The sequence below is a fragment of the Thermanaerovibrio acidaminovorans DSM 6589 genome, assembly GCF_000024905.1.
Taxonomy (GTDB): Bacteria; Synergistota; Synergistia; order Synergistales; family Synergistaceae; genus Thermanaerovibrio; species Thermanaerovibrio acidaminovorans.
Genome location: NC_013522.1, coordinates 1,494,158 through 1,609,500, shown reverse-complemented (window position 1 = coordinate 1,609,500; position 115,343 = coordinate 1,494,158). Strand labels below are relative to the sequence as shown.

Genomic DNA, 115,343 nt, shown 5'->3' with positions numbered 1-115,343 from the left:
GACGGGGGGATCCCGGGGCTTCCCGGGGGCGCGGCGGGGGACACGGGTCTCCCGGGCATCTACGACAGTTCCCCTCCCGTGATCGTGGTGCCGGGGGCGCCCCAGGGGCCCGAAACGCCCGCGGGGCCGTTGCAGATCTTCCCGAGCCAGCCGGCGGTCCCGGCGGCTCCGGGCCAGGCGGAAGAAGAACAAAGGTCCATAGCGGACCAGACGAACCTGCTGGCGCTGAACGCGGCCATTGAGGCGGCCCGGGCTGGCGAGGCGGGCCGGGGCTTCGCGGTGGTTGCGGAGGAGGTTCGGAAGCTGGCGGAGGAGTCCGCCCAGGCGGCGAAGGAAGTGGAGGACCTGATAGTGCCCCTTCAGGGCAGCGCGGAGGCGTCGTTGCGGGTGACGGAGGAGTCCCGCAGGTCAATGGAGGAGACGGTTAGTCGTGCCCACGAGTCGGTGGAGGGTCTGAGGCAGGTTCTGGTTCACATAAAGACGGTGAACGACGCCATGCAGAACATAGCGGCCACGTCGGAGGAGCAGGCGGCGGCGGCGCAGGAGATAGCCCGTGGCATAGACAACGCCACCCAGGCCACCCTAGAGACCACCACGGCGGTGGATATGATTCGGCAATCCAGCGAGGAGACCGCCAAGGCCAGCGAGTCGGTGGCCCAGGAGGCGCAGCGGATGAGCCAGATGGCGGAGAAGTTGAAGACCTTGATAGGCAGGTTCAAGCACGACTCCTCCACCCTGAGCCTCAAGGGATAGCCAAAGGGACAGGAGAAAAGCCAAGCATGGGGCCCCGCAGGGCCCCATGCGTCATTTCCGGTTCCCGTGGCTTATGGGAGGGTATATGATCTTCTCGAGATCGAACGAAAGAGGGTTGGGGACATGCGTTGTGCTAGATCCGGATGCGGTTGCGGTTGCGGTGGAGGCGGGTGGACCTCTGGAGGATCCCCGTGTCCCAGGTGCGGTGCGGAGGGCTCCCGGGTCCACTCCAGGACTGTGGAGAGCCTTGTCACTTCCCCGGTCCCACCCGGGGACTACTGGCTTTGCACCTCCCCGGACTGTCCGGTGGTCTATCACTCCGGGGACGTGATCTTCACCGTGGATCAGGTCCGGGTGCCGGTGGACTTCAAAGCCGGGGCAAGCCCCAGGTACGTCTGCTACTGCGACCGGATCACCCGGGAGCAGGTGCTGGAGGCCATCCGCAACGGGGCCGTGACGGTGGATGACGTGGCCCGGATGACCGGGGGCATGCGGGGCGGCAGGTGTGGGGAGAACAACCCGAAGGGAAGGTGTTGCCACGGGGACGTGATGGCCCTGATCTCCTCCGGGGGGTAGGTTCCAGCCTTCCGCTTGGCCCCTGGCCCCATCCGGTCCGGTGCCGGACTCCGGTTCGTGGGCTATAATATTACAAATCTATTCCAGACCCGCGATTCCGAGTTAGGGGGGGTTCAAGTGTCCCTGGATCTTCTGAAGGGAGATAGGTTCTTCCTGGTGTGCAGCGACGTCCACGGCAGTGCCGGCGCGTGGGGGCGGTTCGAGTCCTTCGTCCCGGGGGCCAGCTTCGTGGTCCACTGCGGCGATCTGTTCTATCACGGGCCCAGGAACCCGCTACCCGATCTATACGATCCCAAGGGGCTTTCGGAGGCGCTTGGCCGGGTGCAGGTCCCCCTCTTCCTCATCCGGGGCAACTGCGATGCGTCGGTGGACCAGCTGATGGCCCCCGTTCCGCTGGTGGACCGGTTAGCGGTCTTCTGGGAGGGCATATCGGTCATAGGGGCCCATGGAGAGGACTTCAACGCCTTTAGGGAGGAGGCCCTCAAGGGGGGCTTCCGGCTGGCCCTGTCGGGGCACACCCACGTGGCGTCGGTTATCCGGGAGGGGGACACGGTGTTCCTAAACCCCGGTTCCCTGAGCCTCCCCAAGGGCAAGGACCCCGCCAGCTTCGCGGTGGTCTCCACCGGCGGGCTTGGCATCGTGACGTTGGACGGCGAGGTCCTGCATCGTGAGGCCTGGTGATCCCGCAAGGTCCATCTTTCGCCGTCTATCGTCCCGGGGGCTGATCCTGACCCTTCACCGGGTTTGGTACCTTATGGTATGCGGGGTCCTCCTGGCGGGGCTAGTCCTTGGTTTCTGGCTCAGGTTCGTGCCCCTCTTCCCGTTCATAGGGGTGGCCTTCGTGGCCCTCATGTGGGACCGGGGGCCGGTGCCAAACTGGATCTCCATGACCCTGCTGGTGGGGATGGTGTCGTTGCTCATGGCTCTGATGGGCCGCCCTGTCCATGAGCTGGTGGTGGTGTTGGGCTCCATAGTGGTGCCCCTCCTTTGGCGCCTGAGGACCAGGTTCTTCAACGACCGGCTCATAAGGGTCCTGATGGACGTGGCCCATCACGTTTCGGAGGCCCAGGAGGTGGAAGAGGCGGCCCGGATAGCGGTGCGGGACCTTATGTCCATCGGTGCCCGCTGGTACGTTTCGGTGTTCCTGTACCGCCGGGATGACGACGTGCTGTCCCAGGTGGCCGCGTCGGACAACTTCCAGCTGGGATTGGAGCTTCCCCGGGGACGGGGTGTTGTTTGGAGGGCCTTCATGGAGGGCAGGCCGGTCCTGGTGAAGGACGTGTCCTCGGACCCCGCCTACGTGCCAAGCGGTGCGGAGGTCCGGTCGGAGGTGGCGGTGCCCCTTCAGATAGGGGGCCGGCGGCTGGGGGTGCTCAATGTGGAGTCCCCCTTCGAGCTTAAGCGGAGGGACCTGTGGTTCGTGTCCATCATAGCCTCTCTCCTCTCCTACGTGATCTCCTCCATGGAGGCCCGGAGGGCCCCGGTCAGGGAGGGGGAGCCGAGGGTCAAGCCCCATCCAAAATTGGTCCGGATGGTGCGGATGCGTCAACACGGCAAAGTGGCGGAGGCGTTGCTTTCTATTATGGGGGCTCCCTCTGCGCTGATGGATCTCGACGGTCTTTGCAGGAGGATAGTGGAGGCGGTTGCCTCCATGGGATATCCAAACGTGTACCTGCTGGTCCAGGACCAGGTGGATGGGGATAGGGTCTTCATCCTCAAGGCCTTCAAGGGGCTACCCCAGTCCGATTCGGTCCGGGTCCTTTCCCCCAATAGGCTGGAGGGGATCTGGGGGTGGGTGGTCCGGGAGGCCAGCCCCTACCTCTGCAACGATACCTCCTGTGACCCTCTCTACAGGACCGGTCACGAGCGGATCCGGTCGGAGCTGGCGGTGCCCATCCTGTCCTCCGCCGGAGAGGTGGTGGGCCTTCTGGACCTCCAGGATCACCGGAAGGGGCGCTTCAACCAGGAGGACGTCCACCTGATGGAGGATGTGTGTCGGTACCTGGGCTTCATGCTGGAGCATTCCTATCACGTGCGGGAGCTGGAGAGCCGGATGAGGGAGATGCGGCTCCTCCACAACATAGTGCGGGAGATGTCCTTTACCGGTTCTCTGGAGGACATGGTCCGGTCGGTGGTGAACATGGTGGCGGACCGGCTTGGCTACAGGAGCGTAACGGTTTTCAAGGTGGAGACCGCTGAAGGAGGGGTCTCGGTGATGTCCTCCTCCAACCGTTACGATGACGTGGAGGCGGTGAATAGGGTCTTGAGCAAGGGTACGTCCCTGGTGGCTAGGGCGGCCAGGAACGGGGTCATGCAGAACACCCGGGACGTTTCCAAGGCCCGGGAGTGGATCCCCCTGATTCCCACCGTAAGGAGTCAGCTGGACGTGCCCATAGCGATCCACGGCAGGATCTACGGGGTGCTGTGCATAGAGGACGACCACGTGGGGGCCTTCGGTCCCCAGGAGGAGGAGACCTTCTCCATCCTGGCGGGACACGTGGCGGTGGCCTGGCGGCTGCTGGAGCTGGTGGACCGGGTCAAGACCGAGACCCAGAGGGACTCCCTCACCGGGGTGGCCAACATAAGGAAGTTCAAGGTCACCCTGGCGGAGATGCTGAGCCGGGCCAAGAGGGACGACAGGTCCTTCGCGGTGGTGATGATGGACCTGGGGAACTTTAAGGACCTGAACGACCGGTTCGGTCACTCGGCGGGGGACGAGGTGCTCAAGCGGTTCGCCCGGGAGGTGGATCGCAGGACCTGCCTGGGGGACCTGTTCGCCCGGTACGGGGGGGACGAGTTCGTCCTGTTGCTCTGGGACGTGGATCGATCCAGGGCGGAGGGGATGGTCCGATCGCTGAAGGAGTTGGCGGGCTCCCTGGACCTTGGTGTAGACTATAGGATCACCGTTGACGCGGGGGTGGCGGTGTACCCCGACGACGGGGATGATGGTGATCAGCTTATTCGCTTGGCGGACGAAAGGATGTACAATGATAAGCGGGAGCGCAAAGCACATCAGGGAGGGATGGCCCATGGCTGAGATAGAGACCCTTAACAAGGCGGAAGGCAAGCCCGGCGAGGTTGACGTGCGGGAGGCGGAGCGGATCCTCCTGGTCTTCGACCTGGTGGGGGAGTACTGCGGTCTGGACGTCAACATGGTGAGGGAGATAGTCCACGTTCCCCCGTCCATAACCCGGGTGCCCAACGCCCCCTCCTACGTCAGGGGGGTCATAAACCTCCGGGGAACGGTGATCCCCGTGCTGGACATGGCGGTCAAGATGGGCAACGCCCCCTCCGTCAAGACCAACGACTCCAGGATCGTGGTGGCGGAGTACCAGGAGATCCTCTTCGGCGTCCTGGTGGACGCGGTTCGGGAGGTTCGCACCATCCGGGATGGCCAGGTTGAGTCCGGAGTTGGCACCGACGTGGGCGTGGGCCGGGAGTACGTCCAGGGGGTGGCCAAGCTGGAGGACGGGCGGCTCATAGTGCTGCTGGACCTGGCGGGCCTCTTCGACATCGACGAGTTGGTGAGCGAGGGGGAGGAAGGGGAGGAATGACCCGCCCCAACCATCCCGTGGCCCTCCCTAGGGGGGGCTTTTTAATTGAGGAGACCTGCGGTTGATCCTGGTTGATCTGCACCTGCACAGCACCTTCTCGGATGGCACCCTCACCCCCCATGAGCTGGTCCGGTTGGGGCGCCGGTTGGGGCTGTCCGTCATGGCCCTGACGGACCACGACACCATGGAGGGGAACGAGGAGTTTCTGGCCGCCTGCGCCTCCCAGGGCATCAAGGGCATACCGGGGGTGGAGGTCTCCGGGGAGGCCCCGTATACCCTCCACATCCTGGGTTACCGGGTGTCCCCCACGGGGCCCCTGTCGGATGCGCTGGTCTGGATCCGCCAGGGCAGGGAAGAGCGGAACTTCAAGATATGCGATCGGCTGTCGGACCTGGGTTGCCCGGTGGACATGGAGGAGGTCCGGGCCGAGGCGGGCTCGGACCTGGTGGGCAGGCCCCACATAGCCAAGGTGATGTTGCGGAAGGGCTACGTGGGGGACTACTACGAGGCCTTCCACCGATTCCTCAAGCGGGGGGCCCCCGCCTACTTCCCTAGGCCCCGGCTCTCCCCCGCCGACGCGGTGCGTCTCATAAGGGAGTCCGGTGGTCTGCCGGTGATGGCCCACCCCATGCAGACCCAGCTCGGGTGGGATGACCTGTACGGGCTCGTAAGGGACCTCAGGTCCTTTGGCCTGTGGGGGGTTGAGTGCCTTCACCCCACCGCCGGGATCCTGGACCGGGTGGAGCTCATCCGGGTTACTCGGGAGCTTGGGCTGGTCCCCACCGGGGGATCCGACTTTCACGGGGACAACAAGCCCGGGATATCCATGGGGGTGAGCATGGAGGCCACCGCCATCCCCTGGGCCAGGCTGGGGATATCGCTTTGAGGAGGGGCTTTCGATGATCGATTTCAGGAGCGACACGGTTACCAAGCCCAGCGACGAGATGCGCCGGGCCATGGCGGCGGCGGAGGTGGGTGACGACGTCTACGGGGAGGACCCCACGGTCCGCCGGTTGGAGGAGATGGGGGCCCAGATGCTGGGTACCCAGGACGCCCTCTTCGTGTGCTCCGGCACCATGGGGAACCTGCTGGCGGTCCTCACCTGGTGCGGCCGGGGCACCTCCGCCCTGGTGGGGCGCGGTTCCCACGTCTACAGCTTCGAGGCGGGGGGCATGGCGGCCCTGGGAGGGGTGATGCCCGTGGTGCTTGATGACTCGTCCGGGGCCCCGTCGGAGGAGGAGGTTCTAAGTTCCGTCCCCCTTAGGGGGAACGTGCACTTCGCTCCCGGGCGGTTGCTCTGCCTGGAGGACACCCACAACTCCCGCGGGGGGCTTGCCTTGGGGCCTGATCGGCTGAGGGCCCCCTCCGGGGCTGCCAGGTCCCTGGGGCTCAAGGTGCACCTGGACGGGGCCCGGCTCTTCAACGCCGCCCTAGCGGTGGGGTGTAGTCCCTCGGATTACGGGGCGGTGGCGGACTCCATAATGGTTTGCCTCTCCAAGGGGCTGGGGGCCCCCATGGGGTCCCTCCTGTGCGGCCCAGCGGATTTCGTCCGGGAGGCCCGGCACTGGAGGAAGCGGGTTGGGGGAGGCCTCCGGCAGGCGGGTGTGGTGGCCGCCGCGGGGATAGTGGCGTTGGGCCAGTGGGGGAGGCTGGAGGAGGATCACCGGAAGGCCCAGCTGCTCGCCGATATGCTGGAGGAGGGGGGACTTGGGGTCCAGCGGGTGCCGTGTCCTACCAACATGGTCTACCTGGAGCTTCCCCCTCATGTCCGGCGGGAGGAGTTCGTGTCCAACCTGGCCCGTCAGGGGGTGCTGGTATCCCCCTCCCCGGATGGGAGGATAAGGCTGGTGACCCACCGGGACGTGTCCTGGGACCAGGTGGTCCAGGGGGCACGGCTGGTGTTGAAGGAGGCGGGGTTTGGAAGTTGATGATCCGTAGGTCTTTGGTCGGAGTCCTCGCGCTGGCCATGGTGGTGGCCTTGGGACTTGGGGCCAGCGCCTCCGGGGAGGAGGTGCTGTGGACCCTTTGGAACGGGGACGTCCGGAAGGGTGACGTGCCGGTGATGCGCCAGGGGGACCTTACGCTGGTGGCGGCGGATCAGGTCCTGTCGCTTTTGGGGCTCTCCTGGAACCCGAGGCCCGACGGGCTGGTGGTGACGTTGGGGGGCAGGAAGGTGGAGTTCTGGTCCGGTTCCCCGGTGGCCCGGGTGAACGGCGCGGTGTTCCCCCTCCAGCATCCGGTGCTGGGTCAGGGGGGACATTGGTGGGTGGAGCACCGGGGGGCCCTTTCGGTGATCAACGCGTTCCTTAGGTCCGCGGGTACCAAGGGGGATCTGGCCTTCCGGGGGGTATCCCGCCCCACCCATGAGGGGGACGGGGGGACCCGGTCGGAGGCCCGAAAGGAGGATCCAAAGCCTGCGGTGTCGCCGGAGGAGGTCCGGACCCCGGCCTCGCCGGTGGTGAAGGCCGCCCGGTGGGGGATCAACAGCGGTTTCGTCCGGTGCGTCCTGGAGCTTGGCTCCCGGGATGGGGTGGTGGTGAGCAAGACCGATGTGGGAGTTGAGGTGAGGGTTCCCGGGGGGCTTCCGATGGGGCTCATCCCTCAGCCTCCCAGGCCGGAGGTGGCCACCTTATCGGTCACCGCTGGCGGCGATGGGAGCGTCATATCCTTCAGGGCCTCGTACCTGCCGGTTAAGGTGAGCTGGCTTGAGGGGCCCCTGCGGCTCGTGCTGGATTTCCCGGACCGGCCGTCATCCACCGCCAGCGCCGATGGGGGGGGGGTGGTGGAGGCCTCCAGTGGAGCCAGTCGCAAGGGATCCGCTGGGGCCAACGGTCAGGCCAAGGAGGGGCCCCGGGAGAGGAAGGCGGAGGCTGGGGGTCCGCCCTCGTTCATGACGGTGGAACGGGTCTTCAAGGGATCCGCCAGGCCGGTGGTGGCGGTGGACCCGGGGCACGGGGGTAAGGACCCGGGGGCCATTGGCAACGGCCTTCGGGAGAAGGATATCAACTTGAAGGTGGCCCTTCTCTTGAGGGACGTGCTGAGCGCCTACGGGGTGGACGTGAGGCTCACCCGGGAGGATGACCGGTACCTGAAGCTGTCGGAGAGGACCCGCCTGGCCAACCAATGGAACGCGGACCTGTTCGTGAGCCTTCACTGCAACGCCCTGCCGGCGGGTAGGACCTCCCGAGGGGTGGAGCTGTACCTGATGTCGCTGCCCACCGACAAGGACGCCATGAGGCTGGCCCTGTTCGAGAACCGGGAGCTGGAGGACTCGGGGGATGGGGATGGCGGAGGGGCGGCGGACCGCAGGACCCGGCTCCTGATGCAGATCCTGGGGGACATGCAGCAGAACCAGAAGGTGGACGAGAGCACCAGTTTTGCGGAGGCCCTGTTCAGGAGCGGCAAGGCAGGGGGGCTAAGCATGAAGCGGGTGGCCCAGGCCCCCTTCTACGTGCTCAAGGGGGCCGCCATGCCGGCGGTGTTGGTGGAGATGGGGTTCATAACCGATCCCAGGGACGCGGCGCTGCTGAGGGATCCGGCCTTTCAGGGCAGGATGGCCTCGTTGCTTGCCAGGGGCATAGTGGAGTACCTTAGGCAGGTCAATAAGAGGTGATTTGGAGGATGTCAGATGGCTAGGGATGATTACCGCAGGGAGTACGACAGGTACGAGGGCAGGCGTTACGAGACCGGCAGGGACGAGGAGGAACGGCCCAGGAGGAAGGCGCCGATGCCCTTCCGGATCCTGGCGTGGCTATCGCTGATGGCCATATTCTTCGCGGTGGGCTACGGGGCCACGTCGTTGGCGTTCCGGTACATGGACGACCGGGGGAGGAGGATCACCGGGACCGTCACCTCCCCGGAGGAGGTCCAGATGAGGCCCCTGTCGGAGGACGTGGCCCAGGCGGGCGGGGGCAGCCTCAGGGTGTACGTCCCCTCCGGGGAGTCGTTCGAGGAGCGGGACTTCAAGGTTCCCGTGGCGGGGAGCGACGAGGAGGCCATGAGGGCGGTGCTGGATTTCCTGCTGGCGGAGCTCAGGAGCTCCGGCTGGATGGCGGACTCGGTGAGGGTGCTTCACCTCTTCAGGAGCGGGGACTGGCTGTACCTCAACCTGAACGGGGCATTCTACGAGGGTCTCAAGGGGTTGGGGAAGGACCGGGCGGGAATGGTGATCACCGCCATCGTGAAGACCATGCAGGACAACTTCAAGCCCACCAGGAAGGTGAAGTTCTACGTGGATGGGCAGGACGTGTCTGACCGGTCGGTGGTGGATCTCTCCAAGCCCTGGACGATCAAGAACTAGGGGGTATGCGGGTGGCTAGGATCGACGGGAGGTCCAGTGGGGACCTGAGGCCTGTGCGGATAGAGCGGGGCTGCAATCGGTATGCGGAGGGTTCCGCGCTGATAAGGTGGGGTAACACCCACGTTCTATGCACCGCGTCGGTGGAGGAGAAGGTCCCCCAGTTCCTTCGGGGGAGCGGCAGGGGGTGGGTAAGCGCCGAGTACGCCATGCTCCCCCGGTCCACCCATCAGCGGACCCAGAGGGAGATAAGCCGGGGCAAGCCCAACGCCCGGGGGCAGGAGATCCAGCGGCTGATAGGGCGGTCCCTCCGGGCGTCGGTGGACCTGTCCCTTCTTGGGGAGCGGACCATCTGGATAGATTGTGACGTGCTCCAGGCGGACGGTGGGACCCGGACCGCTGCCATAACCGCCTCCTTCGTGGCCCTGGTGGACGCGTGCCGTTGGCTTATGTCCAACGGCCTGGTGGGCTCCATGCCGGTGGTTCACCAGGTGGCGGCGGTGAGCGCCGGCATCGTGGCGGGGGAAGTGATGTTGGACCTGTGCTACGAGGAGGACTCCTCCGCCCAGGTGGACTGCAACGTGGTGATGGCGGAGGACGGCCGGTTCGTGGAGATCCAGGGCACCGGGGAGGACGCGCTGTTCTCCATGGAGTCCTTCCGGGACATGCTATCCCTGGCGGATGTGGGGATCCGGAGGCTACACGCCCTGCAGCTGGAGGTGTTGGGGGTAGGTGATCTCCATGAGATCCTGGCCCGTTGAGGTGGTGCTCGCCACCGGCAACCGGGGCAAGGTCAGGGAGTGGGAGAGGCTCCTGGGGGATGGGGCCCCGGTGAGGTTGGTGCTCCCCTCGGAGGTTCCGCCGGTGGAGGAGGACCAGGACACCTACCAGGGCAACGCCCTAAAGAAGGCCCGGTCGTTCCTTGCGGGGCAGGACAGGCCCGTGCTGGCGGAGGACTCGGGGTTGGAGGTGGTGTCCCTGGGCATGGCCCCCGGTGTCCGGTCCGCCCGGGTGGCGGGCAGCGATCCGGAGAGGATTGGTTGGCTTCTGGAGCGGCTACGGGGGGAGCGGGACCGGCGGGCCCGGTTCGTTTGCGTTGCTGCCCTGGCCTTCCCGGACGGGAGAAGCTACACCTTTCGGGGGGAGCTCTGGGGCACCATAGCGGAGCGTCCCATGGGGGACGGGGGGTTCGGCTACGACCCGGTGTTCATGCCCCTGGGGCTTGACGTCACCCTGGCCCAGGTGGGGGCCCTGAAGGACCGGATATCCCACCGGGCCCGGGCGGCCAGGAGGTTGGTGTTGGCCCTTCCGCTTGTGGTAGAATAGTTAGCTGGGTCGTCCTGGGGGCGGCCCGGACTTTTGGTGCGAGTCCTTTTGGGGGTGCTGATGGTGAGGGTCCTTTTGATCTTGGTTCAGTTGGTCCTCTGCGTGGCCCTTTGCGGGTCCATACTTATGCAGCAGAGGAAGAGCGGTGGCTTCTCCGGCATGTTCGGCGGGGGCACCCAGGCGGATGGTGGGGCTTGGCAGAGGATGAGCGGCCTCACCAAGATATCCGCGGTGCTGATGGGGCTGTTCATGCTGATATCCCTGATACTGGTGGTAATCTCCTAGGGCCTTTGGTTTCTGGAGGAGGAGGGGTTGGGCTTGGTCTTCCGGGTTGATGGTATGGGGGACGTTCGGGCCTTCCGGGTGGAGGATCCGGGTCGTCTCCTCTCGGCGGAGCACCGGGAGATAGTGGGTGGTTGGACTTCTGACGTTTACTTCGCCAAGACCCGGGACGTTTTGCGTCGCCTGGGTCGTCTTGATGCGGAGGTCACCGCCGAGGTGTTCGCCCGGGAGGGGGGGGTCTTCTGCGGCCTGGAGGAGGTCCGCCGGCTTCTGGTCTCCGTGGGGGCGGACGCTCAGGTGGAGGCCCTCTGGGAGGGGGAGGAGTTCGAGCCCCGGGAGGTGGTCATGCGGATCCGGGGCCGCTACGGGGAGTTCGGTCTTCACGAGACCACCATCCTTGGGATCCTGTCCAGCTCCAGCGGCTGGGCCACCGCCGCCAGGCGGTGCGTGGAGGCCGCCGGAGGCCTGCCGGTCCTGTGTTTCGGGGCCCGGCACGTTCACCCCTCCTGTGCGCCGGTGATGGAGCGATCCGCCCTGGTGGGCGGTTGCTCCGACGCCAGCTGCATACTTGGGGCCAAGCTGATGGGCCGGGAGCCCCGGGGCACCATACCCCACGCGGCGATCCTAATCGCCGGGGACACCCTGAGGCTTGCGGAGGCCTACGGGGAGGTGTTGCCCCCCGGGGAGGGGCTGTCGGTCCTGGTGGACACCTTTAAGGACGAGGCGGAGGAGTCCCTTCGGCTGGCGGAGGCCTTGAAAGAAAGGCTAACGGCTGTTAGACTAGATACTCCCGGCGAGAGGGGAGGAGTCACCCCTGAGCTGGTGAGGGAGGTCCGGTATAGGTTGTCCATGGCGGGATACGGTCATGTGACGGTCTTCGTGTCCGGTGGCCTCAACCCGGACAGGATAAGGGTCCTGGCGGAGGCTGGTGCGGGCGGTTTCGGTGTCGGGAGCTACATAGCCCACGGGACCCCCAGAGACATGACCATGGACCTCAAGGAGGTGGACCGGCGTCCCGTGGCTAAGCGGGGTCGCCTGCCCGGATTGACCCCCACTGACAGGTTGAAGCGCGTGATCTAGCTTTGCATCGGGTCCGCTTGGCCAGCGCCACCCCCCACGGCGGGGCGGGCGGACGGGTCGCACCAGGGTCGCGCTTTGAATACATCAAGTTAGCTGTCCTTTGAGGAGCGAAGGAGGAGAACCCATGATCGGCACCAGATCGTTCATGGCTAAGAAGGAAGCCGTGGAGCGCAAGTGGTACGTGGTGGACGCCACGGACAAGCACCTGGGGCGTCTTGCGTCCCGGATCGCCCTGGTCTTGTCCGGCAAGCACCGTCCCACCTACACCCCCCACGTTGACACCGGTGACTTCGTCATCGTGATCAACGCGGAGAAGGTGGGTCTGACGGGCAAGAAGCGGGAGCAGTCGATGGTTCATCGTTTCAGCGGCTACTCCGGCGGTCTCAAGTCGATCCCCTACGGGAAGATCCTTGAGAGGAACCCCGAGAGGCTCATCGAGCGGGTGGTAAAGGGTATGCTGCCCAAGAACCGTCTGGGCCGCGCCATGTTCAGGAAGCTTAAGGTCTACGCGGGTCCCAGCCATCCCCACGGGGCCCAGAAGCCTGAGACCTTGGAACTTTAGGGAAGAGGGGGGAATAGAAGGTGCAGGCTTCCAACATGTACTTCTGGGGCACCGGCAGGAGGAAGAACGCGGTGGCCCGTGTCAGGATCCGTCCCGGCCAGGGGCTAATCAAGGTCAACAACAGGACCTTGGAGGACTACCTGCCCAGGTTCACCTGGCAGCTTCAGGCCCTTGAGGCCCTGAAGGTGGCGGGGGTGGAGGGCAAGGTGGACGTGCTGGTGAGGGCCCACGGGGGCGGTCTCACCGGCCAGGCGGGGGCCATCAGGCTGGGCATAGCCCGGGCCATCCTGAAGATGAACCCCCAGGCCCGTCCGGCGCTGAAGAAGGCGGGGTTGCTAACCCGGGACCCCAGGATGGTGGAGAGGAAGAAGTTCGGTCAGGCCGGAGCTCGGGCCCGCTTCCAGTACTCCAAGCGTTAACCCTTTCGAGCCGCTTCGGGGGACCCTCAGGGTCCCCTTTCTTAGTTGGATCTCTTGACAGACCGGTCGGTCTTTGAGACCATTCGGTGGGTTCAAGGTGATTGGGAGGTGGGTTGAGGTTTGAGTTCCGATGCCAAGCGGGCCATAGTCTCGAGTGCCAGGGAGATCTTCGCCCGGAGGGGGTACGACGGGGCCAGCGTGGACGCCATAGTCAAGTCCGCCGGGGTGAGCAAGGGGGCCTTCTACTGGCACTTTCAAAGCAAGTTCGATCTGTTCCGGCGGGTGATGGAGGACGAGGTGGAGAGGATCGTGAGCCACTTCGGGGAGACGCCGGAGTCGGGGCTGGACGTGGTGGATGTAATACACGCCGATGGGGAGGGGCTGATCCGCCGTCTCTTCCAGGATGGTTGTTCGCTGCCCTTGTGGTTCGAGCTGGTGCTGTCCGCCCACAGGGGGGTCCAGGGGATGGTGGACCTGGCGGAGGCCCTTCGCATGCGGGTCAAGGAGGACATGCGGGACCGGCTCAGCCGGGCCCGGCTGGACCTGGCGGACCGGGGGCTGGAGGACCTGCTCTGCGTCTTCTTCGACGGGATCATGTTCAACGTGGGGATCTGGCTTGACCTGGATTCGGCCCTTGGGCTTTGGAGGCGGGGCTGTGGGGCCCTGGTGGGGGGGGCGGACCGTGGCTAGGCTCCGTTGGCCCCTGTGTCTTCTCCTGGTGGCGCTGGTGTGGTTTCCGTCGGCGGCGGGGGCGGAGGCCCCCCTTAGCCTTGGGGAGCTGGAGAGCAGGGCCCTGGAGGTCCACCCGGTCCTCAAGGCCCTCCGTGCCTCGGTGAGGGGCAAGGAGGCGGCGCTGGAGCAGGCCCGGGCGGGGCTGGCTCCCAAGCTGGACCTGGTGCTCTACGGTTCCAAGGCCAAGGAGCCTCCCAAGGCCCGGGTCTACGATCCCCTGGACAAGCCAGTGGGGTACGCGGTGACCGGCTACGAGGAGACCTACCGGGCCGCGTTGGCGCTGACCCAGGTGCTCTACTCGGGGGGCACCCTGACATATCAGGTGCGGGCTGCGGAGGCGGCCATGGAGGCCGCCCGGGCGGAGGAGGAGCGGGGCCGGGAGGGGGTTCTCTTCCAGCTGAGGTCCGCCCTCTACGGGGTCCTTCGGGCCAAGGGGAGGGTACAGGTGGCGTCCCGGGTGGTGGAGCTGTCCGAGCGTTACCTGGAGAGGGTGAAGGCCTTCTACTCGGTGGGGATGGTGCCCCGGGCGGAGCTCTTGAGGGCCCAGGTGGCCCTGTCCAACGCAAAGGTCAACCTCATAAGGGCCAATGGGGCGGTGGAGAGGGCCTACGCCATGCTGGACCGGGCCTGCGGGTTCGTGGTGCCCCGGGACCGGGAGCTGGTGGTGGAGGCGGGGGATTTGGCGATTCCCCAGGGGGTTGACGTCCAGGGGATAGCCCTTCGGTCCCGGCGGGAGCTGAGGTCCCTGGACATGTACCGTCGGCAGGCCCTGGCCCTGGCTGGGGCGGCGGATGGGCAGGGGAGGCCCCAGCTTCTGTTCAAGGGGGAGGCCTACCGGGTGGGGCCCGATTTCTTCCCCAGCGAGAAGGAGGACTACCTGCTGTCGCTGACCCTTCAGTGGCGGATGTTGGACTTCGGGGAGGTGAGGGCCAGGGCGGATCAGGCCCGGGCCCAGGCGGAGGCGCTCCTTGGGCGGTTCGGCGACATGGAGCTGCAGATAAGGCAGGAGGCGGTGGACGCCTTCGAGCGGCTCAAGGAGGCCCGGGAGAGGCTGGCGGCGGCGGATGTGGGGCTCAAGCAGGCGGAGGAGGACCACCGGATAGCGGAGCGCCGCTATGATGCCCGGGTGGGCACCAACCTGGACGTCTTGGACGCCCGGGTGCGGCTGGAGCAGGCCATGAACGACCTGGTGGACGCCCGGTACGACCTCCTCTCCGCCCAGGCGGCGCTTCGCTACGCCCTTGGCGAGGAGGGGTGGGGGATGGTGTTGAGAAACTGACCACCCGCCCCCGGGGGTCCCCCCGGGGGCCTTTGTGTTGGTCTCATATTGTGCTATAGTTCCGTGCCAGATGCCACGTCCCCGGAGCGGTCCGGGGACGAATTGGGTCTGGGAGCCCAGGAAGACCGGTGGGAATCCGGCGCAGCCCCGCTACGGTGTGGACTTTGAGTCCGAGCCCGACACTGGCCCCAGGTCCTGGATGCGGCCCCCCTTCGAGGGCGGGGGGGCCGCATGGTGGTCTGTCCGGGCCCTCCAGAGCGGCGGGCCCGGAAGTTTTTTGAGGAAGGGGGGGAGATCTCTACACCGGCCCTTGGAGATCATAATCCAACGGGGAGGGAGTTTCTGTGCGTACATCTAGGAGATCCTTGTGGCTGTTCGTTGTCTTGGGGTTGGCCGCCTTGGGGGGGCCCGCCTTCGGGGCCGACGAGCCGGTGGTGGAGGTCCTGGGCTCCCGGGTGAGCTCCATGGAGGACCTGCCCGCCATGGTTCATCGGGTAACCTCCGACGACATCCGGCGAAGCGGGGCAAGGAACCTGCAGGAGGTGCTGGACCTGCTACCCGGGGTGAACGGCCTGGTCAGCGGGGCTGGGATGGCCCAGTCCAAGGGCATATCCGTCCGGGGGATGACCACCGAGGTGCTACTCCTGGTGGACGGGGTCCCCTTCATGACCTCCAGTTACGGCACCGGGGCGGTGCTGGGGGCCCCCTTCGACCTCAGGACCGTCCCCTTGAGCTCCATCGAGCGGGTGGAGGTCCTAAAGGGCGCCTCCTCCGCCCTCTACGGTTCCCACGGCCTTGGAGGGGTCATAAACGTGGTGACTCGAAAGGGGGCCGCCCCGGCGGGCTTCTCCCTGACCGGCGGATCCGACGGGTACCTCTCCGGCACCGTCTGGGCCTCCGGAGGAGATAGGGTTACCGCCACGGTCCGCTACTCCCGAGAGGAGGAGGGCCAGCGCCGGATCAGGAGGCGGACCAACGGCCTCTACGACCGGTCCGACGACTACCGGGCGAACCACTACGGCCTGGACCTGAAGGGGGACGGGTGGACCTTCAAGGCCAGCCTGGGGGACTACTCCTCCCGCTGGACCTACGACGGGGACCTGAACCGGCAGGAGAACGACTACGGCCGCTACGTGCTGGAGCTACCGGTTCCAGGGGACCTGTCCCTCAAGGCCTACTACGGCAGCAACTTCAAGCGGGTCTTCGACTCCTCCGGCAGGAGTGAGTACCAGGACAGCAACCTGGGGCTCGCCCTGGACGGGCGGGGCAAGTGGGGCTCAAACCTCCTGGCCTACGGGATCGAGCTCCGTCGGGACAGCTCCGACAGCAGGAACTTCGAGAACCCCTTTGGCAACAACGATCCCTACGACCTCAAGAGGGATGGGCTCTCCTTGTACGGGGAGACCAGCTTCCCCCTGGGGGAACTGACGGGCCTTCTGGGGCTCCGTTACGAGCGCTGGGACGTTGAGAGGGGGGACGACTACTCGGAGCTGAACCCAAAGGTGTCCCTCTCCTACGAGGACCCCTCCGGCAGGCTGTGGTACCTGTCCGCCGGCAGGGCCTTCGTGATGCCCAGCTTCTTCCAGATCTACATGCCCATGAGGAGCTGGGGGATCCCCAACTACCAGCTCAGGCCCGAGAAGGGGTGGAGCTACGAGGCGGGGGTCCGGTCCGCCGCCGGCTGGAGCTTCAACCTCTTCTACACCGACCTGGACGACAGGATCGCCTACCAGTCGGATCCCATCACTTGGATCGGCCAGTACGTGAACCTGGAGCGCTACCGGGCCTACGGGGTGGAGGCGGAGTGGGTCCTGCGGCTGTCCGAGGGGCTCACCTATCGGCAGGGTTTGTCCTGGGCCTACGGGGAGGAGAGGGCCTCGGGTCAGTGGACCAGGAGCGGGGATCCCCGGTGGAAGTCGGTCTCCACCCTGGAGTGGACCCGGGGACCCTGGAGGGCCAGCGTCACCGGCCGGTTCTACGGGGATAGGGCCATAAGGGACAACACCAACCACTACTCCGAGGAGGACATCTTCCTGGTGGACCTCAACCTTTCCCGCTCCCTGGGGGAGATGGAGCTGACCTTGGGGGGACGCAACGTCTTCGGCCGGGAGTTCTTCGTGGACCGGAGCGGCTATGTGACGCCCGAGAGGACCTGGTACCTGACCCTGAGCGGCCGCATCTAGGCGTCACCTCACCGGGGGTCCGGATCCACCAGCCTGAAGAGGAAGGGGATCCGGACCTCCCCGTTCACCTGGGGCCTGAAGCGCCACATGGCCGCCGCCTCCAGCGCCGCCCGGTCCAGCCGGGGGGACCCGCTGGAGGACTCCACCCTCGCATCGATGGGGACCCCGTCCCGGACCGTGAGGCGGATCACCACCGTGCCCTCCTCGCCCCTCTGCCGAGCCGCCCGGGGGTACCGGGGCTTCACCCGCAGGGTGGCGTCCTCCGCCGTTCCACCCGGTAGGGTTTCACCGGTCCCCCCGCCTTCCGCTTGACCCCCCGATGGAAGTCCCCCTTCACCTGCCGGGGCCCCCTCCGCCGGTGGGCCGCCGGCGGGGCCATCCGTGTCCCCGGATCGATCGGTCCCCCCCCTATCCTTCGCCTCCCCCAGGGAGGCCTCCTTTGGGGCCCTTCGGGCGCTTGGATTGCGTTCGCTCGGGATCCTGTTCTGCTTGGCCGGGGTTTTAACCGGGGCCTCGGTCTTGGCTTTGGGCGGGTCCGCCCCGGGTGTCACGGAAGGGGGGGCGGTGGGGGCGGTCTCAATGGTGATGCGCATGACGTGAATCCCCGGGGGCTGGTGGGAACGCGGGGTGATGATCCCCAGGACCGCCCAGTGGATCCATAGGCTGGCCAGGAGGAAGGGTAGGGCACGTCTCAATTGGAGCTCCCCTCCAGCAGCAGCCCCGCGGACTCAACACCTGCGGATCTGAGGGCGGACAGGAGCTCCGCCACCCTGCCGTAGGGCACTCCCCGGTGGGCCCCCAGCAGGACCCGTGGGTGTCCCCGGAGGCGTGCTTTCAGCTCCCCCAGGCTGGAGGGCTTCCCGTCCAGGAGGATCTCCCCGTTGGATGTGATGGTTATCACCGCCGCCTTTACCTCCGTCCGTTCCCCCCTCCCCTTGGGCAGGTCCACCCGTTGGGTCTCCAGCCGGGCGAAGGAGGTGGTGAGGACGAAGAAGATGATCAGCATGAAGAGCACGTCCAGCATGGGGGTCATGTCCATCTGGTGCCCCCGGCGCCTCACCCCTGGGTCCCCCCTTCACATCTCATGCGGTGGAGGATGAGGTGGTGGGATATCCGCCGGAGCCTCTCCTCCTCGGCGTCTATCAGGTGGTCCAGAAGGCGCAACATGGCGGAGGCGGGGATGGCGCAACACAGCCCCGCCACGGTGGTGTAAAGGGCCTTACGGATCCCCAGGGCCACTGCCCCGGAGGATGCTCCGGCGGTTCCTATGGCGCCGAACATGTCCACCATGCCCAGCACCGTGCCCAGTAGCCCCAACATGGGGGCTATCCGTGCGGCCCACTCGATGGTGGAGAGCCCCTTGGAGAGGAGGAACAGCTCCTCCCTTATGGCTATCTCCGCCGCCTCCCTCATTGCCCCGGAACCCTTGTCCCAGAAGGCCATGATCCCCTGGACCACCCGGGCGGCGGGGCCAGGTGGTAGGGTGGCATGACCCCCGGTCCCATGGGATCCCAGCGGTTCCTCCAGTTGGTTGAGGTCCAGCTGGCGGGACACTAGGGTGCACCGGTACAGGACCCATAGCCTGTCCATCGCCAGGGCCATCGTAAAGATCGACGTTAACAATATGATCCACGCTATGGGACCCCCGTCCCTAAGGAAAGAAACCCAGTTCCACATTGAAGATCCCTCCCGGGTTCAGACTTGCCGCTCGGATCCGAACAGCATCAGCCAGAGGAAGAAGAGGGCCCCCGCGCCGGAGGTGATTATCCCCACCGGTATCTCCGACGGGGCCCAGAGTGTCCTTGCCAGGGCGTCGCACCCGGAGAGTATCAGCCCCCCCACCATGGCGCTTCCCCAAAGCCCCCCTCCCTCCCCCTTGACGCCCAGCATCCTGGCCATGTGGGGGCCGAAGAGCCCCACAAAGCCGATGGGGCCGCAGAGGGACACCGAGGCGGCCACCGCCATGGAGATCAGGCCGAACAGGATCCAGCGGACCCGGTCCACCGGGACCCCCCGGCTCCTGGCGAATAGGGTCCCGCAGCGGATGAGCCTTATCTCCTTCAGGAAGGCCAGGCAACAGCCGACGGTGACCCCCAGGGCCCCCAGGGAGGGGACAAGTTGCTGGTATCCCACCACCTGTATTCCCCCCATGGCCCATCGTAGCATCCTGAAGGAGTCGCCGAAGCCGCCCCCGTACTGGATCACCATGTTGAGGCTCCCGAACAGGAAGCTGGACGCCACCCCCGCCAGCAGGAGCCCCTGGCTCCCGCCTCCTCGCCGGGCCGTCTGGGCCCCGGCGGTGAGGATGAGCCCTATGGCCAGGCTGGAGCCCAGGAAGGCCCCGATCCCCACCGGCGATAGCCCCAGCCTTATGGCCGCCACCGCCCCCAGGGCGGCACCGGAGGAGACCCCCATCACGTCCGGGGAGGCCAGGTGGTTCCTGAGCAAAACCTGGAACACCGCACCGCAGAGCCCCAGGGTGGCTCCGGTGGAGTAGCCCAGCAGCACCCGGGGCACCCGCATGGTGGTGAACACCCGGTTCCCCAGGGCCTCCGAGGGGGCTATCCGCATGGGCCCCACGAAGGGTAGGGTCAGGAGGGCCAGGAGGGAGAGTAGGCCGAGCAACGCCAGGGGACGCCTCATAGCATCAGTTCCTGGGGCATGATGCATCCCCCCTGGGGATCCGAGATCCGCCGGAAACGGACCTGGAACACGGAGGACAGCTCCTCAGGGCCCAGGTCCTCGGGTGAGCGGTCCAGAACCACCCGTCCCTCCCTCAGGGCCACCACCCGGGTGGCCCACCTAAGCGCCAGGTTGACGTCGTGGGTGGCCATGATCATCCCCCGATCCTCCCCTCGGGACCTAAGGTCCAGTAGAAGCCTGAGCACCTCGCACTGGTGTCGGTAGTCCAGGGAGGCGGTGGGCTCGTCCAGCACGAGGCACCGGGTATCCTGGGCCAGCGCGGCGGCTATGAGGGCCCGCTGGGCCTCCCCGCCGCTCAGGCTCCCCATGGGCACGTCCCGGAGCTCCCAGAGGTCCACCGCCTCCAGGGCGGACCTTATGAGGGCCATCTCCTGGCAGCCCACCCCGTCGAAGGAGCCCTGCCAGGGGTAGCGGGAGAGGATGGCCAGCTCGAGGGGGGTGACCGGGGGGCGCCCCTCTGATGGCTGGGGCACCAGGGCGATGATCCGGCCCACCTGCCGGGGCGACAGTTCCGACAGGGGCCTCCGGTCCAGGGCCACCCGCCCCCGGTGGGGTACCATCCCCATGATGGCCTTGAGGAGGGTGCTCTTTCCCGCCCCGTTGGGGCCTATCACCGCCAGGGCCTCCCGGGGCCTAAGGTCCAGGTTCACGTCCCGGAGGATGGTCCTTCCCCCCATCTGGACCGTCAGGTCCCTCACGGAGACGATGCTCATCGGGACGCCTCCCGGGTGGCCCGCTGGAAGGCGTCGATCACCACGGGTACCCTGGGCCCGGGCCGGAGGTAAACGGTGCCCTCCAGTACCTGGAGCTTGAAAGTGGAGTTGGGGAACGACCGGCGCCACTTGCGGCGGATCTCGTTCAGGTCGAACAGCTCGTCCCGGTTGAGCCTTGAGGAGGAGTGGTAGAAGTTCCTGTCCCCCACCAGGTCTATCACCACCTGGGGTCTCATGGCTAGGAGCCCCTCGGCGAAGACCATGGGGTAGGGGGGTGATGAGGGGGGAAGGCAGTTCTCTCCCCCCGCCAGCCTCACCAGCTCCCCGTAGAAGCTCCTGGGCCCAGCGGCGTAGAAGGAGGTTATGCGCCCCGCCTCCATCTCCCGGGAGACGCAGACCAGCACCCGGGGGCGCTTCCCCTTGGTTCTGGAGGATATGGCCCTTATCTGGGACTCGGTTCGCCTGGCTAGGGCCTGCCCCCGGTCCGGCACGCCGCAGGCCCTCCCCAGGGCCCGCATGGAGTCCAGCACCTGGGCAACGCTGTCCTGGCGCAGCATGATCCACCGGATCCCTGCCCGGGTGAGCTGCTGGGTCATTGGGGAGTGGATGTCCTGGAGCACCACCAGGTCCGCCCCCATGGATATCAGGGCCTCGATGCTCACGTCCGCGAAGCCCCCCACCTTGGGCTTCGATAGGGCCTCCCGGGGGTGGTCGCAGAAGGTGGTGACCGCCGCGACCCGGTCCCCGAGTCCCATGGCGAAGAGCATCTCGGTCCCCGCCGGGGAGAGGGACACGATCCGTTTGGGGGATGGGAGGGCGTCGGAAGTAGACGGGGAGATCAGGAGGAGCGCCGCCAGCAGGAGGATGGGCCAGCCAGCGAAGGAATAAAGGGGACCGCCGGTCCCCTTGGAAGACGAACGTGAAAAGCTATCCGGATGATACATGCCCTCGCACAACATCCTTCCCGGCCCCGTCGGGTTTTCTGGCTTGGACGTAAGGTCCTCACAGTAGCGGGGCTGCCCCGGACTTTCACCGGAGTTGCCCCGAGGGGGCCCAGTTTGTTTACCGGGTGGATTATAGGTTCTTTGTATGGGGGGGTCAACGGACCGACCGGAGGACCCGGCAGGAGTTCAGCGTGGCCAGCAGGGCCACCCCCACGTCGGCGAAGACCGCCTCCCACATGTTGGCCGCCCCCAGGGTGCCCAGGATCAGCACCGCCGCCTTTACCGAGAGGGCCATGGCGATGTTCTGTCCCACCACCCGGCGGCTCATCCTGGCTACGGTCACCGCTTCCGCCACCGGGGAGAGCCGGTCCGACAGGAGGACCCCGTCGGAGGCCTCCACGGTCACGTCCGCTCCCAGGCCCCCCACGGCGATCCCCACGTGGGAGGCGGCCATAACCGCCGCGTCGTTGATCCCGTCCCCCACGAAGAGGCTGAAGGGGCGGGCCTTGAGCACCTCCACCTTGTCGGCGGGGAGCAGGTCCCCCAGGCGGATGTCCAGGGGGAGCTGGCCGGTGAGCTCCTCCACCCGGTGGGGCCTGTCCCCGGAGATGACCCCCAGGGGGTTGAGCCCCAGCCGGCGGAGGGAGTCCAGGGCGGTTTGGGCGTCCTCCCTCAGCTGATCCCCCAGCTGGATGGAACCCAGGTACCTCAGGTTCTCCGCCACGTGGACCGCGCCGGACTCCAGAGCCTCCTCCGGGGCTTCAACCCCCCTGGACTCCATGAGGCGCCGGTTGCCCACCAGGATGGAGGAGCCATCCACGGTGGCCTCCACCCCCATGCCTGGCAGCTCCTTGGTGTCCTCCGGGGAGAGGTGGGACCCCTGGGCGGCGATGGCCCGGGCGGCCGGGTGGTTGGATCCCATCTCCGCCGCGGCGGCGAGGTTCATCAGCCGGGCGGGGTCCACCCCCGGGGCGGGGGTCACTTTCAGCACCCGCAGGGTCCCCTTGGTGAGGGTCCCGGTCTTGTCCAGGAAGGCGCTTCGGACCTGCCATAGCCTTTCCAGCGCGTCCCCTCCCTTGAGGAGGAGCCCCCGGCGGGCGGAGGCGCCTAGCCCCGCCAGGACCGCCAGGGGGACGGAGATCATGAGGGCGCAGGGGCAGGAGACCACCAGGAAGACCAGCCCCCGGTAGGCCCACTGCCTGAAGCTGCCCATACCGAGGGCGGGTGGGACGGTGGAAATGAGGGCCGCCAGGATCATGACCGCCGGGGTGTAGCGGCGGGCGAAGGCGGATATGAACCGCTCGGTCCTGGTGCGGCTCCCCTCCTGTTGGGCCAGCAGCTGGAGTCCCCGGGCCATGGCGGACTGGTCGAAGGGGCGGGTCACCCGGATCTTCAGGTGCCCGTCCAGGTTCATGGTCCCCGCCTGGACCGGGTCCCCCTCCGCCACGTCCACCGGTAGCCCCTCGCCGGTGAGGGATGAGGTGTCCACCGATGCCCTGCCCTGGGTGACCTGTCCGTCCAGGGGGATCATCTCCCCGGGCCTCACGATGATCGTGGATCCGGTCTCCACCTGGTCGGGGGGGATGTCCGCCTCCCCCTGGGGGGTCATGAGGTGAGCCATCTTGGGCCTCAGGTCCATGGCGGCCTCTATGGCTCGCCGGGACCTCTCGGCGGTCATGTCCTGGAGCAGTTCCCCCGCCTCGTAGAAGAGCATCACCGCCGCCCCTTCGGCCAGTTCCCCTATGGCGATGGCCCCCAGGGTGGCGATGGACATGAGGGAGAACTCGTTGAACAGGTCCCCCTTGAGGGCGTTCCTCAGGGCGGAGGCCATCACGTTGGTCCCCAGGATGAGGTAGGCGGCGATGAGGCCCAGGGGTCTTATGTGGTTGGGAAGGAGCAGGGACCCCGCCAGGGCGGCGGCCCCCAGGACGAGTCGCAGTCCCCTTGGGATTCGGGTGGTTCCGTGGTGGTCGTGGTGGTGTTCGTCGGCGCAGCACCGGCAGGACCGGCATTCAGCGGTCTGGCTCATTTTTGTTCTCCCTTCCCATGGATGTGTGGCTCACGTGTTGGAGGGCCTGGTCGAAGATGGCCTTAACGTGTTGGTCGTCCAGGCCGTAGATGGCGTTCCGTCCCTGTCGTGTGACCCGGACCAGCCGGGCGGACTTGAGGATCCTCAGTTGGTGGGACACCGCCGACTGGCTCATGCGAAGCCGCTCCGCCAGGTGGGAGACGCACATGTCCGACTGGGCCAGGCACCAGAGGATCCTGACCCGGGTTGTATCTCCGAAGACCCTGAATAGTTCCGCCAGGTCGTACAGGAGCTGATTGTCCCCGTCTAGGTCTGCCACTTTCTCGCCCCCTTAAGCATGAATGATTGTTCAAGTGAGCATATATCACAATTTTTTGGTCCTGGCAAGGGGGCGGGGGTGGTTGACAGGCGGGCGGAGGCTGGTATAATTCCAGTTCGTAACGCCGGTGTAGCTCAGTTGGCAGAGCGGCTGACTTGTAATCAGCAGGTCGGGGGTTCGATCCCTCTCACCGGCTCCAGAGCAACCAAGCTACCACGTGGTGGGATGGCCGAGTGGTCAAAGGCAGCAGACTGTAAATCTGCCGGCTAGCGCCTACGTAGGTTCAAATCCTACTCCCACCACCATTTCCTTCGGTGCCGACTTAGCTCAGCAGGTAGAGCACATCCATGGTAAGGATGGGGTCTCCGGTTCGAGTCCGGAAGTCGGCTCCAGGCTTTTGAAGAGATCCGGGCTTGAAGTCCCGGGTCTCTTTTGGTATGGTTGAGCTTATGGTAGAATCGCCGCGGACGGAGTCTGCCGTCGGGCTGTCCTCTTCGGGGGAAAACAAAAGCATACCAGGGAGGTATGGGTAAGATGGCGAAGGAGAAGTTTACCAGGTCTAAGCCGCACCTGAACATAGGTACCATAGGTCACATAGACCACGGCAAGACCACGTTGACGGCGGCGATCACCAAGACGCTGTCGAAGAAGGGATACGCGGACTTCACGCCCTTTGATCAGATAGACAAGGCGCCGGAGGAGCGTGAGCGTGGGATAACCATCAACATAGCCCACGTGGAGTACCAGACGGACAACCGTCACTACGCGCACATTGACTGCCCGGGGCACGCGGACTACATCAAGAACATGATCACCGGTGCGGCTCAGATGGACGGTGCGATCCTGGTGGTGTCCGCTGCGGACGGTCCCATGCCCCAGACCCGTGAGCACGTGCTTTTGGCCCGTCAGGTGAACGTGCCCGCGCTGGTGGTGTTCATGAACAAGTGCGACATGGTGGACGATCCGGAGCTTCTGGATCTGGTGGAGATGGAGATCCGGGACCTGCTGAGCAAGTACAGCTTCCCTGGCGACGAGGTTCCCATCATTCGCGGTTCCGCGCTGAAGGCTCTTGAGGCGGATGGCGAGGACGAGTGGACCGACAAGATCTGGGAGCTCATGAAGGCCTGTGACGAGTACATTCCCACCCCTGTTCGGGAGACCGACAAGCCGTTCTTGATGCCCATCGAGGACGTGTTTACCATAACCGGTCGTGGCACGGTTGTGACCGGTCGTGTGGAGCGCGGTGTCATCAAGGCGGGAGACGAGGTTGAGATAGTGGGGATGAGGGACACCCAGAAGACGGTGGCCACCAGCCTTGAGATGTTCCGTAAGATATTGGACGACGCGGTGGCGGGAGACAACGTGGGGGTCCTTCTGCGGGGTGTAGGCAAGGACGAGGTTGAGCGGGGCCAGGTTTTGGCGAAGCCTGGCAGCATCAAGCCGCACAAGCACTTCAAGGCGGAGGTTTACGTTTTGAAGAAGGAGGAGGGTGGTCGTCACACGCCGTTCTTCTCCGGTTACAAGCCTCAGTTCTACTTCCGGACCACGGACGTTACTGGGGAGATCAAGCTTCCGGAGGGCGTGGAGATGGTCATGCCTGGGGACAACAGCCAGTTTGAGGTGAAGCTGATAGTGCCGGTGGCTCTGGAGCCGGGTCTTCGGTTTGCGGTCCGTGAGGGCGGCCGCACCGTGGGCGCCGGGGTGGTCACCGAGATACTGGACAAGTAGTAGGCACCCTTTTGGTTCATCGTCGCGGCCTGAGGAGAGCCTTGGGCCGCGGCTTTTCCTTGAATGCCCCTGGGGCTATTAAAATCTGTATTTTGGAGTGAGGTAAATGGCGGACATCATTGGGCTTCAGTGCACCGAGTGCAAGCGTCGCAACTACGTCACCACCGTCAACAAGCGTAAGATGCAGAAGAAGCTTGAGAAGAAGAAGTACTGCAAGTGGTGCGACAAGCACACCTTGCACAAGGAGACGAAGTAGGGTAAAATAGACGGTGCGCGCAGGTCCGTAGCTCGAACTGGTTAGAGCACCGCACTCCAAATGCGGGGGTTGAAGGTTCGAATCCTTCCGGGCCTGCCACTTTTTTGTTTGATCGAGGGGGCGAAGGTGTGGGGCGGGTAATAGATTTCTTGAGGGAGGCCAGGGGCGAGCTTAAGAAGGTCGCATGGCCCACCAGGCAGCAGGTATGGTACTCCACCTTGGTCGTGCTTTTCGTTACCTTCGCTGTTTCGGCCTACCTGGGGCTGGTGGATGCGGTTCTCACCGGTCTCCTTCGCGGAGTAGTCCGTTAGGCTTCATAAAACCACGGGAGGAGGGGGCGTGGGCCCCCTTTTAGCTGATGAAAGACGATAAGAGACGCTGGTACATAGTTCAGACCTACTCGGGGTACGAGAACAAGGTCAAGGCCAACCTGGAGCAGAGGATCGCCACCATGGGGATGGAGGACCGGATATTCAACGTCCTCGTCCCGGTGGAGGAGAAGGTCTTCGTGAAGGAGGGGCGGGCCAAGCGCGTGAGGCGCAAGGTCTTCCCCAGCTACGTGTTGGTTGAGATGATAATGGACGACCAGTCCTGGTACGTGGTCCGCCACACCCCGGGAGTGACCGGTTTCGTGGGTTCCGGCAACCACCCCATACCTCTGACCGACCGGGAGGTGGCGGAGGTTATGGGGAAGATAGGGCTTCCGGCGGACCGGAAGCCCAAGGTGGAGCTGGACATAGAGGTGGGGGACACCGTGCGGGTCAAGTCCGGTCCCTTTGAGGGTTGCGTAGGCCCCGTGGTGGAGGTGGATCCGGACAAGGGCCGGGTCCGGTTCTCGGTCACGGTCTTCGGCCGGGAGACCGTGGCGGAGGCGGGCCACGAGGACCTGGAGAAGGTCCTCTAACCCATAGATCGAATATACGGGCGGGCCTCTGCCCGCCCTTAAGGGCGCATTGTGCGCCTGTTTTTAAGGAGGTAGCGAGGTAGATGGCGAAGAAAGTTGTGGGAGAGATCAAGCTGCAGTTGCCGGCTGGCAAGGCCACGCCGGCGCCCCCGGTGGGACCCGCCCTGGGGCAGAGGGGTGTCAACATAATGGAGTTCGTGAAGCAGTTCAACGCCAAGACCGCTGATCAGGCGGGGCTCATAATCCCCGTGGTGATCACCGTCTATGCGGACCGCAGCTTCAGCTTCATCCTGAAGACCCCCCCGGCCAGCGTGCTCATCAAGAAGGCGGCCAACCTTGAGAAGGGCTCCGCGGCGCCCAACAAGACCAAGGTGGCCAAGATCACCAAGAGCCAGGTGCGGGAGATCGCCCAGATGAAGATGGTGGACCTGAACGCCAACGACGTGGAGGCCGCCATGCGGATGATTGAGGGGACCGCCAGGTCCATGGGCGTGGAGGTAGTGAACTAGTCCATAAGACTTTGTGGCAGGGCCTTGGGCCCGCTATGACCACGGGAGGTATTTAGATATGGCCAAGAAGAGCAAGCGTTACAGGGCGATAGCGGAGAAGGTGGTTGCGGATCGGCTTTACAGCCTGGATGAGGCGGTGAAGCTGGTGAAGGAAGTGGCCACCGCGAAGTTTGACGAGAGCGTGGAGCTCCATGTCCGGCTGGGCGTAGATCCCCGCCATGCGGACCAGCAGGTGCGCAGCACCGTGGTGCTTCCCCACGGCACCGGCAAGACCAAGAGGGTCCTGGTGATCGCCGGTGGCGAGAAGGTGAAGGAGGCCGAGGAGGCCGGCGCGGACTTCGTCGGCGGCGAGGACATGGTGCAGAGGATAGAGGGCGGCTGGCTCGACTTCGATGCGGTCATAGCCACCCCGGACATGATGAGGGCGGTGGGGCGCCTGGGTAAGGTCCTCGGCCCCCGGGGGCTCATGCCCAGCGCCAAGACCAACACGGTCACCTTCGACGTGGCGGACGCGGTGAGGGAGATCAAGGCGGGCCGGGTGGAGTTCCGGGTGGACAAGACGGGGATCACCCACAACGCCATAGGCAAGGCCTCCTTCGACGAGTCCAAGCTGAAGGAGAACGCCGCCACCCTGCTCAAGGCCATCCAGAAGGCCCGGCCGGCGGCGGTGAAGGGGCAGTACGTGAAGAGCATCACCATGACCACCACCATGGGGGTCGGCATCCCGATGGATCCGGTGGAGGTCATGAAGGATCTGGCGGACTAGCTTCAGGGACCGACCTTCCGGCGGGGGCTTGTGGCCCCCGCCTTTTTGTGCTAGAATGCCCTTTGGGCTTAAGACAGCGGGGGCGCTTGGCGCTTAATAGAGGAAACCCCGCCGAGGTCCGGGATGGTCGCCCGTTGGGCGTCCTTAGGTGTGCACTTTAAGCCCCCGGCCTTGAGGCCGGGGGCTTTCGCAGTTCCCGGGCCCGCATGCGAACCCGGGAGGAGGTGAACTGATGCCGACGAAGGCTAAGGAGCAGAGCGTTGAGCAGCTGGTGGAGATGCTGGGCAGGAGCGATGGGGTCTTCATCTGCGAGTACCGGGGTCTCACGGTCAAGAAGATGACCGACATCCGCTCCAGGGTGCGCAAGGCCGGCGGCGAGATGAAGGTGGCCAAGAACACCCTAATGAGGCTGGCCCTCCAGAGGGTTGGGATGCCCACGGTTGATCCCTACGAGCAGGGCCCCAACGTCTACGTCTTCGCCTACGGGGACGTGGCGGCGGTGGCCAAGGCCCTGAGGGACTACTCCAAGGAGAAGGGCAACGAGGCCCTGATCATCAAGGGGGGCGTGATGGGCAAGGACCTGCTCAACAAGGACCAGGTCATGGCCATTGCGGACCTGCCCTCCAAGGAGGTCCTCATCGCCCAGGTGGTGGGCACCATCGCGGCTCCCCTCCGGGGACTCGTCACGGTGCTTTCCGGTCCCGCCAGGGGGCTTGTCACCTGCCTGTCCCAGATCAAGGACAAGAAGGAGAACGCCGCGTAGCGCGTTGGCCCCGCGAGGAACGGGCCGCTTAGTTTCCAAGACAACAATTTGAGGAGGAGTAGAAAGATGACCCGCGAGGATATAATCAAGGCTATTGAGGAGATGTCCGTCCTTGAGCTGTCCCAGCTCGTGAAGGACCTGGAGGAGAAGTTCGGCGTTTCCGCCGCAGCCCCTGCCATGGCCATGCCCATGATGGCCATGCCCGGCGCCGCTGCCGCTGCCCCCGCTGAGGAGGAGAAGACCGAGTTCGATGTGGTGCTGGTGGACGCCGGCGCCAACAAGATCAACGTCATCAAGGTGGTCCGGGAGATCACCGGCCTGGGCCTGAAGGAGGCCAAGGACCTGGTGGACAACCCCCCCAAGCCGGTGAAGGAGCAGGCCAGCAAGGAGGAGGCGGAGGAGCTGAAGAAGAAGCTCGAGGAGGCGGGCGCCAAGGTGGAGCTGAAGTAAGGCTCTTAACCTTCGGCCCTTTCAGGGGGCGGGACCTATCGGTCCCGCCCCCTTTGTGATACCATAACGTTGTTTTGGCCACAAGATTCCTTTAATTCCTGGGGGTGGGGCATGGTCCTTGACTTTCACGTTCACCTTTACCCGCCGGAGGTGGTGCGGGACTCGGAGCGGATAGCCCAGCGGGAGGACTACTTCGCCCTGCTCTCCTCATCCCCGGTGCACCGCTGGGCCCAGGTGGAGGACCTGATATCCGCCATGGACCGGGACGGGGTGGACCGGGCGGTGGTCTTCGGCTTCGCCTTCAACGACCTGGGGCTCTGCAGGCTCTGCAACGACTACGTGCTGGAGGCCGCCAGGGCCCATCCGGACCGGCTGATCCCCTTCGCGGTGGTCCCCCCCTGTGTCGTGGGATGGGCGCCGAGGTGGAGCGCGCCGCATCCCTGGGGGCCCTGGGGGTGGGGGAGCTGTTCCCCGACGGCCAGGGGTTCCAGGTGGACGACCCGCGCCAGACCTTCCGGATCGCGGGGCTCTGCCACGAGCTGGGGATCCTGCTCATGCTGCACTGCGCGGAGCCTGTAGGTCACCTTTACGCGGGAAAGGGGACCGTGGGACCCAAGGAGGCCGCCGCCTTCTGCGAGAACCACCCGGAGGTGAAGGTGGTGTTTGCCCACTTCGGAGGGGGGCTCTGGCTCTACGAGGCCATGGAGGAGATGAGGCTCAACCTTTCTAACGCCTACTACGACACCGCCGCCATGCCATTTCTCTACGATTCCTCCCTTCTGGCCTCTGTCATGGCCTCCGGGGCGGGTAAAAAGATCCTCTTCGGCACCGACTTCCCCATCCTGGGGCTCCCCCGGTACCGTCCCCTCCTGGAATCGGCGGGGATTTCCGGGTCGGACGCGGAGGCCCTCCTGGGGGGGAACGGCTGGCGTCTACTGGAATCTTTGGGGCGGCCCTTGACACCCTGGGGAGGGCTCAATAGAATCTAGCCCAACGACCCGCCGGATCCACCCGGCGGGGGCAGGAAAACCCATATAGGCTCTTATCAAGAGTGGCGGAGGGACTGGCCCGATGAAGCCCGGCAACCTGCAGAGCACGTCTCTGCGTGGTGCCAACACCTGCGGCGAAAGCCGAGTGATAAGAGAGAAGGCGGCCACCGGGTCCCTCCTCTCGGAGGGGCCCTTTAATTTTACCCCCTGGGGGTTGGAGGTGTTCATTTTGAGTCAGGAACGAAAGAGGGGTATTCACACCCGGGCGTTGCATGACGGATGGAGGAGCGATCCCGCCACTGGGGCCTTCGGGCTTCCCATATACGCCACCGCCGCCTACGAGTTCAGGGACGCGGACCACGCTTGCCGGCTCTTCCGGCTGGAGGAGGAGGGGCACATATACTCCCGCATATCGAACCCCACGGTGAAGGCCTACGAGGACTGCGTGGCGTCCCTGGAGGGGGGAGTGGGGGCCGTGGCCTTCTCCTCCGGGCAGGGGGCCTTCACCCACCTGATAGGGGCCCTGTGCTCCGCCGGGGACCACCTGGTGGTCTCCCGGAAGTCTTACGGGGGGACCCTTACCCTGATCCGCAACACCTTCGCCCGGTTTGGGGTGGAGAGCACCCTGGTGGACCCCAACCGGATCGACCAGGTTCGGGAGGCGGTGCGCCCCAACACCAAGGCAATAATCGTGGAGACCGTGGGGAACCCGCTACTGGACGTGGCCCCCCTGGAGGACCTGGCCCGGGTGGCGGAGGAGGTGGACGCGGCGCTGGTGGTGGACAACACCTTCGCCACCCCGGTCTCCTGCAGGCCCATCGAGTGGGGGGCCCATCTGGTGGTCCACTCGTGCACCAAGTTCATATCCGGCTTCGGCAACGTGGTGGGGGGTATTGTGGTAGATGGGGGCAACAAGGACTGGAGCGGTCCCAAGTGGGGGCTGGTGAACCGGCCGGATCCGGGATACAACGGCCTGGTATTTACCGACGCCTTTGGTCCCGGCGCCATGGGGGCCAAGCTGAGGGCCACTCTGTTGCGGGATCTGGGGGGCTGCCCCTCCCCCTTTGATGCTTACCTCCTCAAGCTCAGCTGCGGGACCCTGCCGCTCCGGTTCGCCCGGCACTCGGAGAACGGGCTGGGGGTCGCCAGGTTCCTTAAGGGGCACCGGAAGGTCAAGTGGGTCCGGTACCCGGGCATTGCGGATGACCCGTCCCACCCGCTGGCCCAGCGGTACCTTGGGGGGCTCTACGGCGGCATGGTGGCCTTCTGCCTGGACGGGGGCGTGGAGGAGGGGAGGCGCTTCCTGGAGGGGCTCAGGCTCTTCGGCCACATGGCGAACCTGGGGGACTCCAGGAGCCTGGCCATACATCCCGCCAGCACCACCCACTCCCAGCTTTCCCGGGAGGACCGGTTGGCGGGGGGCATCGACGACGGCCTGATAAGGCTGAGCGTGGGGTTGGAGGACCTGGAGGACCTCCTGGAGGACCTGGAGAGGGCCCTGGGGGAGGTGTGATCATGGGGGAGGCCTACGGGGAGGTCCGGCTGGGGGATCTGGAACTGGAGTCCGGCCAGGTGCTTCCGTCGGTTCGGTTGGCCTACTCCATCACTGGGCGCCCCCGGCCGGACGGGTCCAACGTGGTGGTGGTCTGTCACGCCCTCACCGGAAGCCACCACGTGCACGGTCCCAAGGTGGAGGGGCTTCCCGACGCCTGGTGGGACGGGGTTGTGGGGCCCGGGATGGCCATAGACACGGACCGCTACTGCGTGATCTGTTTCAACAACCTCTGTAGCCCCTACGGGAGCACCTCCCCCATGTCCCAGGGGCCTCATGGGGGCCCCTACGGCATGAGGTTTCCCTTGGTGTCCTGCCGGGACGTGGCCCGGAGCCAGGTGCTGGGGCTCAGGGCCCTGGGGGTGGAGAGGGGGCTCTGCGTGGTGGGTGGGTCCATGGGGGGGATGGTGGCCCTGGAGATGGCCCTGTCCTACCCCAGGTGTTTCGAGCGGTGCGTGGTGATCGCCGCCCCCTTGAGGCTCTATCCCCAGGCCATAGGGTACAACGAGGTCCAGCGGCAGGCCATAATGGGGGACCCGGACTGGCGGGGGGGCGACTACTACCCGGGCCCCGGGCCGGTGAGGGGGCTGGCCAACGCCCGGATGCTGGCCATGATCACCTATCGGAGCGAGAAGTCCTTCGCCAGCCGCTGGATGAGGGACATGTCGCTGGGGAGCCCCCACAGCTGGGACGGTCGATTCCAGGTGGAGAGCTACCTCCACCACCACGGGCAGGAGCTGGTGAAGCGCTTCGACGCCAACTGCTACCTGTATCTCACCAGGGCCATGGACCTTCACGACGCCCTTTTGGGCCGCGGGGGCCCCAACGAGGCCTTCGGTCCCCTGTCGGGCCGGCACCTCCTGGCGGTGGGCATATCCAGCGACATGCTCTTCCCCAACTGGCAGGTGGAGGAGATCCACCGGTGTGCCCGGGAGGCGGGGATCAACTCCTGGTACGAGGAGATAGACAGCCCCAACGGTCACGATGCGTTCCTTATCGACCTGGACCAGGTGGACGAGATCCTGCGGACCTTTTGGCGGGTCTCCGGGATGGGCTAGCCCGCATCTATGGTTTACTTGACTTGAATAAAATAAACCACTTGCCATGGTGCCGGGACTGATATAAACTTCCGTTTCAAAGCTAATCCACATGGAGCGGAGGTTGATAGCAGTGCCTTTGGATCCCGGACTGAGGAAGGTGGCGGTCATAGGCTCCGGTCCGATAGTGATCGGTCAGGCGGCGGAGTTCGACTACGCGGGCACCCAGGCGTGCCGGGCCCTTAGGGAGGAGGGGGTGGAGGTCCTCTTGATCAACACCAACCCGGCCACCATAATGACCGACCCGGACACGGCTGACTCGGTGTTCTTCGAGCCCCTGGAGTGTGGGGCGGTCTCTTCGGTGCTGGAGAGGGAGAGGCCCCAGGGGATCCTGGGGACTCTGGGGGGGCAGGCGGGGCTAAACCTAACCTTGGAGCTCTGGGACCGGGGGGTGCTGGCGGACCTCGGGGTCCGGCCCCTGGGTACCCCTCCGGAGTCCATAAGGGTGGGGGAGGACCGGCGGCTCTTCAGGGAGGCCATGCTCTCCATAGGGCTCAGGGTGCCCGAGAGCCTCCCGGTGGAGGACGTCCCGTCCGCAGTGGAGTTCGTCCGCTCCGTGGGGTTGCCGGTGGTGATCCGTCCTGCCTTCACCCTGGGGGGAACCGGTGGCGGGATGGTCCGCCGGATGGATCGTCTGGAGGACATGGTGAGCTCCGCCCTGGCGGCCAGCCCTTGCCATCAGGCCCTGGTGGAGGTCAGCGTTGAGGGCTGGCTGGAGATCGAGTTCGAGGTGGTGAGGGACCGCAGGGGCCACAAGGTGCTGGTTTGCGGGATGGAGAACCTGGACCCCATGGGGGTGCACACCGGCGACAGCGTGGTGGTGGCCCCCATAATGACCCTGGACGAGGGGGCCGTGGGGATCCTTCGGGACGCCACCTTCGCCATCGCCGACGCGGTGGGGGTCCAGGGGGCGTGCAACGTCCAGTTCGCGGTGAACCCCGGGGACCCTTCGGACTTCTACGTGATAGAGATCAACCCCCGGGCCAGCCGGTCCAGCGCCCTGGCCTCCAAGGCCACCGGCTACCCCATAGCCCGGGTGGCCGCCAAGGTGGCGTTGGGTTATGGGCTTGACGAGATACCCCTCTGGGACGGGGGGCCCATGGCGTCGGAGCCTCCGGCGGTGTCCCACGTGGCCCTCAAGTTCCCCCGCTGGCCTTTCGACAAGTTTCCCGACGCGGACAGGTCCATAGGGGTGAGGATGAGGTCCACCGGGGAGGTTATGGGGCTTGGGGACCGGTTCGAGGAGGCCTTCGTCAAGGCCCTGCGGGGGCTGGACCTTGGGGGAGGTGCCCTCTGGGACGGGTCCCTGTCGTCCCTGGGGGACCGGGAGCTGTTGGAGCTCGTGTCGGTCCCCAATGATCGGCGGATCTTCGCCCTGTTGGAGGCCCTGTCCAGGGGGATGGGGGTTGAGGAGCTATCCCACCGGTCGGGGATCCGGGCCCCCTTCCTGGAGGGGATGAGGGGCGTGGTGGACGCCTGTCTCTGGCTTGCGAAGGCCCCCTTCGACCGGGGCTCCATGGAGAGGGCCAAGTCATTGGGGATCGGGGACTCCCAGGTGGCGCGGCTGTGGGGGGTGCCGGAGGAGTCGGTCAGGACCTTCCGGGAGGCGGCGGGGCTCTGGGGGAGGCTGGTGCCCGTGGGGGGAGTGGAGGGCTTCCCCTACACCTACCGGCGGTTGGACAGGGGCGTTCCGTCCCCGATCAAGGCGGACTCTGGGGCGGTGATGGTGGTCGGCTCCGGCCCGATCCGGATAGGCCAGGGGATAGAGTTCGACTGTTGCTCCGTCAGGGCCCTCAGGGAGCTGAGGCGTCTTGGGATCCGGTCGGTGATGGTGAACAACAACCCGGAGACGGTGAGCACCGACCACGACGAGGCGGACCTGTTGTGTTTCGAGCCCTTGGACATGGAGGTGCTACTGGACCTGGTCAGGCTCTGCGGCGTCAGGGGTGTGCTGGCCCAGTTCGGAGGGCAGAGGGGGCTCCAGCTGGCCATGGGGTTGGCCCGGGAGGGGGTTCCGGTTCTGGGGGTGGAGCCCTGGGCGGTGGAGGCCACCGAGGACCGGCGCAGGTTCTACGCCCTGCTGGACCGGCTGGGGATAGATCACCCGGCGGGGGCGTGGGCCGAATCGCCGGAGGAGGCTATGGAGTGTGCCATGGAGATGGGGTTCCCGCTGGTGGTGAGGCCCTCCTTCGTGCTGGGGGGTCTTGGGATGGAGGTGGTGAGCTCCCCGGAGGAGTTGAGCGCCTGCCTGGATTGTCACCGGGCGTCCGGCCTTTGGGACCTGGGGCCGTTGCTGCTGGATCAGTTCGTTGAGGGTATAGAGGCGGAGGTGGACGTGCTCTGCGACGGGAGGGATGTCTTCGTCCCCGGTGTGATGGAGCACCTGGAGGGGCCCGGGGTCCACTCGGGGGACAGCGTGGTGGTGCTTCCCCACCGGAGGATATCCCAGGCGGAGGTGATGGAGATGGCCCGGATCTCCGGGGAGCTGGGGCGGGCGCTGAAGGTCCGGGGGCTTTTCAACGTGCAGTTTGTGGCCGGGGACCGGGGGATCCGGGTGTTGGAGGTGAACCTGAGGTCCAGCAGGACCGTGCCCTTCGTCAGCAAGGCCTGTGGACTTCCGCTGGTGGACCTGGCGGTGAGGCTGGCCCTTGGTGAGGGGCTAGGGGACCTGGGGCTGTCCCCCGGGTTGGGGTCCGGGATCCGTCGGTGGGCGGTGAAGGTGCCGGTCTTCTCCACCGGGAAGCTTCCGGGGGTCGAGGTGTCCCTGGGCCCCAACATGAGGTCCACCGGGGAGGTGATGGGGCTTGGGGATGGCTTCGAGGAGGCGCTCTTGAAGGGCTTCCGGTCCGCCGGAGCCCCCATGGACCTTCCGGTGGGGATCCTGGTCTCCCTTGGGAGGTGGGAGAGCGGGGTTGTGGAGGCCCTGGCGGTCCTGGCGGGCCTTGGGTGCCCCATATACGGGACCCCCGGCACCTGTGGCCGGTTGGTTAGGGTGGGGGTGCCCTGCCGGCGGGTGGATCCCCTGGAGGGGATCGGGATGGTTGGTGGTGAGGTGGGGTGGGTGGTGAACACCAGGAGCCCCCTGGAGGACCGGGGCTACGGTTTCGAGCTGCGGCGCCGGGCGGCGGAGGTGGGGGCATTGTGCGTGACCCGGGTGGACACCCTTGTGGGGTTGGCTCAGGCCCTCTCTTTGGGCAGGGGGGGATCGCTCAGGGTTGGGTGATTTTTGGGACCGGGTGGTGTTGACAGTTTTGGGGGCCCTTGCTATACTTCCACTCGTGCTGATCGGGGCGGATAGCTCAGTGGGAGAGCACCTGCCTTACAAGCAGGGGGTCGTAGGTTCGAACCCTATTCCGCCCACCAAGAGGACAATGAAAACGTCAGACTAGAGGTGGGGTTGTAGCTCAGTACGGTTAGAGCGCCGGCCTGTCACGCCGGAGGCCGCGGGTTCAAGTCCCGTCAGCCCCGCCATCTCTTTGCAATAGCGTTGACGCGTTGGCGGGATAGCTCAGTTGGTAGAGCAACGGACTGAAAATCCGTGTGTCCCCAGTTCGACTCTGGGTCCCGCCACCATCGTAGCCGTAGCGGGCGGAAGTAGCTCAGGGGTAGAGCACAACCTTGCCAAGGTTGGGGTCGCGGGTTCAAATCCCGTCTTCCGCTCCATTTTTGCAGATGATTGGGCGGCATAGCCAAGTGGTAAGGCAGAGGACTGCAAATCCTTCATTCCCCGGTTCGAATCCGGGTGCCGCCTCCACACCTCGCCCAATTTGTGTTATACTCATAGAGCACTCCTCGGTAGCTCAATCGGCAGAGCGGGTGGCTGTTAACCACTAGGTTCCAGGTTCAAGTCCTGGCCGAGGAGCCAGATTTGATCCGCCGGATCCGGCGGTTGTTATTTGGCGCGAGCCCCCAAGGGGATTACCCCTTGGGGGCTCGTCGTTTCCGGCGTGTCCACGCCGACTTACGCCCGCCCGCACATTTACCTTGATTCTCCGTTTCGAAGCCCGCAGTCCGGGGGCCGGGTGCAACCCTGGGGGTTACGGGCGCTCACCGAAAATGTCCCTTCCGAATTCTCCCGTTCTCCGTTTTTCGACCCGCCTTGTTTAACAGCCCGACTGCATCCGGACACCCGTTTCGACATTTCGAACTCCCCTCCGGTAGGTATCTGCCGAAAGCCGGACCAGTGGGTCCGGTGCAAGCGGATTACCAGACAGCGGAAACAGCCGTGAGATCGGAGACCGTTGTGGGTGCCGGCGACATCGCCCTCGGACGGTGTCAAACGGGCTCCAACGGCCTTCTCGATGACCGGCCTATCCAGTCCCGCGGCATCCATGACGGAACCCTTCCTCGGCCTCCCGCAAAAGGAGGACCGGATGCCGGCCAACGAACACGTCCCAATCTCTCTCGACGAGGTGATATCGGAGATCGCCGCGATCCTGGCCCGGGGTTACATGCGCCATCGAAACGGACGCCGAATCGCCCCTGATTCCGGCAGTGGGGCAGAGCATGTGGCGCAAGTTGAAGAATCTGAGGCGTTTACTTCGATTCGCCTTGATATTTCGGGCCACTGAAGCCTTCATTCATTCACGAGTTAACGCCCTGAGATTGCGGTGCGGACGGGCCGCCCGCAGGGCGAAGCCCATGAGCCAAGGAGGTTTCGGATGGAAGCAACAACGTATCAAGAGGTCCAGGGGCTCTCCCGGATGACCGTCGGAGAACTCCGGGACAAGTACCTCGAGGTCTTCGGAGAAGAGACCCGCTCCTACCATAAGGAGTTTCTTCGCAAACGAATCGCCTGGCGTATCCAGGCCATGGCAGAGGGTGACCTTTCGGAGCGGGCCCGGCGCAGGGCTGAGGAAATGGCCAATGACGCCGACCTGAGAACGCGGTCTCCGCGTGATCCGGTCGCCTCGGGTTCCGCCGAGGTCAAGGCGAGAACGGCGACCAGCCGCATATCCCCGTCGCACGACCCGAGGCTGCCGCTGCCCGGGACTCTGCTCGCCCGCGAGTTCCAAGGTCGCGACATTGTGGTCAAGGTACTCGACAACGGCTTCGAGTTCGACGGCCGACGGTACAAGTCCCTCTCAGCCATCGCCAAGGAGGTCACCGGGAGCAAATGGAACGGGTTCCTCTTCTTCGGTATCGCCGATGCCGCGACCAAGGGCGGGAGCCGCAAACCCGAGAGGAGGAACGAATGAGCAGAAACAATAACCACGGCCGGGGAGAAGCCCTGGAGTCGGCATCAAGAACCAACGGGACGATCCGCTGCGCCATCTACACCCGCAAGTCCACAGACGAGGGGCTGGAGCAGGAGTTCAATAGCCTCGACGCCCAGCGGGAATCCGCGGAAGCCTATATCGCGAGCCAAAGACACGAGGGATGGGTGTGCATTCCGGATCGGTTCGACGACGGCGGCTTCACCGGCGGCAACATGGAGCGGCCCGCCCTCAAGCGGCTCTTCGCCGGCATCGAGTCGGGCGGCATCGACTGCGTGGTGGTATACAAGGTGGACCGTCTGAGCCGGTCCCTTCTGGACTTCGCCCGCATGATGGAGCTCTTCGACAAGCACTCCGTGAGCTTCGTCTCGGTCACCCAGCAGTTCAACACGACCAGTTCCATGGGGCGTCTCACGTTGAACATCCTTTTATCTTTTGCCCAGTTCGAGCGGGAGATCATCTCGGAGCGCACCCGCGACAAGATGTCCGCCGCCCGGCACAAGGGCAAGTGGGTCGGCGGGATGCCGGTTCTCGGGTATGACGTCGACCCGAAAGGCGGCAGGTTGATCGTCAACGAGGACGAAGCCGTACAGGTCCGGGGGATGTACCAGCTCTACCTGGAGCACAAAGCCTTGATCCCTGTCGTTCAGGAAATCGAACGACGCGGCTGGAAAAATAAGCAGTGGACGACCAAGAAGGGTCAGGAGCGCGGCGGAAAGCCTTTCACCAAGAACAGTCTCTTTCGGCTTCTGACCAACGTGATTTACACCGGCAAGGTCGATTACAAGGGAACCATATACAACGGCGAACACGACGGAATTGTCGACGTCGATCTTTGGCAGCGGGTGCAGGATGCGTTACGGCGAAACGGCAGCACCGGAGGAAAAGAGGTGCGCAACAAATACGGAGCGCTGTTGAAGGGACTGCTCTACTGCGCTCCCTGCGGCACGGGGATGGTGTGCATACGTATACGGCCAAGGACAACGGCAAACGCTATCGCTACTACGTCTGCCTGAACGCGCAACAACGAGGCTGGGCGTCCTGTCCGACCAAGTCGCTCAACGCGCACGAGATCGAGACCGCGGTGGTCGAACACATCCGAAGCATAGGCAGGAATGAGGAAATCATCGCAGCGACGGCTGCAAAGGTTCGGGAAGAGAGCGGCAAGCGCATGGTGGAACTGGAAACCGAACAACGCGGCCACGAACGTGAACTCAAACGGCTGCACACCAGAGTCCAGAAGCTGGTGAGCGAGTCCTTCACCGCCGCCTCGAACGGAGGGGCGGCCATGGACCAGCTCGCCGACCTTCAGGATCGGATTCGAACCATAGAACAGCGGATGACCACCATACGCGAAGAGGTCATCGCCATCCAGAGAGAAACCGTTGACGAAGGGGATATGGCCCGGGCACTGGCGGTCTTCGCCCCGGTTTGGGAGTCACTGTCCCCCCGAGAACAATCACGGATCGTCCGACTCCTCGTCGAGCGCGTCGGTTATGACGGGCGGGACGGTAGAGTGACCGTGACCTTCCGCTCAGCGGGAGTCAAGGCGCTGTGCAGCGAGGCCGACATCCGCAGTCGGGAGGTGTCCGCATGAAAAATACCGCATCCGACGGAACGGGACTGAGCCGGCTGGAGATCTCCTTCAGTTTCAGACCCAGGAACCGCAGGAAAAGCGACAACCATCCACACGAGGTAGACCGAACCATCGAGCCGGGGAATCTGCCCCGCATCTCGAAGTTGATGGCTTTGGCGATCCGCTTCGACGGATTGGTCCGGCGCGGCGAAGTGCGGGACTATGCCGATTTGGCCAGGCTCGGCTATGTGACGCGCGCACGCATCACCCAGATCATGAACCTGCTCAACCTGGCCCCGGACATCCAGGAGGAGATCCTATTCCTTCCGAATACAACGAAGGGCCGAGACCCGATTCTGGAAAAAGACATGAGGCCGGTCGCCGCCGTCCCCCACTGGAACCGACAGCCGACTACCTGTTCCGGCGCTGGAAGCTGCGGCGCTTCGCCGAGGTGGACAGCGAGATCCTCTTCCGCCTGGCGGACCGTGCCTTCCGGGACGAGACGCCGGACCTCGAGCGCTTCAAGCGCGACCTGGCCCTGTGCCGGGGGCAGATCACCGCCGTGCTGGCCTCCCGCCGCCAGCCCGGGACGGTCCTGGTGCTCAAGGGGAACAAGCCGCTCGAACTGCGCATCCACCGCAGCCACCGGGCGGTGCTCTACGCCTCGGATCCGGCCTTCCTCGACGCCGTGCTGGCCGACGAGCGCGGGTGGCGGCCGCTCCCACTGGAGCCCATGACCATGCTCGTGTTCAGGCACGAGAGTCTCATGGAGTTCTCCAGGGAGTCGTTCACCTTCATCGCCCAGGGAAAACGGGGGAAGGCGCCATGACAGAGAGCCGCATGAACCGAAGAGAATCACCCATGAACCCCAATGAACCCCCGAAGGAGAACACAACCGGGCTCCTGAGACTCTTCGTCTACGGGACCCTCAAGCAAGGCTACTGGAACCACGAGCGGTTCTGCCGGGGCGTCCTCTCCGTGGAGGAGGCGGTCGTCCGGGGCCGCCTGTACGAGCTGCCCTCCGGCATCCCGGTCCTGGAGGTGCCCGAGGCGGACGTCCTGGCCTACGGCACCGCCGACCCGCTCGCCGACGTGGCCACACAGGCGCGCCTCGCTGCGGAGTTCGCCGCACGCGCCGCACAACACCCCGACCCCGGGGAGAACGGCGCCCCGGGCGGCCGCTGGGGCCCCGTGTACGGCGAGCTCCTGACCTTCGACGATCCCGAGACCCGCCTCCCGGCCATCGACCACCTCGAGGGCTTCCTGCCCGGCGGACCCAGCCTCTACAGGCGTGTGCTGGTGCCGGCAAGTACACGAGGACAACGCGTCCTGGTCTGGCTTTACGTGGAGGGCGCCAGCAGGCGCCCTCCTGGCCGTCGGCTGGCGGATGGTGTCTGGCGAGCCTAGGGAAGGCGTCTTCCGGAAATCTCTTGACACCAACTGTCACTAACTGTAAACTATATCAGTTGGATGAGGTACAATGACACGAAATCTGCTTTGCGGCCAGAGAGGTGCTTCCGATGGATGAAAAACCAGGCGACGTCCTGACCATCGAAGAGTTGTCTGCCTACCTGAAGATACCGAAATCGACGCTCTACAAGCTCGTTCGGGAAGGCAAAGTCCCGTGCCAGAAGATTGGCCGCCATTGGCGCTTCCGGAAGGAAGCCATTGACCGCTGGTTGGAAGAGACGCACGGCGATACGAAAGACGGAGGAAACGAGTAATGGCGGAGCCCTTGGCGGATCAGGTCCTGCGAAAGATCGGCGAGGCTCGCGAGCTCTATCACCGCCTGATCCTGATGGTGGGCCCGGCGGGAAGCGGGAAGACGTCCGCGTTGCAGGAGGTGTCGGCCTCGACCTCCGCACCGCTCGTCAACGTCAATCTCGAGCTGTCTCGCCGGATGCTGGACCTGACCGAACGCCAACGGGCTCTGCAGCTACCGCGGCTCTTGGGCGAAATCGTGGGTGAAGCCACAGGCGAGCTGGTTTTGCTCGACAACATCGAGATCCTTTTCGATGTCCACCTGAAGCAGGATCCTTTGCGTCTGCTTCAGGGATTGTCCCGGAACAAGACGGTCGTGGCCGCCTGGAACGGATCCATCGTGGATGGTCACATGACCTACGCCGTCCCGGACCACCCCGAATACCGCCGCTACCCGATTCGCGATTTTCTGGTGGCCAGTCCGGAGGTGACGACATGAAGGAAACAGGAAGCGAAGCTGCAAGGTGGCATGTGCAATGAGATATGGAGACCTGATCCAATTCGAGCCCATCGAGTCCGTAGTCCAGCTACGGGATGCCGATGAGGCCGCAAGCGCCAGACAGCTGGTCAGCACCTATGTCATCTCCGACGAGATGGCCGAGAAGCTGACCGGCCTTGTGATCCCCCAGCTTCAGTTCGACCAGCCCGTCGATAACAAGGGGCTGCTTGTCGTGGGCAACTACGGCACCGGTAAGTCACACCTGATGTCGGTGATCTCCAGCATCGCCGAGCACGCGGACCTGCTTTCCGCCCTGGGAAACGCACAGGTGGCACAAGCCGCGGAGCGGATCGCCGGCAAGTTCAAGGTGGTCCGCACCGAGATCGGGGCCACCACCATGTCGCTGCGGGACATCCTCGTCGGCGAGCTGGAAGAGCACCTGGCCGTCATGGGCGTGACCTACACCTTCCCGGATGCCGGCCAGGTCCCCAACAACAAGCGGGCCTTCGAGGAGATGATGGCCGCGTTCCACCGGGAGTATCCGGACCATGGCCTGCTCCTGGTCGTGGATGAGCTGCTGGACTATCTCCGTACTCGCAAGGACCAGGAGCTGATCCTCGACCTCAACTTCCTCCGTGAGGTGGGTGAGGTCTGCAAGGACCTGCGCTTCCGCTTCATGGCGGGTGTGCAGGAGGCCATCTTCGACAGCCCCCGTTTCGCCTTCGTGGCCGACAGCATCCGCCGGGTCAAGGACCGCTTCGAACAGATCCTTATCGCCCGCAGGGACGTGAAGTTCGTCGTCGCCGAGCGCCTGCTCAAGAAGACCGGTGAGCAGCAGGCCAAGATCCGCGAATACCTCACGCCGTTCGCCAAGTTCTACGGCCACATGAACGAGCGGATGGACGAGTTCGTCCGCCTCTTCCCGGTCCATCCCGACTACATCGACACTTTCGAGCGCGTCACGGCGGTGGAGAAGCGCGAGGTGCTCAAGACCCTGTCGCTGGCCATGAAGAAGCTGCTCGACCAGGAGGTGCCGGAGGATCGGCCCGGTCTCATCGCCTACGACAGCTATTGGACGAACCTGCGCGAGAATCCCTCCTTCCGCGCCGTCCCGGATATCAAGGCGGTGATCGATTGCAGCCAGGTGCTGGAGTCCCGGATCGAGCAGGCCTTCACCCGGCCGGTGTACAAGCCCATGGCAATTCGCATTATTCACGCGCTCTCGGTCCACCGGCTGACGACCGGAGACATCTACGCGCCCTTGGGCGCCACGGCCGAGGAGCTACGCGACGCGCTCTGTCTCTACCAGCCCGGCATCGAGGACTTGGGCGGAGACCCGGCCGACGACCTCCTTTCCCAAGTGGAAACGGTCCTGCGCGAGATCCACAAGACGGTCAGCGGCCAGTTCATCTCCTCCAATCCGGACAACCGGCAGTATTACCTCGATCTCAAGAAGACCGACGACTTCGACGCGCTCATCGAGAAGCGCGCCGAGAGCCTCGATGCCTCCCAGCTCGACCGCTACTACTACGAGGCTTTGAAAAGGGTCATGGAGTGCACCGACCAGACCTACGTCACCGGCTACAAGATCTGGCAGCACGAGCTGGAATGGCTGGAGCACAAGGCGGCAAGACAAGGATATCTCTTCTTCGGCGCTCCCAACGAGCGCTCGACCGCCGTGCCGCCCCGTGATTTCTACCTCTACTTTATCCAGCCGTTCGATCCGCCGCACTTCAAGGACGAGAAGAAGGCCGATGAAGTGTTCCTTCGCCTGACCAACACGGACGAAGAGTTTCGGACCGCGCTGACGAACTACGCCGCGGCGCTGGACCTCGCGTCCACCTCGAGCGGCCACGCCAAGGCCACCTACGAGTCCAAGGCCACCGGATTCCTGCGGGACCTGGTGGGCTGGCTGCAGGAGCACATGACCGACGCGTTCGAGGTGACCTACCAGGGACGCACCAAGTCGCTGGTGGAATGGGCCAAGGGCAAGTCCATCCGCGAGCTGTCCGGGATCGCTTCCCACGAGCGGATCAACTTCCGCGACCTGGTGAACACCATCGCCGGCATCGTCCTGTCCGCACACTTTCAGGACCAGGCGCCCGAGTATCCCTACTTCTCGGTGCTCATCACGGGCCAGAACCGCGAGCAGGCGGCACAGGACGCCCTGCGCGCCATCGCCGGACAGAATCGCACCAAGCAGGCAACCGCCGTGCTCGACGCCCTGGAGCTCCTCGACGGAGAGCGGCTCGACCCGTACCGCTCCAAGTACGCGAAGCACGTCCTGAACATCCTCAAGAAGAAGGGGCACGGCCAGGTAGTCAACCGCTCGGAGCTGATCCAGGAGGTCTACGGCGTCGAGTACTTCGCGCCGGACAAGGGCTACCGCCTGGAGCCCGAATGGGCTGTCGTGGTCCTGGCCGCGCTGGTCTACTCCGGTGACCTGGTGCTTTCGATTCCCGGCAAGAAGTTCGACGCCGCCGGGCTGCCGCAGCTGGCCGCGACACCTATCGACGAGCTGGTCCACTTCAAGCACATCGAGCGGCCCAAAGACTGGAACCTCCCGGCGCTCAAGGCGCTTTTCGAACTGCTCGGACTCACGCCGGGTATGGCGCAACTGGTTACCCATGGCAAGGACGAGCCGGTTCAGGAACTGCAAGCGAAAGTCTCCAAGTATGTCGAGGAAATTGTTCGCACGCAGCAGGCATTGAAAGACGGCCTGCATTTCTGGGGACAGAGACTCTATTCCGACTCGGAACTCGCAACCCGCAACTCGCAACTGGAAACGACAAAGTCGTTTCTGGAATCCCTGCAGGCCTACACCACGACCGGCAAGCTCAAAAACTTTCGCTATGACGCCTCGGAAGTGACCGCTCAGCGGAGTGGGCTCGAATCCCTTGCCGAAATCAAGTCGCTCGAAGAACTGGTGGCGGACCTCGGGTCCACAGCTTCATACCTCTCGACGGCTGAGGCGGTCCTGCCCACCGGCCACGAGTGGATCGACAAAATGAGCGCCGTTCGGACTGAAGTCCTCACGGCGGTCATGAGTCATGGGTTTCGGGTCTCGGGTCAAAAGGACGCGGGACTCAGTACTCGCGACCCGCGACCCGAATTGCAGCGCAAGCTCACCGACCTCAAGAAGTCCTACGTGCAAGCCTATCTCGCCATGCACACCCGGGCCCGACTGGGCGTGAACGAGGACAAGCGCAAGAGCGCGCTGATGGGAGACGAGCGGCTCAAGACCCTCTCGAGGCTCTCCACCATCGACCTGATGCCGCGCCAGCACCTGACCGATTTCCAGAACCGTCTGGCCGGCCTGAAGAGCTGCTTCGCGCTCACCGAGCAGGACCTCGACGCATCACCGGTCTGCCCGCACTGCGGCTTTCGGCCTGCGGCCGAAGCGGTCGCGGGTCACGTGTCAGGTGTCGCGGGTCAGGACTCGCGACTCGGGACTCGCGACTCGAGACTGATCAACGCCGCCGCGGTGCTTCAACAGCTCGATGAACAATTGGACAAGATGCTGGCTGAATGGACTGCGGCGTTGATCACCAACCTGGAGGACCCGACCACCCGCGGCAACCTCGACCTGCTCAAGCCCGAGCCCAGGAAGCTGGTGGACGCCTTCCTCAAGGAACGGAAGCTGCCCGAGGAGCTGGGCCAGGATTTCATTCACGCCCTCAAGGAGGTGCTCTCCGGGCTGGTCAAGGTCGCGATTAGACCTGAGGATCTGCGCGCAGCCCTTCTCAAAGGCGGCTCACCGGCGACGCCGGCGGAGATGAAGAAACGCTTTGAGGAATACCTCGATGAACTCACCAAGGGCAACGAGCCCGGCAAGGTCCGAATCGTACTGGAATAGTCGCGGGTCACGGGTCGTGGGTCGCGAGTCAAAGGGACGAAGATGGCAAAGATCGAAAGATTCGAAGATATAGAAGGCTGGCAGAAAGCCAGGGAACTAACGCGGGAGATATACCGGACCACCAATCAACGAGAATTTGCCAAGGACTTTGGCCTGCGTGACCAGATACGCCGGGCGGCGGTATCGGTAATGTCCAATATTGCCGAAGGGTTCGAACGTGGTGGCGATGTTGAGTTTCGTCGGTTTCTGGCCATTGCGAAAGGCTCTGCTGGTGAGGTGAAAGCCCAGCTTTATGTGGCTTTGGATGCCGGCTTGATCGACCAAGCCCAATTCAACCAGCTTTACCACCTTGCAACCGAAACCGGTAACCTGATTGGTGGCTTCATGAGATACCTGAGGAAGGGGCGCGAGGGATGAGAAAGAAACAGCAATCGGAGCATCAGCAGACTATGTTCGATTCAGAAAGACCCGTGACCCGCGACTCGGGACCCGTGACCTGTTTTGGGATGACCTTTGAAAACGACGAGGCGCGGCGGGAGCACTTCCTCCGCCTCTTGCGCGCGGGTTTGCAGGAATTGCGGGAGAAACTTGGTGTCCCGTTTGTGAGTTTTGAGGATACCTATGCCCGGTTGAAATCGCTGCAATATTGGCCCATCGGCACGGAGGAACAGATACGCGATCTCGCCCGACGCATCGCCCGTGCCGCATCCTCGACCCGTGACTCGCGACCCGCGACCCGCGACATCCTCGGCCTATACAAGGACGAGGTCGGCTTCCCGCATGGGTCGATCGAGGACATCCTGAGCCTGTCCGATCCACCCTATTACACGGCATGCCCGAACCCCTTCATCGCGGACTTCCTCAAGCACTACGGCAAGCCCTACGACCCGAACGTGCCTTACAGCAAGGAACCGTTCGCGGCGGACGTGAGCGAGGGGAAGAACGATCCCATCTACAACGCGCACTCCTACCACACCAAGGTGCCGCACAAGGCGATCATGCGCTACATCCTGCACTACACCGAGCCGGGCGATGTGGTCTTTGACGGCTTCTGCGGAACGGGGATGACCGGCGTTGCCGCCCAGCTCTGCGGCGACCGCAAGACAGTGGAGTCTTTGGGCTATAAGGTGGATGAGCAAGGCTTCATCTACCAGCAGGAAACAGACGAGAACGGCAAGACGGTCTGGAAGCCGTTTTCCAAACTGGGCGCCCGGCGAGCCATCCTCAACGACCTGTCCCCGGCCGCCACCTTCATCGCCTATAACTACAACACACCGGTGGATGTTAAGGCCTTCGAACGCGAAGCGAAACGGATCCTGAAGGAGGTGGAGGAAGAGTGTGCCTGGATGTACGCCACGCTCTCGCGCGGAGTTCCAGGTTCAGGGTTGTCGGTTCCTAGTGATGATAGGTTCGTGGAACTAGCCAACCGGATTCGCAAGGCAAAAACAATTGATGAAATCAGGCAGATTTTTGCTGAACTAGGAACCAGGAACCAGAAACTAGGAACCGTTGATTTTGCCCTCGGCAAAATCAACTACGCCGTCTGGTCCGATGTCTTCGTCTGCCCGGAGTGCACGCAGGAGGTGATATTCTGGGAAGTGGCGGTGGATAAAGAAGCAGGCAAGGTGCACGACCAGTTTCCCTGCCCGCACTGCGGGGCGCAGCTTACCAAGCGCACCATGGACCGCACCTGGGTGACCAAATACGACAAGGCCATCGGCCAGACCATCCGCCAGGCGAAGCAGGTGCCCGTGCTCATTAACTACAGCGTGGGCAACAGGCGCTACGAGAAGGCGCCCGATGCCTTTGACCTCGCGCTTATCGAGAAGATCGAGCAGCTGGAGATTCCCTACTGGTTCCCGACGGATAGGATGCCGGAGGGCTACAATACGGAGCAGCCGAAAGTCTCGCACGGCCTCACCCACGTGCACCACTTTTATACCAAGCGGAATTTGTGGGCGCTGGGCGCGCTATACGAGACTGCTGGTCGATCGCCGATAGAACTTCGAGATATTGCCAAGTTTTTTGTTCAGTATGCCTGTCTTGGCTTCTCAAAGATATCTCGGTACGTACCAACTCATTATTCCCAGGTAAACCGATATCTCAGCGGAACGTTGTATGTTGGCTCGCAACAGGTCGAGGTGTCGCCAGTTTACATTCTAAAAGCCAAAGCGGACAGAATGGCAAAGCGCGAGCTTAAACGGCCTTACGCAGGAGCTTTCGTGCTATCAACATCAGATGCTACTTCAAGTATCGAACACAGAGAGTCGGTCGACTACATCTTCACCGACCCGCCCTTCGGCGGCAACCTGATGTATTCAGAGCTCAACTTCCTCTGGGAAGCCTGGCTCAAGGTGTTCACCAACAACAAGCCCGAGGCCATTACCAATGAAACCCAGGGCAAAGGCCTGCCCGAATACCAGCGCCTGATGACCGAGTGCTTCAAGGAATACTACCGCGTGCTCAAGCCAGGCCGTTGGATGACGGTGGAGTTTCACAACTCCAAGAACAGCGTTTGGAACGCGATTCAGGAGGCCCTGCAGACGGCAGGCTTTGTCGTTGCCGATGTGCGCACCCTGGACAAGAAGCAAGGATCCTTCAAACAGGTCACCTCTGCATCTGCTGTCAAACAGGACCTCATCATTTCATGCTACAAGCCAAACGGCGGTCTTGAGGAACGCTTCAAGCTGGAAGCCGGCACCGAGGAAGGCGTCTGGGACTTCGTCCGCACGCACTTACGGCAACTGCCAGTGGCCGTGGTCACGGGTCGCGGGTCGAAGGTCGCGGGTCAAGACGACTCGGGACTCGGGACTCAGGACTCGCGACTGGAGATAGTTGCCGAAAGGCAAAACTATCTCCTTTTTGACCGCATGGTGGCCTTCCACGTTCAGCGTGGCGTGACGGTGCCGCTCTCCGCGGCGGAGTTCTACGCCGGTCTCGCCCAGCGCTTCCCGGAGCGCGACGGCATGTACTTCCTGCCCGAGCAGGTGGCGGAGTACGACAAGAAGCGCATGAAGGTGAAGGAGGTCCTGCAGCTTCAGCTCTTCGTCACCGACGAGGCCTCCGCCATCCAATGGCTTAAAGCAAGTCTCACCAAGAAGCCACAGACCTTCCAAGAGCTCCATCCGCAGTTCCTCAAGGAAATCGGCGGCTGGCAGAAGCACGAAAAGCCCTTGGAGCTCTCCGAGCTCTTGGAACAGAACTTCCTCCGCTACGACGGCAAAGGCCCCATCCCGGCGCAGATCGTCGCGTGGATGAAGCAAAGCGAAAACCTCCGCAAGATCATCCAAGAAGAACTCGCAGCTGGCGGCGCGACGGAAGAGAACGGCCAACTAGAAACCAGGAACCAGGAACTCATAACCCGCGCGAAAGCGCGCTGGTACGTCCCGGACCCGAACAAGGCCGGCGACCTGGAGAAGCTCCGCGAGCGGGCCCTGCTGCGCGAGTTCGAGGAGTACCGCGAATCCAAGCAGAAGCGCCTGAAGGTCTTCCGCCTCGAGGCCGTCCGCGCCGGCTTCAAGAAGGCATGGGCCGAGCGGGACTACGCCACCATCATCGCCGTGGCGCGCAAGATCCCCGAGAACGTCCTCCAGGAGGACCCCAAGCTCCTCATGTGGTACGACCAGGCGCTTACCCGATCTGGGGAGGATCGATAACGCTATGACTCATGGGAGGACGGTCATGAGCGATACAGGCCCTATGACGGAGGCGCTGAAGCTGCCCAACGGCGCTCGGTTCTACCGCTGCGCACTTCAGGTTAATCCATTCGACTACGTCAAGCGCCATAACAAGGAAACGGCATTTGAGGATGAGGCATCATACAATACCGCCATCGTGCAAGCGTGTCTCGATCACGGTATTGAGGTTATTGCTATCACGGACCACTACCGGGTTCACACAGCCGACGGCTTAGCCAAGGCAGCGCGTGACGCTGGTATTCATGTATTTCCCGGCTTCGAGGCCGTTACCAAAGATGGCGTTCACATTCTGTGCTTGTTTGAACCAGGCAGGACCACTCGAGAGCTGGAACGCATACTCGGCGACTGCGGAATCCATCGGGATGAAGCCGCGTCGCCCACAGGGAAATATGATGTCATAGAGTTTCTCAAGACAGCTACCCATTCATGGGGAGCGGTTTGTGTAGCAGCCCACGTTGCATCGGATGGTGGGCTGCTCAACAGGCTCACTGGTCAGCCAGCCATAAACGCATGGACTTGGCCAGACCTTCTCGCGTGTGCACTTCCCGGGCCTGTTACCGATGCTCCGAATGGCATCCGCCAGATTCTGGAGAACAAGAACGCGGACTACCGCCGGGATCGACCGGTCGCCGTTATCAACGCCCAAGACGTATCAAGCCCAGAGGACTTCGAGAAACCTGGCGCGTCCTGCTGGATAAAGATGTCCGCGGTCTCCGTCGAAGGGTTACGGCAGGCCTTTCTCGATCCTTCCTCACGGATCAGGTTGGCCAGTGACCCAGTCCCGGAGGAGCACGAAGAATTCCTGGCACTAACGTGGCAGGGTGGCTTTCTCGACGGCGCCGCGATTCATTTCAACGAGAATCTCAATGTTCTGATCGGTGGCCGAGGAACCGGCAAATCTACCGTCATCGAAAGCCTCCGTTACGTGTTGGGCCTCGAGCCTCTTGGAGAGGACGCCCGCAAGGCACACGAAGGCATTGTCCGCCATGTTCTGCGTAATGGCACCAAGATTTCTCTCCTGGTGCGCGCTCATCGGCCCGCAAAACGGGACTATCTGATCGAGAGGACGATCCTAAATCCGCCGATAGTGCGCGATGAATCGGGTAATGTCCTGGAGGTATCGCCCACCAACATCATTCCACAGGTTGAGGTATATGGTCAGCATGAGATTTCCGAGCTGACGAAGAGCCGTGAAAAGCTCACGCGCCTGTTGGAACGATTCATCGACCGTGACGCAACCCTGGCACAGCGCAAGAACGACTTGAAGGGAAAGCTCGAGCGCATACGGGCCAGGATTATCGAGGTGTGGAAGGAACAGAAGGAAATCGAGGATCGCCTTGCGACCCTTCCGGCTCTCGAGGAGACCCTTCGGCGCTTCAAGGAAGCAGGAGTGGAGGAGCGCCTGAAGGAACAAACCCTGCTGGTGCAAGAGGAAAAGGTTCTTGAAACTGCTTTTGAACGTCTTGAACCATTCCGCAACTTACTTGATCAGATAGACCGCCATCTCCCCGTAGATCGCAGCTTCCTGTCAGCTGAAGCCTTGAAGAAGTTGCCGGGCAAGGAAGTATTGGTTGAAGCGGAGCAGATTCTCGAGCGCTTCAACGAGGCCCTAAATACTATCAGGGCTCAGGTAGCAAATGCCATTCGGGACGCCGAGGAGGGACTCGAATCGGTTAAGCGCAAATGGGAGGAACGAGAGAAGGCCGTCAAGGCACAGTACGAGAAGATCCTCCGGGAGTTGCAGAAGTCGAAGATTGACGGCGAGGAGTTCATTCAACTGCGTCGGCAAATTGAGGAACTTCGCCCACTTCGAGAGCGGCAAGCTGAGCTGGCCCGGAACGCGAACGAATACCTACGTCAGCGCCGAAACCTGCTCGCGCAATGGGAGGACGTAAAGACGGAAGAATTCCGAGAACTGGAACGCGCAGCCAAGAAGGTTAATCGCAAATTAAGGAACCGCGTCAAGGTGACGGTTACCTTTGCCGGCAATCGAGAACCGTTGTGCCAGCTGCTTCGCGATGAAGTGAGGGGCCGCCTTTCCGAGGCACTGGACGTGCTGAGTCAGCGTAAGGACCTATCACTCGTTGATCTGGCCAACACAATCCAAGAGGGCAAGAATGCCCTATGTAAGAAGTATGGCCTTTCCCCGTCGCAAGCTGAGCGGCTTGCGCAAGTCGATCCAGACTTGGTTATGAAGATTGAGGAGCTGGACCTCCCTTCAACAACGACAGTTGAACTGAATGTGGCCCCGGAAGGCGAGGACGCCCAATGGCAAACTCTCGAAAAGTTGTCGACCGGCCAGAAGGCTACGGCGGTACTGCTGCTTTTGCTGCTGGAAGCCAATGCGCCGCTGGTAGTCGACCAGCCTGAGGACGATCTTGACAACCGGTTCATTACCAATGGCGTCGTTCCCAGGTTGAAAGAAGAAAAGCGGCGTCGCCAATTCATATTCGCCACTCACAACGCGAACATCCCCGTGCTTGGAGATGCCGAGTTGATCGTAGGTCTAACCGCCTCTGGCGAGGCAGGTCAAGGAAAGGCCAAGCTGCCCAGCGAGCATATGGGTTCCATCGATACCCTGCTGGTGCGGGAGCTTGTTGAAGAGGTCCTTGAAGGAGGAAAGGATGCTTTCGAGATGCGGAGAAGGAAATATGGCTTTTGAAAGGCGGACATCGAGAGCCTTTCGTTGATGGGAGAAGTTGAACAACGATGACCCTGTCGGTGGAAAACAACAACTGGTACTACAGCCCCGAGCACGGGGAGCTCTGTCGGGTCATCGAGACCCAGACGCTCTGGGGCGAGACCGTCTGCCGTGTCTGGCTGCCGGGCAAGGATGCTGTCGTGCAGTTGCCCGCCACGCGCCTCCGGCCTCCGCATGAAGCAGGAGTCGCCACCGTGGACGGGATCGCTTATCTCGCCGCCGCGGCGAGAGTCGCCGATGCGCTGACCCAGGACGTCCTGCTTGCGCCCATCGAATCGTCCGTCATCCCGTTGCCGCATCAGATTCGGGCTCTCTCCAGGGCCATTTCCAATGACCGCGTGCGCTATCTCCTGGCGGACGAGGTGGGCCTCGGCAAGACCATCGAGGCGGGTCTCATCATGCGGGAGCTCAAGCTCCGGGGCTTGGTGAGACGGACACTGGTCATCGCTCCCAAGGGCCTGGTGACCCAATGGGTGGCCGAAATGCGGGCCCACTTCAATGAGCATTTCCAGCTTGTCTTGCCGGACGACATCAAAACGCTCAGCCGCATTTCGGCGGTCGCGAGTCCTGAGTCCCGAGTCTCGGGTCAAGAAGACTCGCAACCCGTGACCCGCAACTCGTGGACCCTCTTTCCCCAAGTTGTCGTGCCGATGGATTCGGTCAAGCCTCTGGACAAGCGGCGCGGCTGGTCCAGGGAACAGGTGGCCGAGTACAACCGGGAGCGCTTCGAGGACCTGATCTCCGCCGGCTGGGACCTGGTCATCGTGGACGAGGCCCATCGCCTGGGTGGGAGCACGGACCAGGTGGCCCGCTACAAGCTCGGCCAGGGGCTGGCCGAGGCCGCGCCCTACCTGCTCCTGCTCTCCGCCACACCGCACCAGGGCAAGACCGACGCCTTCCACCGGCTGATCTCCCTGGTCGATGCCAAGGCCTTCCCCGACGTGAGCAGCGTGACAAAGGAGCGGGTACAGCCCTACGTCATCCGCACGGAGAAGCGCCGCGCCATCGACGCGGAGGGCAAGCCGCTTTTCAACCCCCGGCGCACGGAGCTGGCGCCGGTCTCCTGGAAGGAGCGCCACTGGGATCAACGGCTGCTCTACGAGGCGGTCACCGAATACGTGCGAGAAGGCTACAACCAGGCCATCGCTGAGAAGCGCAGCTACATCGGATTCCTCATGATCCTGATGCAGCGCCTGGTGGTCTCCAGCACCCGCGCCATCCGCACAACCCTGGAGCGGCGCCTCGAAGCGCTCGAGGCGCCCCAAGAACAGCTCACACTCTTCCCCATGGTCTCCGAGGAGGACTGGGCCGACCTGGACGGCCAGGAGCAGATGGACACCCTGCTCAAAACACGTCTCAAGGCCCTGAAGAATGAACGGGCCGAGGTGAAGCTGCTCCTGGAGGCGGCCAAGCGCTGCGAAAGCCAGGGCCCGGACGCCAAGGCCGAAGCGCTCCTGGACTGGATCTACCGCCTCCAGGCCGAGGAAGGCGACCCGGATCTCAAGGTGCTGGTGTTCACCGAGTTCGTGCCGACCCAGGAGATGCTTATGCGATTCCTGACCGAGCGCGGCATCACAGTGGTGTGCCTCAACGGCTCCATGGACCTGGAGGAGCGCAAGCGGGTCCAGGACGCTTTTGCCAAGGATGTCCGCATCCTCATCTCGACGGATGCCGGCGGTGAGGGGCTCAACCTCCAGTTCTGCCATGTGGTCATCAACTACGACATCCCCTGGAACCCGATGCGCCTGGAACAACGCATCGGCCGGGTGGACCGCATCGGCCAGACCCATACGGTGCGCGCCATCAACTTCGTGTTCGAGGACTCGGTCGAGCACCGTGTCCGCGAGGTCCTGGAGGAGAAATTGGCGGTCATCTTCGAAGAGTTCGGCATCGACAAGACCGGTGACGTGCTCGACTCTGCCCAGGCGGGCCGCATGTTCGACGAGATGTATGTCGAGGCGATCCTCAATCCCGAAAAGGTGGAGGAATCCGTAGAGAGCGTGGTTGCCCGCCTGCAGGAGCAGGCCCGCGAGGCGCGCACGACCGCATCCGTGCTCGGCGCGACCGAGGACCTGGAGCCCGGCGAAGCCCAGCGGCTGCTGGCCCACCCGCTCCCGCATTGGGTGGAGCGCATGACGGTAAGCTACCTGCAGGCTCACGGCGGCAAGGCTGAGAGGAAGAACGGCGCCTGGGATCTCACCTGGCCCAACGGCGAGCGACTGACCAATGTCGTCTTCACCAGCAAGGAGGCTGAAGAGAAGCCTTTGAGCCGCCACTTGACGCTGGAAGATCCCAAGGTGCGTGGGCTGGCCATGCGCCTACCTCCCTTTACCCCGGGACAACCGGTCCCGGTCATCACGCTTCCTGGCCTTGCCCCAGAGATCATGGGTTTCTGGTCGCTCTGGCAGATTTCGGTCACGAGTCACGAGTCGCGGGTCGCGAGCCGTCCCGATGGACTCGTGACTCTGGACCCGGGACCTGAGACCCGCCGAAGGCGCATCATGCCTTTGTTCCTGGCCGACGACGGTCGGGTGTTTGCGCCGACCGCCCGGCACATCTGGGATCAACTGCTGACCACTCCGCCCACGATCCTCTGGCATTTGGACATCGAGACCTCTCATCAAGCCTTCGATCAACTCCGGGGGGCGGCGGAACGACAGGGGAAGACGATCTACGACGAGCTGGTGCAGGCTCACCGGGAGCGTCTTGCTCGGGAGCGTGAGAAGGGCGAGTACGCCTTCGCTGCGCGACGCAGAGCCATCGAGCGCATCGGACTGCCACAGGTCCGTAACCATCGCCTGAGTCTCTTGGAACAGGAGGAAGAACGCTTCAGGGAACAACTCGAGCGCAGGGCCCAGATCTTGCCGGAAATGGCGCCCTTGGCTTTAGTCCGCGTGGAGGGAGGCGTCCATGGGTAGTTGGCGTGACCAAATCCTGAGTGAGTTCACACCCCAGGTGGCCCGGCTTACCCTGGTCGCGGATCCGGATGGCCTGCTCCTTGAAGAAGGTGTCCTCGAAGGGATCCGGGAACGGGGCTTTGAGCTGATCCCGTTCGAGGATCATGTCGCCTTTCGCTATGCCTACGAATCCAAGTTTCGCTCCCGCTGGGACCGTGGCGAGAAAACCGATCTGGTGGTGGTGCTGAGATCGCCTTCGAGCGATCTCGATGCCTTGCCCTACGACCTGCTGCAGGCTGGCCGCAAGCTCTCATTCAACCTGGGCGATCTCTTCCCGAATCTCAGCTACCCCGTGGTCGCAGCGCTCGACCGGGCTGATCTCGACGCCTTGTTCGATGCGCAGGCGAAGCACGCGCCGGGGCAGCTCGGCGACAACGCTACGAAGGAGTTCGTCCTTCGTCATGTGTTCGAGATCGCGCCGGAACTCATCAAGCAGCCATCGGACCTGCTCCGGGTCTTGCTGCGCCGCCATTACCGGGGCATGAGAATCCCGGCCATCCTCGATGAGCGCTTTATCCAGGTGCTTCGTCAAAACGGCCTGTTCGAGGATTGGCCTCTGGAAGTCATCATTCCCGACGCGCAAGCATTCTTTGCGTTCCTGCAGGAGCGCTGGCCGGTGTTCCTGGATTCGCTCGCAAAGCCGAAGGACGATGCCGTCCACGAGGACGCGGCGGACTACGGCTTCGAGTTCCCAGGACCGACGCTCTTGCCTTTCGACCACCACGATGTCCGCATTTACATCGACAACCTTTTCCTCGAGGGCTTGCTCCAGCCGGTTCCTCACGAGCAATCGCAAGCGCTCGCCAAGACCTGGGTGGCTTACGGCATCAAAGTCTCCCCCGTGGAGAACCGTCGCCGCCGCATGGAGGGGCTGCTGGTAGCAATCGAGAAGACGATCCCCACGGTGGAGGCGCGTCATGGGGAGTGGCTCCATTTCGCCTACCGTTGGGCGGAGCTCGTCGCCTTGGAGCTGGAGCCAGACACCACCCTGCCGGAAGAATACCGGGAGCGCCTGGAGGCATTGAGATCCCGGATCGATTCTGCGCTCACCGATTGGGTGGTGAAGCGCTACGCGAGCCTGATCAACCTTCCGCCCGCGCCGCCGGTGATGCTGCATCACATCCCGCGGTTCCTCGCCCGAAGCCTCGGAGACGACCGGCGCACGAAGATCGCTTTTCTGCTGGTGGACGGCCTCGCCCTGGACCAATGGATCGCCTTGCGCGATGTGCTCGGAGAGCTGGATTCAAAGCTGCGGTTCCGTGAGAACGCCGTTTTCGCCTGGATTCCCACCATCACCTCTGTTTCCCGGCAGGCCGCCTTTGCCGGCAAGCCACCGATCTACTTCCCGGCGAGTATCCATACCACAGACAAGGAGCCGGGCCTTTGGACGCAGTTCTGGGTCGATCAGGGGCTGACGCAGCATGAGGTGGCTTACGCCAAGGGGCTAGGCGACGGGGACCTGGACGAGGTCTCCGAGCTACTGAGCCGGCCCAGGCTACGTGTCGTCGGACTGGTCATCGACAAGGTCGACCGGATCATGCACGGCATGGAGCTGGGTGCGGCGGGCATGCACAACCAGGTTCGACAATGGGCCAGACAGGGATTCATGCGGGACCTTCTCGGCCTGCTTCATGACCGCGGTTTCCAGGTCTACCTTGCCTCGGACCACGGCAACATCGAGGCGAAAGGCGTGGGACGGCCTGCCGAAGGGGCGGTCGCGGACCTGCGCGGCGAGCGCGTGCGTGTCTACTCCGATCCCAGGCTCAGGGCTCAAATCAAGGAGCGATTCCCGGAGTCCCTGGAGTGGCCCTCGGTGGGCCTCCCAGAGGACTACCTCGCCCTCATCGCTCCGAACCGGGCTGCTTTCGTGCGGGCGGCTGAAACCCTCGTCGGTCATGGTGGCATTAGTGTCGAGGAACTGCTCGTCCCTCTTGTCCAGATCGATAGGAGGGACCGATGAACAGTCGCCTGACCCAGATCGGTTTCAGCCAGCGGGTCCGTCTTGAATGGCTGGAGAGAACGGCCAACCTGGTGCTTGCCGGAAACGACGAGGCGTCCATCTACAACGCCCTCCAAGAGCTTCTCGAAGACAAGCTGTCTGTCGGCGGGAATGCCAAACGCGGCAATCGGGAGAAGGTGATCACCATCCTGATGAAGATCTGGGTCCGCCCCCCGCGCGACCTCCATCCCCTTCAGCGGGAAGGCCTCAAGCTTCTCTCACACCTGCCGCGTGAGGACCATATCGCGGTCCACTGGGGCATGGCCATGGCGGTTTATCCGTTCTGGGGGGCCGTAGCGGCCCATGTGGGGCGACTGCTCAGGCTCCAGGGAACGGCCGCAGCCAGCCAGGTACAGCGCCGCGTGCGGGAGCAATATGGGGAACGCGGCACGGTATCCAGAGCGGCACGACGGGTGCTGCGGAGCTTCGTCGATTGGGAGGTCCTGAAGGAAACATCGGAAAAAGGCATCTATACCGCTGGGCTTTCACTCGCCATAGCTCAGGTGGAGGTTATCGCCTGGTTGGCCGAGGCCTTCTTGCACGCTCATCCCAACGCTTCGGTGGCTTTGAGAACGGTCCTCGATTCCACGAGCCTGTTCCCGTTCCGCCTGAGCCCTGTTTCCGCGGCTCATCTGGTCGCGGTCTCCGGGCGGCTCGATGTGCTGCGACACGGCCTTGACCAGGACTTGATCATGCTCCGGAGCAGATGATGCGACTGTGGCCAATCCATCCCAAGTGCCTGGACGCCAAGGGCCCCGGGCGGATCATGACGCTCTCAGAGAATCGGCTCTACGATCAGATTCGTTTCTATGAAATTTTGATATGCTTGCTAAACGAACTGGTGGTACGACAATGCTGGTAGAATGTACTGGCAGGGTACTCTTGAATACGAACGAGGAAACCAGGAGGAGTAAACATGCCGTCGCGAGGAGAGATAAAGAGCGAGAAGATACTGGTTAAGGACATCTTTTCTGGGATGTGGTTCCGCGTCCCAGAATACCAGCGCCCTTACGTGTGGGGCCGGGAAGAGATTTCCGCCCTTCTTGATGACCTAACATTTGCCATGACGGAAAAGCCCGATTTCGAGTATTTCCTGGGGTCGTTCGTGTTTCAATCCAAACCTGCGGCACCGGATAGCGGACAGGAGTTTGACGAAAACGATCTGCTCGACGGCCAACAGCGCCTGGCCACACTGCTCATGCTCTTTGCTGTGCTGCGCGATCTTGCTGAGGACCCCGATGCCAAGGATGACTGCCAGAAGTGCATCTATCAGAAAGCCAGCAAGTACAAGAACATTCCCGAGCGAACCCGCTTAGTTTTCACCATCCGTGATGAGGTGCAAAAGTTTATCGATGAGTTCGTGAAGGCCGATAGCGGTACGGATCGCGAGAAGGACCTCAACCAGATGGTCTCCAAAAGTGCCGACTTATCCGTACGCAACATGGCTGCGGCCATCCTCGAGATCCGCAGGTTCTTCCGCGAGAATCCGAACACGAAGCCCGAAGATCTGCTCCAGTTTCTCCTTAACAAGGTGCTTCTCATCTACATCTCGACTGAAGACCTTGAAGATGCCTTCCGGTTGTTCATGATTCTTAACGATCGGGGCATCCCACTTCGCAACAGCGACATTCTCAAGTCCATGAATCTCGGGGCATTGGAGAAACAGGAAGAGAAGGTCAAGTATGCCAAGATGTGGGAGGAAGCCGAAAGCGAGCTTGGGGATGACTTTGATCGATTCCTCAATCACGTGCGTACCATCCTGGTAAAGGACAAGAGCCGGCTGAGTCTCCTTCAGGAATTCGAGGACAAGATCTACAATCCCAAGGAACGGGACAAGGCGACAGGTCAGAAGAAACCCGTGCTCCTCAAGAAAGGGCGCGAGACATTTGAGCTGATCGAGCGATACCTAGGGCACTATCGGACCTTGCTGGGCGGTCAAAACTCCGACGAAACCGGCGGCAGTTTCGCGTTCGACAACCTTATAAAGGTCATGCTCACGGGGCTGCCTGCGACGGACTGGGTTCCGCCTTTGCTCAGGTATTTCGACAAGTTTAAATACGACCGCATTCTGGAGTTTTTGAAACGCCTCGATAACAAGTTCTCGGCCGACTGGATTTGCCAGTACACTCCCACGGACCGTATCGCTGCAATGAACAAGATCATCCAGGCAATTGATGACGCCCACACTGTGGACGACCTTTTTTCCACCAACGTTTTCGACATTGATGAAGGATCGCTTGTCCGAATGTTGGACGGAGCAGTATATGGCCGGCGATTTGCCCGATATCTGCTGCTGAAACTTGACTACCTCTACCAGAACCACGACCACAGGATGCATTTCGAGACTTTGTCCGTCGAGCATGTTCTGCCGCAAAACCCAACAGAAGACAGCCAGTGGGTCAAAGATTTTTCAGAAGAAGAGCGAAACGAGTTGACGGACAAGCTCGGCAACCTTGTACTCATCACCCGAAGGAAAAACTCGTCGCTAGGGCGGCTGGATTACTCGAAAAAACGCAAAAGGTACTTTGAGAAAAACATAGACACCTGCCCGAATTCCCTTCGTGTCTTGCAAAGTGAAAAATGGACTCCCACAGAACTGAAGGCAAATCACCAGACGGTCCTAAAAAAACTTGGAGAGCATTACGGAATCAACGTGGATGTGGTCTCCGCAGTCAAGGACGTGAATACTGATGGGTCGGAGCTGCCAAGTGCCGAATAGCGTTCCCGATATCAATCTTACCAATAGCATCCGAATGCACCGGATCGATCAAAATGGCACCGCCTGCGGGGGAAACAGGATGCGCCTTGAGGGAACGGCATGAATGGAGGTGAAACAATAAGACTTACCATGTGACCCTTCGGACCGACGGCGGCTGGAACGTGAAAGAGGAAAATGCGTCAAGAGCATCCAGCAGCCACGATACGAAGGCGGAGGCTGTGGATCGAGCCAAGGAACTTGCGAAAAACCAGGAGCTCGGGCAGGTGGTGATCCACAAGAAGGAGATGACGATTCAGACCGAGCACACCTACGGAAAGGACCCATATCCGCCCAAGGGATAAGAATGTGCAATGTGATGGAGGTGGCGCTGAGTAATGAAGACACCGAAACATTCCCTGCGGAAGATCGTCAGCTTCTTAAACAATCCTGACGAGGACGGCGGTTTCTGGCTGCCCAATATCCAGCGGCCGTTCGTCTGGAGCGAGGACCAGATCTGCCGTCTCTTCGACTCGATTCTGAGGGAATACCCCATCAGCACTCTGCTGATATGGAAGACCAAGGCTGAGGTCCGCCACAGAAAGTTCATCGACAACTACCGCAGCAAGCTCCGGTTGAGCGATTTTTACGTCCCCGAAAACGGCAAGAAGAAATGTCTGGTTCTGGACGGTCAGCAGAGACTTCAAAGCCTGTTCATCGGTCTGTGCGGCAGCTACGAAGGGCGGGAGCTTTTCCTCGACATTTTAAGCGGAGAGGTGTCCGCTCCGGACGACGTCAAGTTCAGGTTTGCCTTTCTCGACGCAGGCAAAGCCAGCTTTCCGTGGATCAGATTCAAAGACCTGGTCTTCAATACCGCCGATCCGCTTACCGCCGCGGAGGACCTGATCGCCAAAGCGGGCCGCGGACTCTCCCCTGATGAACGTCGCAAAATCAGCCGCCACGTCGGCATCGTATTCAAGACTTTTCATTCCGACGACGGGATTTCATACCAGGAGCTCGACAGCACCGAAAACGCCGAACTCTACACCGAAGACGACGTTGTGGAGGTCTTTATACGGGCTAATTCCGGCGGCACCCGGTTGGGCAAATCCGATCTGCTTTTTTCCTTGCTGAGCTCAAGCTGGGACCGCGCCGACGAACAGATGGAGGACCTCCTGTCGGACCTCAACCGCCACGGCTTCGCATTCACTCGTGATTTCGTTTTGAAATCATGCCTTACGCTGTTGAACCAAGGCGCACGCTATGAGGTCTCGAAGTTCCGCAAACCGGGCGTGCGGGAGGAAATCGAAACCAGGTGGCAGGACATCACGAAAGCGCTGAAAGACGTTCTGGACTTCGTCCGCGGGAAAACCTTCATCCGATGTGACAAAGCCTTGCCGTCCTATCTTGTCCTGATTCCGTTGGTCTATTCCCGCTATCATTTTCCAGATAACTGGAAGGCCGCGCAGGGGATAGACAGTTACCTGCTGCGTGCTCTAATCAGCGGCGCATTCAGCGGAACCCCGGACCAACTCATCGACGACTGCGTCGGAAAGATCAGGGAGCGGAACGGCTTCGATCTCAATCATCTGTTCGACGCCATCCGTTCGAAAGGACGAAGTCTCGAACTTACCGAGGATCGCTTCTGGCAGATGGGTTACGGTTCCGATTCGATCCATCTGCTTTTCAATCTGTGGTACCGTGAGTTCAATTACACGCCTGCTTACGACAACAACATTCCGCAAGTCGACCACATCTTTCCGCAGAGCGCCCTGAGAAAGATCAAAGCCGTCAGTCCGGAAACGGGTCGGCTCAGCATCGTGAAATACAAACAGGATTCGCGCGACCAGTTGGCCAACTGCATGTTGTTGACCCAGGCGGAGAACGGAGCCGGCGGCAAATCCGACACCCTGCCCGAAGTCTGGTTCGCCGACAAGCCGGAAAGCTACCTCGACATGCACCTGATACCGAAGGATAAGGACCTCTGGAAGATCGACCGCTTCGAAGACTTCATTGAAGAGCGCAAGAAGTTGATTAGAAATAAATTCTCGTATCTTCTTGCGCAGAAGACTCAGGATAATCGGATTGCACAAACGGGCAATGATGGACCTGCGCCATCTATTCATTGATGAACGCCACACCGGCATGTGCGTTTATTGCGGCACCCATCCGGATACGCGCGACCACATTCCTTCGAAGGTCCTGTTGGATGAACCCTATCCGCCTGAGTTGCCGGTCGTCGGTGCCTGCAAAAAGTGCAACTCTTCGTTCTCGCTGGACGAGCAATATCTGGCTTGCTTCTTGGATTGTGTCATCCACGGCGGAGCAGAGGCCTCTGATCTTCATCGTCCCAACGTCAAGCGCATTCTGGAAGGCAATCCGGCGTTGCAATTGAGGATAGAGGGGGCTTGGAAAAAGGATGATGCGGACAACTTGATATGGGAACCGGAGGCCGGTCGGGTTCGGAACGTGATCCTGAAACTCGCAAGAGGGCACGCCGCATATGAGTTGTACCCGAAACTGGAGAAACCGAGCATAGTCGGTTTTGCGCCCCTACGGATATTGAGCGATGACCAAAGATCGGCGTTCGAGCAGGTCGCCGGCGATGACGAGATCGACTTGTGGCCGGAAATCGGCAGCCGGGCGTTCCTGAGGGCGTTCGGGAAATCTCCGGACCGACTCCCGCTCTCAGGTGGGTGGGTCGTGGTTCAACCGGGGCGTTACCGATATTCAGTATCCGAAACAGGCGGGGTGATTGTACGAATGGTCCTGAGCGAATACCTGGCCTGCGAGGTTGTATGGGAACTTTGAACGGTCCTTTGGAAAGGAGGTTGATCTTTGCGACAGGTTTGCGACACAACTTGCGACAAGATTACGACTCGACTTGCGACATTCGCGTCGTGTAGAGTAATTGGGAAATCGACATTGACGCCGCTTCCGGTCCGCCGGGAACAGCCTGCTCTTTGACAACCCGTTGATATTGAAGGTTTTCGGTTAACAGCCGGAGAACGAGAACGGTTATGAAGAGGGTTGCCCCTGGGGAGCCAGATTTAATTCGCCGGATCCGGCGGTTGCTATTTGGCGCGAGCCCCCAAGGGGATTACCCCTTGGGGGCTCGTCGTTTCCGGCGTGTCCACGGGGGTTGTGTCCCCGCACATTTGCAGGGGCGATCTTGCGCCGGTTGCGGTCGGCACCGCCGTCCGTGGCTGGGAAGTTCACCGGGGAAGAAGTGGACGAGCGAGGGGAGTCGGCGATAGCGATCCTGGTTCAAAATGAATCGCACCTCATGCCCGTGATCTGTGCCCTGGCCGGAAACGCCGGTTTCGCAAAGCAGAAGGGCCAGAGCGTGGCCGGTGTTGCGGGCAAGATATGCGGGCGCTTCAATGCGGTTCGGACCGGTACCGGCATGGTCACCATGTCTCTGCGCGGTATCCTCATCGGTCGCCTGTGGTGGGGCCTGGTAGCCATGGGTGTCGTGCTCTTTCCCGTTGGCGGACGAGGAGGTTAGCGACGAGCGCTCCTTCGAATTCCTGCACGAGATGGGGGAGGTCTGCAAGGACCTGCGGATCCGCCTCGTCGCCGGTGTCCAGGAAGCTACTTCGACAGCCCTTGTTCTTTCGGGGAGGCCGCGGCATGAAGTTGAGGGGTGAAAAGGGCATCGAGCGCCAAGTGATTGAAAAGCTCATGGCGCTCAAGTACACTTACCGTCCAGACATCCGGGATCGCGAGTCGCTGGAGCGCAACTTGGAATTAAGAATATGAAATGAGGAGGGATTATTTATGGTCGAACAGGTATTTGCACTGTCAAAAGGTAATGAAACGGCAGTCGAGAAAGTTATTTTTGATGAGAACCTGCACTATTTGCACATGGTGTTTAACAAAACAGAGGGGTTGCCGGAACACTTTTCCAACTCAAACGTGTATATTACTGTTGTTCGCGGAAAACTTTCTATAGGTTTGAATGATCAGGAGATCCATGAATATGAAGCCGGTACACTGCTAAAAATCCCATATCAAACGAAAATGAATGTTAAAAACCTGAATGAAGAAACCTTGGAACTAATAATTGTAAAGGCACCTGCCCCTAAAAGTTGACAGCTTCCAACTGGCTGGTGAATCGCGTCGCTATCGATGGGCTGGAGGCATGGCATTTCGGCGGTTGGGATGCGGTGCGCACCGCATATCCCAAAGCGATATGAGGGGCGGGGGACACCGGGTCCCCCGCATCCTACATGCCCGGCACGGTCATCCGCTTGAGCCCCTTGGGGACCTCGAAGAGGTGGTCCGGCACGCCCCCCCTCCTGACGTCCCGGTACTCGTGGGACCAGGTCCCCTCCCGGGAGCGCACCTCCCCCTTTATGGGCCAGCCCAGCTCCTGGGAGACCCACTGGGTCACCACCGTCCCGTCCTCCTCGGTCACCTGAAACTTGTCGCACCTGATCCCGTTGATCGTCTCGGTCCCCAGTTGCCTAACCCTCTTCGGATCCGCCCCCTTGACCAGTGACGGGTCCTCGGAGAGCCGCCCCAGGGGCATCTCCATGTAGGCCCCCTCCTGATCCATGATCAGCCACATGACCTTGCGGTCAAGACGGATGATGGTCACCAGCGTCTGCCCCTCTTGGGTGATCTCCTGGCGGATCCGTTGCCCCTTCACGAAGACCCTGCCGGAGGCCTCCTCCCCGCTCTGGTCCCGGGTCACCATCCGGGCGGAGAACTCCGCCGCCACCGCGGATCCGGTGAGGATCCCAAGACCTATCGCCGCCGCCAGAAGGGCCCAAAGGGCCCCCCGGAGATTGCCCATCTCACCCACCTCCCATGGTTTTTGGTTTTTAGGTTGTCCAAGTTGCACATAGGCGATGTAAGATAGTGTATGCCCCAGGACCCCGGCGGACAAGACCCCGGGGCGGGCGGTTGGCCGTGGATGTGTCGTTTTAGTAGATCTGGAATCCAGAGTGTTGCCCCTTGGCGGGCGGGAGGTGAGGCGGTTTGACGTTCCAGGATGCTCCGGTTGATCACCTGACCAGGCGCCGGATAGAGGCCCAGGTCTTAAAGCCCCTCATAAGGCTGTTGGAGGAGCGGCTTGGGCGGGAGGAGGCCCGTCGGATCCTGTCCCAGGCGCTTAACTCCATATCCCGGGAGGATGGCCGGGCCCTGGCGGAGAGGCTGGGGCGGAACGACCTCAAGGCCTTCCGGGATCACGTGTTGCCCATGTGGTCCGGATCGGGGCACATGGACCTGGAGGTGTTGGAGTCCGCCCCTGGGACCCTGGAGTTCGACGTGACCCGCTGCGACTACCTTGTCCTGTACCGGGAGCTGGGGCTGGAGGACTACGCGGAGGTGCTGTCCTGCGATAGAGACTGGGCCTTCCTCGAGGGGTTCAACCCGAACCTGAGGCTCCGGAGGGATGAGACCCTGGCCAGGGGGGACGGGTGCTGTGCGTTCCGCTACACGTCGGATCGATAGGTTGGTTGGGAGGGTTTGAACGGGGTTAAAAGGCCCCATCCGGTTGGGACTGGTGCTCGAATTTTCGCCGAAGGGGGCCTTCCGGGGACACGAAAGCGATAGGAACGGCGGCCAGCCTGTCCTGCACCGGGACATCTCGCCCACAGCGAGATGTTATTGACTGGCGGGTGGATACGTGGTATTTTCTTCACATATTCCGGCGGCGGTGATCGTCGCTGCATGAGACGCGGGGGGATGATGTTGGACTTGATCGACGGAGCTGTGGATTCCCGGGTGGAGATGCTGAAGGCCCTGGCTCACCCGGTCAGGTTGAGGATAGTGGAGGTCCTGGGGAAGGGGAGACTTTGCGTGTGTCAGCTGGCGGGAATGTTCCCCCTGGATAGGACCACGGTCAGCAAGCACCTCTCGGTACTCAAGGAGGCCGGAGTGCTGGAAGATTGCCGGGAGGGGAGGGAGATATACTATCGGCTCAAGATACCCTGCATAGGGGATTTCATCGCCTGTCTCGACCGGATGGCCGCCGGAGGGGTCTGCCGGTGCGGATCCTTCGGGGTGAAGGAGGACGAGGCGTAGGTCTTGAGGTTGTAAAACCCGCTGGGGTTGGATTCTGGTGGGTTTTGGGGGGTTTAAACGGTGGCGTAAGCGTCACGGTGCTTTTTAATGGTATAGGTATAGGACGAGAGGGTGGTATGGGTGAACGAGGAGATCAAGAAGTTCGGTTACATGGCGTTGGCCTTCCTGGGTTTCTACTTCCTGCCGGTGGACAGTCCCAGAGTTAAGGCCGCAGCGGTGGAGGCCCTGGCCATGATGCACGAGTACGCCAGGGAACATGTTTTGTTGTGTCTGGTGCCCGCCTTCTTCATCGCAGGGGCCATAAGCGTGTTCATATCCAGCCAAGCGGTGATGAAGTACCTTGGGGCGGGAGCCAAGCGATGGGTGGCTTACACTGTGGCCGCCGTGTCGGGCACCATCCTGGCGGTATGCTCCTGCACCGTTCTTCCCCTTTTCGCTGGGATCTACAAGCGGGGGGCCGGGCTTGGCCCTGCCTCGGCGTTCCTCTACTCCGGGCCGGCGATAAACGTGCTGGCCATAGTTATGACCGCCCGGATACTCGGCTTCCAGATGGGGCTCGCCAGGGCGGTGGGGGCGGTGAGCTTCAGCGTCATCATAGGGGTCCTGATGGCCTTCTTCTTCCGCCACGAGGAGCTCTCCAGACAGCAGGGCTTCGCTCAGGTCCCCCATGATCCAGCCGATCGTCCCCTTTGGAAGACGGTCTGGTTCATGGCCAGCATGGTGCTATTCCTGGTCTTTGCAAACTTGGCGTCCCCCAAGGTTCCGGTGGGCCTGTGGGCCGCCCTCTACCAGGTCAAGTGGATAGTGGCGGGGCTGGCCCTAGCCTCGACCATAGCCTCGTCTCACCTCTGGTTCTCCGGCGATGAGAGGTTCCATTGGTACAGCTCCACCTGGGGCTACGCCCTTCAGGTGATACCCCTCCTCTTCTCCGGGGTCCTGGTGGCCGGGTTTCTCCTGGGCCGTCCCGGCCATGAGGCTCTGATCCCCAACCAGTGGGTCTCCGGACTGGTGGGGGGCAACTCCCTCTTCGCCAACTTCTTCGCATCCCTGGTGGGGGCCTTCATGTACTTCGCCACCCTCACCGAGGTGCCCATACTACAGGGGCTAATGGGGGCGGGGATGGGCAAGGGGCCCGCGTTGGCCCTGCTTCTCGCGGGACCCGCCCTGTCGTTGCCCAACATGCTGGTGATCCGGAGCGTCCTGGGCACGAAGAAGACCGTTGTCTACGTGTCGTTGGTGGTCATCCTCTCCACCGTGGTTGGGATGATCTTCGGTGCCCTGGCAGTGTAGGGACGGCGATTAGAGAGGGGGAGGGCCTTGGGCCCTCCCCCTGGTCTTTAAGGCTTAAGCGGGGTTGTAGGCCTCCTGTCCCAGGGGGATGACCCCGCGGCTGGGGGAGGTTTCCAGCGCTTCCCTGGCGTCTCCGATCCGGAAGCGCCTCACGTGCTCCATCAAGGACTCCGCCACCGCTGAGAGGGTCTCGCTGGAGGATGTGACCTGCTGGTTGGCCTCCGCCTGCTGCCTCACCGCCTGGACCATCTGATCCACCTGCTGGGTGACCTCCCCGATGGAGCGGGCCGCGGCGTCCATGGCGCCGCTCATCTCCTCTGACGAGGCGCCCAGCTCCTCCGCATGGGCCGCCAGGGACTCGATCATGCCCCCTATGGCGTTCACCTGCTCCAGTATGTGGTTGAACTGGACCTCTATCAGGCCGGACTGCTCGACGGTCCTCTCCACCTGACGGAGGCTCTGGAGGGTCTCCTCCACCGCCTGGGCGGACCCCTTTTGGATGTCGTTCAGGATCTCGTTTATCTTCCCCGTGGCCCCCTTGCTCTCCTCCGCCAGCTTCCGGACCTCCTCGGCCACCACCGCGAAGCCCCTGCCCGCCTCCCCCGCCCGAGCGGCCTCGATGGCGGCGTTAAGGGCCAGCAGGTTCGTCTGCTCCGCTATGGCGTTTATGGTCCCCACTATGGCGCCTATGTTGCTGGCGTTCTCCGCCAGGTGGGAGACCGCCGCCTCGGTCCTCCGGGCCCCCTGGCGGCTTTGGGATATCATCTCCACTATGGCCTTCACCGCCTCGTGGCCGTTCACCGCGGCGGACTTCACCAGGTTGGCCTTCTCGGTCAGCTCCTGGGCGGCAATGGCCACCCCCTGGGCGGTCTGGGCCACCTCCTGGCTCGCGTGGGTGACCTCCTCGATGGACGTGGAGGCCCCTTGACCATGGCGTCCACGGATCCGATCCGGGCCACCAGATCCTCCCCCTGGGCGCTTACGTTCTCCGCCACCTCCGCCAGCCCCTCCGCGTCGGCGGTGATTGTGGCGCAACCCTCCTGAAGCTCCTTTATGAGGGGCGTTATCCTGGACCGAAGGCCCTCCACCGCTTCCCCAAGGGCCTCGAGCTCCAGGATGGGACCCCGGTAATCGTAACGGACCGCGAAGTTACCGTCCCCCATGGCCTCCAATACCGGGCGCAGCCCCAGCAGGGGGCATACGATGAGCCTCTGGGAGAGGAAGATGAACCCCGCTACGGTAACCAGGATAGAGGCCAGGAATATGATCGATAGCCCCCGGGAGGCCCTGGAGCTCTGGCTCCTGGCAATCATCTGGACCTGCTCCACCGGGGTGCCCACGAAGAGGATACCTATGATCCGCCCCTGATCGTCCTTGTAGGGCTTGTAGACCGTAACGTGCTCCTTGCCCAGGATCTTAGCGGTCCCCATGTAGGTCCTGCCGGACCGGACCGGCTCGTAGGCGGCGCTGTCCCGGCCCAGGGTGGTCCCCACCGCCCGGGAGCCGTCCTCCTTCCTGACCGACGTGGCCACCCGGACGAAGTCGTCGTCCTGGGCCTTGAATATGGTGGCCACCACTCCCATGGCGCTGGACAGGTTGTCCACCAGCTCGTACCTGTCCTCCACCGGTCTGCCCGTAGAGTCCACCAGCTTCCCGTCCTCCAGCCGTAGCCTCCCGTAGTCCCGGGACACCAGCTGCTCCATCACGTTGATGGCCCCCGAGACCTTGTCCTCGAAGGACCGCTTGGACAGTTCCTCCGTGGAGGACCTGAGGCTGCTCAAGGAGAACCAGAACAGGATGCCGCAACTGATCCCCAACAGCAGGACCGCGGTGCCTATCATGCCGGTGCGCATCGAAACCTTCATGACTACCCCTCCCCAGGTTGCAACTGGAGATTATGCTACTATTAGGAATGGATGTAAGTCAATTGAAAATAATCGATAATTTATATTTCCTGACACCTGCGATAGTTACTAAACACCGTTTCGCGGGATCCATCGCCGGTGGGATCTTTAAAGTCTAGGGGCGTCAGGATCCCATGATCCGCCGGTACAGGTCCACGCCAAAGCCGGTGCCCCGGGGCGGCCCCTCCATTAGCCTGAAGGTCCTGGTGCCGTCCTCGAGCCTCTCGGGGGACAGAAAGAGCACCCGGTCCCCCATGTGCCGTTCCAGGGACGCCACCAGCTGGTGCAGGTGGGTGACGTAGGCCACCCGGATACCCCGGTCCAAAAGCCCCTTGAGGATCTCCTGGGCCACCGCAGATCCCTCCCGCTCATTGGTGGCCGAGAGGGACTCGTTGAGCAGAAGCAATCCCCCGGGCCGCAGGGCGTCCACCACGGCCTCCAGCCTCGTCAGCTCCTCCTCAAACTTGCCGCTCCTCATGGAGGCGTCCTCCTCCTGTCTGAAGTGGGAGAAGATGCCGCTGGCCAGCTCCGCCTCCATATGGCTGGCCCCCACGAACATGCCGGCCTGCATCATGAGCTGCGCCAGCCCTAACCCCCTGAGGAACGTGGTCTTGCCCCCCCGGTTGACCCCGGTGATCACCATCAGGGGCGATCCTGCCCAGCGGACCCGGTTCCCCACCGCCCTGCCCCGGTTCTCCAGGGCCATTGACACGTGGTACAGGTCCCGGCAGGAGAGGCCCCCGCTACCCATGGGATCGGGGATCGGGAAGGTGACCGGCAGGCCCATCTCGGTCAGGGCCCGGTGGAGGTTGGCGCACCCCAGGTAGAAGGCCAGCTCGAACCGAAGCAGGGTGAAGAAGCCCTCCACGTGCCCCGCCCCCTGGGTAGCTACCCTGGCGGCCCGGAGCACTGCCCTGTCCCTGATGTCCCCCAGGGCATTGAAGGACCCCTCGTCCCGGGGATCGAAGGAGAACCCCGCCGCCCGGGTCCCGAGGGCCCGCTGGAGAAGCCCACCTGCCCGGGGTGCCTCCTCGCAGAGGGCGTAACCGGTCCCCTCGTTGCCCATCCCCAGCCTGGCGCTTATGGTGACCCCCTCCCGGAGCCCCAGGGCCTTCACGTGATGCCTCAGCTGCCCCATGTAATCGTCGTCCAGCTCCCTCCCTATGGAGTCGAAGAAAGCGCCGAAGGCGGCGGAGGGGAAGCGGTGGGCCTCCTCCCGGGCCAGGCGCCTCAGCTCCTCCAGCAGGTCCAGCGAGGCCTCCAGGAGCCGCTGGGATCCGCTCAGCACCGAGCTGGGGCTGGCGTGCCGGGGGGACAGACACAGCCACTGCTGGGCCTTCCTCTCCAGATACTCCAGGGTTATCCGGTAGATCCGCCGCACCACCTCAAGGTTCTCCAGACAGTCCCTGAGGCCCCCTGGCGGTGCAGGATGGTCTCCACGTCCATCGAGGGCCTGGATATGACATCAAAGGCCGCCTGCCGGACAAACTTGTCCCCCTGAGCCATGTGGTCGAGCACCGTGTCCAACCCTATGTCCCGTGGGAGCTCCGGGTTCCACCCCGTGGGCGTCCCCCGGACCAGCTCCCGGTCCGGGTACAGGAGGTTAACCCTCATGATCCTATCCTCCTGATCACGTCATGGCAGGTGAGCCGGTGCTTCCTGACCAGGGTCATGGCGTGGGCCAGCTCGTCCAGGAAGGTGACCCAGACGCACAAAGCCCCCTTCTCCCTTATGGCCTCCATCACCCGTCGGCCGATCTCGAGCCCGTCCGCCCAGGTGGTGGAGCTGAAGGGCTCGTTCAGGATGAATATGCTGTCCCGCCCACCCTCCCGAAGCATGTCCCTCACCCTCAGCAGCTCCTCCTCCAGCTTGCCGGTCAGGGAGCTCACATCCTCCGCCCTCTCGAAATGGGTCAGGATCCGGTCGAAAAGGAAGGTCTCCGCCCTCCTGCCCGGGACGGGGCAGCCAAGCCTGGCCAGGTGATGTAGCTGGCCGAACGTCCTGGCGAAGGTGGTCTTGCCCCCCTGGTTGGGGCCGGTGACCACCAGGATCCGCTCGTCCCCGGAGGTGTGGAAGGAGTTGGTCACCACCTCACCCCCGGACTCGATCAACCGATCGGCCAGGGCCAGGTCGAAGGCCTCCTCCCCCAGGACCTCCTTCGATCCGGACAACGAGGGGTAGCAGAAGTGGAGCCCCTTCGCCTTGAGGGGGGCGATGAAGTCCAGGTAGGCCAGGTAGAACTGAACCTCCCGGTGAAACCTGAGCACCGCGGGATGGAAGATCTCCCGGTGGGCTTCGCAGAACCCCACCAGCCGCCGGAACGGCTCCGGGAAGAGCCGGGCCACCATCTCCAGTATCCGGGCCTCCACGTGTCCCATCCCGACCCGCTGGCGGAGGTTCATCTCCACCTCCTGCCCCCGGTGCCGCCTGAACCTCACGTTCCACGTCCCAAGGAAACGGGCCAGCTCCGTCCCCCCTCCACGTAGGTCATGGCGGCGTCCAGGTGCCACCCCTCCCGGTGGTACCTGTAGGAGGACTCCCGGGCCAGCCTCTGGTAGCTCAGAACGTTCCCCATGGCCTGACAAAACCGGTCCACCCGGTCCCGCACCTCCGGGTCCTCCAGGTCCCTCATCACCTCCTGCCGATAGACGACGGAGGCCCTGTCCCTGGGGGGCGCGGCGAAGAAGGGCTGGAGCTGCTGCTCCCGCCTTTGGGCGCAGATGGTCTCTATAAGCCGGTCCAGGTTGAGGTCCCTTGCGGTCCCAGGGGGACAGGCCTCCGGATCCATCCGGTCCCCGTCGGGGAAGAGAACGCTTTATCCCTCCATGGATCAAGCCTCCTCAAATGGAAAATGGCCCCGCGGAGGTCCGCAGAGGCCATCAGCTTGAAAAGCAGTTTCGGGTGAGCCCCATCACCCTCTCTTTGTCTTAAAGTTAATTTAAACCCAGGATCCCCTGTAGGTCAAGGTGGCCATGGGATGAGCCCTGCATCTAGGCGCTCACCGGACCGGTGAGCCTCACCAGGTGCTCCATGGATGCTCGGATGCCCACCGGCTGTCCCCTATGGGGCAGGCCACCGGGCCTGTAGGGGGCCTCGGAGCTCACGACGAGCCCTTGGTAGATTCTGACCTTGACCCTGACGGTGCCGCCGGATAGGACCACGTCCTCCACCGTTCCGGTAATTGCCCCCGGGTCATGAGGGGAGCATATGTCCACCAGATGGGGGCGGATCATCCAGTCCGACTGGCCGTCCAGGTTCCACACCCGGCCGGCCAGTTCAGCGGGTATCAGGTTGGCCCTGCCCATGAAGGTGGCCACGAACCTGTCCGCCGGGTTCATGAACACCTCCTCCGGGGTGCCCACCTGGAGCATCCTGCCCCGGTTCATTATCCCAATCCTATCCGCCATCTCCATGGCCTCCTCCTGGTCGTGGGTCACCAGTATGGTGGTCACCGACAGCTCCCGCTGGATCCCACGTATGTGTTCCCGGAGCCGCTCCCTGACCTTGGCGTCCAGGGCGGAAAGGGGTTCGTCCAGGAGCAACACCTGGGGCCTTATGGCCAGGGCCCGGGCCAGGGCCACCCGCTGTCTTTGCCCCCCGGATATCTCCCAGATCATCCGCCCCTCCAGCCCCTTCAGCTCCACCATATCCAGGACCTGGATGCCCATCCGCCTGGCCTCGGTGGCCCCGATGCCCCGGGCCCTCAGGCCGAAGGTAACGTTGCCTAGCACGTCCAGGTTGGGGAAGAGGGCGTAGCTTTGGAACACCATTCCCACGTTCCTGTCCCCGGGCGGCAGGTGGGTCACGTCCCTACCCCCCATGAATATCCTTCCCCCCGATGGGGCCTCCAGGCCGGCCAGACACCTGAGAAGGGTCGACTTCCCGCATCCGGAAGGGCCCAGCACCGCCAGCAGCTCCCCCTGGTCCACCTCCAGCGATAGGCCCTCCAGCACGGGCACGTCCCCGTAGGACTTCTCCAGCCCCTGGATCTCAATATGCCGCATGTCTCCACCTCCTGATCAGCTGCCTCACCTTGCCCCCGCATCCCGCCGACTCGATCTCCCGGTCTCGGATCCCTGACCTGGAGCCCTTGAGACTCCACCAGGCCATGGCGGATAGGGTGCCGCACACCAGGAAGTGAACGGTCACCATGGCGCTGGCCAGGTGTCCCCCCGCCCCCCGCTTGCTGAACAGGTATATCTGAAGGGTCTCGAACCTGGTCCCCACAAGCAGGTTCCCAAGGACGAACTCCCCCATGAGGACCGAGAAGCCCATCAGCGCCCCAGATGCCAGCCCCCCCTTGATGTTGGGGAGCACTACCTGGACCAGGGCCTTGAGGGGACCCATGCCGAACGACAGGGCGGCCTCCATGATCTCCCTCAGGTTCATGCCCTCCAGGGCGGAGGATATGCCCCGGGCCACGAAGGGGACGCACATGACCGAGTATACCGGGGTTAGCAGCCAGATGGTTCCACCGATGGGGGTGGGTGAGTAGAGGATCAGGAGCCCCACGGAGGTCACCACCGGGGGCACCACCAGGGGCACGATGGAGGCCCTCTCGATGCCCCGGTAGAGGCGGGGGTAGAAGCACCGGCTCAGCACCATGGGGGGGAGCAGGACTGCGGAGGCGAGCCCCACCGATAGGGCGGATACCCCTACGGAGCGCAGGACCGCCCACCGGAACCTGGGGTCCCCTATCAGCTCCCGGTACCACCTCAAGCTCAGCCCGTCGGGGAGCACCGTGGCCCCCCAGCTGGAGCTAAGGGAGTGAAGGACCGTGCTCAGCACCGGGAGCAACAGAAAGGCCAGGGTGCCCAAGAGGACCGGGGCGCTCCATCGGGGATTTGAAATGTCCAGTAGGTTACCTCCCGGGCTGGACCCCTGGGACCTGACTCTGGCCCTCATCCCCAGGAAGGTGACCGACAGGGTGATGGCCAGCAGGGCAGTGCTCATGGCACAGGCCAGGTCGAAGTCCAGGAACACGTCCCCCGCCACCAGGGAGCTTATCCTTATGGGGACCAGGTTCGAGTTGGTGTTGAGCGCGTAGGCGGTGGCGTAGGCTCCCATGGCGTTGGCGAAGAGAAGGCACCCGGTGCCGCTCACCGTTGGGAGAAGCAGGGGGAAGCCGACCTTGAGCCAGAACCTTCCGTCTGAGGCCCCCAGGGTCCTGGAGGCCTCCAGCAGGTCCCTGCCCAGCACGTCCAGTGCGGGGTATATGGACAGGATCCCCAGGGGCACCTGGAAGTACACGTAGAGGATCATCAGCCCCGTACTGGAGTAGATGTCCAGCTCAAGCCCCAGGTGCCTCCGGAGCAGTATGGTTATGGCCCCCTGGGTTCCCATGATCACGATGAAGGCGAAGGCCAGCGGAACCCCGGAGAAGTTGTTCACCGTGTTGCAGAACACGGTGAAGGCCTCTCTCTTGGGGCTGCGCCGAATCGCCATGGCGGACGGGAGGGCTAAGGCGGTGCCGATTGCGGCGGACCAGGCGGAGACCCAGATGGAGTTCCTGAAGCTCTGCAACAGGAACGGGGACCGGAACATCTCCAGGTAGTTGCCAAGCCCTGTCCCCTGGGGTCCAGTGAAGCTCCGGATCACCGTCCAGGCGATGGGAAGCCCCATGAAAGCCAGGTACATGACGATCAGGGGGGCCAGAGAGGCCCCCACAAGCCAGGGTTCCCATCGATGCGACCTTCGGATGCGGATGCCCATCAACTGCCCCTAACCCCCTCTGCTAGCACGTCCAGCACGAACGCCTTCAGATCCAGCTGCCGCCGGAGTTCCTCCGCCCCCTGGGGGATCCGTCCACCCCGGGGGGGCAGTATCCACAGGGGGACCAGCGTCTCCTGGTCCGACTCGCCACCGTGAAGGCCGTGGCGGTTCACCCCGTGATCGGCGGTGACCATGACCCAGAACCCCTCTCCGAGCCACCGAAGGGCGGCCTCGGCCACCGTCTGATCCGCCCCCATCACCGCCTGTGCGAACTCCCTGGACTCGCCGCCGTATCGGTGGGCGGCGAAGTCCACCCCCATGGTGTGAACCAGGGCCAGACACCTTCCGTCCGCGGTCCCGATCAGGTGCTTTCCGTCCTCCACCACGTGGCTGTCCGGGTAGGCGTCGTCCCAGTAATAGATCCCCCTCTGGATGTCCCCCTCGGGGTCGATTACAAACCTCTTGAGCTCCCCCCCGGTGCCGCCAAAGAGCTCCCCGACCCAGATGTGGGCGGCACAGCATGTCCCGTAGCCCAGGGCCCTGGCGGCGGCGAAGAGGTTGCCCGGGTCCCTCGGGGGAGGGGGGGAGCTGTTGGACGCCATGGCGCTAGCCAGCGGCTCCCTCCCGGTGAAGATGGAGTGATAGAGGGGCTTGGACAGGGTTGGAAGGGATGACCTTAGGTCACCCCTGTACCCCCCAAGGGCCCCAACCATCCCCCCCAAGGAGCCCATGTGGACCGTGGCCCAGGAGGGGAGCCCGTCGATAAGGACCAGTACCAGCCCCCTATCGGTTGACATGTATCAGCACGTTCTCCTGCCAAACCCGCTGGAGCTCCTGGGTGGTCCTCTCCCAGGCGGCGAAGTCCTTTATGGGCCTGGCCTTGGCGTACTGGGACTGGGGCAGCAGCTTGCGCTTCACGTCCTCCGGAAGCTTCACCGAGGTCCTTACAGGCCTGGCGTAGCCCCTGGCCAGGTTGATCTGCCCCCGGTCGCTCAGGATGTACTCCCGGGCCAGCTTGGCCGCGTTGGGGTTCTTGGCCCAGCGGTTTATTATGGTGGCGTAGCCGGAGATGAGGCTCCCGTCCGAGGGGATAAGGATCTCGAACCGGTCCCTACCCACCTTGTCCGCGTAGTTCAGGGCGTTGAAGTCCCATAGAATACCAACCGCCACCTCACCCTTCTGGATCATGGATATGGAGGGGTCGTTGGTAGACAGCCGTCCCGCCTTGGCCAACTGGGCGAAGAAGTCCACCGCAGGCTTCAGGTTCCCTTCGTGCCCCCCCAGGGCGTAGGCGCAGGCCAGAACCGCACTGTTGGCCTGGGCGGCCACCCCCACGTCTCCTATGGTCACCTTGTAATCCCCCTTGAGCAGGTCCCTCCAGGAGCGGGGAGGGGTCTTGACCAGGTCCTTGTTCACCAGGAAGGCGATGGTCCCCGTGTAGCCAACGATCCAGTGACCATCCCGGTCCTTCGCCCAGGACGGGATCTCGTCCCAGTAGGAGGTCTTGTAGGGCTGGGTGACCCCCTTCTTGACCGCCAGGGGGCCGAAGGCTATCCCCACGTCCCCCATGTCCGCCGTGGCGTTCTTGCCCTCCGCGGCGAACTTGGCTATCTCCTGAGCGGAGCTCATGTCCGTGTCCTGATGCTCTATCCCGTAGATGGCCTTGAGATCCCGCCAGGTGTCCTTCCAGTTGGCCCAGTCGTCGGGCATCCCCACGGTGAAAAGCTTCCCCTCCCGCTTGGCGGCGGCCACCAGCTCCTTGGGCATCTCCTTGGCCATCCCGCATCCCGCCCCAGCGGTGGCAAAGAGGGCCACCGCGGCGGCTACCCCGGCTATCCTGCGAAGCAAAGCACCCTTGACCAAATCAAATCCCTCCTAAATTGGGTTTCCGGTGGCATAATAGGCGGAAACCCTTTCAGATCATGGATGGATTCGGTTACATTTTAGTTAAGGCTGGAGTGGTTCGCCTTTGGGGGGTGCTATCTTGAGGCTATGGTCCATTCATCCCAAGTACCTGGATGCGAAGGGCCTAGTGGCCCTGTGGCGGGAGGCCCTCCTGGCCCGGAAGGTCCTCTCGGGGGGAACCGTGGGCTACCGGAACCATCCGCAGCTCATCCGGTTCAAGCGCATGTCCCACCCGGTTGGGGCCGTTAGCGCCTACCTCGCTTTCGTACTGGAGGAGGCCCGGTCCCGGGGCTACCGGTTCGACCCGTCCAAGCTGGGGGAGTCCTTTGACAGCTCCCCCATCCCCGTAACGGAGGGGCAGCTCATGTACGAGTGGGAGCACCTGATGGGGAAGCTGAAGGTCCGGGATCCCGCCCGGTGGAACTCTCTCCGGTCGGTGTCCCGGGTGGAGCCCCACCCCATGATGGAGGTGGTGCCGGGCCCGGTGGAGGACTGGGAGGTGACCTAGCCCCCGCCCCTATGGCCCCGGCGGGTAGGTATGGTAAATTAGTTCCGCTTGTGGGGAGCCATCGGTGCTCCCGGTCCCGCGTTCGATCCTGGACCGCTTGGAGGTATCGGAATTGAAGATAGTGGTGGTGGGAGGCGGAGAGGTGGGCTACATGGTGGCCCAGACGCTCTCGTCCGAGGGGCACGACGTGACGGTGGTGGAGGAGGATGAGGAACGGGCCGACAAGGTGGACTCGGAGCTGGATGTCATAACCGTCCGGGGGAACGGGGCCCGTCCCCAGGTGCTGGAGGAGGCGGGGGTCTGCCCGGGCTGCCAGGTGGATCTCCTGGTGGCGTGCACTAACCACGACGAGGTTAACATCCTGGCCTGCTGGATCGCCAAGAGGGCGGGGGTCAAGCGGGTCATCTCCCGGGCGAGGGGGCTGGAGTTCACCGACAGCCCCACCTGGGCCAAGGACCTGGGCATAGACGTGATGTACTCCCCGGAGAGGTCGGTGGCCCGGGAGATCCTGGAGCTCCTGTCGGTGAGATCCACGGTGCACACCGGGGAGCTCATGGACGGAAGGTGGGGCGTGTACGCCTTCCGGGTGGCCAGAGATTCCAAGCTGGTCGGGGTGGCCCTCAGGGACCTCAAGACCCTGTACCCCAACTACGTGGCCATCATCGTATACATCGAGCGGGAGGGGAGGGGCTACGTCCCCCACGGGGACATTACCATCGAGTCGGGGGACCTGTGCTACATAGTCACCTCCCGGGAGGATGCCTGGCGGCTTGAGGAGGTCTACCAGGGGCACCGGAGCCGCCCCCTGCGGAAGGTGATAATCGTAGGTGGGGGGAAGATCGGCTTCCAGGTGGCCAGGCAGCTGGAGGAGAGGTATCCCAGCCTGGACGTGAGGCTCATCGACCACGACGAGGAGAAGTGCGAGCGGATCGCCGGGGAGCTTAAGCGGACATTGGTCCTGAAGGGGGACGGGGCGGACGACGGCCTTCTCAGACAGGAGGGTATCGAGGAGGCGGATGGGCTCGTGTGTGCCACCGAGAGCGACGAGGCGAACCTGCTCTTCGCGGTGATAGGCAAGGCCCTGGGGGCCCGGAAGACCGTGGCGGTGGCGAGGCGAAAGCTATACGCCAAGCTGGACAGCTACATGTCGGTGGACTCCATCGTGAACCCCAACAGCGCCCTGGCCTCCCTGATCCTGCGGCACGCCCGCTACCCCGGCGGCTCCGGGGTGCTGTCCATCATCGACAAGATCGACGCGGAGATGTTCGAGGCGGTCCTGCCGGAGGACAGCCCGGCGGTGGGGCGCCCCATAATTGACCTGGGGCTTCCGAAGGGGATCATCGTGGCCCTGGCCGAGAGGCGGGGACACGTTTTCGTGCCGGTGGGAAGCTCGATTCTAATGCCAGGGGACCGGGTCATAGTCTTCGCCACCGCGGACATGATGGACGATGCGATCCGTTACCTGGGGGTGAACTAGCGGTGCGGCCTCGTTTGGTGGCCCGGGTCCTCTCCCTGATGGGGGGCATCGTATCCCTTTCGATGCTGTGGCCCCTCCTGTGGGCCCTCTACGACGGTTCCAGGGACCGGTGGCCCTTCGTGGCCTCCATCGGGATAGGCCTTGGGGTGTCGGGGGTGCTGTACCTGTGGGGCAGGGGGTGCCAGTACCGGGAGCTGGGGATAAAGGACGGGTTCGCGGTGGTGTCCCTGTCCTGGATCCTGGCCTCCGGGATAGGGGCGCTCCCGTTCCTGCTGTCCGGCACGGTGCCCACCTTCGCGGACGCCTTCTTCGAGGCCATATCGGGGTTCACCACCACCGGAGCCTCGGTCATCTCCGACATAGAGGCCAACCCCCGGGGCATCCTCTTCTGGCGGAACCTGACCCACTGGCTGGGGGGGATGGGGATAATCGTCCTCAGTCTGGCGATACTACCTTTCCTGGGCGTGGGGGGCATGCAGCTCTACAAGGCGGAGGTGCCGGGCCCCATAAAGGAGAAGATGACACCCCGGATCCAGCAGACCGCCCTTTACCTATGGGGGGTCTACGTGCTGCTCTCCGGGCTTCAGCTCCTGTTCCTGATGGCGGGGGGCATGGGGCTCTTCGAGGCCCTGACACATACCTTCGGCACCATGGCCACCGGGGGCTTCTCCCCCCTAAACAAGAGCATAGGCCAGTACGACTCCGCCTACTTCGACTGGGTCATAACGGTCTTCATGTTCCTTGCGGGGGTGAACTTCGCCCTCCACTACCGGATCCTTACCGGTAGGTGGTCCGTGATGCTCCGGGACGAGGAGTTCAAGCTCTACGGGGGCATAACCCTGGTGTCCGCCCTGGTGGTGTCCGGAGTGTTGTTGCTGAGGGGGGTCTACGGCTCTCCCCTGGATGCCCTCAGGTTCGGCACCTTCCAGGTGGTGAGCATAATGACCACCACTGGCTACGTGACCGCCGATTTCGACCTGTGGCCCTCGTCGATCAGGTTCCTGCTGCTTCTGCTCATGTTCGTGGGGGGGTGCGCGGGATCCACCGGCGGTGGGATGAAGAACCTTAGGATCCTGGTGCTTGCCAGGCACGTGAGGGCGGGACTCTACTCGATACTTCACCCCAACGCGGTGGTCCACGTTAGGGTGGGGGGCAAGGTGGTCGGGAAGGACGTGATAGCCTCCGTAACCTCCTTCTTCGTGCTGTACATGGGGCTGTTCATGCTGGGCACCCTGGCGATGGCCGCCATGGACCTGGACATTATCACCGCCATGTCCAGCGTGGCCGCCACCCTGGGGAACATAGGTCCCGGTCTCGGGGGCGTGGGACCCATGAGGAACTACGCGGAGATCCCCCAGCTTGGGAAGTGGGTCCTGTCGCTTCTCATGCTCATGGGCAGGCTGGAGCTCTACACGGTGATGCTGCTCTTCTTCCCCGAGACCTGGAGGAGATAGGTTTAGTTGCTTTTATCCTGTTTCGAGAATTTTGCCTTGGATAACCCGGCAAATATGGTTTTGTATATCTATATGACGGCACATAGCGGCAGAAGGGCGTTGATATGTTAGTCTAAAAGCCCGGTTACGGATTGTGAAGTGATATACTTTATTCGCGGTTCGAACCGGGTGTTCGAAATCATAGGAGGTGGTGTTGAGCATGAGGCGATTGGTTGTTTCGTTGTTTGCCCTGGCCCTGGTGGTTGGGGCCGTTTCGGCTGTCTTCGCGGCCCCGGCTCCCAAGGCGGGGTGGCCCTCGCAGCTGAAGTTCATGGCGGGACCTCCCGGGGGTAACTGGTTCGCCCTGGGTAACGCCTTTGCGGACATGTGGAGCCGGGAGGTGCTTCAGACCACCAGTAGCTCCGGAGGCGGGGTGGCCAACATAATAAATGCGGACACCAAGAAGGGGGACCTGGGCTTCTCGGTGACCTCCCTGCTGGGTGCGGCCATCAAGGGGGAGCAGGACTTCCTGGGCCGTCCTGTCAAGAACGCGGTTGTCATGGCCAACCTGTACACCCAGTACACCTACTTCATCATGCGGAAGGACTTCGCTCAGAAGCACGGCATAACCAAGCTGGGTGACGTATTCCGCAAGAAGGTGCCGGTGAGGATGGCCACGTTGAAGCCCGGCACCGCATCGGAGTTCGTGGTCAAGTCCCTGTTCATGAAGGGCTATGGGGTAACCTATAAGGACATAAAGAAGATGGGTGGCTCCGTGGAGTTCGCCTCCTACGACGGGGGAGCGGACCTTCTGGCGGACAACCACATAGACATGTTCGCCTTCTCGGTGGGCAAGGTGGCCTCCATAGTGATGAACATCGAGAGCAACACCAACGTGGTGATCCTCCCGGTGGACGACGATGCCCTGAAGGCCCTGTCCGACGCCTACGGCACCGAGACCTTCACCATAAACCCCGGCATATACAAGAGCGTCACCAAGCCGGTGAAGACCGTGGGGGACTATACCTGTGTGGTCATAAGGAAGGACTTGCCGGAGAACCTGGTTTACGAGCTGTGCAAGGCCCTCTGGAAGAACAAGGACAACCTGGCCAAGGCGGTCCAGGACATGAAGGAGCTTAACCCCAAGGAGGCGATCCCCAAGGGGGTTCCGGCCCATCCGGGGGCGGTGCGCTTCTGGAAGGAGGCCAAGTAGGCCCCGTATCACCGAGTTTCGGACCGGCGGCGGAGCTCATGCCCCGCCGCCTTCGAGTATCTACGCCTTTGTGGGGGTGATGTTTGCAACATGAGACGTCTTGACGGCTTGATCGGCAAGTTCATGTACCTGTACGTCCTAGGGTTGGGGCTGTTTCACGTTTACACCTCCGTCTTCGGTGCCTTCGAGGCCTACCTGCAGAGGAACCTGCACCTGGCCATGGTTATGCCCTTGGCCTTCGTCTTCTATCCCATGGGCAGGAGGTCCCCCATGGATCGGGTGCCCCTCTACGACTGGATACTGGCGGGGCTATCAACCCTGCCGGGGCTCTACGTGGCGTTCAACTACGAGGAGATAACCTCAAGGATAATCCAGGTGGACCCGGTGACCCAGGTCCAGCTGGTCCTTGGGATCCTTCTCTTTGTGCTTCTCATGGAGGCCACCCGGCGGGTGGTGGGGCTGCCCCTCATGGTGATATCCTGCGTCTTCGCCGCCTACATGCTGCTGGGGGACAAGATGCCAGGCATCATGAGGGGGCTGTCGTTCCCGCTGAGCGAGGTGGTGGAGCAACTGTACCTCACCGACGAGGGGATCTTCTCCATGCCCCTTGGGGTTTCCGCCACGGTGGTGGCCGCCTTTCTGATATTCGGCGGCTTCCTGGAGAAGTGCGGCACCGGCCCCTACTTCATGGAGGTGGCCCAGGCTTTCACCGGAACTGCCCCCGGTGGCCCCGCCAACATAGCGGTCATGAGCTCCTGCCTCTTCGGCTCCATATCCGGATCTGCGGTGGCCAACGTCTACGGCACCGGCACCTTCACCATCCCGATGATGAAGCGTATAGGGTACGAGCCCCACTTCGCCGGGGCGGTGGAGGCGGTGGCCTCCACCGGGGGACAGATAATGCCGCCGGTCATGGGGGCCGGGGCCTTCCTGATGGCCTCGTTCCTGGGGGTGCCATTCGCGGAGGTGATGGTGGCCGCCATAGTGCCCGCCCTCATATACTACGGGGCGGTGTTCCTAATGGTCCGCCTGGAGGCCCAGAAGAGGGGAATGAAGGGACTTCCTCCGGAGGAGCTGCCCGATAGGAAACGGGTGCTAAGGGGCATCTACCTCTTCATACCCATAGCGGTGCTGGTCTACCTACTTATGTCCGGACGGTCTCCCATGTACTCCGCCATGATGGGAGCCCTGCTCTCCTGGCTGGTGTCCCTCCCCAAGCGGGAAACCCGTATGGGGCTGAGAAGGACCCTGGATGCGATTCACGACGGGATAAAGAACATAACCCTGGTCTGCGTGGCCTGCGCCTCCGCCGGGGTGGCCTTAAGCTCCGTGTCGCTCACCGGCATAGGCCAGAAGCTGGTCAGCTTTGTCCTCTCCTTCGCCAGCGGGGTACCCCTTTTGGCCCTGGTGCTGGTCATGCTGGTGTCGCTGGTGCTCGGTATGGGGCTCCCCACCACCGGAGCCTACATCCTGGCATCCGCCCTGGGGGTCCCGATCCTATCCAACCTGGGCTACCCCCTCATGGCGGCCCACATGTTCGTCTTCTACTACGCCATCATATCCAACATAACCCCCCCGGTGGCCTTGGCGGCCTACGCGGCCAGCTCCATCGCCGGATCGGATCCGAACAGGACCGGCTTCACCGCCTCCATTCTGGGGGCACTGGCCTTCGTCACCCCCTTCGCCTTCTGTTATGACCAGGGGATCCTTCTTCAGGGCACCTGGGCCCAGAACGTCTGGGGGATCCTCTCCTGCGTGGCCGCCGTGTTCGCCATCGGCTTCGGGATTATGGGCTACTGCCAAAGGACCCTGATCCCCCTGGAGAGAGGGCTCTTCCTGGTCCTGGGTCTAGCCTGCCTGGTACCAAACCATATGGTGACCATCGGGGGGATCCTTGGAACCGGGGCCCTCTACGCGGCGATCTCCCGGGGGATCCGAGGTTCTGGGAGCGCTTGATAGCCCGGTCCCATATATGATATGTACTATCGTAGAAATTGTGGTAAAATCTGATTGCGATCGAAGGGATCGCCTCGATTTTTGACATGCAACTCAAGCGGGGGTGCTCCAATGGAGGCTCTTTACGTTGCCCTGGGGGGAGGCGCCGGGGCGTTGGCCCGGTACCTCATGTCCACCGGGGTCCAGCAGCGGGTGAATGGAGTAGGTTTCCCGGTGGGCACCGTGGTGGTCAACATAGTGGGTTGCTTTCTGGCGGGCTTCGTGTGGACCCTGCTCTCCTATCGGGAGGTGGATCACCACATACGCCTGGCCCTCATGGTTGGCTTCCTTGGGGGGTTCACCACCTTCTCCAGCTTCGCCCTTGAGACGGTGAACATGCTTCGCCAGTCCAACCCCTTCTACGCGGTCCTGAACGTGCTGATCCAGAACGGGGCGGGGATCCTGTCCCTCTGGATGGGGGCCCTGGTGGGTGGCTTCACCGGCTAGAGGCAGGGGCACGGCGGCTTGGAGCCCATGAGATCCTAAACCGCAAGGGGGGTCCGATTCTTCGGACCCCCCTTGCATGTCCCCTTGCGCCGGCGGACCTTTGCTAGACGACGCTAACGTGATATTATCGCACTGTAGCGGAGCGCAGTGGGGGCCCGCAGGAGAGGGGTGGTGCCTCATGAGATCTGTTAGGGGTGTTTTGGCGGCGTTGCTTATGGTATCCCTTTGGGGGGTGGCGTCCGCCCAGGTGGTGGATCTGGCGGGGCCGTGGATCCTGGAGTACCCTCAGGGCAAGGGCGTTCTGACGCTTACCGGCACGGGCACGAACCCGCCCAGCTACTACGGTAACCTTGTTCTGCCCCATCCATCGTATCCCAATGGGATGGCCTGTCGGGTGAAGATGCTGAGCGCCCCGGAATACGTGGTGCCTGGGAACAACATATCTTTCCAGGTGGATGGTCCGGGGATCAATTTCCTGGTGCTCAACGTGAGCAGCTCCAGTTCCGGCATAGCCTGGGTGATCCCCCACGGAGGTGCGGATGTACATCTGCTCAACCTGAGCAACATCAAGGCCCAGGCCCACCGGTGAGAGATGTCCAGATGGGGGAGGATGCAATGGACATTTTAGAGAGAGTCAACGGGTTCATAGAGGGCCTGCCGGGCCGGTTCGAGCCCAAGGGGGACGTTTTCTGTCTGGAGGCGGTTATAGCCGAGAGGAAGGCCTTCCTCTCCAAGCAGAAGCTGACCTACTACGCCCGCTTCAAGGTGGACGGCGCCAAGGGCTTGGTGACCTTCACGGAGAAGCTGGAGGAGCGGAAGTCCGGACTGGGGGCCGGCGGGGTGGATGAGAGCGTCGGGACGGGCTTCAAGGGCTGGAAGACCTCCTCATCCGCCGACGGCCTGGAGGGTGTCATGGAGGAGCAGTCCAGGCTCTTCGGGGAGAAGTATCAGTACTCCTTCGATTTCAAGCGGGTGAGGGAGGCGGTCAGGAGGGCGGCGGAGGAGGCGGGCTTCTCCTTCGAGTACCGGCTTTGGGGGAAGCTCTAGGTTCACGGGGAGGAGGTCCTGGGATGAGAAACCACAGGTGGATCATTTTGATGATGCTGGTCCTGGCGCTGATCCCATCGGCGGCGTCGGGGGCCAGCCGGCACACGGTCTATGCGTCGGTGACCAGCGGCAGCGGCTCGATCCAGGCGGTGCTGGTGCCCGGGGAGTTCACGGTTCCCCAGGGACAGACCGCCACGGTGGTTCGGTTTGTCCATGACAACCCCGCCACCGGCTACCACAGTGAGAAGCTGGGGGCCCAGTAACATCTACTCGGTTAACCTGGGAAGGTACATGACCGACGCCCAGGGTAACCCGCTGTTTCAGTTGCCGCCGGGTCAGTACCGGTTCGTGGTAGGAGGGCATCCGGGGGCGACAGGCTCGCTCACCTACGACCTGGTGCCATGAGGCGGGGGCAGGTGCCTGGGCGCTGGGTGCTCTGCGGGTTTGCCACCGGGAGGAGGGGGATCACCCCTCCTCCTTTTTCGGGTTCCGCGCTGTGGACAGCCGTTCCGTCTTCATGCTATAACTAAACGCTTCCCACGGAGGCGTACCCATCTATTTTAAATCGCGGAAGGGAGGTAGCCGAGGGTATGGATGACCCCAGTAGTAACGTGCCGTTAAAATGCGGCTCCACAGGTCATTCTTCAAGTTCATCTGGTAATTCATATCCCGAGGTCCGTCCCGGTTGCGAATCAGGAGGTAGCGGCGTCTAGCTTGCTGTGCGCCTCCCGCCCCGGGGCGTGAGCCTTGGGGGAAAGGGAGGTGTATCCAATGAGGGTAGCGGAGGCCAAGACCCTCGACAAGTACGACGACATAGCCGCTTTTCTCTTCGAGAACCCCGCCCAGTTCCTCTCGGTCATAAGGGAGGCCCACCCCGCCGCGGTGGCGGAGTATCTGGCGGACCTTCCCCAGCCGGAGGCCATAGGCATACTCAAGAGCCTGGACCCGTCCCGCCAGGCGGAGATACTGAGCCACCTGGACGAGGACCTTCAGCTGAAGGTCTTCCAGGAGCTATCCAGGGACGAGAAGGTGGCTCTCCTGCTGGAGATGTCCCCCGACGACCGGGCGGACCTCTTCAAGGCGTTGCCGGAGGACTATCGGGAGGCCTTGCTTCCCGCCCTGGCCCAGGCGGAGAGGGAGGACATACGGAGGCTCTGCTCCTACGAGGAGGGCACCGCAGGGGCGGTCATGACCTCCGACTACGCCACCATATCCCCTGACATGACCGCCGCGGAGGCCATAGAGCACCTGAGGGAGATAGCCCCGGACAGCGAGACCATCTACTACACCTACGTGGTGGATGACCAGCACCGGCTCTTGGGCTTCGTTTCCCTGAGGGAGCTGATCCTGGCCCCCCGGGACGCCAAGGTATCGTCTTTCATGAAGAGGGATCCCATCTTCGTCCGAGTGAGCGACGACCAGGAGGAGGCGGCCCGGAAGATCCAGAAGTACGACCTAATAGCCCTGCCGGTGTTGAATGAGGAGGACGTGATGGTGGGGATAATAACCCACGATGACGCCATCGACATAATAACCCAGGAGCAGACCGAGGACATCGAGAAGCTGATGGCCATAGGCGGAGCCCACGGGGACACGCCGTACCTTAAGACCCCCGCCTGGGTCCACTTCAAGAACCGGGCCACCTGGATAGTGGCCCTGGCGGCCCTGGGCTTCGTGTCCGGCATGATAATCCACTCTTTCGAGTCCACCCTGATGAGCCTCATGATCCTGGCCCTCTACATGCCCATGGTGGCGGACACGGGGGGCAACACGGGCAGTCAGGCGGCCACGGTGGTTGTCCGGGCCCTGGCCCTGGGGGAGATCTCCTACGAGGACATCTTCAAAGTGCTGTTCAAGGAGTTCAAGGTGTCCCTGATGCTGGCGGTGGTGCTGGGGCTCATCTCCTGGGGCAAGGTGATGTTCCTATCCCAGGATGCCAGCATCCCTGATGGTTTCTCCCTTGGGGCCATAGCCATCGCCATAGCCCTGGCCCTGTCCATCCAGGTGGTCTCCGCCACTCTGGTGGGGGCGGTGTTGCCCATGCTGGCCCACAGGTTCGGCCAGGACCCGGCGGTGGTTGCCAGCCCGGCGCTCACCACCGTGGTGGACATAACGGGACTCATCATATACTTCAATACCGCCAAGTTAATATTGGGTATATGATAAGGGGCTGAGATCATCTACCCTTCATGAAGGGGGCTCGTCATGCTTAGGGTGAGCAAGGTCCTCAACAACAACGTGGTTATAGCCTCTCACGCCTCCGGATGGGAGACTGTCCTGGTGGGCCGGGGGATAGGTTTCGGCCGCAAGGTTGGGGATCCGGTGGAGGAGTCGTGGGCGGAGAAGGTGTTCGTACTCAAGGATCCCAAGGAGCGGCTCCGCTACGCCAAGGTGCTGGCGGAGATCGACGGCTCCTTCGCCGCCCTGGTGGCCCAGGGGATAGCCATAATGGAGGATCACCTGGGGGTGCCTCTGGGGGAGCGGATCCATGCGAGCCTAACGGACCACCTGTTCTTCGCGGTGAAGCGTCTCCGGGAGGGGATAGCGGTGCGGAACCCCTTCGCCCGGGAGGTGGCGGCCATGTACCCCAAGGAGCACGCCGCCTCCCAGGCCATGCTTAGGTGGCTTTCCGAGGAGGTCCACCTGGACATGCCCGATGACGAGGCGGCCTTCGTCGCGCTGCACGTTCACAGCGCCATGGGGGGAGAGGACCTTGGGCGGGTGGCCTGGAAGAACCGGGTCATATCCGAGCTGGTGGCCATCACCGAGGAGTCCCTGGGGTTCAGGCTGGACCGGCTGAGTCCCCACTACATGCGGTTCATAAGGCATCTCAGCTTCTCCATCGACCGGGTGGAGGGGGGGATCGAGGGGGATCTGGAGGGTGATCCCATCTCCACTCTGGAGGAGACCATGAAGAGGGAGAACCCGGTCCCCTACGGCATAGCCCTTAAGCTGTGCCTGTACATGAGGAACGCCCTGGACAGGCCCATACCTCCCGCGGAGGTGGTATACTTGACCATCCACATCCATAGGCTGTATAATTCCAAACAGCGAGATAAGTAACCGAAGATAAACTAACATACAAGGCATTTGCTTCGCGTGTTACCGGTCTTGCGGGCATGAGCGGGGCGGCGCCAAGGGCGCCGTTTCGCTCATGCCCTTTTTTCTTATCCTATTCATCCAGGGGGGATGAAGCGTGTTGAAGGATTCGTTCAGTAAGCTTCAGCGGATAGGGCAGGCACTTATGTTGCCGGTGGCCATACTGCCCGCGGCGGGTTTCCTGTTGGCCATCGGTTTCAGCCTCAAGAGCCCTACGGTGTTGGAGATGGCCCCGTTCCTGGCGGGGCCCGGGTGGAGCAAGCTGGCCAACGTGATGGCCTCCGCGGGTGGGGTGGTGTTCTCCAACCTGCCGCTCCTCTTCGCGGTGGGTGTTGCGGTGGGGCTGACGGGCCTCTCCGGGGTGGCGGCGTTGGCCTCCATCGTTTGCTTCCTGGTGATGAACTCCACCATGAGCGCCATAGGGGACTTCACGGTCGACATGGTACTCAAGGGGAACAACCCCGCCTACGCGCTGGTCATGGGGATCCCCACCCTGCAGACCGGGGTCTTCGGGGGCATCCTTTGCGGCCTGGTGGGGGCCTGGTGCTACGACCGGTTCTACAAGATAGAGTTGCCCCAGTTCCTGGGCTTCTTCGCCGGCAAGCGGTTCGTCCCCATAGCCAGCGCCTTCGCCGGGTTCCTCCTGGGGATCGTCATGTTCTTCCTCTGGCCCTTCGCCCAGAGGGGGCTCAACGGCTTCTCTGGCGCCATCATGGGGTCCGCCATGCCCCTTGCGGTTTTCATGTTCGGTATGATCAAGAGGCTACTGATCCCCTTCGGCCTTCACCACATCTTCTACGCCCCCTTCTGGTTCGAGTTCGGTGAGTACACCAACCTGGCGGGGCAGGTGATCCGGGGGGACATCAACATCTTCTTTGCCCAGCTGAAGGACGGGGTGCCCCTCACCGCCGGGTTCTTCCTGGGGGGCGAGTTCCCCATAATGATGTTCGGGCTCCCCGCAGCGGCGCTGGCCATATACCAGAACGCCAAGCCGGAGAACCGGAAGCTGGTGGGTGGGCTTCTGGCCTCCGCGGCGCTCACCTCGTTCCTCACCGGCATAACGGAGCCCATCGAGTTCTCCTTCCTCTTTGCCTCTCCGCTCCTCTACTTCATCCACGCCGCCCTGGACGGGCTCTCGTTCCTCATCCTCTACATCCTTAAGATCCACCTGGGCTACACCTTCTCCGGCGGAGCCATCGATTTCGCCCTCTTCGGCATCCTGCCCGGCAAGGAGAGGTGGTACGTGGCGGTGCTGGTGGGGCTCTGCTTCGCGGTGGCCTACTACGCCATATTTACCTTCTTCATCCGTTTCTTCGACCTGAAGACCCCCGGCAGGGAGGACGTGCAGGAGTCCAACGGTGTTTCCTCCTCCAGGTCCAACACTGAGCTGGCGGGCAAGGTGCTGGAGGCCCTGGGCGGGGCGGGCAACCTGGACAAGCTGGACGCCTGCATAACCAGGCTTAGGATATCCGTCAGGGACCCCAAGATGGTGGACAAGGAGGCGCTTAAGGCCCTGGGCGCCACGGGGGTCATGCAGGTGGACCGGAACTTCCAGGCCATCTTCGGCACCGCCTCGGAGGCGATCAAGGAGGAGATCCTGCACCTGGTGGGATCCCCCAAGCGGCAGACCGTGTCCGTGGCCTCCCCCATGGCGGGCAAGCTGGTGGACCTTTCCCAGGTGCCGGACAAGACCTTCAGCGAGAGGATGGTGGGGGACGGTTTCGCGGTGGTGCCCCAGGACGGCAAGGTGCTCTCCCCGGTGGACGGCAAGGTGACCTTGATCTTCCCCACCAAGCACGCCTTAGGGATAGTGTCCGATCAGGGGGTGGAGGTGCTGGTCCACGTTGGAATAGACACGGTGAAGCTGAACGGCGAGGGCTTCGTGGCCCACGTGTCCCAGGGGGATCGGGTAAAGAAGGGGCAGCTCATCCTGGAGGCGGACCTGAACGTGATAGGTCAGAAGGCCCCGTCGGTGATCACCCCGGTGATCTTCACCAACCTGAAGGAGGGCGGTTCGGTCAGGATCGCCAAGGAGAAGGTGAATGCCGGTGAGGACGCGGTGGAGGTCACCCTGTAGGTAGTCGAAGTCAGGTGCTGTAAGAGGGGCCCCGGGAAATTCCCGGGGCCCCTGCCAGTGTCCTGTCTTTGACGCTTCTCCTTGCCCTTAGAGGGGGCTTATGACTCCCTTGGACATGAGGTAGATGGCGGTCACCGCCGCAGCCATCAGTCCCATGAGGAGGACGGTCTCTATGGGGCCAAAGGCCTTTGCTCCCGCTTCCCTCTTGGCCTTCCAGTAGAAGATGGCTCCCGGGGCGTAGAGGATGGCGCACATGAGCAGGTACTCCAGCCCCGCCGCGTAGATGAGCCACAGGGCGTAGACGGACGCCACGGCACTGATGAAGAGCTCGAAGGCCTTGGACTCGCCGCTGGCGTAGCCCTCTCCGGTGGAGGACAGCTTCAGCTGGTAGAGGGCGCTGAATAGGTATGGGACCAGGATGGCGGCGCTGGCGATGGTGTAGAGGGCCTGGTAGGTGCTCTCAGAGAAGAGGGTGATTATGAGGAATAGCTGGATGAGCCCATTGGTTATCCAGAGGGAGTTGACCGGGGCCTTGTTCTCGTTCTCCTTGGCGAAGAAGGAGGGGAGCACCTTGTCCTTGGCGGCCACGTAGGGTATCTCCGCCGCCAGCAAGGTCCAGCCAAGGGTGGCCCCCGAGAGGGATATGATGAGCCCCAGGTTGATCAGGGTGGCCCCCCAGTTGCCCACCACGCTCTTCAGGATGTAGGCGGTGGTGGGGTTGGCCAGCTTGGTGAGCTCATCCTTGGGCATGACCCCCAGGGAGGCCAGGGAGATGATCACGTAGAGGGCCAGGGTGGCCACCAGGCCCAGCACCGTGGCCTTACCCACGTCGGACTTGCGCTCCGCCCGGCCGGAGAGGACCACCGCTCCCTCGACGCCGATGAAGACCCAGAGGGTGACCATCATGGTGCTCCGGACCTGCTCCATAACCTTGGCCATGTCGAAGCCGCCGCCGGTGCCCCAGAAGTCCGCGTTGAATATGTCAGCCTTGAAGCTGATCACCGCCACGATGGCGAAGAAGATGATGGGCACCAGCTTGCCAACGGTGGTTATGAGGTTGACGATGGCCGCGTCTCGGACGCCCCGTAGCACCAGGAAGTGGATGCCCCAGAGGATCACCGAGGCGCCCAGCACCGCCATGGTCTTGTTCTCGAATACGGGGAAGAAGTAGGCGATGGCTTCGAAGAGGAGGACCAGGAAGGCCACGTTGCCCAGCCAGGCGCTTAGCCAGTAGCCCCAGGCGGAGTTGAAGCCGATGAAGTCCCCGAAGCCCGCCTTGGCGTAGCTGTAGATGCCCCCATCCAGCTCGGGCTTGCGGTTGGCCAGCGCCTGGTATGTCAGCGCCAGGGCGATCATGCCTATGCCGGTTATGAGCCATCCCAGGGCGATGGCCCCCGGGCCGGCGGAGCGGGCTATGTCGGAGGGGAGGGAGAAGACCCCTGCCCCTATCATGGACCCGATGACCAGGGCCACCAGGGAGAAGAGACCTAGCTTCTTGTCGGACATGGATCTCACCGTTCCTTTCGGTTTTTCAGCATGCTGAATCGAGTCCAGCGGATCGCCGTGCCCCCTCCGGCTGGAGGGGGCACGGATCTATGCGGTAACCCCTGTGGGGGTTATGGGCTTGAGTTACAGGTCCTCCCGCACCAGGGGCATGCTCATGCACCTGGGGCCTCCCCTGCCCCTGGAGAGCTCGGAGCTGGGGACTATGTGGGTCACTATCCCTTTGTCCTGGAGGATCTGGTTGGTGACGTAGTTCCTGGAGTAGACCACCACCTCGCCGGGGGCGATGGCCAGGGTGTTGGAGCCGTCGTTCCACTGCTCCCTGGGGGCGTCGATGGGGTCCCCGCCGGCGCAGCGGATCAGGGTCACCTTGGGGATGTCCAGCGCCTTGGCCAGCACGTTCTCCAGGGTGGAGCGCTCCTCCTCTATGTTGATGCCGCAGCAGGAGGGAGTGATGGAGAAGACCTGCAGCGGACCCTCTATCTCGGGGTGGATGGTGAACTTGTCCCGGTCAACCATGGTGAACACCGTGTCCAGGTGCATGAAGGCCCTCTTCTTGGGGATGTTGAAGGCCAGGATCTGCTTGAAGGTGCTCCGGTCGTCGCTGAACAGCTTGCGGGCCAGCTTCTCGATGGAGGCCGCGTCGGTCCTCTCGGAGATGCCTATGGCCAGAACGTTGGGGCTCAGGACCAGCTCGTCGCCCCCCTCGATGGAGGTGGTCTCCGTGCGGTCATACCAGAAGGGGACGTCGCATCCCTTGAACTTGGGGTGATGGTTGAAGATGTACTTGGCGTAGAGGGTCTCCCGGTTTCGGGTCTCGGTCCTCATGTGGTTGAGGGTGATTCCGGTGCCGATGGTGGCGAAGGGATCCCGGGTGAAGTAGAGGTTGGGCATGGGGTCCACCACCAGGGGGTTGTCGGTGTCGATGCGATCCGCCAGGGACATAAACTTTAGCTCCTCCCTGGGGAGCTCGGTTCGTCGGACCCCCGCCATGGTCTGGAGCACCATGGGCTTCACGTCCATGGAGAGGAAGAAGTCCCGGAGCACCGCCCGGGTGCCGTCCCCCTGGATGTTGGCCTCCGCCAGGTACTCGTCGATGAACTGCTCCCGGACCGCCCGGTCCTCCAGGGCCTCCGCCGCCAGGTCCTCCAGGTAGAGGACCTCGGAGCCGTTGTCCCTAAGGACCTTGGCGAAGGCGTCGTGCTCCTCCTGGGCTATCTTGAGGTAGGGTATGTCGTCGAAGAGAAGACGGGCCATCAGGTCCGGGGTGAGGTTCTCAACCTCCTTGCCGGGCCGGTGCAGGAGAACCGACCGAAGGCGCCCTATTTCCGACGTTACCTTTAGGGGTGAAGGCTTCAATTTTACTCCTCCTTACTTAAGGTATTTGGTTTTTTGGGCCTCTCCTGGTGGATCGGCCACGGGCATAACCTTATCAAATAAACCTGTATTGTCAATGAGTTTATAGTGCCGGTTGGCATGATTTTAAAACCAATTTTGAGTTCTGATGACTCCCCGGGGTGCGCAGGCCCCGGTTAATCCTTCTCTCCTTGACATGATTAAATCGAATGTGCTAGCTTGATGTCTACGATATACAATTTGCAACAGTCCGCCTGCAAGGAGGTGGGGGCGACATCTAGCCGAGTCCGGGTCTTCAAATCGAGCGTTCTGTCCCTCGGGTGAGTTTCGTCCATGCCAGGAAGGAGTGATCCGTGAGATGAAGCGTATCAAGCTGTTGCTGACCCTGTGTGTTGCCCTGGTGGCCCTGGGGGCCCTCTGCGGTGGGGCCCTGGCGGCGGAGGAGTACAAGTTCAAGATGGCCACCTTCTACCTCAAGGGGGACTCCGCCTTCGACGTGATAGATCACTTCCGCCAGCTGGTCTGGAAGAAGACCGGCGGCAAGGTCCGCATCGATGCCTTCCAGGCGGGGGAGCTGGGCTTCCCGGTGACGGAGATCCTGGAGGCCACCTCCCGGGGCGTGGTGGAGATGTCCATCTTCTACCCCAACTACAAGGCCGCCCAGGACCCGGTGATGGCCCTGGCGGGGGGACGCCCGGGGCCCATGTTCGACCTCAGGGACCAGAAGGCCCAGGTGGACGCCACCAAGGACCTGTTGGAGCGTAGCTTCGGCCGCTTCGGGGTCCGCTACATAGCCCCCATGGTCTACGGGGAGCCGGAGATCCTGGTCTCCCGCCGTCCCATGTCCTCCCTCAAGGACCTTAAGGGACGGATCTTCCGGGCCTCCGGCATGGCGGCGGAGTTCTACACCGCCATTGGCGCCCAGGCCATGATGCTCCCTGCAGGAGAGCTCTATCAGGCCCTGCAGCTGGGCACCATCGATGGCCTGGAGTGGACCGACTACACCGCCAACTATAAGCTTGGCTTCCACGAGGTGGCCAAGAACGTGCTGGAGCCCACCAAGGGGGTCAACCTCCACAGCGAGGCCACGGTGCACGCCTTCCTGGTGGTGAACCCCAAGGTCTGGGAGAAGCTCCCCAAGGAGCACCAGAAGGCCATCCAGGAGGCCTGCGACGAGGCCTACAAGTGGGGGGCGGACCACCTGGCCAAGCTCAACAAGACCTACAAGGACAAGTGGATAAAGGCGGGGGCCAAGGTGACCCAGCTCCCCAAGGAGGACCAGGACAAGGTGATCGAGGTGAGCGCTAAGATCCTGTCGGGCTACTCCGCCAAGTCCCCGGACGCCAAGGAGTACTGCCGGCGCCTCGTAGAGCTCTGGAAGAAGCTGGGCTACACCAAGTGGAGCGACGCCCTGGCCAAGCAGATCAAGTAGTTCTCCCCTGGCGGAGAGGTGGTGCCTGGCCTCCCCTCCGCCCCCCATCCAGGTCCTCTATCCCATGGAGGTGATAAGTTGAACTTCATTGACGGTCTCAGCCGCTCGGTGGGAAGGTGCCTCATGTACCTTACCCTGGCGGTGGTGGCGGTGGTGGTCTACGGCGTCACGGTCAGGTACTTCGTGGGCCGGGCGGACGTGAGGGCCATGTTCCTGTCGGTCTGGATGTACGGGATAATGTTCGTCGTGGGGGGAGCCTACACCCTTCTCGAGGGGGGGCACGTTTCGGTGGACATAGTCTACAACCGGCTCCCCAAGCCCTTGAGGAAGGCATTGGACGTGCTCAACCTGGGGATAATAGCCCTTTGCTGCGGGGTGATCCTCTACATAAACCTCCCCATAGCCTACGACTCCTACATACAGAGGGAGGTGGACTCCAGCCTAGGGGTGGTCTTCGCCCCCCCCATCTGGTGGCTAAAGTGGGTCCCGGTCCTGGGGGTGGCCCTCATGGGGGCCCAGGCCCTGTCCCTCCTGGTCCACCGGTTCAAGGACCGGGAGGCGGCGGAAGGGGGTGAGCGGTGATGGGGGACTCCTACGCCCCGCTGGTGATGTTCGCCGCCCTGTTCGGCATGATACTTATCAACCTGCCGGTGGCCTTCGCCCTCTTCATAACCTCCATGGTCTTCGGCCTGGTCTTCTGGGGATGGGGAGGGCTCTACGTGGTCTTCCAGGGCATCTGGACCCTGATGAACAACTGGGCCCTGGTGGCGTTGCCCCTCTTCGTGTTCATGTCCGCCATCCTGGAGAAGAGCGGGGTGGCGGAGGAGCTCTTCACCACCCTGTATGACTTCTTCGGCAAGGTCCGGGGCTCCCTGGCCATCGTGGCGGTGCTGTTCGGCTACCTCATAGGGGCCATGTCGGGGGTCATCGCCGCCGCCATATCCGCCATGGCGCTGATAATGTTCCCCGTGATGGAGAAGAACCGCTACGACCGGCGGCTCTCCATCGGCTCCCTGTTGGCCTCCGGATGCCTCCCCCAGGTGGTGCCCCCCAGCTTCAACATGATCGTCTACGGGTCCGTGGCGGGGGTCTCGGTGGGCAAGCTCTTCGCCGGCGGGGTCGGTGTGGGACTGGTGATGGCCGCGGTCTTCATCGTCTACATAGTGGTCTTCAGCGTGACCCACAAGGACCGGGTCCCGGTGATCCAGGAGGATATACCCCTTGGGGAGAAGATCGCCTCCCTCCGCTTCCTGGTGGGACCCCTTTGCATCATAATCGGGGTCCTGGGGTCCATCTTCTCCGGCATGGCCACCCCCACCGAGGCCTCCGGCGTGGGGGCCTTCCTGAGCCTCCTGTACGTCACGTTCCGCCGGAAGCTCTCCCGGGAGATACTGAGGGACTCCCTTCTGGTGACCCTCAAGGTGACCTCCATGGCCTGCTGGATCATGGCCGCCGGGTCCGCCTTCAGCTCCGTCTTCAGCGGCATAGGGGGCCGAAGCCTCATGGTGGGCTTCCTCACCTCCATGCCCGCCGCCAAGGTGTCGGTGGTGGCCTTCTCCATGGTGATCATCTTCCTGCTGGGGATGTTCATCGATCCGGTGTCCATAATAATGATCATGACCCCCATACTGACCCCAGCGGTGGTTGAGCTGGGCTACGATCCCATCTGGTGGGGCATCGTGTTCTCCTCCCTGCTCCTGCTCTCCTACATAACCCCCCCGGTGGGGCTTGGGCTCTACTACTTCAAGGGGGTCGCCAAGGACGTCCCCATGGACGAGATATGCCGCAGCGTCATCCCCTTCGTGATCCTCATGTTCCTGGCGGTGGTCCTCATAGTCCTCTTCCCCGAAACGGTCATGTGGTTCGTGAGAAACCTGGGAAGGGTGTGAGATCCATGCACCGCTGGAGCGCCGGGCCCTATGGCCCGGCGTTGTTTTTATGGCGTTAAACCTTGCGGAGGGCCAGCCCTGGTATACAATCTTCCATATCTAACAGATTCGCTAGATAAGGGGGGGTTCGTATGGAGAGATTGCTCCGGGGTTTCACCATAAAGGCCAGGCTGTGGTTTCTCCTGGTGGGTCTCCTGTTGGCCATGGGTGGGCTCTCCGCCTTCCTGGTCGAGGGCCTGAAGAGTGCCAAGGGGAGCGCAGATCAGCTCTACTCGGTTGGAGCCTCTGGGGTCCGCTGGGCCATGTCCGCCATGTGCAGCGGGCAGATGTCGGTGATAAACATATATCGGGCCATAAACAGCGCGGATCCCAAGGACCGGGAGGCCAACGCCCAGGCGTCGGTGACCGCCATAGAGGAGGCGCTGGAGTACGTTAGCCGCTACAAGGCCACGCTGAGGGAGGGGGATATGGGGTCCCTCAAGGCCTACGACGAGGCCAGGTCCGCCCTGGAGGCCATGAGGGAGGTCAACCTGAAGTTCGAGGAGATGGTCGCCATGGGGGCCCCGGACCAGGAGATCAGACAGTTCCTGTTCGGCGCCCGGCAGACCACCCAGGGGGCCATGGATGCCTTGAGCGGCCTGGTGGAGATATCCCAGCGGGTCATGTCCTCCTCCAAAGACCAGCTGGACGCCTCTGCCGCTTCCGCCATGAGGGTGTCCCTCCTGGTGTCCGTGGCGGTGGCGATCCTGGCCCTGGCGGTGGGGCTGATGGTGACCCTGTCCATCACCAGGCCCATATCCGCCCTGGTGTCCAAGTTGGACAGGATGTCCAATGAGCTGGACCTCCGGTTCGGGGATCCTGGGGATTTCCGGGACGAGATAGGGGTGTTGGGCCGGTCCCTGGCCAGCATGTTCTCCCACTTCGAGGAGATAATAGCCCAGGTGAGGGGCATATCCCGTCAGGTGAGCTCCCAGGCGGAGACCTTCTCCGCCACCGCGGAGGAGGCCAATGCGTCGGTGGAGGAGGTCAGGTCCCAGCTGGAGCTTACGGTGAGCCGGGTGGACGACCTGGCGTCCGGGGCGGAGGAGGTGTCCGCCAGCGTCCAGGAGGTAGCCGCCGCTTCGTCCACCGCCGCCGCCCGGAGCACCGAGGTGGCGGAGCAGGTGGAGAAGGCCCGGGGCAGGCAGGAGGAGGGGATGTCCTTCGTTCGCCGGGCGGTGGAGTCCATCGGCCAGGTGGCTGACAAGGCCAGGTCCTCCATGGACATGGTGGAGAAGCTTCACGAGAGGGCCGCCACGATTCAGAGCATAGTGGCCCAGATAGGTGGAATAGCGGATCAGACTAACCTGTTGGCGTTGAACGCCGCCATCGAGGCCGCAAGGGCGGGGGAGCACGGCCGGGGCTTCGCGGTGGTTGCCGAGGAGGTTCGCAAGCTGGCGGAGGAGTCCGCCCAGGCGGCAAGGAGCATCTCGGACATAGCGGAGGCCATATCCAGGGACCTCAACGTGGTGGTGGACGTGGTGGAGGACAACGCAAAGGGGGCCGAAGAGGTCCGGAGCCTGTCCCAGCAGGTGCTGGATGTCTTCCGGATGATAAGTCAGAACCTCACGGAGATATCCCAGGCCTCCCAGGACATGGCGGCCACAGCGGAGGAGGAGGCGGCCAGCGCCCAGGAGATATCGTCGGTGATCCAGGGGATGGCGGACAAGACCAGGGACGTATCCGAGGCCACATCGGTGGTGGCCTCCCAGATAAGGGACGTCTCCTCGGTGGCGGAGCAGGTGGCCCAGGGGGCCACGGAACTGGCCGCCATAGCGGAGAAGCTGTCCTCCGAGGTCTCCAGGTTCAAGGTCTCAGGGGATGGGGAGATTGGACTTGAGCCCTACAGAAGCCCGGTGAGGGATCTGAGCCCCGCCCTGTCGTGAAGCTTCTTGTTGTGCCGATCTTCGGGGGGTATCATTGGGCCGACTATTTCGAGCGAGGGGTGTTTCGATGCTCCCTTACGGGCTTCTGATAGCTGAGGACGATCCGTCCATGGTGAGGCTCTATAAGGCCTTCCTGCAGGGGGTTGAGGGGGTGAGCCTCCTCGGGGTGACCCCCTCCGGTGAGGAGCTACTCCGATACTTCCGCCGGGGCGGGAGGGCGGAGCTGCTCCTTCTGGACATATACCTGGAGGGCAGCAACGGGGTGGATATCCTCCGGGAGCTAAGGGGAATGGGGGTGGACCTGGACGTGATCGTGGTGACCTCCGAGAGCTCCCCCCGCACCGTCGGGGAGGCCATGAGGCTGGGGGTCTTCGACTACCTGGTGAAGCCCTTTGGTGGATCCCGGTTCGGGCGAGCCCTGGATGACCTGGTGGCCTTCCGTCGCAGGATCGATCGGGTCAACAGCCGCATGTCCCAGGATGAACTGGACAAGCTCCTTGGGGGGGGCGAGGAGGAGCTGCCCAAGGGACTTCATAGATCTACACTTAAAGGTATATTGTCTCTCTTGTCGTGTTTTGGGGAGGCCACGGTGGACCGGCTGTCCGAGGAGATGGGGCTGTCCAAGTCCAGCGTCAGGCGCTACATGGACTACCTGGTCAGGGAGGGAGAGGTGGAGCTCAGGCTCAAACACCTGGGGCGGGGCCGTCCGGTTAACGTGTACCGGCTCCCGTCGGACCTTTAGACTGCTCACCTTGGAAGGAGTGGTATGAGATGCCCTTCGGTTATGAAGGCTCGGGCCTTCTGGACTTTCCCCTTCTGGACCTCCTGCACTCGTGCCCAGATCCCATATGGTGCATGAGGCTTCCGGAGAGGAAGTGGGTCTTCCTGACGCTCAGCATGGAGGACCTGTTGGGCATGTCCATCCCGGAGTTCATGGTGAGGTTCAACCTGAACCTGGTGATCCACCCGGAGGATCAGCATCTCTTCGATGAGCTCCTGCGGCTTGCCCAGGAGGAGGGGAGCGGCTCGGTGGACCTCAGGTTCTGCGGCATGGACGACTCGTGCAAGTGGGTGAACCTCCGGGCGGTGGGGCACCGGGACGAGTCGGGGGTCTGCAAGTACGTGGTGGGGGTCGCCCGGGACATATCCGAGGTTAGGCGCTACCAGGAGGAGCTGAAGCTCTCGGAGATGCGCTGGAAGGCGGTGCTGGACAACGCGGGGGAGGCGTTCCTCACCGTGGACCAGTCAGGGAACGTGACCTACGTTAACAAGTCCTTCGAGTCCATGCTGGGTTACCGGCGGGATCAGATAGAGGGCAGGTCCCTATGGACGCTGGTGCCCGATGACCAGCGGCAGGTGTTGGATTACCAGTGGAGCATGAGGCACGTCAAATGGCAGAGGCGGTACGAGATAGACCTCTTGAGATCCGACGGTTCCAGGATGCCCGCCCGGGTTATAGCCACGGTTGTAAAGGACCTGGGGGAGGATCACTACCTTCATTTCGGATTCATCGACGATCTGACCCAGATAAGACGCATAGACCGGGAACAGAAGGATCGGCTGAGGTTCCTCAGGACCCTGCTGGATACCATTCCCAGCCCGGTGTTCTACAAGGACTCTCGGGGCCGCTATCAGGGTTTCAACCGGGCCTTCCAGGAGGTCTTCCAGGCCATCGGCCCCATGGGGGAGTTTGACATGTCATACCTGCCCGATGACTTCGTCGCCCGGGACGTTAACTCTGACCTGGATCTTCTGAGGAACCCGGGGGCCATGTGCTTCCACTTCAAGTTCGGCGAGGGGGATGTGAGCCGCCACTTCGTGGTCCACAAGGCCACATTCTTCGACCACGTGGGCCGGGTTGGGGGCTTCGTGGGGGTCATGACGGAGATCACCGAGCAGAAGAGGATGGAGGCGGAGCTTAGGGAGGCGAAGGAGAGGGCGGAGGCGTCCTCCCGGGCCAAGATGGCCTTCGTGTCCCACATAAGCCACGAGATAAGGACCCCCATGAACGCGGTGGTGGGCCTCTCGGAGATGCTGCTCGATTCCTGTGAGGACCCGGAGATCCGGGAGGACCTGGAGCTGATACATCAAGCGTCCATGTCGCTCACCGAGATCCTGGGGGACATACTGGACCTGGCGGCGGTGGAAGCAGGGAAGCTACGTTTGGAGGAATCGTCCTTTTCCATGGAGGATCTCTGCGCCCCGGTCTTCAGCCTCATGGGGGCGGAGGCCAAAAGGAAGGGGCTTGAGTTTAGGGGCAAGGTTGAGGATGGTGCCTCCGGTCACTTTGTGGGGGATCAGGTCCGGATACGGCAGCTCCTGTGGAACCTCTTGAGCAACGCCATCAAGTTCACTCCTTCGGGATCCGTTTCAGCCCGTATCTCCGCCTCGGAGGGAGGGGTCCTGTTCGAGGTGTCCGACACCGGTGTAGGCATAGAGGAGGAGCAGCTGGACCGTATCTTCGACTACTTCGAGAGGGGAGAGGAGCTCCTTACCCGCCGGATCCCGGGGACTGGGCTGGGGCTTGCGCTCTGCAAGAAGCTGGTGTCCCTCATGGGGGGAGCCATACGGGTCAGGAGCCGCAGGGGTGAGGGGAGCTGCTTCTCCATATGGTTGCCCCTGCGCAGGGATCATGGGCTAGCTAGTCCTGACCGGGGGGATGACGCCCCTGAGCTGCCCAGGGGTCTTAGGGTGCTCCTGGCGGAGGACAACCGGGCAAATCAGAGGCTGATGATGTCCCTGCTGGAGAGGATGGGGCTCTCGGTCCGGTGCGCCTCCGATGGGGCGGAGGCGTTGAGGGCCCTGGAGGAGGAGACCTTTGACATGGTCTTCATGGACGTTCAAATGCCGGCCATGGACGGATTGGAGGTGACCCGTCGCTTCCGGGAGATGGAGAGGGGGACTGGCCGGCGGACGCTGATAATAGGGCTCACCGCCTTCTCGTCTCCGGACGACCGGAGGGCCTGCGTGGAGGCCGGCATGGACCGGTTCCTGGCCAAGCCCGTGTCCCCCTCCAGGCTTCGCCGGGAGATGGGGCGGATATGGTCCTTCACCTCCAACGAGAGGAACCTGGTGAACCTGGACGTCCTGATGGAGATGGCGGACGGATCCCGGGAGCTGGCGGTGGGCTTCGCCACCGACGTGCTGGAGATGCTGCCCGGCCACATCCAGTGCCTCTCCCAGGCCGCCGCCGGGGAGTCGGATCCGGCGGCGGTGGAGAAGTCATTGCACCGGCTAAAGGGCAGCGCCGGCTATCTGGGGGCCGCCTCGCTGGAGGCGGACCTTGCGGGGTTGCTTGAGCGGTGGCGCGGGGGGGACCGACAGCAGGTCATCCAGGATCTGCCGGCGCTGCTGGAGAAGCTGAGGACCCTTCAGGAGGAGCTGAAGGGCTACGTGGGGGGCTAGTCCCCCATGACCTTGACCACCACCCTCTTGCGCCGCTGGCCGTCGAACTCCGCGTAGAAGACCCTCTCCCAGGGACCCAGGTCGAGCCTGCCCTGGGTAATGGGGATGATGGCCTGGTGGTGCACCAGTATGCGCTTCAGGTGGGCATCCCCGTTGTCCTCCCCGGTCATGTGGTGCCGGTACTCGGGCCTCTCGGGGGCCAAATCCTCCAGCCAGTCCATTATGTCCTGGTGGAGCCCCGGCTCGTTGTCGTTCACGATCACCCCCGAGGTTATGTGCATGGCGGACACCAGCATGAAGCCCTCAGTGACGCCGCTGCGCCCCAAGATCTCCTGCAGCTGTTCGGTTACGTGCACCAGCTCCTTCCGCCGGTGGGTGTTCATCCACAGGTACTCGGTGTGGATCTTCAATTCGAATCCCTCCAGTCCCATCCCCCGGGTGATGGGGGTTTATATGTGATGCCCCTTATTATAGAATCTACCGGCTGTCTTGCCGTGGGTTGAAGGATGGGGGTATGGATGATGGATGTGGCGTTCTCCGCCGCTCTGGGGCTCAGCCTCTCCATGGACGCCTTCGCGGTCTCCTGCGCCATGGGGCTGTGCGGGATAAGCAGGGGCGAGGCCCTGAAGGTGGCCCTTAGCTTCGGGCTCTTCCAGGCGATCATGCCCCTCGTCGGCTGGCTGGGTGCCCGCTGGATGGGGGCCATCCTGGAGCCGGTGGATCACTGGGTGGCCTTCCTGGCCCTCCTGGCGGTGGGGGGCAAGATGGTGATAGAGGGGCTAGGTAAGGTCCGGGGGGCCCAGGATGAGGCGCCGGACCGATCGGTGTGCGGCGGGGGGAAGCTGCTGAGCCTGTCCATAGGGACCAGCATCGACGCCCTGGCGGTGGGGGTGGGCTTCATAGGCATGAGGATAAACGTCCCCTTCACCGCCTCCGTCATAGGGGTTGTGACGTTCATCGTGTGCCTCCTGGGGGCCCTTTGTGCGGGCAGGATCCTTAGGACCCGGGGGGGCTACATGGAGGTTCTGGGGGGGCTGGTGATCTCCGCCATAGGGATAAAGATCCTCCTGGAGCACCTCCTGGGGTGACCTTTGGCCCATTTGAATCCATGCTAGTTGATATATAATGGTCCCCATGGTGCATGTTCTAATTAAAAAGTTAATCTGTATTCTAGCATGTATCCTGTGGGTTGCGATGGGCCCCGGCCGTATGGCGGGGCCCTCGGCGGCGTTTGGGCAGGTGGCGTACACGATCCGTCTCCCCATGGAGGTGGGGGCCCTGGCGGAGGTCCTCTACCCGGACGGATCCTCGGAGTCGATGGGCAAGGTCCGGGTGTTGCCCGTCAAGACCCGATATCCGGGGTTCACCGCTAGCCGGCTGGGGGAGCCCGGGTCGGTGGTGGCCTCCGGCGCCAATGCGCACCACATCCTGGTGGACGTGGAGCGGAGTCGGGGGCGTACGTTGAGCGTCATACCGTCGGTCACCTTCGTGGCAGCGGCGGGTAACGGGTCCAGCATGGTTATCGAAGGTGTAGGTGGTGTTGGCCTTTGGGGGCGCTTGTCCCCCCCCGTGGGCTCCCGGGTCTACGTGGTCAACCGCCTGGGCTATCGGATCCCCTTTAGGTCCCGGGACCTTCTCAAGGTGGCTTCCGCCCTGGAGATAGACGTGGAGGAGCGTTCCCCGGGGGACTACGTGAGGATTGAGAACTGGGAGGGTGGCGGGGTCTTCCTTGGGGTTGATCGCCGAGAGGAGAGGCTGGGGACGGTGGAGAAGCCCTTTCATAGCTCCGGCCGTTTTCTGGGGACCCTCTATCAGACGGTGAGCGCCGTGAGGGCCAACCATCCGGGAGTTATATGTGTCAGTACCACCCAGGTGGGGGACATAGGGGGCTTCCAGATAGTGCCCCTGACCCACATGTACGACGATGAGATGCAGAAGTCAAGGAACATGGGTCAGTGGCTCATAGTAAGGGGCGACCGGTTCCAGGACCTGGCGGGCACCTACCCCCTCTTCAGCGGGGTCATAAGGCCCTTCGACCGGGAGGGGGACTCCCCTGAGGGGCGGGTGCTCTGCCGGATCGGGGACGGCCCCTGGATTGATCTGCCCGAGGCCAGCGGGGTGCAGGAGGGCATCTTCCAGGACGTGACGGAGATCAAGATACTGCTCCGGTGATGCGATCCGGGCCCCATTGATGGGGCCTTTTTTAAATGGCCCAAAATAAACTAATGAATTCTTGTAGTTTATTGAAGGGACGCCTGAGTAGGGCTATACTCTCCGGTGGCAGATTTTTTCATTTTAAGCCGGAGGGAGGATGGGTAATGAGAAGCGGTTTGAGGCGTGGTTTGTCCGGGGCCCGCGTGGTCTTGGGGGTTCTGGTGGCGGTCCTGTGGTGTCTTCCCGCCCTGGGTTGCACGTCGGTGTTCGTGGGCAAGGGGGCGTCCGCCACGGGGCACGTGATGATCGCCCGGAACGAGGACTATCGGGGCGGGTGGGCCAAGCACTTTCGGGTGGTCCCCTCCAGGCCGGTGGCCAAGGGGGAGAAGCAGGTCTTCTGGAGCGGGATGGAGCTGGGCTATCCGGAGGGGATGACCCGCACCTACCGCTACTTCTCGGTCCCCGACTGGCCCTACGATCCGTCGGTGGATCCCAGGGATCCCAGCCAGGAGTACACCCCAATGGACGAGGTGGGTATAAACGAGAAGGGGGTTGCGGTTTCGGCCACCGAGAGCCAGGAGATAAGCCCCGAGGCCCAGAAGGTGACCCCCCTGGACGGTCTGATCGACGAGTCCCAGATACCTTCCATCATACTTCCCCGGGCCTCCACCGCCCGGGAGGGGGTTAGGATCTTCGGGGAGGCCATAGAGGCTTTTGGCTCCAGCGAGGCGGGGGGCTTCGCGGTGGCGGATCCCAACGAGGTCTGGTACGTGGAGTTCCACGGCCGGGTCTGGGCCGCCTGTCGGATCCCGGACGACAGCTACACGGTGGTCCCCAACCAGAAGGTCATATCCAACTTCAACCCCTACGACGGGGAGAACTTCATGGGTAGCCCTTCGCTCCTGGAGCTGGTGAAAAACAGCGGCCTCCTGCCCAAGGAGGAGTGCACTGAGGAGCACGTGAGGGCCAAGGGGCTCGATCTGGCCAAGGCCTTCGGCGTTCTGGACTGGACCTACAACGGGGTCAGGATGTGGTGGGGCCACAGGCACTTTTCCCCCTCCAAGGTTCAGGAGCCCGGGAGGGACTCGTATCCGTTCCTCATGACCCCGGACAGGAAGATAACCAAGCTGGACGTGATGGAGTTCCTCCGGTCCGATAACTACCCGGGCACCGACTACGAGAACCCGGTGAACGGGGTTAATGGCAAGGTGCGTCCCGTGGCGGTCCGCCGCACCGTGGAGTCCCACCTGGTGGAGCTCGGCGGGGTTGACGGGGTCAGCGGTGATGTGGGTAACGTCCTCTGGCTCAGCCTGGGCAACCCCACCGGTAGCGTCTACATGCCCTTCTGTCAGGGGCTCACCCGGCTGCCCAACTCCTTCACGCTGGGGACCGACCAGCCGGAGGCCCACTCCCCCTACTGGTCCTTCTACGGAGCCTCCAGGAAGGCCCAGGCCCATGACGACGCCAACGGCACAGACCTGGAGGGGGCCATCAAGGCCTACTGGAGGGACTACCAGGTGGAGCTGATCCGTTCCTTCGAGGCCTTCCAGGCGGGGGCCCGGAAGCTTAAGGGGGAGGAGCTGGCCCCGCTTCTCAACCACCAGGCGGCGGTATACTCCTGGCGGATCGTGAAGGCCGCCAGGGGGCTCCAGGCGGAGCTCCACCGGGCCATATCCACCAACGGGGAGTTCCGCCCGGTCTTCAAGCCGGACCAGGTCCCCCGTCCGGAGGAGGTTTTAGGCTACCCCCGCTGAGTGCTTCCCGGGGCGGGCGGCCTGGGCCGTCTGCCCCTTTTCGTTTTCCGGGGGGTACCATTGGAGTGGAGGTGATGGTCTTGTTCCTTGGGAAGCTTAGGTCCCTTTCGTTCACCCTGGCGCTCCTGGCCCTGGGGGTGATGAGCGGACTCGTGTTCCTGGACGCCCTGTTGGGGCCCACGGGCCCCCTGGTCACCGTTCGGCTTAGGGCCATGGGGGACCACGATTACGTGGCCGATGCGGAGGAGATGATGGCCCAGGGGCGGGAGGAGGAGGCCCTGCGCCTTCTCAGGTACGTGGATTCTAATGGGCTCCCCGGCCAGGAGCGGGCCCGGGAGCTCGTCTCCCGGATCGAGGAGAAGAGGAGCGGCCTTCTCGCCAGGGCCTCCAGGTTCCTCCGGGGGTTCATTTTGGGAGAGGGGGAGTCGCTGGAGGAGGTCACCGCCTCCATCCTGTCGGACATGACCCTCTACGGGGACGTTCGGGACCTGGTGAAGCAGGGGTACTACAAGCTGGCGGGGGAGGATTCGGACCCCCTGGTGGCCACTCTGGCGGCCCTGGGGCTGGCCACGGAGCTCTTCGATGCGGTGGACTGGGCTCCTGCGCTGATGAAGGCCGCCAGGGAGGCGGGGGCCCTTACCGACGCCTTCGCGGATTGGCTCCTTGGGGCGGGGAGGAGATCCCTGGAGGCCCGGAGGCTGGAGCCAGCCCTGGAGGCCGTCCTTGTGGATCTGAAGGCGGTACGGCAGGGGCAGGGGGTCCAGGGCACCCTGAAGGTCCTGAGGCACGTGGATGACCCGAAGGACCTTAGAGGGGTGGCCAGTTTCTCCCGGTGGATCCCCGACGAGGCGTACGTCCTGATGGTCCTGGGAGGGGACGACGGGATAAGGTTGCTCAAGAACCTGCCCGAGAGCCCCAGGTCCGCGGAGGTGATAAGGCTGGCGGTCCGGAAGGGGCCGGCGGGTATCGGGTTGCTCCTGAAGCCCACCCCCAGGATAAGCCGGGTCATCAAGACCCTACGTCTTGGTGGGGTTTCGGACCTGGTGAGCGCCCTGGCGGAGGGGAGCCGGTGGTGGCTTTTGGCCCCCCTGGCCGTGTCGGTGTTGTGCCTCCTATGGGGTTACCGCAGGCTTCGCCGGGGGGCCGCTTAGCGTCAGGGCCTGAAGCGGTAGGAGATCCCCTGGAAGGGGGAGGGGGACCTCTGGGTGTCCAGGGTTAGGCGTCCCGCGGAGGTGGATATGGACCTCAGCTTCACCGGGAAGGGCATGTCCGATAGGTCTATTATGGGCTGGGCACCGTCGATGGAGCGCCTTATGGCCTCCATGTCGGTCTCGGATCCGTTCACCTTGACCGTGTAATCCTTGAGCTCCACCGCCCTCTGGTCCCTTATGGAGAGCCTGCCCTCCACGCGGACCACCGCGGACACCCCCTTGCCCTTGGGGGTGAAGGTGCCGGAGGCCTTGAGGCCCCCGTCGGCGAAGCGGACGCTAAGCTTGGTCCAGCTGTCCCCGCCGGAGCCGGCGGTGGCGTCCTTGAGGAACCGGTTCACGTCCTCCTCCAGGATGGAGCAGTGGAAGAGCCCCTCCAGGGCGGAGAAGGGCCTGTCCGGCTGGTCCGTCAGTTTGACGAAGAAGGCCTCCATGGCGATCCGGTCTATTCGTACCCCCAGGGCCCTGGCGCCTCGGGCCTCCACGTAGAGGTGCCTTATCTCCCCGTTGGTGGGGGACTGGTCAATGGTGACCGTCATCTCCTCCGGGTTCAGGCCCGTGGCCAGGGCCTTCACGAACCGCTGGGCCTGGTCGGCGGGGGCGAAGTCCCCTTGGAGGATCACCTCCTGGGCGGGGGCCACGCCCCCAAGCCCCAGGAACAGCAGGAGCCCCAGGGCCAAGGTTGCGGTGGTGAGACTTGCCTTGCGGGTCATGTTCATTCCTCCCATGTGAGTTGCCCTGCGTTTGCGATCCGTATCCCCCTCCTGGCCATGTCCTCCTTGGCCTTGAGGAAGCCCTGGGGGCTTATGGGGCGGGTGGCGTCCTCCAGGAAGACCACCTGGAAGCCCAGGTCCGACGCGTCCACCGCGGAGTAGTAGGCGCAGTAGTCTCCCGCCAGGCCCGCTATCCATACCTGGCGGACCCCCCGTTCCTTGAGGTAGCCGCAGAGGCCGGTGGGTCTGGCCCGGCGGTTGTCGAAGAAGGCGCTGTAGCTGTCCACCGTTGGGTCCGTGCCCTTTCGAAGGATCATCTGGATCCGCTCCTGGGGTATTTCTTCGGATATCCTTGCCCCTTGGGAGCCCTGGACGCAGTGGTCGGGCCAAAACACCTGGGGCAGGCCGTTGAGTTCCCCGGTCTCGAAGGGGGACCTTCCCGGGTGGTTGGAGGCGAAGCTTCCGTGGTTTGCCGGGTGCCAGTCTTGGGTGGCCACCACCAGGGGGAAGCGGTCCAAGATGGAGTTTATGGCCGGGATGACCAGGTGGCCCTCCGGGACCGGCAGGGCTCCGCCGGGCAGGAAATCGTACTGGACGTCCACGATCAGGAGTGCCCTCACGGGTCGTCACCTCCCTGGATTGTTTTTCAATACCCTATCACAATCTCCGCGGGATTGCACGGTGGGGATCTTGACGGGCGGCGGGTTCGTCGATATGCTCTTCAGCAATATCTGAAATATCAAACATCAGTTGAAATGACTTCAAATTGGGCCGTTCGGTAGGTTTTTTGTGCCTATCGCCGTTGGTTTTGTAGTGTTTTTGCGGGTTAGGTCCCGGTTCCCTTAAGGGGGGGTGATATACCAAGGGTGTTTATTGTTACATTCCGTCGAGCCTGATATTTCAAAAAGTTAGGGGGAGGAGAGAATGAGGAAGTGGATCCTTGCTTTGGTTCTGATGGTAGCCCTGGTGCCCGCCGCATTCGGGGCGGAGATGACCCTCAAGTTCGCCGGTCAGTATCCGGCTGATCACCCGGGAAGCAAGCTGATGAGGGACGTGGCCTCGGAGATACTCAAGCGGACCGACGGGAGGATAGCGGTGCGGGTCTACCCGGGTAACCAGCTGGGGGACTACACCCTGGTCTACGAGGAGCTCATAAAGGGGACCATAGACATGGCCCTCATATCGGTCCCCAGCCAGTTCGACCCGAGGCTGGAGCTCATGTACGTGAACGGCTACGTGCGGGGCTACGAGTCCGCCAAGAAGATCTTCGCCCCCTCGGGCTGGCTGTTCAAGAAGATGGACGAGCTGAACGGCAGGCTCGGGGTTAAGCTGTTGGGCTTCTACGTGGAGGGCATGATAGGAACCGGCACCACCAAGCCCGCCAAGGAGCCCCTGAACCCCAAGGTGGACAAGGGGCTTCTCTGCCGGGTCCCCAACATGGACGTCTACAAGCTGGGGGCGGAGGCCCAGGGCTACAGGACCATAACCATCCCCTATGCGGACGTCTACCAGGCCATGCAGACCGGGGTGTGTGACGCGGTCAACGGCTTCGCCACCACCGCGGCCCTCACCGCCCTGGGGGACGTCATAAAGTACTGGTACGCCACCAACTACTCCATGGAGTGCATCAACTTCCTCATGAGCAAGAAGGTCTGGGACAAGCTCAAGCCCAAGGACCAGAAGATCATAGCGGAAGTGATGACCAAGGCCACCCTGAAGAGCATCGATGCGGCCAAGGCGCTGGATGAGGCCTCCATGAAGGCCATGGAGAAGAAGGGGATAAAGGTCTTCCGCTACAGCGAGGCGGAGCTGCTGCCCATCTCCAAGGCCATAGCGGAGACCTGGCCCAAGCTGGAGAAGAAGATGACCAAGGAGCTCATGGACGAGTTCCGCAAGAACCTGGCCCCCAGGTGATCGATCCTTCGCGGGCCCCGGGATGTCTCCCGGGGCCCGCGATCCGGAGGGAGTGATCTTCATTGAAGGATCCTTGCGAGATCGCAGTTCAGCCCCTGGACGGGGCGGAGGAGAGGGAGGAGCCCGGGCTTGGCCCCTTCCAGATAGTTGAGTGGTGGCTTGCCCGGCTCTTCGGCGCCGTGTGCCTCTCCATGTCCCTGATCCTGTCGGTACTCATAGGGGCCGCCACCCTCATGAGGTACGTGTTCAAGACGGACCTCTACGGCTACGAGGAGTGGGTGAAGCTCTTCGCCTTCTGGCTCTACTTCTCCGGCGCCGCCTACGGGTCCCTCAACAGGACCCACGTCTCCGCGGATATCGTGAACTCCTACGTCCCCCAGGGCCCCCTCAAGCGGCTCCTGGTGGCGTTGAAGGACCTGGTGACCGTGGGGGTATCGGGCCTCTTCGTCTACTACGGCTACGACTTCTTCATGTTCGGGTTCCGGGGGCCCCTGGGGAACGGCATAGCCATCCCCATGACCACCGTCTGGCGGATCCCCCTTTGGACCTCCTACGGGGCCATCTTCGGAGGCCTGGTCTTCATGACCCTCTTCTTCGCCAGGGACCTGGTGATAAGCCTGAGGGCCCTGCTCGGGTCCTCCGATGGAGGTGATGGGCAGTGATCTACGTGGCCCTGTTGGTCCTCATGTTCTGTCTTCTGATAGGTGTGCCGGTCCCGGTGAGCTTCATGGCCTCCGCCGCCTGGCTCATTTTCTTCGGCGGCCCGGACGGCACGGGCTACGACCCGAGCCAGCTTCTGCCCTACGGCTTTGCCCAGATGAACTCCGTGTCCTTGATCGCCATCGCCATGTTCATAATGGCGGGGGGGATAATGGAGAGGGGCCGGATAGGGGAGAAGCTCATAGACCTGGTGGACGTCTTCGTTGGGCACCTGAAGGGTGGCCTGGGGGTGGTGGGCACTGTCTCCTGCGCGGTCTTCGGCTCCATATCCGGTGCCGCCTGTGCCACCCTGTCCTGCATAGGCAGCATCATGTTCCCCCGGTTCGAGGCGGGGGGCTACCCCAGGGGACACGCGGCGGCCCTCATGTCCAATGCGTCCCTGCTGGGGCTCCTGATCCCCCCCAACGCCACCCTCATAATCTTCGCCTGGATAAGCGGTCAGTCCATCCTGGCCTGCTTCCTCTCCACGGTGGTGCCAGGTATACTGGCCACCGCCCTCATCTGCCTGGTCAACCTGTACCTCCTGAAGGACAACCCCTCCGTGCTGGTGTCCGAGAGGAGGTCTGCCCCGGAGAGGCTCCGAATGCTGAAGTCCCGGGGCAGGGGGGCCTTGCCGGCCCTGATGCTACCCGTCATCGTGTTGGGCGGGGTCTACGGGGGGATCATGACCACCACCGAGGCCTCCGCGGTGGCGGTGCTCTACTCGATCCCCGTGGCCCTGTGGGTCTACCGGGGCACCGACTGGCGGGGGCTGGCGGCGGTGGTGGTGGAGTCCGCGGTTACCACCGGGGTAATCATGGCCATGCTCTACTCGGTCTCCATGCTCTCCCGGCTCTACGTGCTGGAGGACCTGCCCAGCAAGATGCTGTACCTGTTCCAGTCAATCTCCAGCAACCGGTGGGTCATCATGGCCATGATAAACGTCTTCCTGGTGATCATGGGGATGCTGATGGACGACATAAGCGTGGTGGTGCTCACCACCCCCATAATGATGCCCATAATAACCCAGCTGGGCTTCAGCCCCATCCACTACGCGGCGGTGGTGGGGGTCAACACCGCCCTGGGGTGCATCACCCCGCCGGCGGCGCCGGTGCTCTACCTGGGGGGACGGCTGGCCAAGGCCCCCATAAACGAGATGATGGGTCCGGCGCTCAAGTTCATGCTCCTCTGTTGGGTGCCCATCCTCCTCTTCACCGCCTACGTGCCCAAGCTGGTGCTCTTCCTGCCCCACGTGATCCTGGGGGTGCCCTGGTGAGGCCATCCCTTGAGATGATCGCTGCCCTGGGCTGCTTCGCCTGCCTGGGGCTAGGGGTGGCCCTGGACTACCCGCCCCTGTTCATGGCCTCCGCCCTCCTGGGGGCCGCCTCCAGGGCCTTCCGCAAGAGGCGGATGTGACCCTCAAGGGGTTGAAAAAACATTGTGAACCTCCGGGACTAAACTTATAATTTATCAGCCTGGACGCCCTCGGGGAGGCGGATCTGATGTATCAGTCTGATCCCCGGGGGATAGGCCCAGGACCGCCGCCGCCCTTCTGGGTGAATCGTTACCTGGAGCGGATCTGTGGTCCGCCCCGGGGCGGGGCTTGATATCTGATATATCTGATGTAGAATATGGTCATCCGGGGGGTCTTTAGTCTTGGAGCTTAACCTTAAGTCGCTGCGGGAGCAGGTCTACGAGTACCTCAAGCGGGAGATGAACGAGGGGCGGATAAAGCAGGGGTCCTTCCTGGACCTGGGGGAGATAAGCAGGAACCTGGGGATGAGCAAGACGCCCTTGAGGGACGCCCTATTCCAGCTGGAGGCGGAGGGCTTCGTCACCATCTACCCCCGGCGGGGCATCATGGTGAACCAGCTGGACCTGCAGACCATCAAGAACATCTACGAGATCCTGGGGGCCCTGGAGGGGGCGGTGGTTGTCAACGAGGCGGTGAAGATAGGGGATCCGGAGGTGGCCCGCATGAGGGAGCTCAACTCCGCCATGAGGGAGGCCCTGGAGTACGACGACTTCAACCTCTTCTACAAGCTGAACCTGGACTTCCACAACACCTACCTCAGCCTATCGGAGAACCGGGACCTCCTCCACACGGTGCGGATACTGAAGGAGCGACTCTACGACTTCCCCCGAAGCAAGGGGTTCGTCCGGGAGTGGGAGCTCAACTCGGTGGGAGAGCACGACCAGCTGGTGGACCTATTGGACCGGCGGGACTTCAACGGGGCCGCGGAGTTCATAAGGGACGTGCACTGGTCCTTCCAAGTGCAGGAGCGCTTCATAAGGAAGTACTACTTCGCCAGCCAGAACGAGCTGGACCCCATAAGGGACAGGGGCCAGCGGGAGGCGGCCAAGGACTTGTAGGGCCGGGCTTGACGCGCCGGCCCCGGGGGGAATCGAAATGGTCAAGGGGTTGGTGTTCGACGTCAAGCGCTACTCCATCCACGACGGTCCCGGCATAAGGACCACCTTCCACCTCAAGGGCTGTCCCCTGAGGTGCCGGTGGTGCCACAACCCGGAGGGGCTGGACTTCGAGCCCTCGGTCTGGCACTTTCCGGAGCGGTGCGTGGGCTGTGGCCGGTGCGCCCTAGCCTGTCCGGCGGGGGCCATATCCTACGGGGAGCACCTGAGGCTGGACCGCTCCAGGTGTGTCCGGTGCGGCATGTGCGCCCAGGCGTGCCCCGCAGACGCCATGCGGCTTTTGGGATGGGCCATGACCCCCAGGGAGCTTCTGGCCCAGGCCCTGAAGGACGAGATCTTCTACGACCAGTCCGGCGGGGGTGTGACCCTCTCGGGGGGTGAGCCCCTCTCCCAGGGGGAGTTCCTCCTGGAGAGCCTGGAGCTTCTCAAGTCCTGCGGGATCCACACGGCGGTGGACACCAGCGGCTACGCCCCGGTGGACCTGGTCCTTCGGGTATCGCACCTATCGGATCTGATCCTCTACGACCTCAAACACATGGACGACCGGGCCCACCGGCTTCACACCGGGGTCAGCAACGTGCCCATCCTGGAGAACCTGAAGGCCCTGGCGGAGGAGGGGGCCAACGTGTGGGTCCGGTTCCCAATGATACCCGCTGTCAACGACTCCCCAGGGAACCTGTCCGCCATGGGGGAGTTCCTTGCGTCAATCGGAATCAGGCGGTTGAGCGTCCTTCCCTACCACTCCGCTGGACTGGTGAAGGGCCGGCGCCTGGGGGAGGATCTGCCGCTTGAGCCCTTCGAGGGGGATGCCCCATCGAAGGAGCGGATCGCGCAGGTGGTGGAATGCCTAGAGGGCATGGGACTGGAAGTCAAAGTGGGGGGATGAGAGGATGAACGAGAGGATAGCCCGTCTGAGGGAGGAGAGCTTTGTCACCAAGCCCAGCATATCCATCGAGAGGGCCCTTTTGGTGACCGACTTCTACCGGGAGAACGAGGGCCGGTACTCCACGCCGGTCCTTCGTGCCATGAACTTCAAGAACCTGTGTGAGAGGAAGACCATATACATAGGCCCCCTGGACCTCATAGTGGGGGAGCGGGGGCCCAGGCCCAAGGCGGTCTCCACCTTCCCGGAGCTCACGTGCCACTCGGTGGAGGACCTGAAGACCCTGAACTCCCGGCCCATGACCAGCTACTCCGTGTCGGAGGAGGACATCCGCGCCTACGAGGAGCGGGTGATCCCCTACTGGCGGGGCAGGTCCATGAGGGACAGGGCCTTTGAGAGGATGCCCAAGGAGTGGCTGGATCTGTACGAGGCGGGGTGCTTCACCGAGTTCATGGAGCAGCGGGCCCCGGGGCACACCGCCCTGGGGGGCAACATCTACCGGATGGGGCTGGAGGACTTCAAGGAGAGGATCCGGGCGGCCCGGGAGGCCATCGATTGGCTGAACGATCCGGAGGCCCTGGCCAAGGACGAGGAGCTAAAGGCCATGGACATAGCTTGCGATGGGGCCATCATCTTTGCCCGGAGGCACGCGGAGGAGGCGGAGAGGATGGCCGCCTCGGAGGCGGACCCGAAGCGGCGTGAGGAGCTACTCAAGATCGCCCAGGTGTGCCGGTGGGTCCCCGCCAAGGCTCCCAGGGACTTCTGGGAGGCCCTGCAGATGTACTGGTTCTGCCATCTTGGCACCATAACGGAGCTCAACGGCTGGGACGCCATGTCCCCCGGGCACTTGGACCAGCACCTGGAGCCCTTCTACGAGAAGGGGCTGGCGGATGGGACGTTGGATCGGGAGTTTGCCAAGGAGCTCCTGTCCTGCTTCTGGATAAAGGTTAACAACACCCCAGCCCCCCCGAAGGTGGGGGTCACCGCCCAGGAGAGCGGCACCTACAACGACTTCACCCAGATAAACCTTGGAGGGGTGCGGCGGGACGGATCCGACGGTACCAGCGAGGTATCGTATCTGATATTGGAGGTGTTGGACGAGCTTCAACTCCTGCAGCCCCAGGTGAGCGTTCACATATCCCAGCGTACCCCCGAGCGGTTCCTCAGGGCGGCGGCCAAGGTGATCCGCCGGGGATCCGGGTATCCCTCGGTCTTCAACTCAGACCTGGTGGTTCAGCAGCAGGTCCGGATGGGCAAGACGGTGGAGGATGCCCGGGAGGGGGGCACCAGCGGCTGCATCGAGACCGGCTGCTTCGGCCGGGAGGCCTACATCCTTCACGGGTACCTCAACGTGCCCAAGATACTGGAGATAACCCTCCACGATGGGGTGGACCCCCTAACCGGCAAGAGGATAGGGATAAGCACCGGATCCCTGGAGGACTTCGAGACCTTCGATCAGCTCTACCAGGCCTTTGAGCGGCAGCTCAGGTACGTGGTGGACGTGAAGGTCCGGGTGGACAACTTCTTAAGCGCCATGTTCGCCCGCTACGCCCCGGCCCCGTTCCTGTCGGTGCTCATCGAGGGGTGCATCGAGAAGGGGAGGGACTACTACGACGGGGGGCCCAAGTACAACACGGACTACATCCAGTGCTGCGGCATAGGGACCGTGACGGACAGCCTGTCCGCCATAAGGAAGCACGTGTATGACGAGGGGCGCTTCACCCTGAGGGAGCTGGTGGAGGCCTGCGACGCCAACTGGATGGGCTACGAGGAGATGCGGCAGTACGTGTGGAACCGGACCCCGTTCTTCGGCAACGACGACGACCGCGCGGACGGGATAATGAGGCGGGTCTACCAGTCGCTGGTGGACGCCATCGAGGGGAAGAGGTCCCCAAAGGGGGAGACCTACCACATAAACATGCTGTCCACCACCTGCCACGTCTACTTCGGGAAGAAGCTTGGGGCCACCCCCAACGGCCGGTTCGCCCATGCCCCCGAGTCGGACGGCACCTCCCCCTCCCACGGGGCGGACAGGAACGGCCCCACGGCGGTCATAAAGTCCCTGTCCAAGATGGACCAAGTCAAGTCTGGCGGCACCCTGCTGAACCAGCGATTCCTGCCGTCGGTCCTGGCGGGGGACGAGGGGCTGGAGAAGCTGTGCGGGCTCATAAGGACCTACTTCCGCCTGGGGGGGCATCACATCCAGTTCAACGTGGTGGACACCAAGACCCTCAGGGACGCCCAGGAGAACCCGGAGGCCTACCGGGGCCTG

107 protein-coding genes, 10 tRNA genes, 1 pseudogene, 4 riboswitches and 1 other annotated feature (1 of these 123 cut by a window edge) are annotated in these 115,343 nt (G+C 63.1%); of the genes and pseudogenes, 94 read left to right on the top strand and 24 right to left on the bottom strand.

The features are described 5' to 3' along the window. Window positions 1-198: 198 nt before the first annotated feature. The 18 genes and pseudogenes from TACI_RS07980 to TACI_RS07895 form a co-directional block, all read left to right on the top strand. Window positions 199-753 (top strand): annotated as a pseudogene (locus TACI_RS07980) (methyl-accepting chemotaxis protein); the annotation flags it as partial. A 123-nt stretch (window positions 754-876) separates the two neighbouring features. Further along, on the top strand, window positions 877-1,329 hold the full coding sequence (locus tag TACI_RS07975; RefSeq protein ID WP_012870270.1) for a (2Fe-2S)-binding protein: 453 nt from the start codon (window positions 877-879) through the stop codon (window positions 1,327-1,329). 117 nt (window positions 1,330-1,446) lie between these two features. Further along, complete coding sequence (yfcE, locus tag TACI_RS07970; RefSeq protein ID WP_012870269.1) at window positions 1,447-2,010, top strand: phosphodiesterase; 564 nt, start codon at window positions 1,447-1,449, stop codon at window positions 2,008-2,010. Next, window positions 1,997-4,366 carry a GAF domain-containing protein gene (locus TACI_RS07965; RefSeq protein ID WP_012870268.1) on the top strand — a complete coding sequence of 790 codons (2,370 nt, stop codon included), beginning with the start codon at window positions 1,997-1,999 and terminating at the stop codon, window positions 4,364-4,366. The genes yfcE and TACI_RS07965 overlap by 14 nt, the downstream gene beginning before the upstream one ends. Continuing rightward, the gene (locus TACI_RS07960) at window positions 4,359-4,883 is read left to right on the top strand and encodes a chemotaxis protein CheW (protein ID WP_012870267.1); all 525 of its coding nucleotides are present in this window, start codon (window positions 4,359-4,361) and stop codon (window positions 4,881-4,883) included. Before TACI_RS07965 ends, TACI_RS07960 begins: the two co-directional genes overlap by 8 nt. Window positions 4,884-4,944: 61 nt before the next feature. After that, window positions 4,945-5,769 (top strand): PHP domain-containing protein, encoded by an 825-nt coding sequence (locus tag TACI_RS07955; protein ID WP_012870266.1) that lies wholly within the window; start codon window positions 4,945-4,947, stop codon window positions 5,767-5,769. A 13-nt stretch (window positions 5,770-5,782) separates the two neighbouring features. Continuing rightward, entirely contained in the window at window positions 5,783-6,811 is a 1,029-nt protein-coding gene (locus tag TACI_RS07950) for a threonine aldolase family protein (RefSeq protein ID WP_012870265.1), read from the top strand. A gap of 14 nt (window positions 6,812-6,825) precedes the next feature. Beyond that, entirely contained in the window at window positions 6,826-8,496 is a 1,671-nt protein-coding gene (locus TACI_RS07945) for an N-acetylmuramoyl-L-alanine amidase (RefSeq protein WP_242601097.1), read from the top strand. A 15-nt stretch (window positions 8,497-8,511) separates the two neighbouring features. Then, window positions 8,512-9,183: a GerMN domain-containing protein gene (locus TACI_RS07940; RefSeq protein ID WP_012870263.1), complete on the top strand. Its 672-nt coding sequence runs from the start codon at window positions 8,512-8,514 to the stop codon at window positions 9,181-9,183. Window positions 9,184-9,194: 11 nt separating this feature from the next. Further along, window positions 9,195-9,941 carry a ribonuclease PH gene (rph, locus tag TACI_RS07935; RefSeq protein WP_012870262.1) on the top strand — a complete coding sequence of 249 codons (747 nt, stop codon included), beginning with the start codon at window positions 9,195-9,197 and terminating at the stop codon, window positions 9,939-9,941. Then, a complete protein-coding gene (locus tag TACI_RS07930; RefSeq protein WP_164925229.1) occupies window positions 9,922-10,506 on the top strand; it encodes a non-canonical purine NTP pyrophosphatase in 585 nt (194 codons plus the stop codon). Before rph ends, TACI_RS07930 begins: the two co-directional genes overlap by 20 nt. 60 nt (window positions 10,507-10,566) lie before the next feature. After that, entirely contained in the window at window positions 10,567-10,791 is a 225-nt protein-coding gene (gene secG, locus TACI_RS07925; RefSeq protein WP_333645303.1) for a preprotein translocase subunit SecG, read from the top strand. Between the two features lie 54 nt (window positions 10,792-10,845). Beyond that, complete coding sequence (locus tag TACI_RS07920; protein ID WP_164925452.1) at window positions 10,846-11,868, top strand: nicotinate phosphoribosyltransferase; 1,023 nt, start codon at window positions 10,846-10,848, stop codon at window positions 11,866-11,868. A 124-nt stretch (window positions 11,869-11,992) separates the two neighbouring features. Next, window positions 11,993-12,430: a 50S ribosomal protein L13 gene (gene rplM, locus TACI_RS07915; RefSeq protein WP_012870258.1), complete on the top strand. Its 438-nt coding sequence runs from the start codon at window positions 11,993-11,995 to the stop codon at window positions 12,428-12,430. Window positions 12,431-12,450: 20 nt separating this feature from the next. Beyond that, window positions 12,451-12,849 (top strand): 30S ribosomal protein S9, encoded by a 399-nt coding sequence (gene rpsI, locus TACI_RS07910; RefSeq protein WP_012870257.1) that lies wholly within the window; start codon window positions 12,451-12,453, stop codon window positions 12,847-12,849. Window positions 12,850-12,969: 120 nt separating this feature from the next. Continuing rightward, complete coding sequence (locus TACI_RS07905) at window positions 12,970-13,539, top strand: TetR/AcrR family transcriptional regulator (protein ID WP_012870256.1); 570 nt, start codon at window positions 12,970-12,972, stop codon at window positions 13,537-13,539. Then, window positions 13,532-14,860 (top strand): TolC family protein, encoded by a 1,329-nt coding sequence (locus TACI_RS07900; RefSeq protein ID WP_012870255.1) that lies wholly within the window; start codon window positions 13,532-13,534, stop codon window positions 14,858-14,860. The genes TACI_RS07905 and TACI_RS07900 overlap by 8 nt, the downstream gene beginning before the upstream one ends. A gap of 95 nt (window positions 14,861-14,955) precedes the next feature. Then, window positions 14,956-15,093, top strand: a riboswitch (adenosylcobalamin (AdoCbl) riboswitch). Window positions 15,094-15,225: 132 nt separating this feature from the next. Then, window positions 15,226-17,043 carry a TonB-dependent receptor plug domain-containing protein gene (locus TACI_RS07895; protein ID WP_012870254.1) on the top strand — a complete coding sequence of 606 codons (1,818 nt, stop codon included), beginning with the start codon at window positions 15,226-15,228 and terminating at the stop codon, window positions 17,041-17,043. A gap of 8 nt (window positions 17,044-17,051) precedes the next feature. Here the strand turns inward: TACI_RS07895 and TACI_RS07890 are convergent, their stop codons facing one another. The 8 genes from TACI_RS07890 to TACI_RS07855 all read right to left on the bottom strand — a co-directional run bounded on the left by TACI_RS07890 (window position 17,052) and on the right by TACI_RS07855 (window position 23,751). Further along, on the bottom strand, window positions 17,052-17,738 hold the full coding sequence (locus tag TACI_RS07890; RefSeq protein WP_012870253.1) for a TonB family protein: 687 nt from the start codon (window positions 17,736-17,738) through the stop codon (window positions 17,052-17,054). Then, the gene (locus TACI_RS07885; RefSeq protein ID WP_012870252.1) at window positions 17,735-18,103 is read right to left on the bottom strand and encodes an ExbD/TolR family protein; all 369 of its coding nucleotides are present in this window, start codon (window positions 18,101-18,103) and stop codon (window positions 17,735-17,737) included. The genes TACI_RS07890 and TACI_RS07885 overlap by 4 nt, the downstream gene beginning before the upstream one ends. Further along, on the bottom strand, window positions 18,100-18,645 hold the full coding sequence (locus tag TACI_RS07880) for a MotA/TolQ/ExbB proton channel family protein (protein ID WP_164925227.1): 546 nt from the start codon (window positions 18,643-18,645) through the stop codon (window positions 18,100-18,102). The genes TACI_RS07885 and TACI_RS07880 overlap by 4 nt, the downstream gene beginning before the upstream one ends. A gap of 93 nt (window positions 18,646-18,738) precedes the next feature. Continuing rightward, window positions 18,739-19,686, bottom strand: a complete 948-nt coding sequence (locus tag TACI_RS07875; RefSeq protein WP_012870250.1) for a FecCD family ABC transporter permease — start codon at window positions 19,684-19,686, stop codon at window positions 18,739-18,741. After that, complete coding sequence (locus tag TACI_RS07870; protein WP_012870249.1) at window positions 19,683-20,459, bottom strand: ABC transporter ATP-binding protein; 777 nt, start codon at window positions 20,457-20,459, stop codon at window positions 19,683-19,685. The genes TACI_RS07875 and TACI_RS07870 overlap by 4 nt, the downstream gene beginning before the upstream one ends. Beyond that, window positions 20,456-21,403: a heme/hemin ABC transporter substrate-binding protein gene (locus tag TACI_RS07865; protein ID WP_012870248.1), complete on the bottom strand. Its 948-nt coding sequence runs from the start codon at window positions 21,401-21,403 to the stop codon at window positions 20,456-20,458. The genes TACI_RS07870 and TACI_RS07865 overlap by 4 nt, the downstream gene beginning before the upstream one ends. Before the next feature lie 11 nt (window positions 21,404-21,414). Beyond that, a riboswitch (cobalamin riboswitch) is annotated at window positions 21,415-21,544 on the bottom strand. Window positions 21,545-21,557: 13 nt separating this feature from the next. Beyond that, window positions 21,558-23,432, bottom strand: a complete 1,875-nt coding sequence (locus TACI_RS07860) for a heavy metal translocating P-type ATPase (protein WP_012870247.1) — start codon at window positions 23,430-23,432, stop codon at window positions 21,558-21,560. Next, on the bottom strand, window positions 23,416-23,751 hold the full coding sequence (locus TACI_RS07855; protein ID WP_012870246.1) for an ArsR/SmtB family transcription factor: 336 nt from the start codon (window positions 23,749-23,751) through the stop codon (window positions 23,416-23,418). The genes TACI_RS07860 and TACI_RS07855 overlap by 17 nt, the downstream gene beginning before the upstream one ends. Before the next feature lie 123 nt (window positions 23,752-23,874). On the opposite strand from TACI_RS07855, the gene TACI_RS07850 reads away from it, so the two are divergent. From TACI_RS07850 to TACI_RS07645, 44 genes are all read left to right on the top strand, one after another. Next, window positions 23,875-23,950, top strand: a tRNA-Thr gene (locus TACI_RS07850). 20 nt (window positions 23,951-23,970) lie between these two features. After that, window positions 23,971-24,056: transfer RNA gene (locus tag TACI_RS07845), tRNA-Tyr, on the top strand. An 11-nt stretch (window positions 24,057-24,067) separates the two neighbouring features. Then, a tRNA-Thr gene (locus TACI_RS07840) sits at window positions 24,068-24,143 on the top strand. Between the two features lie 142 nt (window positions 24,144-24,285). Next, window positions 24,286-25,479 (top strand): elongation factor Tu, encoded by a 1,194-nt coding sequence (tuf, locus tag TACI_RS07835; protein ID WP_012869930.1) that lies wholly within the window; start codon window positions 24,286-24,288, stop codon window positions 25,477-25,479. Window positions 25,480-25,585: 106 nt separating this feature from the next. Next, window positions 25,586-25,735 (top strand): 50S ribosomal protein L33, encoded by a 150-nt coding sequence (gene rpmG, locus TACI_RS07830; protein WP_006582922.1) that lies wholly within the window; start codon window positions 25,586-25,588, stop codon window positions 25,733-25,735. Between the two features lie 21 nt (window positions 25,736-25,756). Further along, window positions 25,757-25,834, top strand: a tRNA-Trp gene (locus tag TACI_RS07825). 50 nt (window positions 25,835-25,884) lie between these two features. Then, entirely contained in the window at window positions 25,885-26,046 is a 162-nt protein-coding gene (gene secE / locus TACI_RS07820; protein ID WP_164925226.1) for a preprotein translocase subunit SecE, read from the top strand. 47 nt (window positions 26,047-26,093) lie between these two features. Next, window positions 26,094-26,639 carry a transcription termination/antitermination protein NusG gene (nusG, locus tag TACI_RS07815; RefSeq protein ID WP_012870244.1) on the top strand — a complete coding sequence of 182 codons (546 nt, stop codon included), beginning with the start codon at window positions 26,094-26,096 and terminating at the stop codon, window positions 26,637-26,639. Window positions 26,640-26,722: 83 nt separating this feature from the next. Continuing rightward, entirely contained in the window at window positions 26,723-27,148 is a 426-nt protein-coding gene (gene rplK, locus TACI_RS07810) for a 50S ribosomal protein L11 (protein ID WP_012870243.1), read from the top strand. Between the two features lie 58 nt (window positions 27,149-27,206). Then, window positions 27,207-27,914: a 50S ribosomal protein L1 gene (gene rplA, locus TACI_RS07805; protein ID WP_012870242.1), complete on the top strand. Its 708-nt coding sequence runs from the start codon at window positions 27,207-27,209 to the stop codon at window positions 27,912-27,914. Window positions 27,915-27,963: 49 nt separating this feature from the next. Beyond that, window positions 27,964-28,114: a sequence feature (ribosomal protein L10 leader region), on the top strand. A 32-nt stretch (window positions 28,115-28,146) separates the two neighbouring features. Continuing rightward, a complete protein-coding gene (gene rplJ / locus TACI_RS07800) occupies window positions 28,147-28,677 on the top strand; it encodes a 50S ribosomal protein L10 (protein WP_012870241.1) in 531 nt (176 codons plus the stop codon). A gap of 66 nt (window positions 28,678-28,743) precedes the next feature. Continuing rightward, window positions 28,744-29,127 carry a 50S ribosomal protein L7/L12 gene (gene rplL, locus TACI_RS07795; RefSeq protein WP_012870240.1) on the top strand — a complete coding sequence of 128 codons (384 nt, stop codon included), beginning with the start codon at window positions 28,744-28,746 and terminating at the stop codon, window positions 29,125-29,127. 111 nt (window positions 29,128-29,238) lie between these two features. Next, window positions 29,239-29,706 carry an amidohydrolase family protein gene (locus TACI_RS09495; protein WP_341271036.1) on the top strand — a complete coding sequence of 156 codons (468 nt, stop codon included), beginning with the start codon at window positions 29,239-29,241 and terminating at the stop codon, window positions 29,704-29,706. After that, complete coding sequence (locus TACI_RS09490; protein WP_341271042.1) at window positions 29,592-30,116, top strand: amidohydrolase family protein; 525 nt, start codon at window positions 29,592-29,594, stop codon at window positions 30,114-30,116. The genes TACI_RS09495 and TACI_RS09490 overlap by 115 nt, the downstream gene beginning before the upstream one ends. Before the next feature lie 50 nt (window positions 30,117-30,166). Then, window positions 30,167-30,271, top strand: a riboswitch (SAM riboswitch). Between the two features lie 74 nt (window positions 30,272-30,345). Continuing rightward, on the top strand, window positions 30,346-31,629 hold the full coding sequence (locus tag TACI_RS07785) for an O-acetylhomoserine aminocarboxypropyltransferase/cysteine synthase family protein (RefSeq protein WP_164925225.1): 1,284 nt from the start codon (window positions 30,346-30,348) through the stop codon (window positions 31,627-31,629). Between the two features lie 2 nt (window positions 31,630-31,631). Further along, window positions 31,632-32,726, top strand: a complete 1,095-nt coding sequence (gene metX / locus TACI_RS07780) for a homoserine O-acetyltransferase MetX (protein ID WP_012870238.1) — start codon at window positions 31,632-31,634, stop codon at window positions 32,724-32,726. 112 nt (window positions 32,727-32,838) lie between these two features. After that, window positions 32,839-35,988, top strand: coding sequence for a carbamoyl-phosphate synthase large subunit (gene carB, locus TACI_RS07775; RefSeq protein ID WP_012870237.1), 3,150 nt, complete (start codon window positions 32,839-32,841; stop codon window positions 35,986-35,988). Between the two features lie 65 nt (window positions 35,989-36,053). After that, window positions 36,054-36,128, top strand: a tRNA-Val gene (locus tag TACI_RS07770). Window positions 36,129-36,158: 30 nt separating this feature from the next. Further along, a tRNA-Asp gene (locus TACI_RS07765) sits at window positions 36,159-36,236 on the top strand. Window positions 36,237-36,262: 26 nt separating this feature from the next. Further along, window positions 36,263-36,338, top strand: a tRNA-Phe gene (locus TACI_RS07760). 15 nt (window positions 36,339-36,353) lie between these two features. Further along, window positions 36,354-36,428: transfer RNA gene (locus TACI_RS07755), tRNA-Gly, on the top strand. Window positions 36,429-36,444: 16 nt separating this feature from the next. Continuing rightward, window positions 36,445-36,519, top strand: a tRNA-Cys gene (locus TACI_RS07750). 35 nt (window positions 36,520-36,554) lie between these two features. Next, window positions 36,555-36,630, top strand: a tRNA-Asn gene (locus tag TACI_RS07745). Between the two features lie 796 nt (window positions 36,631-37,426). Beyond that, window positions 37,427-37,963, top strand: coding sequence for a DUF2924 domain-containing protein (locus TACI_RS07740; RefSeq protein ID WP_012870236.1), 537 nt, complete (start codon window positions 37,427-37,429; stop codon window positions 37,961-37,963). Next, on the top strand, window positions 37,960-38,997 hold the full coding sequence (locus TACI_RS09170) for a recombinase family protein (RefSeq protein ID WP_207280511.1): 1,038 nt from the start codon (window positions 37,960-37,962) through the stop codon (window positions 38,995-38,997). The genes TACI_RS07740 and TACI_RS09170 overlap by 4 nt, the downstream gene beginning before the upstream one ends. A 68-nt stretch (window positions 38,998-39,065) precedes the next feature. Further along, a complete protein-coding gene (locus TACI_RS09165; protein ID WP_242601096.1) occupies window positions 39,066-39,578 on the top strand; it encodes a hypothetical protein in 513 nt (170 codons plus the stop codon). A 430-nt stretch (window positions 39,579-40,008) separates the two neighbouring features. Continuing rightward, window positions 40,009-40,386, top strand: a complete 378-nt coding sequence (locus TACI_RS07730) for a class II glutamine amidotransferase domain-containing protein (RefSeq protein WP_164925224.1) — start codon at window positions 40,009-40,011, stop codon at window positions 40,384-40,386. Window positions 40,387-40,397: 11 nt separating this feature from the next. Next, complete coding sequence (locus TACI_RS07725) at window positions 40,398-40,964, top strand: gamma-glutamylcyclotransferase family protein (RefSeq protein WP_164925223.1); 567 nt, start codon at window positions 40,398-40,400, stop codon at window positions 40,962-40,964. Window positions 40,965-41,077: 113 nt separating this feature from the next. Further along, the gene (locus TACI_RS07720) at window positions 41,078-41,281 is read left to right on the top strand and encodes a helix-turn-helix domain-containing protein (RefSeq protein WP_012870234.1); all 204 of its coding nucleotides are present in this window, start codon (window positions 41,078-41,080) and stop codon (window positions 41,279-41,281) included. Further along, window positions 41,281-41,757 (top strand): BREX-3 system P-loop-containing protein BrxF, encoded by a 477-nt coding sequence (gene brxF / locus TACI_RS07715; RefSeq protein ID WP_012870233.1) that lies wholly within the window; start codon window positions 41,281-41,283, stop codon window positions 41,755-41,757. Before TACI_RS07720 ends, brxF begins: the two co-directional genes overlap by 1 nt. A 37-nt stretch (window positions 41,758-41,794) precedes the next feature. Beyond that, a complete protein-coding gene (locus TACI_RS07710) occupies window positions 41,795-45,613 on the top strand; it encodes a DUF6079 family protein (RefSeq protein ID WP_012870232.1) in 3,819 nt (1,272 codons plus the stop codon). 42 nt (window positions 45,614-45,655) lie between these two features. After that, complete coding sequence (locus tag TACI_RS07705) at window positions 45,656-46,030, top strand: four helix bundle protein (protein ID WP_012870231.1); 375 nt, start codon at window positions 45,656-45,658, stop codon at window positions 46,028-46,030. Continuing rightward, window positions 46,027-49,269: a DNA methyltransferase gene (locus tag TACI_RS07700; RefSeq protein WP_207280509.1), complete on the top strand. Its 3,243-nt coding sequence runs from the start codon at window positions 46,027-46,029 to the stop codon at window positions 49,267-49,269. The genes TACI_RS07705 and TACI_RS07700 overlap by 4 nt, the downstream gene beginning before the upstream one ends. 43 nt (window positions 49,270-49,312) lie before the next feature. Then, entirely contained in the window at window positions 49,313-51,973 is a 2,661-nt protein-coding gene (locus TACI_RS07695; RefSeq protein ID WP_207280508.1) for a TrlF family AAA-like ATPase, read from the top strand. A 47-nt stretch (window positions 51,974-52,020) separates the two neighbouring features. Then, window positions 52,021-54,930 carry a DEAD/DEAH box helicase gene (locus TACI_RS07690; RefSeq protein WP_012870228.1) on the top strand — a complete coding sequence of 970 codons (2,910 nt, stop codon included), beginning with the start codon at window positions 52,021-52,023 and terminating at the stop codon, window positions 54,928-54,930. Beyond that, window positions 54,923-56,929 carry a BREX-3 system phosphatase PglZ gene (pglZ, locus tag TACI_RS07685; protein WP_012870227.1) on the top strand — a complete coding sequence of 669 codons (2,007 nt, stop codon included), beginning with the start codon at window positions 54,923-54,925 and terminating at the stop codon, window positions 56,927-56,929. The genes TACI_RS07690 and pglZ overlap by 8 nt, the downstream gene beginning before the upstream one ends. Continuing rightward, window positions 56,926-57,678, top strand: coding sequence for a hypothetical protein (locus TACI_RS07680; RefSeq protein WP_012870226.1), 753 nt, complete (start codon window positions 56,926-56,928; stop codon window positions 57,676-57,678). Before pglZ ends, TACI_RS07680 begins: the two co-directional genes overlap by 4 nt. Window positions 57,679-57,884: 206 nt before the next feature. Beyond that, window positions 57,885-59,687 (top strand): DUF262 domain-containing protein, encoded by a 1,803-nt coding sequence (locus TACI_RS07675; RefSeq protein WP_012870224.1) that lies wholly within the window; start codon window positions 57,885-57,887, stop codon window positions 59,685-59,687. Between the two features lie 131 nt (window positions 59,688-59,818). Beyond that, window positions 59,819-60,028, top strand: coding sequence for a DUF2188 domain-containing protein (locus TACI_RS07670; RefSeq protein WP_012870223.1), 210 nt, complete (start codon window positions 59,819-59,821; stop codon window positions 60,026-60,028). Window positions 60,029-60,061: 33 nt separating this feature from the next. Next, a complete protein-coding gene (locus TACI_RS07665; protein WP_012870222.1) occupies window positions 60,062-61,792 on the top strand; it encodes a GmrSD restriction endonuclease domain-containing protein in 1,731 nt (576 codons plus the stop codon). Beyond that, on the top strand, window positions 61,764-62,474 hold the full coding sequence (locus TACI_RS07660) for a hypothetical protein (protein ID WP_207280507.1): 711 nt from the start codon (window positions 61,764-61,766) through the stop codon (window positions 62,472-62,474). The genes TACI_RS07665 and TACI_RS07660 overlap by 29 nt, the downstream gene beginning before the upstream one ends. 391 nt (window positions 62,475-62,865) lie before the next feature. Further along, on the top strand, window positions 62,866-63,171 hold the full coding sequence (locus TACI_RS07655; RefSeq protein WP_164925222.1) for a DUF6079 family protein: 306 nt from the start codon (window positions 62,866-62,868) through the stop codon (window positions 63,169-63,171). Continuing rightward, a complete protein-coding gene (locus TACI_RS07650) occupies window positions 63,152-63,313 on the top strand; it encodes a hypothetical protein (RefSeq protein WP_164925221.1) in 162 nt (53 codons plus the stop codon). The genes TACI_RS07655 and TACI_RS07650 overlap by 20 nt, the downstream gene beginning before the upstream one ends. Before the next feature lie 130 nt (window positions 63,314-63,443). Then, the gene (locus TACI_RS07645) at window positions 63,444-63,758 is read left to right on the top strand and encodes a cupin domain-containing protein (protein WP_012870220.1); all 315 of its coding nucleotides are present in this window, start codon (window positions 63,444-63,446) and stop codon (window positions 63,756-63,758) included. Between the two features lie 133 nt (window positions 63,759-63,891). Here the strand turns inward: TACI_RS07645 and TACI_RS07640 are convergent, their stop codons facing one another. Then, the gene (locus tag TACI_RS07640) at window positions 63,892-64,464 is read right to left on the bottom strand and encodes a DUF4412 domain-containing protein (protein ID WP_012870219.1); all 573 of its coding nucleotides are present in this window, start codon (window positions 64,462-64,464) and stop codon (window positions 63,892-63,894) included. A 185-nt stretch (window positions 64,465-64,649) separates the two neighbouring features. Between TACI_RS07640 and TACI_RS07635 the strand changes: the two genes are divergently transcribed. From TACI_RS07635 to TACI_RS07625, 3 genes are all read left to right on the top strand, one after another. Continuing rightward, window positions 64,650-65,126, top strand: a complete 477-nt coding sequence (locus TACI_RS07635; RefSeq protein WP_012870218.1) for an L-2-amino-thiazoline-4-carboxylic acid hydrolase — start codon at window positions 64,650-64,652, stop codon at window positions 65,124-65,126. A 234-nt stretch (window positions 65,127-65,360) separates the two neighbouring features. Beyond that, a complete protein-coding gene (locus tag TACI_RS07630) occupies window positions 65,361-65,699 on the top strand; it encodes an ArsR/SmtB family transcription factor (protein WP_242601095.1) in 339 nt (112 codons plus the stop codon). A gap of 120 nt (window positions 65,700-65,819) precedes the next feature. Continuing rightward, window positions 65,820-66,989: a permease gene (locus TACI_RS07625; RefSeq protein WP_012870216.1), complete on the top strand. Its 1,170-nt coding sequence runs from the start codon at window positions 65,820-65,822 to the stop codon at window positions 66,987-66,989. A gap of 54 nt (window positions 66,990-67,043) precedes the next feature. Here TACI_RS07625 and TACI_RS07620 read toward each other — a convergent pair whose 3' ends face one another. From TACI_RS07620 to TACI_RS07575, 10 genes are all read right to left on the bottom strand, one after another. Then, window positions 67,044-67,868: a methyl-accepting chemotaxis protein gene (locus TACI_RS07620; RefSeq protein ID WP_164925220.1), complete on the bottom strand. Its 825-nt coding sequence runs from the start codon at window positions 67,866-67,868 to the stop codon at window positions 67,044-67,046. Next, window positions 67,823-68,854 carry a methyl-accepting chemotaxis protein gene (locus TACI_RS07615; RefSeq protein WP_164925219.1) on the bottom strand — a complete coding sequence of 344 codons (1,032 nt, stop codon included), beginning with the start codon at window positions 68,852-68,854 and terminating at the stop codon, window positions 67,823-67,825. The genes TACI_RS07620 and TACI_RS07615 overlap by 46 nt, the downstream gene beginning before the upstream one ends. Window positions 68,855-69,017: 163 nt before the next feature. Then, complete coding sequence (locus TACI_RS07610; RefSeq protein ID WP_164925218.1) at window positions 69,018-70,277, bottom strand: MutS-related protein; 1,260 nt, start codon at window positions 70,275-70,277, stop codon at window positions 69,018-69,020. Beyond that, window positions 70,253-70,507 carry a hypothetical protein gene (locus TACI_RS07605; protein ID WP_164925217.1) on the bottom strand — a complete coding sequence of 85 codons (255 nt, stop codon included), beginning with the start codon at window positions 70,505-70,507 and terminating at the stop codon, window positions 70,253-70,255. The genes TACI_RS07610 and TACI_RS07605 overlap by 25 nt, the downstream gene beginning before the upstream one ends. Continuing rightward, on the bottom strand, window positions 70,504-71,331 hold the full coding sequence (locus TACI_RS07600; protein WP_164925216.1) for a MutS-related protein: 828 nt from the start codon (window positions 71,329-71,331) through the stop codon (window positions 70,504-70,506). Before TACI_RS07600 ends, TACI_RS07605 begins: the two co-directional genes overlap by 4 nt. Beyond that, window positions 71,328-71,681: a hypothetical protein gene (locus TACI_RS07595; RefSeq protein ID WP_164925215.1), complete on the bottom strand. Its 354-nt coding sequence runs from the start codon at window positions 71,679-71,681 to the stop codon at window positions 71,328-71,330. Before TACI_RS07595 ends, TACI_RS07600 begins: the two co-directional genes overlap by 4 nt. Window positions 71,682-71,756: 75 nt before the next feature. Next, a riboswitch (Fluoride riboswitch) is annotated at window positions 71,757-71,818 on the bottom strand. Window positions 71,819-71,883: 65 nt separating this feature from the next. Continuing rightward, a complete protein-coding gene (locus tag TACI_RS07590; protein ID WP_012870215.1) occupies window positions 71,884-72,897 on the bottom strand; it encodes an ABC transporter ATP-binding protein in 1,014 nt (337 codons plus the stop codon). Continuing rightward, window positions 72,884-74,560 carry an ABC transporter permease subunit gene (locus tag TACI_RS07585; protein WP_164925214.1) on the bottom strand — a complete coding sequence of 559 codons (1,677 nt, stop codon included), beginning with the start codon at window positions 74,558-74,560 and terminating at the stop codon, window positions 72,884-72,886. Before TACI_RS07585 ends, TACI_RS07590 begins: the two co-directional genes overlap by 14 nt. A 44-nt stretch (window positions 74,561-74,604) precedes the next feature. Further along, on the bottom strand, window positions 74,605-75,402 hold the full coding sequence (locus TACI_RS07580) for an alkaline phosphatase family protein (RefSeq protein ID WP_012870213.1): 798 nt from the start codon (window positions 75,400-75,402) through the stop codon (window positions 74,605-74,607). After that, window positions 75,389-76,468, bottom strand: a complete 1,080-nt coding sequence (locus TACI_RS07575; protein WP_012870212.1) for an ABC transporter substrate-binding protein — start codon at window positions 76,466-76,468, stop codon at window positions 75,389-75,391. The genes TACI_RS07580 and TACI_RS07575 overlap by 14 nt, the downstream gene beginning before the upstream one ends. 121 nt (window positions 76,469-76,589) lie before the next feature. Here TACI_RS07575 and TACI_RS07570 point away from each other — a divergent pair, with 121 nt between their 5' ends. From TACI_RS07570 to ptsG, 12 genes are all read left to right on the top strand, one after another. Next, window positions 76,590-77,018 (top strand): pyrimidine dimer DNA glycosylase/endonuclease V, encoded by a 429-nt coding sequence (locus TACI_RS07570; protein ID WP_012870211.1) that lies wholly within the window; start codon window positions 76,590-76,592, stop codon window positions 77,016-77,018. 64 nt (window positions 77,019-77,082) lie between these two features. Beyond that, window positions 77,083-78,495: a Trk system potassium transporter TrkA gene (trkA, locus tag TACI_RS07565; protein WP_341271035.1), complete on the top strand. Its 1,413-nt coding sequence runs from the start codon at window positions 77,083-77,085 to the stop codon at window positions 78,493-78,495. A gap of 2 nt (window positions 78,496-78,497) precedes the next feature. Next, window positions 78,498-79,949, top strand: a complete 1,452-nt coding sequence (locus TACI_RS07560) for a TrkH family potassium uptake protein (RefSeq protein WP_012870209.1) — start codon at window positions 78,498-78,500, stop codon at window positions 79,947-79,949. 199 nt (window positions 79,950-80,148) lie between these two features. Then, a complete protein-coding gene (locus tag TACI_RS07555; RefSeq protein ID WP_164925213.1) occupies window positions 80,149-81,141 on the top strand; it encodes a TAXI family TRAP transporter solute-binding subunit in 993 nt (330 codons plus the stop codon). A gap of 90 nt (window positions 81,142-81,231) precedes the next feature. Continuing rightward, the gene (locus TACI_RS07550) at window positions 81,232-83,097 is read left to right on the top strand and encodes a TRAP transporter permease (protein ID WP_012870207.1); all 1,866 of its coding nucleotides are present in this window, start codon (window positions 81,232-81,234) and stop codon (window positions 83,095-83,097) included. Window positions 83,098-83,208: 111 nt separating this feature from the next. Then, on the top strand, window positions 83,209-83,583 hold the full coding sequence (gene crcB / locus TACI_RS07545) for a fluoride efflux transporter CrcB (RefSeq protein WP_012870206.1): 375 nt from the start codon (window positions 83,209-83,211) through the stop codon (window positions 83,581-83,583). 178 nt (window positions 83,584-83,761) lie between these two features. Next, window positions 83,762-84,172, top strand: coding sequence for a hypothetical protein (locus TACI_RS07540; RefSeq protein ID WP_012870205.1), 411 nt, complete (start codon window positions 83,762-83,764; stop codon window positions 84,170-84,172). 26 nt (window positions 84,173-84,198) lie between these two features. Continuing rightward, window positions 84,199-84,630, top strand: coding sequence for a ribonucleoside-triphosphate reductase (locus tag TACI_RS07535; RefSeq protein ID WP_012870204.1), 432 nt, complete (start codon window positions 84,199-84,201; stop codon window positions 84,628-84,630). Between the two features lie 23 nt (window positions 84,631-84,653). Next, window positions 84,654-84,893, top strand: a complete 240-nt coding sequence (locus TACI_RS07530; RefSeq protein ID WP_012870203.1) for a hypothetical protein — start codon at window positions 84,654-84,656, stop codon at window positions 84,891-84,893. Between the two features lie 508 nt (window positions 84,894-85,401). Next, the gene (gene mgtE, locus TACI_RS07525; RefSeq protein ID WP_012870202.1) at window positions 85,402-86,793 is read left to right on the top strand and encodes a magnesium transporter; all 1,392 of its coding nucleotides are present in this window, start codon (window positions 85,402-85,404) and stop codon (window positions 86,791-86,793) included. 42 nt (window positions 86,794-86,835) lie between these two features. Further along, window positions 86,836-87,693, top strand: a complete 858-nt coding sequence (locus tag TACI_RS07520) for a PRD domain-containing protein (RefSeq protein WP_012870201.1) — start codon at window positions 86,836-86,838, stop codon at window positions 87,691-87,693. 133 nt (window positions 87,694-87,826) lie between these two features. Then, the gene (gene ptsG / locus TACI_RS07515) at window positions 87,827-89,806 is read left to right on the top strand and encodes a glucose-specific PTS transporter subunit IIBC (protein WP_207280506.1); all 1,980 of its coding nucleotides are present in this window, start codon (window positions 87,827-87,829) and stop codon (window positions 89,804-89,806) included. Between the two features lie 87 nt (window positions 89,807-89,893). Here ptsG and arcD read toward each other — a convergent pair whose 3' ends face one another. Both arcD and arcA read right to left on the bottom strand, forming a co-directional pair. Further along, entirely contained in the window at window positions 89,894-91,312 is a 1,419-nt protein-coding gene (arcD, locus tag TACI_RS07510; RefSeq protein ID WP_012870199.1) for an arginine-ornithine antiporter, read from the bottom strand. Window positions 91,313-91,435: 123 nt separating this feature from the next. After that, entirely contained in the window at window positions 91,436-92,668 is a 1,233-nt protein-coding gene (arcA, locus tag TACI_RS07505) for an arginine deiminase (RefSeq protein ID WP_012870198.1), read from the bottom strand. 355 nt (window positions 92,669-93,023) lie between these two features. Between arcA and TACI_RS07500 the strand changes: the two genes are divergently transcribed. The 6 genes from TACI_RS07500 to TACI_RS07475 all read left to right on the top strand — a co-directional run bounded on the left by TACI_RS07500 (window position 93,024) and on the right by TACI_RS07475 (window position 101,316). Next, complete coding sequence (locus TACI_RS07500; protein WP_012870197.1) at window positions 93,024-94,097, top strand: TRAP transporter substrate-binding protein; 1,074 nt, start codon at window positions 93,024-93,026, stop codon at window positions 94,095-94,097. A 78-nt stretch (window positions 94,098-94,175) separates the two neighbouring features. Beyond that, window positions 94,176-94,679 (top strand): TRAP transporter small permease subunit, encoded by a 504-nt coding sequence (locus tag TACI_RS07495; RefSeq protein WP_012870196.1) that lies wholly within the window; start codon window positions 94,176-94,178, stop codon window positions 94,677-94,679. After that, window positions 94,679-95,986, top strand: coding sequence for a TRAP transporter large permease (locus TACI_RS07490; RefSeq protein WP_012870195.1), 1,308 nt, complete (start codon window positions 94,679-94,681; stop codon window positions 95,984-95,986). The genes TACI_RS07495 and TACI_RS07490 overlap by 1 nt, the downstream gene beginning before the upstream one ends. Window positions 95,987-96,117: 131 nt before the next feature. After that, window positions 96,118-97,911 carry a methyl-accepting chemotaxis protein gene (locus tag TACI_RS07485; protein WP_012870194.1) on the top strand — a complete coding sequence of 598 codons (1,794 nt, stop codon included), beginning with the start codon at window positions 96,118-96,120 and terminating at the stop codon, window positions 97,909-97,911. Between the two features lie 67 nt (window positions 97,912-97,978). Next, window positions 97,979-98,653 (top strand): response regulator, encoded by a 675-nt coding sequence (locus TACI_RS07480; protein WP_012870193.1) that lies wholly within the window; start codon window positions 97,979-97,981, stop codon window positions 98,651-98,653. A 29-nt stretch (window positions 98,654-98,682) separates the two neighbouring features. Next, window positions 98,683-101,316, top strand: a complete 2,634-nt coding sequence (locus TACI_RS07475; protein ID WP_012870192.1) for a PAS domain-containing sensor histidine kinase — start codon at window positions 98,683-98,685, stop codon at window positions 101,314-101,316. Here the strand turns inward: TACI_RS07475 and TACI_RS07470 are convergent. Next, window positions 101,313-101,726, bottom strand: coding sequence for a secondary thiamine-phosphate synthase enzyme YjbQ (locus tag TACI_RS07470; protein ID WP_012870191.1), 414 nt, complete (start codon window positions 101,724-101,726; stop codon window positions 101,313-101,315). The genes TACI_RS07475 and TACI_RS07470 overlap by 4 nt on opposite strands. Window positions 101,727-101,837: 111 nt before the next feature. On the opposite strand from TACI_RS07470, the gene TACI_RS07465 reads away from it, so the two are divergent. The 4 genes from TACI_RS07465 to TACI_RS07450 all read left to right on the top strand — a co-directional run bounded on the left by TACI_RS07465 (window position 101,838) and on the right by TACI_RS07450 (window position 106,375). After that, complete coding sequence (locus TACI_RS07465) at window positions 101,838-102,404, top strand: manganese efflux pump MntP (protein ID WP_164925212.1); 567 nt, start codon at window positions 101,838-101,840, stop codon at window positions 102,402-102,404. A 106-nt stretch (window positions 102,405-102,510) separates the two neighbouring features. Then, window positions 102,511-103,488 (top strand): hypothetical protein, encoded by a 978-nt coding sequence (locus TACI_RS07460; RefSeq protein ID WP_164925211.1) that lies wholly within the window; start codon window positions 102,511-102,513, stop codon window positions 103,486-103,488. Window positions 103,489-103,634: 146 nt separating this feature from the next. Further along, the gene (locus TACI_RS07455; protein ID WP_012870188.1) at window positions 103,635-105,224 is read left to right on the top strand and encodes a C69 family dipeptidase; all 1,590 of its coding nucleotides are present in this window, start codon (window positions 103,635-103,637) and stop codon (window positions 105,222-105,224) included. Between the two features lie 80 nt (window positions 105,225-105,304). Continuing rightward, the gene (locus TACI_RS07450) at window positions 105,305-106,375 is read left to right on the top strand and encodes a hypothetical protein (protein WP_012870187.1); all 1,071 of its coding nucleotides are present in this window, start codon (window positions 105,305-105,307) and stop codon (window positions 106,373-106,375) included. 2 nt (window positions 106,376-106,377) lie between these two features. On the opposite strand, the gene TACI_RS07445 is transcribed toward TACI_RS07450, so the two are convergent. Beyond that, entirely contained in the window at window positions 106,378-107,145 is a 768-nt protein-coding gene (locus TACI_RS07445) for an LmeA family phospholipid-binding protein (RefSeq protein WP_012870186.1), read from the bottom strand. A gap of 2 nt (window positions 107,146-107,147) precedes the next feature. Then, window positions 107,148-107,765 (bottom strand): bifunctional nicotinamidase/pyrazinamidase, encoded by a 618-nt coding sequence (pncA, locus tag TACI_RS07440; protein WP_012870185.1) that lies wholly within the window; start codon window positions 107,763-107,765, stop codon window positions 107,148-107,150. 304 nt (window positions 107,766-108,069) lie between these two features. On the opposite strand from pncA, the gene dctP reads away from it, so the two are divergent. The 7 genes from dctP to hypD all read left to right on the top strand — a co-directional run. Next, complete coding sequence (dctP, locus tag TACI_RS07435; protein WP_012870184.1) at window positions 108,070-109,059, top strand: TRAP transporter substrate-binding protein DctP; 990 nt, start codon at window positions 108,070-108,072, stop codon at window positions 109,057-109,059. A 62-nt stretch (window positions 109,060-109,121) separates the two neighbouring features. Further along, entirely contained in the window at window positions 109,122-109,721 is a 600-nt protein-coding gene (locus TACI_RS07430; protein WP_012870183.1) for a TRAP transporter small permease, read from the top strand. Further along, the gene (locus TACI_RS07425; protein ID WP_012870182.1) at window positions 109,718-111,034 is read left to right on the top strand and encodes a TRAP transporter large permease; all 1,317 of its coding nucleotides are present in this window, start codon (window positions 109,718-109,720) and stop codon (window positions 111,032-111,034) included. The genes TACI_RS07430 and TACI_RS07425 overlap by 4 nt, the downstream gene beginning before the upstream one ends. After that, window positions 111,031-111,174, top strand: a complete 144-nt coding sequence (locus TACI_RS07420; RefSeq protein WP_164925209.1) for a hypothetical protein — start codon at window positions 111,031-111,033, stop codon at window positions 111,172-111,174. Before TACI_RS07425 ends, TACI_RS07420 begins: the two co-directional genes overlap by 4 nt. Before the next feature lie 240 nt (window positions 111,175-111,414). After that, a complete protein-coding gene (locus TACI_RS07415; protein WP_012870180.1) occupies window positions 111,415-112,131 on the top strand; it encodes a GntR family transcriptional regulator in 717 nt (238 codons plus the stop codon). Window positions 112,132-112,168: 37 nt separating this feature from the next. Next, window positions 112,169-113,074 (top strand): glycyl-radical enzyme activating protein, encoded by a 906-nt coding sequence (locus tag TACI_RS07410; RefSeq protein WP_012870179.1) that lies wholly within the window; start codon window positions 112,169-112,171, stop codon window positions 113,072-113,074. Between the two features lie 4 nt (window positions 113,075-113,078). Further along, on the top strand, window positions 113,079-115,343 hold the 5' portion of the coding sequence (gene hypD, locus TACI_RS07405) for a trans-4-hydroxy-L-proline dehydratase (protein WP_012870178.1). Its footprint extends 96 nt past the window's final position; the window shows 2,265 of its 2,361 coding nt (coding positions 1-2,265); the start codon lies at window positions 113,079-113,081; its stop codon lies off the right edge, out of view.

Bases quoted from the DNA above. Each gene is read 5' to 3' on its own strand.
- TACI_RS07590 (WP_012870215.1), bottom strand. From the start codon at position 72,897: ATGCGGCATATTGAGATCCAGGGGCTGGAGAAGTCCTACGGGGACGTG.
- tuf (WP_012869930.1), top strand. From the start codon at position 24,286: ATGGCGAAGGAGAAGTTTACCAGGTCTAAGCCGCACCTGAACATAGGT.
- TACI_RS07475 (WP_012870192.1), top strand. From the start codon at position 98,683: ATGCCCTTCGGTTATGAAGGCTCGGGCCTTCTGGACTTTCCCCTTCTG.
- TACI_RS07555 (WP_164925213.1), top strand. From the start codon at position 80,149: ATGAGGCGATTGGTTGTTTCGTTGTTTGCCCTGGCCCTGGTGGTTGGG.
- TACI_RS07595 (WP_164925215.1), bottom strand. From the start codon at position 71,681: ATGGATCCGGAGGCCTGTCCCCCTGGGACCGCAAGGGACCTCAACCTG.
- TACI_RS07410 (WP_012870179.1), top strand. From the start codon at position 112,169: ATGGTCAAGGGGTTGGTGTTCGACGTCAAGCGCTACTCCATCCACGAC.
- TACI_RS07875 (WP_012870250.1), bottom strand. From the start codon at position 19,686: ATGAGGCGTCCCCTGGCGTTGCTCGGCCTACTCTCCCTCCTGGCCCTC.
- rplL (WP_012870240.1), top strand. From the start codon at position 28,744: ATGACCCGCGAGGATATAATCAAGGCTATTGAGGAGATGTCCGTCCTT.
- arcD (WP_012870199.1), bottom strand. From the start codon at position 91,312: ATGTCCGACAAGAAGCTAGGTCTCTTCTCCCTGGTGGCCCTGGTCATC.
- TACI_RS07605 (WP_164925217.1), bottom strand. From the start codon at position 70,507: ATGAGGGTTAACCTCCTGTACCCGGACCGGGAGCTGGTCCGGGGGACG.
- metX (WP_012870238.1), top strand. From the start codon at position 31,632: ATGGGGGAGGCCTACGGGGAGGTCCGGCTGGGGGATCTGGAACTGGAG.
- TACI_RS07960 (WP_012870267.1), top strand. From the start codon at position 4,359: ATGGCTGAGATAGAGACCCTTAACAAGGCGGAAGGCAAGCCCGGCGAG.
- rpmG (WP_006582922.1), top strand. From the start codon at position 25,586: ATGGCGGACATCATTGGGCTTCAGTGCACCGAGTGCAAGCGTCGCAAC.
- TACI_RS07535 (WP_012870204.1), top strand. From the start codon at position 84,199: ATGGACATTTTAGAGAGAGTCAACGGGTTCATAGAGGGCCTGCCGGGC.
- dctP (WP_012870184.1), top strand. From the start codon at position 108,070: ATGAGGAAGTGGATCCTTGCTTTGGTTCTGATGGTAGCCCTGGTGCCC.
- TACI_RS07640 (WP_012870219.1), bottom strand. From the start codon at position 64,464: ATGGGCAATCTCCGGGGGGCCCTTTGGGCCCTTCTGGCGGCGGCGATA.
- TACI_RS07865 (WP_012870248.1), bottom strand. From the start codon at position 21,403: ATGTATCATCCGGATAGCTTTTCACGTTCGTCTTCCAAGGGGACCGGC.
- TACI_RS07530 (WP_012870203.1), top strand. From the start codon at position 84,654: ATGAGAAACCACAGGTGGATCATTTTGATGATGCTGGTCCTGGCGCTG.
- TACI_RS07920 (WP_164925452.1), top strand. From the start codon at position 10,846: ATGGGGGACGTTCGGGCCTTCCGGGTGGAGGATCCGGGTCGTCTCCTC.
- TACI_RS07870 (WP_012870249.1), bottom strand. From the start codon at position 20,459: ATGAGCATCGTCTCCGTGAGGGACCTGACGGTCCAGATGGGGGGAAGG.
- TACI_RS07680 (WP_012870226.1), top strand. From the start codon at position 56,926: ATGAACAGTCGCCTGACCCAGATCGGTTTCAGCCAGCGGGTCCGTCTT.
- TACI_RS07710 (WP_012870232.1), top strand. From the start codon at position 41,795: ATGAGATATGGAGACCTGATCCAATTCGAGCCCATCGAGTCCGTAGTC.
- TACI_RS07930 (WP_164925229.1), top strand. From the start codon at position 9,922: ATGAGATCCTGGCCCGTTGAGGTGGTGCTCGCCACCGGCAACCGGGGC.
- rplK (WP_012870243.1), top strand. From the start codon at position 26,723: ATGGCGAAGAAAGTTGTGGGAGAGATCAAGCTGCAGTTGCCGGCTGGC.
- TACI_RS07490 (WP_012870195.1), top strand. From the start codon at position 94,679: ATGGGGGACTCCTACGCCCCGCTGGTGATGTTCGCCGCCCTGTTCGGC.
- TACI_RS07445 (WP_012870186.1), bottom strand. From the start codon at position 107,145: ATGACCCGCAAGGCAAGTCTCACCACCGCAACCTTGGCCCTGGGGCTC.
- TACI_RS07675 (WP_012870224.1), top strand. From the start codon at position 57,885: ATGCCGTCGCGAGGAGAGATAAAGAGCGAGAAGATACTGGTTAAGGAC.
- TACI_RS07455 (WP_012870188.1), top strand. From the start codon at position 103,635: ATGAGAAGCGGTTTGAGGCGTGGTTTGTCCGGGGCCCGCGTGGTCTTG.
- TACI_RS07520 (WP_012870201.1), top strand. From the start codon at position 86,836: ATGCTTAGGGTGAGCAAGGTCCTCAACAACAACGTGGTTATAGCCTCT.
- secG (WP_333645303.1), top strand. From the start codon at position 10,567: ATGGTGAGGGTCCTTTTGATCTTGGTTCAGTTGGTCCTCTGCGTGGCC.
- TACI_RS07540 (WP_012870205.1), top strand. From the start codon at position 83,762: ATGAGATCTGTTAGGGGTGTTTTGGCGGCGTTGCTTATGGTATCCCTT.
- crcB (WP_012870206.1), top strand. From the start codon at position 83,209: ATGGAGGCTCTTTACGTTGCCCTGGGGGGAGGCGCCGGGGCGTTGGCC.
- TACI_RS07720 (WP_012870234.1), top strand. From the start codon at position 41,078: ATGGATGAAAAACCAGGCGACGTCCTGACCATCGAAGAGTTGTCTGCC.
- TACI_RS07500 (WP_012870197.1), top strand. From the start codon at position 93,024: ATGAAGCGTATCAAGCTGTTGCTGACCCTGTGTGTTGCCCTGGTGGCC.
- TACI_RS07660 (WP_207280507.1), top strand. From the start codon at position 61,764: ATGATGGACCTGCGCCATCTATTCATTGATGAACGCCACACCGGCATG.
- nusG (WP_012870244.1), top strand. From the start codon at position 26,094: ATGAAAGACGATAAGAGACGCTGGTACATAGTTCAGACCTACTCGGGG.
- TACI_RS07725 (WP_164925223.1), top strand. From the start codon at position 40,398: ATGAACCGAAGAGAATCACCCATGAACCCCAATGAACCCCCGAAGGAG.
- TACI_RS07940 (WP_012870263.1), top strand. From the start codon at position 8,512: ATGGCTAGGGATGATTACCGCAGGGAGTACGACAGGTACGAGGGCAGG.
- TACI_RS09170 (WP_207280511.1), top strand. From the start codon at position 37,960: ATGAGCAGAAACAATAACCACGGCCGGGGAGAAGCCCTGGAGTCGGCA.
- TACI_RS07460 (WP_164925211.1), top strand. From the start codon at position 102,511: ATGGGCCCCGGCCGTATGGCGGGGCCCTCGGCGGCGTTTGGGCAGGTG.
- TACI_RS07700 (WP_207280509.1), top strand. From the start codon at position 46,027: ATGAGAAAGAAACAGCAATCGGAGCATCAGCAGACTATGTTCGATTCA.
- TACI_RS07480 (WP_012870193.1), top strand. From the start codon at position 97,979: ATGCTCCCTTACGGGCTTCTGATAGCTGAGGACGATCCGTCCATGGTG.
- TACI_RS07695 (WP_207280508.1), top strand. From the start codon at position 49,313: ATGACGGAGGCGCTGAAGCTGCCCAACGGCGCTCGGTTCTACCGCTGC.
- TACI_RS07630 (WP_242601095.1), top strand. From the start codon at position 65,361: ATGATGTTGGACTTGATCGACGGAGCTGTGGATTCCCGGGTGGAGATG.
- TACI_RS09495 (WP_341271036.1), top strand. From the start codon at position 29,239: ATGGTCCTTGACTTTCACGTTCACCTTTACCCGCCGGAGGTGGTGCGG.
- TACI_RS07705 (WP_012870231.1), top strand. From the start codon at position 45,656: ATGGCAAAGATCGAAAGATTCGAAGATATAGAAGGCTGGCAGAAAGCC.
- TACI_RS07580 (WP_012870213.1), bottom strand. From the start codon at position 75,402: ATGTCAACCGATAGGGGGCTGGTACTGGTCCTTATCGACGGGCTCCCC.
- TACI_RS07485 (WP_012870194.1), top strand. From the start codon at position 96,118: ATGGAGAGATTGCTCCGGGGTTTCACCATAAAGGCCAGGCTGTGGTTT.
- TACI_RS07615 (WP_164925219.1), bottom strand. From the start codon at position 68,854: ATGAAGGTTTCGATGCGCACCGGCATGATAGGCACCGCGGTCCTGCTG.
- TACI_RS07740 (WP_012870236.1), top strand. From the start codon at position 37,427: ATGGAAGCAACAACGTATCAAGAGGTCCAGGGGCTCTCCCGGATGACC.
- TACI_RS07860 (WP_012870247.1), bottom strand. From the start codon at position 23,432: ATGAGCCAGACCGCTGAATGCCGGTCCTGCCGGTGCTGCGCCGACGAA.
- TACI_RS07550 (WP_012870207.1), top strand. From the start codon at position 81,232: ATGAGACGTCTTGACGGCTTGATCGGCAAGTTCATGTACCTGTACGTC.
- rplJ (WP_012870241.1), top strand. From the start codon at position 28,147: ATGCCGACGAAGGCTAAGGAGCAGAGCGTTGAGCAGCTGGTGGAGATG.
- TACI_RS07465 (WP_164925212.1), top strand. From the start codon at position 101,838: ATGGATGTGGCGTTCTCCGCCGCTCTGGGGCTCAGCCTCTCCATGGAC.
- brxF (WP_012870233.1), top strand. From the start codon at position 41,281: ATGGCGGAGCCCTTGGCGGATCAGGTCCTGCGAAAGATCGGCGAGGCT.
- TACI_RS07665 (WP_012870222.1), top strand. From the start codon at position 60,062: ATGAAGACACCGAAACATTCCCTGCGGAAGATCGTCAGCTTCTTAAAC.
- mgtE (WP_012870202.1), top strand. From the start codon at position 85,402: ATGAGGGTAGCGGAGGCCAAGACCCTCGACAAGTACGACGACATAGCC.
- rplM (WP_012870258.1), top strand. From the start codon at position 11,993: ATGATCGGCACCAGATCGTTCATGGCTAAGAAGGAAGCCGTGGAGCGC.
- TACI_RS07950 (WP_012870265.1), top strand. From the start codon at position 5,783: ATGATCGATTTCAGGAGCGACACGGTTACCAAGCCCAGCGACGAGATG.
- TACI_RS07880 (WP_164925227.1), bottom strand. From the start codon at position 18,645: ATGGCCCTGGCGATGGACAGGCTATGGGTCCTGTACCGGTGCACCCTA.
- TACI_RS07690 (WP_012870228.1), top strand. From the start codon at position 52,021: ATGACCCTGTCGGTGGAAAACAACAACTGGTACTACAGCCCCGAGCAC.
- TACI_RS07645 (WP_012870220.1), top strand. From the start codon at position 63,444: ATGGTCGAACAGGTATTTGCACTGTCAAAAGGTAATGAAACGGCAGTC.
- rplA (WP_012870242.1), top strand. From the start codon at position 27,207: ATGGCCAAGAAGAGCAAGCGTTACAGGGCGATAGCGGAGAAGGTGGTT.
- TACI_RS07975 (WP_012870270.1), top strand. From the start codon at position 877: ATGCGTTGTGCTAGATCCGGATGCGGTTGCGGTTGCGGTGGAGGCGGG.
- pglZ (WP_012870227.1), top strand. From the start codon at position 54,923: ATGGGTAGTTGGCGTGACCAAATCCTGAGTGAGTTCACACCCCAGGTG.